General features: G+C 59.3%; 108 protein-coding genes, 4 tRNA genes and 1 riboswitch (1 of these 113 only partly in view). Of the genes, 36 read left to right on the top strand and 76 right to left on the bottom strand.

Going from position 1 to position 112,888, the window contains the following annotated elements:
* The 6 genes from IB250_RS23755 to IB250_RS23730 form a co-directional block, all read right to left on the bottom strand.
* The coding region (locus tag IB250_RS23755) for a DUF6531 domain-containing protein (protein WP_192345788.1) at positions 1-2,973 on the bottom strand (2,973 nt) is incomplete at its 3' end.
* A 237-nt stretch (positions 2,974-3,210) separates the two neighbouring features.
* Positions 3,211-3,618, bottom strand: coding sequence for an SEL1-like repeat protein (locus tag IB250_RS23750; protein WP_192345787.1), 408 nt, complete (start codon positions 3,616-3,618; stop codon positions 3,211-3,213).
* Positions 3,619-3,990, bottom strand: a complete 372-nt coding sequence (locus IB250_RS23745; protein ID WP_007898892.1) for a hypothetical protein — start codon at positions 3,988-3,990, stop codon at positions 3,619-3,621.
* On the bottom strand, positions 3,987-4,328 hold the full coding sequence (locus tag IB250_RS23740; protein WP_123360119.1) for a helix-turn-helix domain-containing protein: 342 nt from the start codon (positions 4,326-4,328) through the stop codon (positions 3,987-3,989). The genes IB250_RS23745 and IB250_RS23740 overlap by 4 nt, the downstream gene beginning before the upstream one ends.
* 112 nt (positions 4,329-4,440) lie before the next feature.
* Entirely contained in the window at positions 4,441-4,896 is a 456-nt protein-coding gene (locus IB250_RS23735) for a YkvA family protein (protein ID WP_192345786.1), read from the bottom strand.
* A gap of 294 nt (positions 4,897-5,190) precedes the next feature.
* A complete protein-coding gene (locus IB250_RS23730; RefSeq protein ID WP_192345785.1) occupies positions 5,191-5,904 on the bottom strand; it encodes an FKBP-type peptidyl-prolyl cis-trans isomerase in 714 nt (237 codons plus the stop codon).
* A gap of 269 nt (positions 5,905-6,173) precedes the next feature.
* On the opposite strand from IB250_RS23730, the gene IB250_RS23725 reads away from it, so the two are divergent.
* Entirely contained in the window at positions 6,174-8,006 is a 1,833-nt protein-coding gene (locus IB250_RS23725; protein ID WP_192345784.1) for a di-heme-cytochrome C peroxidase, read from the top strand.
* Positions 8,007-8,009: 3 nt separating this feature from the next.
* Positions 8,010-9,146 (top strand): catalase family protein, encoded by a 1,137-nt coding sequence (locus IB250_RS23720; RefSeq protein WP_192345783.1) that lies wholly within the window; start codon positions 8,010-8,012, stop codon positions 9,144-9,146.
* Positions 9,147-9,439: 293 nt separating this feature from the next.
* Here the strand turns inward: IB250_RS23720 and IB250_RS23715 are convergent.
* From IB250_RS23715 to IB250_RS23700, 4 genes are all read right to left on the bottom strand, one after another.
* A tRNA-Asp gene (locus tag IB250_RS23715) sits at positions 9,440-9,516 on the bottom strand.
* A 19-nt stretch (positions 9,517-9,535) separates the two neighbouring features.
* Positions 9,536-9,611: transfer RNA gene (locus tag IB250_RS23710), tRNA-Val, on the bottom strand.
* A gap of 187 nt (positions 9,612-9,798) precedes the next feature.
* Positions 9,799-9,875 (bottom strand) — tRNA-Asp (locus IB250_RS23705).
* A gap of 18 nt (positions 9,876-9,893) precedes the next feature.
* Positions 9,894-9,969: transfer RNA gene (locus IB250_RS23700), tRNA-Val, on the bottom strand.
* 160 nt (positions 9,970-10,129) lie between these two features.
* Here IB250_RS23700 and rdgC point away from each other — a divergent pair.
* The 3 genes from rdgC to sugE all read left to right on the top strand — a co-directional run bounded on the left by rdgC (position 10,130) and on the right by sugE (position 12,594).
* The gene (gene rdgC / locus IB250_RS23695) at positions 10,130-11,050 is read left to right on the top strand and encodes a recombination-associated protein RdgC (RefSeq protein WP_192345782.1); all 921 of its coding nucleotides are present in this window, start codon (positions 10,130-10,132) and stop codon (positions 11,048-11,050) included.
* A 143-nt stretch (positions 11,051-11,193) separates the two neighbouring features.
* Complete coding sequence (locus tag IB250_RS23690; protein WP_007898902.1) at positions 11,194-12,159, top strand: bile acid:sodium symporter family protein; 966 nt, start codon at positions 11,194-11,196, stop codon at positions 12,157-12,159.
* Positions 12,160-12,279: 120 nt separating this feature from the next.
* Entirely contained in the window at positions 12,280-12,594 is a 315-nt protein-coding gene (gene sugE / locus IB250_RS23685; protein ID WP_008071553.1) for a quaternary ammonium compound efflux SMR transporter SugE, read from the top strand.
* A 94-nt stretch (positions 12,595-12,688) separates the two neighbouring features.
* Here sugE and IB250_RS23680 read toward each other — a convergent pair whose 3' ends face one another.
* The 4 genes from IB250_RS23680 to IB250_RS23665 form a co-directional block, all read right to left on the bottom strand.
* Positions 12,689-14,563, bottom strand: a complete 1,875-nt coding sequence (locus tag IB250_RS23680) for an MFS transporter (RefSeq protein WP_192345781.1) — start codon at positions 14,561-14,563, stop codon at positions 12,689-12,691.
* Between the two features lie 112 nt (positions 14,564-14,675).
* Positions 14,676-15,827 (bottom strand): TDT family transporter, encoded by a 1,152-nt coding sequence (locus tag IB250_RS23675; protein ID WP_192345780.1) that lies wholly within the window; start codon positions 15,825-15,827, stop codon positions 14,676-14,678.
* Positions 15,828-15,929: 102 nt separating this feature from the next.
* Positions 15,930-16,241: a cupin gene (locus IB250_RS23670; RefSeq protein WP_192345779.1), complete on the bottom strand. Its 312-nt coding sequence runs from the start codon at positions 16,239-16,241 to the stop codon at positions 15,930-15,932.
* A 42-nt stretch (positions 16,242-16,283) separates the two neighbouring features.
* On the bottom strand, positions 16,284-17,477 hold the full coding sequence (locus tag IB250_RS23665; RefSeq protein WP_192345778.1) for an MFS transporter: 1,194 nt from the start codon (positions 17,475-17,477) through the stop codon (positions 16,284-16,286).
* Positions 17,478-17,568: 91 nt separating this feature from the next.
* Here IB250_RS23665 and IB250_RS23660 point away from each other — a divergent pair, with 91 nt between their 5' ends.
* Complete coding sequence (locus IB250_RS23660; protein WP_192345777.1) at positions 17,569-18,108, top strand: TetR/AcrR family transcriptional regulator; 540 nt, start codon at positions 17,569-17,571, stop codon at positions 18,106-18,108.
* A 250-nt stretch (positions 18,109-18,358) separates the two neighbouring features.
* Positions 18,359-21,829, top strand: a complete 3,471-nt coding sequence (locus tag IB250_RS23655) for a PAS domain-containing hybrid sensor histidine kinase/response regulator (RefSeq protein ID WP_192345776.1) — start codon at positions 18,359-18,361, stop codon at positions 21,827-21,829.
* Positions 21,830-21,971: 142 nt separating this feature from the next.
* On the opposite strand, the gene rmuC is transcribed toward IB250_RS23655, so the two are convergent.
* Complete coding sequence (gene rmuC, locus IB250_RS23650) at positions 21,972-23,336, bottom strand: DNA recombination protein RmuC (RefSeq protein WP_162830921.1); 1,365 nt, start codon at positions 23,334-23,336, stop codon at positions 21,972-21,974.
* Positions 23,337-23,511: 175 nt separating this feature from the next.
* Entirely contained in the window at positions 23,512-23,835 is a 324-nt protein-coding gene (locus tag IB250_RS23645; RefSeq protein WP_192345775.1) for a sel1 repeat family protein, read from the bottom strand.
* Positions 23,836-24,816: 981 nt separating this feature from the next.
* On the opposite strand from IB250_RS23645, the gene IB250_RS23640 reads away from it, so the two are divergent.
* The 3 genes from IB250_RS23640 (at position 24,817) to IB250_RS23630 (ending at position 27,212) form a co-directional block, all read left to right on the top strand.
* The gene (locus tag IB250_RS23640) at positions 24,817-25,041 is read left to right on the top strand and encodes a hypothetical protein (protein WP_007898912.1); all 225 of its coding nucleotides are present in this window, start codon (positions 24,817-24,819) and stop codon (positions 25,039-25,041) included.
* A 273-nt stretch (positions 25,042-25,314) separates the two neighbouring features.
* Positions 25,315-25,797 (top strand): hypothetical protein, encoded by a 483-nt coding sequence (locus IB250_RS23635; RefSeq protein ID WP_007898914.1) that lies wholly within the window; start codon positions 25,315-25,317, stop codon positions 25,795-25,797.
* Between the two features lie 146 nt (positions 25,798-25,943).
* Positions 25,944-27,212 carry an OmpP1/FadL family transporter gene (locus IB250_RS23630; RefSeq protein ID WP_192345774.1) on the top strand — a complete coding sequence of 423 codons (1,269 nt, stop codon included), beginning with the start codon at positions 25,944-25,946 and terminating at the stop codon, positions 27,210-27,212.
* 83 nt (positions 27,213-27,295) lie between these two features.
* On the opposite strand, the gene IB250_RS23625 is transcribed toward IB250_RS23630, so the two are convergent.
* The 14 genes from IB250_RS23625 to cobO form a co-directional block, all read right to left on the bottom strand.
* Positions 27,296-27,847 (bottom strand): glutathione peroxidase, encoded by a 552-nt coding sequence (locus IB250_RS23625; RefSeq protein WP_192345773.1) that lies wholly within the window; start codon positions 27,845-27,847, stop codon positions 27,296-27,298.
* A gap of 56 nt (positions 27,848-27,903) precedes the next feature.
* The gene (locus IB250_RS28840) at positions 27,904-28,026 is read right to left on the bottom strand and encodes a hypothetical protein (protein WP_008071541.1); all 123 of its coding nucleotides are present in this window, start codon (positions 28,024-28,026) and stop codon (positions 27,904-27,906) included.
* On the bottom strand, positions 28,023-29,231 hold the full coding sequence (locus tag IB250_RS23620) for an MFS transporter (protein ID WP_008013905.1): 1,209 nt from the start codon (positions 29,229-29,231) through the stop codon (positions 28,023-28,025). The genes IB250_RS28840 and IB250_RS23620 overlap by 4 nt, the downstream gene beginning before the upstream one ends.
* Positions 29,232-29,283: 52 nt before the next feature.
* Positions 29,284-29,688 carry a MarR family winged helix-turn-helix transcriptional regulator gene (locus tag IB250_RS23615; protein WP_095051845.1) on the bottom strand — a complete coding sequence of 135 codons (405 nt, stop codon included), beginning with the start codon at positions 29,686-29,688 and terminating at the stop codon, positions 29,284-29,286.
* An 88-nt stretch (positions 29,689-29,776) separates the two neighbouring features.
* Positions 29,777-30,511 carry an adenosylcobinamide-GDP ribazoletransferase gene (locus IB250_RS23610; RefSeq protein ID WP_192345772.1) on the bottom strand — a complete coding sequence of 245 codons (735 nt, stop codon included), beginning with the start codon at positions 30,509-30,511 and terminating at the stop codon, positions 29,777-29,779.
* Between the two features lie 2 nt (positions 30,512-30,513).
* Positions 30,514-31,089, bottom strand: coding sequence for an alpha-ribazole phosphatase family protein (cobC, locus tag IB250_RS23605; RefSeq protein ID WP_192345771.1), 576 nt, complete (start codon positions 31,087-31,089; stop codon positions 30,514-30,516).
* Complete coding sequence (gene cobT, locus IB250_RS23600) at positions 31,086-32,141, bottom strand: nicotinate-nucleotide--dimethylbenzimidazole phosphoribosyltransferase (RefSeq protein WP_192345770.1); 1,056 nt, start codon at positions 32,139-32,141, stop codon at positions 31,086-31,088. Before cobT ends, cobC begins: the two co-directional genes overlap by 4 nt.
* Positions 32,138-32,671: a bifunctional adenosylcobinamide kinase/adenosylcobinamide-phosphate guanylyltransferase gene (cobU, locus tag IB250_RS23595; protein ID WP_192345769.1), complete on the bottom strand. Its 534-nt coding sequence runs from the start codon at positions 32,669-32,671 to the stop codon at positions 32,138-32,140. The genes cobT and cobU overlap by 4 nt, the downstream gene beginning before the upstream one ends.
* 122 nt (positions 32,672-32,793) lie before the next feature.
* Positions 32,794-34,254, bottom strand: coding sequence for a cobyric acid synthase (locus IB250_RS23590; protein ID WP_412548351.1), 1,461 nt, complete (start codon positions 34,252-34,254; stop codon positions 32,794-32,796).
* Positions 34,255-34,262: 8 nt separating this feature from the next.
* Positions 34,263-35,255 carry a threonine-phosphate decarboxylase CobD gene (gene cobD, locus IB250_RS23585; RefSeq protein WP_192345768.1) on the bottom strand — a complete coding sequence of 331 codons (993 nt, stop codon included), beginning with the start codon at positions 35,253-35,255 and terminating at the stop codon, positions 34,263-34,265.
* Positions 35,248-36,156, bottom strand: coding sequence for an adenosylcobinamide-phosphate synthase CbiB (gene cbiB / locus IB250_RS23580; protein ID WP_192345767.1), 909 nt, complete (start codon positions 36,154-36,156; stop codon positions 35,248-35,250). Before cbiB ends, cobD begins: the two co-directional genes overlap by 8 nt.
* Positions 36,153-36,803 carry a 5,6-dimethylbenzimidazole synthase gene (gene bluB / locus IB250_RS23575; RefSeq protein WP_192345766.1) on the bottom strand — a complete coding sequence of 217 codons (651 nt, stop codon included), beginning with the start codon at positions 36,801-36,803 and terminating at the stop codon, positions 36,153-36,155. Before bluB ends, cbiB begins: the two co-directional genes overlap by 4 nt.
* The gene (locus tag IB250_RS23570; protein WP_192345765.1) at positions 36,800-38,182 is read right to left on the bottom strand and encodes a cobyrinate a,c-diamide synthase; all 1,383 of its coding nucleotides are present in this window, start codon (positions 38,180-38,182) and stop codon (positions 36,800-36,802) included. The genes bluB and IB250_RS23570 overlap by 4 nt, the downstream gene beginning before the upstream one ends.
* A 10-nt stretch (positions 38,183-38,192) precedes the next feature.
* Positions 38,193-38,804, bottom strand: a complete 612-nt coding sequence (cobO, locus tag IB250_RS23565) for a cob(I)yrinic acid a,c-diamide adenosyltransferase (RefSeq protein WP_008071512.1) — start codon at positions 38,802-38,804, stop codon at positions 38,193-38,195.
* Positions 38,805-38,884: 80 nt separating this feature from the next.
* Positions 38,885-39,136: riboswitch (cobalamin riboswitch) on the bottom strand.
* Between the two features lie 154 nt (positions 39,137-39,290).
* Here cobO and IB250_RS23560 point away from each other — a divergent pair.
* Complete coding sequence (locus tag IB250_RS23560; RefSeq protein ID WP_192345764.1) at positions 39,291-39,875, top strand: hypothetical protein; 585 nt, start codon at positions 39,291-39,293, stop codon at positions 39,873-39,875.
* A gap of 68 nt (positions 39,876-39,943) precedes the next feature.
* Positions 39,944-41,257 carry a PQQ-dependent sugar dehydrogenase gene (locus IB250_RS23555; RefSeq protein WP_192345763.1) on the top strand — a complete coding sequence of 438 codons (1,314 nt, stop codon included), beginning with the start codon at positions 39,944-39,946 and terminating at the stop codon, positions 41,255-41,257.
* Between the two features lie 209 nt (positions 41,258-41,466).
* On the opposite strand, the gene IB250_RS23550 is transcribed toward IB250_RS23555, so the two are convergent.
* The 5 genes from IB250_RS23550 to IB250_RS23530 form a co-directional block, all read right to left on the bottom strand.
* Entirely contained in the window at positions 41,467-42,003 is a 537-nt protein-coding gene (locus tag IB250_RS23550; protein WP_063342954.1) for a C40 family peptidase, read from the bottom strand.
* 165 nt (positions 42,004-42,168) lie between these two features.
* Complete coding sequence (locus tag IB250_RS23545; RefSeq protein WP_123496155.1) at positions 42,169-42,807, bottom strand: C40 family peptidase; 639 nt, start codon at positions 42,805-42,807, stop codon at positions 42,169-42,171.
* A gap of 226 nt (positions 42,808-43,033) precedes the next feature.
* The gene (hda, locus tag IB250_RS23540; protein WP_007898944.1) at positions 43,034-43,738 is read right to left on the bottom strand and encodes a DnaA regulatory inactivator Hda; all 705 of its coding nucleotides are present in this window, start codon (positions 43,736-43,738) and stop codon (positions 43,034-43,036) included.
* 498 nt (positions 43,739-44,236) lie between these two features.
* A complete protein-coding gene (locus IB250_RS23535) occupies positions 44,237-45,310 on the bottom strand; it encodes an AI-2E family transporter (RefSeq protein ID WP_192345762.1) in 1,074 nt (357 codons plus the stop codon).
* A gap of 30 nt (positions 45,311-45,340) precedes the next feature.
* A complete protein-coding gene (locus tag IB250_RS23530; RefSeq protein ID WP_192345761.1) occupies positions 45,341-46,399 on the bottom strand; it encodes a DUF2066 domain-containing protein in 1,059 nt (352 codons plus the stop codon).
* Positions 46,400-46,787: 388 nt separating this feature from the next.
* On the opposite strand from IB250_RS23530, the gene purM reads away from it, so the two are divergent.
* From purM to IB250_RS23515, 3 genes are read left to right on the top strand one after another with little or no spacing between them, the layout of a single operon-like run.
* The gene (gene purM, locus IB250_RS23525) at positions 46,788-47,846 is read left to right on the top strand and encodes a phosphoribosylformylglycinamidine cyclo-ligase (protein ID WP_192345760.1); all 1,059 of its coding nucleotides are present in this window, start codon (positions 46,788-46,790) and stop codon (positions 47,844-47,846) included.
* Positions 47,846-48,496 (top strand): phosphoribosylglycinamide formyltransferase, encoded by a 651-nt coding sequence (purN, locus tag IB250_RS23520; RefSeq protein WP_018925121.1) that lies wholly within the window; start codon positions 47,846-47,848, stop codon positions 48,494-48,496. Before purM ends, purN begins: the two co-directional genes overlap by 1 nt.
* Before the next feature lie 8 nt (positions 48,497-48,504).
* Positions 48,505-49,218, top strand: a complete 714-nt coding sequence (locus IB250_RS23515) for a DUF3108 domain-containing protein (RefSeq protein WP_123496149.1) — start codon at positions 48,505-48,507, stop codon at positions 49,216-49,218.
* Between the two features lie 72 nt (positions 49,219-49,290).
* On the opposite strand, the gene IB250_RS23510 is transcribed toward IB250_RS23515, so the two are convergent.
* Positions 49,291-49,755 carry a DUF3859 domain-containing protein gene (locus IB250_RS23510; protein ID WP_192345759.1) on the bottom strand — a complete coding sequence of 155 codons (465 nt, stop codon included), beginning with the start codon at positions 49,753-49,755 and terminating at the stop codon, positions 49,291-49,293.
* Positions 49,756-50,004: 249 nt separating this feature from the next.
* On the opposite strand from IB250_RS23510, the gene IB250_RS23505 reads away from it, so the two are divergent.
* Positions 50,005-50,421: an OsmC family protein gene (locus IB250_RS23505; RefSeq protein ID WP_192345758.1), complete on the top strand. Its 417-nt coding sequence runs from the start codon at positions 50,005-50,007 to the stop codon at positions 50,419-50,421.
* A 61-nt stretch (positions 50,422-50,482) separates the two neighbouring features.
* Positions 50,483-51,370, top strand: a complete 888-nt coding sequence (locus IB250_RS23500; protein WP_192345757.1) for a pirin family protein — start codon at positions 50,483-50,485, stop codon at positions 51,368-51,370.
* Positions 51,371-51,499: 129 nt separating this feature from the next.
* On the opposite strand, the gene htpG is transcribed toward IB250_RS23500, so the two are convergent.
* The 3 genes from htpG to IB250_RS23485 all read right to left on the bottom strand — a co-directional run bounded on the left by htpG (position 51,500) and on the right by IB250_RS23485 (position 54,410).
* Positions 51,500-53,404, bottom strand: a complete 1,905-nt coding sequence (gene htpG, locus IB250_RS23495) for a molecular chaperone HtpG (protein WP_123496661.1) — start codon at positions 53,402-53,404, stop codon at positions 51,500-51,502.
* 80 nt (positions 53,405-53,484) lie between these two features.
* A complete protein-coding gene (locus IB250_RS23490; protein WP_008071489.1) occupies positions 53,485-53,937 on the bottom strand; it encodes a PaaI family thioesterase in 453 nt (150 codons plus the stop codon).
* Positions 53,934-54,410 carry a PaaI family thioesterase gene (locus IB250_RS23485; RefSeq protein ID WP_192345756.1) on the bottom strand — a complete coding sequence of 159 codons (477 nt, stop codon included), beginning with the start codon at positions 54,408-54,410 and terminating at the stop codon, positions 53,934-53,936. Before IB250_RS23485 ends, IB250_RS23490 begins: the two co-directional genes overlap by 4 nt.
* 157 nt (positions 54,411-54,567) lie before the next feature.
* On the opposite strand from IB250_RS23485, the gene IB250_RS23480 reads away from it, so the two are divergent.
* Positions 54,568-54,813 carry a hypothetical protein gene (locus tag IB250_RS23480; RefSeq protein ID WP_123496139.1) on the top strand — a complete coding sequence of 82 codons (246 nt, stop codon included), beginning with the start codon at positions 54,568-54,570 and terminating at the stop codon, positions 54,811-54,813.
* 77 nt (positions 54,814-54,890) lie between these two features.
* Here IB250_RS23480 and IB250_RS23475 read toward each other — a convergent pair whose 3' ends face one another.
* From IB250_RS23475 to sdhC, 12 genes are all read right to left on the bottom strand, one after another.
* Positions 54,891-55,292, bottom strand: a complete 402-nt coding sequence (locus IB250_RS23475; RefSeq protein ID WP_192345755.1) for an MAPEG family protein — start codon at positions 55,290-55,292, stop codon at positions 54,891-54,893.
* Complete coding sequence (locus IB250_RS23470; RefSeq protein WP_192345754.1) at positions 55,292-56,029, bottom strand: DUF599 domain-containing protein; 738 nt, start codon at positions 56,027-56,029, stop codon at positions 55,292-55,294. The genes IB250_RS23475 and IB250_RS23470 overlap by 1 nt, the downstream gene beginning before the upstream one ends.
* 274 nt (positions 56,030-56,303) lie before the next feature.
* Positions 56,304-57,617 (bottom strand): branched-chain amino acid transport system II carrier protein, encoded by a 1,314-nt coding sequence (gene brnQ / locus IB250_RS23465; RefSeq protein ID WP_192345753.1) that lies wholly within the window; start codon positions 57,615-57,617, stop codon positions 56,304-56,306.
* Between the two features lie 340 nt (positions 57,618-57,957).
* Positions 57,958-58,839: a succinate--CoA ligase subunit alpha gene (gene sucD, locus IB250_RS23460; RefSeq protein ID WP_007919877.1), complete on the bottom strand. Its 882-nt coding sequence runs from the start codon at positions 58,837-58,839 to the stop codon at positions 57,958-57,960.
* Positions 58,839-60,005: an ADP-forming succinate--CoA ligase subunit beta gene (sucC, locus tag IB250_RS23455; protein ID WP_007898980.1), complete on the bottom strand. Its 1,167-nt coding sequence runs from the start codon at positions 60,003-60,005 to the stop codon at positions 58,839-58,841. The genes sucD and sucC overlap by 1 nt, the downstream gene beginning before the upstream one ends.
* A gap of 194 nt (positions 60,006-60,199) precedes the next feature.
* On the bottom strand, positions 60,200-61,636 hold the full coding sequence (gene lpdA, locus IB250_RS23450) for a dihydrolipoyl dehydrogenase (RefSeq protein ID WP_007898983.1): 1,437 nt from the start codon (positions 61,634-61,636) through the stop codon (positions 60,200-60,202).
* Between the two features lie 110 nt (positions 61,637-61,746).
* Positions 61,747-62,964, bottom strand: coding sequence for a 2-oxoglutarate dehydrogenase complex dihydrolipoyllysine-residue succinyltransferase (odhB, locus tag IB250_RS23445; RefSeq protein ID WP_008071474.1), 1,218 nt, complete (start codon positions 62,962-62,964; stop codon positions 61,747-61,749).
* 42 nt (positions 62,965-63,006) lie between these two features.
* Positions 63,007-65,838: a 2-oxoglutarate dehydrogenase E1 component gene (locus IB250_RS23440; RefSeq protein WP_192345752.1), complete on the bottom strand. Its 2,832-nt coding sequence runs from the start codon at positions 65,836-65,838 to the stop codon at positions 63,007-63,009.
* Positions 65,839-66,100: 262 nt separating this feature from the next.
* Complete coding sequence (locus IB250_RS23435) at positions 66,101-66,805, bottom strand: succinate dehydrogenase iron-sulfur subunit (RefSeq protein ID WP_007898989.1); 705 nt, start codon at positions 66,803-66,805, stop codon at positions 66,101-66,103.
* 11 nt (positions 66,806-66,816) lie between these two features.
* Positions 66,817-68,589 carry a succinate dehydrogenase flavoprotein subunit gene (gene sdhA, locus IB250_RS23430; RefSeq protein ID WP_123496127.1) on the bottom strand — a complete coding sequence of 591 codons (1,773 nt, stop codon included), beginning with the start codon at positions 68,587-68,589 and terminating at the stop codon, positions 66,817-66,819.
* 3 nt (positions 68,590-68,592) lie between these two features.
* Positions 68,593-68,961 (bottom strand): succinate dehydrogenase, hydrophobic membrane anchor protein, encoded by a 369-nt coding sequence (gene sdhD / locus IB250_RS23425; protein WP_052967227.1) that lies wholly within the window; start codon positions 68,959-68,961, stop codon positions 68,593-68,595.
* Positions 68,955-69,329: a succinate dehydrogenase, cytochrome b556 subunit gene (gene sdhC, locus IB250_RS23420; protein ID WP_032830362.1), complete on the bottom strand. Its 375-nt coding sequence runs from the start codon at positions 69,327-69,329 to the stop codon at positions 68,955-68,957. Before sdhC ends, sdhD begins: the two co-directional genes overlap by 7 nt.
* A gap of 363 nt (positions 69,330-69,692) precedes the next feature.
* Between sdhC and gltA the strand changes: the two genes are divergently transcribed.
* On the top strand, positions 69,693-70,982 hold the full coding sequence (gene gltA / locus IB250_RS23415; RefSeq protein ID WP_007898998.1) for a citrate synthase: 1,290 nt from the start codon (positions 69,693-69,695) through the stop codon (positions 70,980-70,982).
* A 1,036-nt stretch (positions 70,983-72,018) separates the two neighbouring features.
* Here gltA and IB250_RS23410 read toward each other — a convergent pair.
* The 3 genes from IB250_RS23410 to IB250_RS23400 form a co-directional block, all read right to left on the bottom strand.
* Positions 72,019-73,677 carry a cation acetate symporter gene (locus IB250_RS23410; RefSeq protein WP_192345751.1) on the bottom strand — a complete coding sequence of 553 codons (1,659 nt, stop codon included), beginning with the start codon at positions 73,675-73,677 and terminating at the stop codon, positions 72,019-72,021.
* Positions 73,674-73,985 (bottom strand): DUF485 domain-containing protein, encoded by a 312-nt coding sequence (locus IB250_RS23405; protein WP_007939152.1) that lies wholly within the window; start codon positions 73,983-73,985, stop codon positions 73,674-73,676. Before IB250_RS23405 ends, IB250_RS23410 begins: the two co-directional genes overlap by 4 nt.
* A gap of 206 nt (positions 73,986-74,191) precedes the next feature.
* Positions 74,192-75,043: a glycine betaine ABC transporter substrate-binding protein gene (locus IB250_RS23400; protein WP_123496121.1), complete on the bottom strand. Its 852-nt coding sequence runs from the start codon at positions 75,041-75,043 to the stop codon at positions 74,192-74,194.
* 286 nt (positions 75,044-75,329) lie between these two features.
* Between IB250_RS23400 and IB250_RS23395 the strand changes: the two genes are divergently transcribed.
* Positions 75,330-76,925: a beta (1-6) glucans synthase gene (locus IB250_RS23395; RefSeq protein WP_192345750.1), complete on the top strand. Its 1,596-nt coding sequence runs from the start codon at positions 75,330-75,332 to the stop codon at positions 76,923-76,925.
* A 113-nt stretch (positions 76,926-77,038) separates the two neighbouring features.
* Here the strand turns inward: IB250_RS23395 and IB250_RS23390 are convergent, their stop codons facing one another.
* Positions 77,039-77,407, bottom strand: a complete 369-nt coding sequence (locus IB250_RS23390; RefSeq protein ID WP_192345749.1) for a hypothetical protein — start codon at positions 77,405-77,407, stop codon at positions 77,039-77,041.
* Between the two features lie 223 nt (positions 77,408-77,630).
* Here IB250_RS23390 and IB250_RS23385 point away from each other — a divergent pair, with 223 nt between their 5' ends.
* Positions 77,631-78,929 carry a serine/threonine protein kinase gene (locus IB250_RS23385; RefSeq protein ID WP_192345748.1) on the top strand — a complete coding sequence of 433 codons (1,299 nt, stop codon included), beginning with the start codon at positions 77,631-77,633 and terminating at the stop codon, positions 78,927-78,929.
* Positions 78,922-79,710 (top strand): VacJ family lipoprotein, encoded by a 789-nt coding sequence (locus IB250_RS23380; protein ID WP_192345747.1) that lies wholly within the window; start codon positions 78,922-78,924, stop codon positions 79,708-79,710. Before IB250_RS23385 ends, IB250_RS23380 begins: the two co-directional genes overlap by 8 nt.
* 136 nt (positions 79,711-79,846) lie before the next feature.
* Here the strand turns inward: IB250_RS23380 and IB250_RS23375 are convergent, their stop codons facing one another.
* A complete protein-coding gene (locus IB250_RS23375) occupies positions 79,847-80,761 on the bottom strand; it encodes a DUF808 domain-containing protein (RefSeq protein ID WP_192345746.1) in 915 nt (304 codons plus the stop codon).
* Between the two features lie 134 nt (positions 80,762-80,895).
* On the opposite strand from IB250_RS23375, the gene IB250_RS23370 reads away from it, so the two are divergent.
* Entirely contained in the window at positions 80,896-81,504 is a 609-nt protein-coding gene (locus IB250_RS23370; protein WP_008073046.1) for a TetR/AcrR family transcriptional regulator, read from the top strand.
* A gap of 127 nt (positions 81,505-81,631) precedes the next feature.
* On the opposite strand, the gene IB250_RS23365 is transcribed toward IB250_RS23370, so the two are convergent.
* On the bottom strand, positions 81,632-82,090 hold the full coding sequence (locus IB250_RS23365) for an REP-associated tyrosine transposase (protein WP_192345745.1): 459 nt from the start codon (positions 82,088-82,090) through the stop codon (positions 81,632-81,634).
* A gap of 214 nt (positions 82,091-82,304) precedes the next feature.
* The gene (locus IB250_RS23360) at positions 82,305-82,745 is read right to left on the bottom strand and encodes a GlcG/HbpS family heme-binding protein (protein ID WP_192345744.1); all 441 of its coding nucleotides are present in this window, start codon (positions 82,743-82,745) and stop codon (positions 82,305-82,307) included.
* A gap of 266 nt (positions 82,746-83,011) precedes the next feature.
* Between IB250_RS23360 and gcl the strand changes: the two genes are divergently transcribed.
* The 11 genes from gcl to IB250_RS23305 all read left to right on the top strand — a co-directional run bounded on the left by gcl (position 83,012) and on the right by IB250_RS23305 (position 95,330).
* Complete coding sequence (gene gcl, locus IB250_RS23355; protein ID WP_123496105.1) at positions 83,012-84,787, top strand: glyoxylate carboligase; 1,776 nt, start codon at positions 83,012-83,014, stop codon at positions 84,785-84,787.
* A 148-nt stretch (positions 84,788-84,935) separates the two neighbouring features.
* Complete coding sequence (gene hyi / locus IB250_RS23350) at positions 84,936-85,718, top strand: hydroxypyruvate isomerase (RefSeq protein WP_192345743.1); 783 nt, start codon at positions 84,936-84,938, stop codon at positions 85,716-85,718.
* A 211-nt stretch (positions 85,719-85,929) separates the two neighbouring features.
* The gene (locus IB250_RS23345) at positions 85,930-86,820 is read left to right on the top strand and encodes a 2-hydroxy-3-oxopropionate reductase (RefSeq protein ID WP_008073038.1); all 891 of its coding nucleotides are present in this window, start codon (positions 85,930-85,932) and stop codon (positions 86,818-86,820) included.
* A gap of 150 nt (positions 86,821-86,970) precedes the next feature.
* A complete protein-coding gene (locus IB250_RS23340) occupies positions 86,971-88,251 on the top strand; it encodes a glycerate kinase (protein ID WP_192345742.1) in 1,281 nt (426 codons plus the stop codon).
* Entirely contained in the window at positions 88,241-89,656 is a 1,416-nt protein-coding gene (pyk, locus tag IB250_RS23335) for a pyruvate kinase (RefSeq protein ID WP_192345741.1), read from the top strand. The genes IB250_RS23340 and pyk overlap by 11 nt, the downstream gene beginning before the upstream one ends.
* Before the next feature lie 139 nt (positions 89,657-89,795).
* A complete protein-coding gene (locus IB250_RS23330) occupies positions 89,796-90,710 on the top strand; it encodes an urea transporter (RefSeq protein WP_192345740.1) in 915 nt (304 codons plus the stop codon).
* Positions 90,711-90,731: 21 nt separating this feature from the next.
* Positions 90,732-91,556: an ion transporter gene (locus IB250_RS23325; RefSeq protein ID WP_123496095.1), complete on the top strand. Its 825-nt coding sequence runs from the start codon at positions 90,732-90,734 to the stop codon at positions 91,554-91,556.
* A 106-nt stretch (positions 91,557-91,662) separates the two neighbouring features.
* On the top strand, positions 91,663-92,661 hold the full coding sequence (locus IB250_RS23320) for a sulfate ABC transporter substrate-binding protein (RefSeq protein ID WP_192345739.1): 999 nt from the start codon (positions 91,663-91,665) through the stop codon (positions 92,659-92,661).
* A 184-nt stretch (positions 92,662-92,845) separates the two neighbouring features.
* Positions 92,846-94,051 carry an MFS transporter gene (locus tag IB250_RS23315; RefSeq protein WP_192345738.1) on the top strand — a complete coding sequence of 402 codons (1,206 nt, stop codon included), beginning with the start codon at positions 92,846-92,848 and terminating at the stop codon, positions 94,049-94,051.
* Positions 94,052-94,290: 239 nt separating this feature from the next.
* Positions 94,291-94,758 (top strand): helix-turn-helix domain-containing protein, encoded by a 468-nt coding sequence (locus IB250_RS23310; RefSeq protein WP_192345737.1) that lies wholly within the window; start codon positions 94,291-94,293, stop codon positions 94,756-94,758.
* Positions 94,755-95,330: a PIN domain-containing protein gene (locus IB250_RS23305; protein ID WP_192345736.1), complete on the top strand. Its 576-nt coding sequence runs from the start codon at positions 94,755-94,757 to the stop codon at positions 95,328-95,330. Before IB250_RS23310 ends, IB250_RS23305 begins: the two co-directional genes overlap by 4 nt.
* A gap of 56 nt (positions 95,331-95,386) precedes the next feature.
* Here the strand turns inward: IB250_RS23305 and IB250_RS23300 are convergent, their stop codons facing one another.
* The 10 genes from IB250_RS23300 to ccmA form a co-directional block, all read right to left on the bottom strand.
* The gene (locus tag IB250_RS23300; RefSeq protein ID WP_123496081.1) at positions 95,387-95,791 is read right to left on the bottom strand and encodes a hypothetical protein; all 405 of its coding nucleotides are present in this window, start codon (positions 95,789-95,791) and stop codon (positions 95,387-95,389) included.
* Between the two features lie 14 nt (positions 95,792-95,805).
* Positions 95,806-97,008 (bottom strand): c-type cytochrome biogenesis protein CcmI, encoded by a 1,203-nt coding sequence (ccmI, locus tag IB250_RS23295; protein WP_192345735.1) that lies wholly within the window; start codon positions 97,006-97,008, stop codon positions 95,806-95,808.
* Entirely contained in the window at positions 97,001-97,474 is a 474-nt protein-coding gene (locus IB250_RS23290; RefSeq protein WP_192345734.1) for a cytochrome c-type biogenesis protein, read from the bottom strand. Before IB250_RS23290 ends, ccmI begins: the two co-directional genes overlap by 8 nt.
* Positions 97,471-98,007 carry a DsbE family thiol:disulfide interchange protein gene (locus tag IB250_RS23285; RefSeq protein WP_192345733.1) on the bottom strand — a complete coding sequence of 179 codons (537 nt, stop codon included), beginning with the start codon at positions 98,005-98,007 and terminating at the stop codon, positions 97,471-97,473. Before IB250_RS23285 ends, IB250_RS23290 begins: the two co-directional genes overlap by 4 nt.
* Positions 98,004-99,992, bottom strand: coding sequence for a heme lyase CcmF/NrfE family subunit (locus IB250_RS23280; protein ID WP_192345732.1), 1,989 nt, complete (start codon positions 99,990-99,992; stop codon positions 98,004-98,006). The genes IB250_RS23285 and IB250_RS23280 overlap by 4 nt, the downstream gene beginning before the upstream one ends.
* A 3-nt stretch (positions 99,993-99,995) precedes the next feature.
* Positions 99,996-100,451, bottom strand: a complete 456-nt coding sequence (gene ccmE / locus IB250_RS23275) for a cytochrome c maturation protein CcmE (protein WP_192345731.1) — start codon at positions 100,449-100,451, stop codon at positions 99,996-99,998.
* On the bottom strand, positions 100,448-100,624 hold the full coding sequence (ccmD, locus tag IB250_RS23270; RefSeq protein WP_007894243.1) for a heme exporter protein CcmD: 177 nt from the start codon (positions 100,622-100,624) through the stop codon (positions 100,448-100,450). Before ccmD ends, ccmE begins: the two co-directional genes overlap by 4 nt.
* Complete coding sequence (locus IB250_RS23265; protein ID WP_192345730.1) at positions 100,621-101,376, bottom strand: heme ABC transporter permease; 756 nt, start codon at positions 101,374-101,376, stop codon at positions 100,621-100,623. Before IB250_RS23265 ends, ccmD begins: the two co-directional genes overlap by 4 nt.
* Before the next feature lie 94 nt (positions 101,377-101,470).
* The gene (gene ccmB, locus IB250_RS23260) at positions 101,471-102,139 is read right to left on the bottom strand and encodes a heme exporter protein CcmB (protein WP_008072659.1); all 669 of its coding nucleotides are present in this window, start codon (positions 102,137-102,139) and stop codon (positions 101,471-101,473) included.
* Positions 102,136-102,771, bottom strand: a complete 636-nt coding sequence (gene ccmA, locus IB250_RS23255) for a cytochrome c biogenesis heme-transporting ATPase CcmA (protein WP_192345729.1) — start codon at positions 102,769-102,771, stop codon at positions 102,136-102,138. The genes ccmB and ccmA overlap by 4 nt, the downstream gene beginning before the upstream one ends.
* Before the next feature lie 196 nt (positions 102,772-102,967).
* On the opposite strand from ccmA, the gene IB250_RS23250 reads away from it, so the two are divergent.
* Together IB250_RS23250 and IB250_RS23245 are read left to right on the top strand one after the other, a co-directional pair.
* Positions 102,968-104,542 (top strand): flagellar hook-length control protein FliK, encoded by a 1,575-nt coding sequence (locus tag IB250_RS23250; protein ID WP_192345728.1) that lies wholly within the window; start codon positions 102,968-102,970, stop codon positions 104,540-104,542.
* Positions 104,539-104,868 carry an EscU/YscU/HrcU family type III secretion system export apparatus switch protein gene (locus IB250_RS23245; RefSeq protein ID WP_192345727.1) on the top strand — a complete coding sequence of 110 codons (330 nt, stop codon included), beginning with the start codon at positions 104,539-104,541 and terminating at the stop codon, positions 104,866-104,868. Before IB250_RS23250 ends, IB250_RS23245 begins: the two co-directional genes overlap by 4 nt.
* Before the next feature lie 169 nt (positions 104,869-105,037).
* Here IB250_RS23245 and IB250_RS23240 read toward each other — a convergent pair whose 3' ends face one another.
* The 8 genes from IB250_RS23240 to IB250_RS23205 all read right to left on the bottom strand — a co-directional run.
* Positions 105,038-105,430, bottom strand: coding sequence for a DUF2802 domain-containing protein (locus tag IB250_RS23240; protein ID WP_192345726.1), 393 nt, complete (start codon positions 105,428-105,430; stop codon positions 105,038-105,040).
* Positions 105,431-105,916, bottom strand: coding sequence for a chemotaxis protein CheW (locus tag IB250_RS23235; RefSeq protein ID WP_007894224.1), 486 nt, complete (start codon positions 105,914-105,916; stop codon positions 105,431-105,433). It abuts the gene before it with no gap.
* A gap of 88 nt (positions 105,917-106,004) precedes the next feature.
* Positions 106,005-106,880 (bottom strand): CheW domain-containing protein, encoded by an 876-nt coding sequence (locus IB250_RS23230; protein WP_192345725.1) that lies wholly within the window; start codon positions 106,878-106,880, stop codon positions 106,005-106,007.
* 115 nt (positions 106,881-106,995) lie between these two features.
* Positions 106,996-107,784: a ParA family protein gene (locus IB250_RS23225; protein WP_192345724.1), complete on the bottom strand. Its 789-nt coding sequence runs from the start codon at positions 107,782-107,784 to the stop codon at positions 106,996-106,998.
* A 43-nt stretch (positions 107,785-107,827) separates the two neighbouring features.
* Complete coding sequence (gene motD, locus IB250_RS23220) at positions 107,828-108,721, bottom strand: flagellar motor protein MotD (protein WP_008072648.1); 894 nt, start codon at positions 108,719-108,721, stop codon at positions 107,828-107,830.
* Positions 108,722-108,733: 12 nt separating this feature from the next.
* Positions 108,734-109,474, bottom strand: a complete 741-nt coding sequence (locus IB250_RS23215) for a flagellar motor protein (protein WP_008072647.1) — start codon at positions 109,472-109,474, stop codon at positions 108,734-108,736.
* Complete coding sequence (locus IB250_RS23210; RefSeq protein WP_192345723.1) at positions 109,474-110,607, bottom strand: protein-glutamate methylesterase/protein-glutamine glutaminase; 1,134 nt, start codon at positions 110,605-110,607, stop codon at positions 109,474-109,476. Before IB250_RS23210 ends, IB250_RS23215 begins: the two co-directional genes overlap by 1 nt.
* Before the next feature lie 49 nt (positions 110,608-110,656).
* Positions 110,657-112,888: the 3' portion of a chemotaxis protein CheA gene (locus tag IB250_RS23205; protein ID WP_192345722.1), read on the bottom strand. 9 nt of this gene lie beyond the right edge of the window; the window shows 2,232 of its 2,241 coding nt (coding positions 10-2,241); the start codon falls outside the window, past its right edge — the gene reads right to left on this strand; its stop codon occupies positions 110,657-110,659.

The following is a 112,888-nucleotide window of genomic DNA, read 5'->3' as shown; positions in this document are numbered from 1 at the left end:
CTGGATGCCGTCGGGCAGGGTTTTGACCAATAGGCGTCCGGCCGCGTCCCGCTCATAAGCCGTGACCAGTTGCGAGCCGTCATCGCCAAACTCGATTTTCTCCAGCAGCTGGCCGTTGAGGTCGTAGGCATACGCTGTGCGCTGGCCGTCGAAGCCGGTTTCCTGTCGGATCAATCCGCCGGGGGTGTAGTCCAGCCGATAGTGTTCGCCGGCTTCGTTTTCGATGTCCGTGAGCAGCAGCTGGGCGTTGTCGTAGCGGTACTGGAGCTGGGTGCCGTCGGGGTTGATCCGGCGGCTGACCAGGTGCAGGTCGTCGGCGTATTCGTAGCGGGTGACGCGGCCCAGTTCGTCGCGTTCGGCGGTGATCTGGCCGTAGGCGTTGTAGCTGAAGCCGCGCGTGGCGCCGGTCGGCAGGGCTGTCTGAATCAGTCGGCCGACGGCGTCCCATTGGTAACGAGTAACGGCACCATGTTCGTCCTGACGGGTAATCCTTCGGCCCAGTACGTCGTAGGAAAAGCGCCGCGGACCACCGTCCGGCAAGGTTTCTTCGAGCAACTGGCCCAAGGCATTCCAGACGAACACATGCCGACTGGTGTCCGGGTAGCGGATCGACAGCAAACGCCCCTGAGCGTCGTAGTGATAATGGGTGACCTGGCCGTCGGGATCGGTCGCTTCGGTGACATCCCCCTGGGCATTGCGCTGATATTTCCACACCGCTTTGCCGCGATAGCGCGCATGCAGGAAACCGTTGCGGTACTCGTAGGCCGTTGGCTCGTCTTCCGGCGGAATCAGCGCCACCAGGCGTCCGACTTCGTCATAGCGATATTCGGTAACAGCGCCTAGCGGGTCCTGCTCGGCAATCAGCCGGCCGTTGTCGTCGTAGGCCTTGAGGTGTTCGCCACCGTCCAACTCAACCTTGCGCACCAGCCGCGCCCGATCGTCGTGGACGTAAACCTCTTCGCTGCCATCGATGTTCTGGACGGTGACACTGCCCTCGTCATCCCAGACATAACGCGTGTCCATCTGCGAAAACGACGCCCAGTGGCGAACACATCTGGCCGCCTTGCCGGCCCGCTCCCACTCCCAGAAGAAACTCGCGCCACCGGCCAGTTGCCGCTGCAGGATCACGTGTTGATCGTCGTAGTCGTAACGCTCGCTCTCGCCGGCGGCGTTGCTCGCCTCGATCAGTTGAGCGCATTCGTCGTAGCGGTAACTGACCAGCGTCTGCTCGGTGTGCCAGGCCTCATCGAGGGGCTGCGCCGGGACAAACACCTGATAGTCGACGGCGATCAGATGAGCGCGGTCGTAGCGCAACAGCAAGGCACGACCGGCGCCGTTGTCGAGGCGCTGGATGCGCTGCTGGCGGTCGCGGGTGATGCGCAAGCGGTTGTCGTACGCGTCGCTGATCGTGGTCAGAAAACCGTTACGGAAGTGGTAGAAACGCGGTTCTTCGCCGGCCTGGGCGAGGATCAGTTCCTCGGGTTCATCGCCGAGAAAAATCGCCGCGCGCGAGAGGCTGTTGTGGATCGCCGGGCGCTCAATGGATGGCAGCGGGAAGGTGGTGCGACGGTTTTCGTGGTCGATCCAGATGACCGTGTCGCCGTCGATTTCCAGGCGATGGGATAACGAATGGCTCCAGCCGAAACCCAGGCCACCATCGATCTCGGCGGCGCTGGTGCGGTAAAGGCGGGTGAAGTCGAACGGCAGGATGCCGTCCAGCGAACCATCGGTGAGGGTCAGCAGTTCTTCGCCGGTGACCATCGACACCGGGCAACCATTTTTGCAGGTGGACGGCGCGCACGTGGCGCTGTCGCCGTTGGGGTTTTTTGCTTGGACGGGGGAGTCGTCATGGTGTTCGTCTTTCTTCAGCGCAGCGTTGCGACGTGCGCTCCAGCTCAATTGCATCCGGCCTTTTTTCAAGCCCGCCGCGATGCCACGCGCAGCGACTTTTTTGTAGCGGTCGACGTAGCTGATGAAGTTATTGATGATCGTGAAAATCGCCTTCACGAGACGCAGAACGGCACTGAGTAACTGCGCGGCTCGATCAGCCAAACGCATCGTCAAATAGGCGATGCCAGCGCCCGCCCCGGCGAACGTCAGGACGATGCCAATCAGGATGTCGATCAACAGCTGCACCACCACCATCGACACCGCCTCGGCGGTTTTTCCAGCGATTTCGCTCGGTGGCAGCATGTCCAACCAAAAGCTGGCGCTGCGCACCAGCAAACACAGCGCCGCTTCGTCACTGGCTAGCAGCTGGGCTTTTTCCATGACATCCGGTGCGGTTGTTGCGAGCTTCTCCAGTGCTGCGGCGCTTTCACCCAACCGCTCTGCGAACTTCGCCGGATCCTTGAGAATGTCCGAAAGCAGGCTGATGCCGTCCCACACACCTTCAATTGCCGCCCAACTTCCCGCGAGCAATCCATTGCCTACAGCAACCGAAGACGATTGCGACCACTTCGGCTTGAATGTCTCCCATTCATCACGCAGCCATTTCTCAAGTTCCTTCGTCAGGCCGTTGTAGGAAGAGAAAAGATCTTCAACGTGCTGCGGTGTGACTTCGTGGTGGACGTGAATGCGGTAGAACTTGCCCTCCTCCCCTCGGAACGTTCCCTTTCCGTTTTTATCGAGCGTGACCGGCGTCGACATCCCGCTCTCTTGCGCAACCACATCGACCTGAATGTTGCCGACTGGAATGTCATAAACCGATTCAAACTTGCTCTCGATCTCGAGCTCTCCACCTTTCGGGCACTGGGCGACGGTGGAGAAAAATTCATCATCGTTGCTGCCGACAACTGTGCGGGAGCTGCCGAACCAGATGATCCGTTCCATGCCCATCAGCGACGGCAGATCCGCCACGTGGCTGACGTTGTCGGCGGCCCGGTTGAACCAGTGTTTGAGCTGTTCACGGTAGAGGGACAGGGTGCCCGGGAAACTGTCGAGTCCCTGCTCGATGCGGGCGACGTGCTCCATCAACGCACCGAACGATAGGAGGCGGGGTTAAAAATCGGTTCGAACATGAGCAATCCCTGGCGCAGAAAATTAGGCGCGAGACTTTGCGGGGGACCGATCAGGAAAGAAGACGGGAAAGGATGATGTTGCTGTAGGGCGATTCGCTAAAAGCGATCAACTCATTACTAAAGCAACCAGAAACAAAACGTGGCGGTAGGTTTCCCTCACGCCACGTTAATTTGTCAGACACTCAATTATTTAATCCGCAGAACCACGAGACGCCAATTCTTTCAATTTGAGTTCAGCCAGCGGATGCCCGGCCTTCGCCGCCATTTCCCACCAGCGAGCCGCTTCAGCCGGATCCGGCGCCTTGCTCGGCGTACCGGCCAGGCTGATCACGCCAACCTGATAGGCCGCCTTGCCATCCCCCGCCAACGCGGCCAGGCGCAGTAATCGCACACCCTCCTCGCGTGCCCCAAGACCGACGCCGCGAAAGGCCAGAATGTGGCCGTAGAAGCTCTGGGCGCCGACATCACCCAGGTTCGCCATACGGGCGAACTGGCCCTCGAGCCAATTCCAGCCTCGCGGCTGACGCACAAACCACGACCAATGGAACAACCGGCGGGCCAGCCAGTAACTGGCCCGCGCCTTGAGTCGTAAAAACACTCAGGCTTCCGCCGATTCGGGGTACTCGTATTCGAACACCCGCACCACTTCCGAGGCGTGCCAGGACGCGGCAGCCACGCCATCGGACGGGCCGGAAAAGCGCCCGAGTCGCTCGACACATTCAAAGAAGCCAGTGCGCGGCAAGCGGCTGGCCCCCTGGCTGATCACCAACGAGCTGCGCAACGGCTGCTCGGCTCTGGCATCCAGTGCGGCCAAGTGCTCAAGGGCTGCGGTCAAGGTTTGCATGGCCGGCGTGGGTAGCTGCAAACGCTCCAGTAACGCCCGATAAGTCAAAAGATGGCGCTGACGACGCGCCTGATCCAGCTCCCCCAACAATCCGTCCCAATGTTGACGACTGATGCGTACGCTCACGATTCATCCCTCCATCCTGGCACCGTCAATTCCCAGGCGAGGCTGCGGCGAATAGCAGCGTCGGGTTGACGCTCACCGCTTTCGATCAAGGCGAGATATGACGGGCTGATGCCTACCGTGCGGGCTAGCGCCTCAATGGCGATGCCCTTCCCTTCGCGCAAATTGCGTAGTTGATCCAGACCCGGAAGAATCTGGTCTGATGCTGCCGCGGGAGGCACTGTGGCGTCGCGCGGTGGTTGTTGCTTGATGCCTGCTGCTTTCAGTAGAGCCTGATACTGAGCCCATGGCAGAACCGCATATTCGGGCTCGCCTTCGCGTGTAATTATCTGAATATCCATGACTACCCCGTAGGACAACGACACTTAGCGAGTCGGCGCTTTTCCCTAGAAGTGTAATCCTAACAGCGGCCAAGGTCGCGGGGGGTATGAATATGGATGATCCTGAATCGGTTCAGGTTTTTTTCGGGCCCTGAAGTTGCAGTTGTTCCGGGGTATCGGGCAGGCGTTCGACCACTGCGAGCTTTTCCGGCAGCTGACGCTTGCGCCAGGCACGGAAGGCGTTGAGTTCGTCATCGAGGACTTTCATCAACCAGGCCAGTACGGCAATGTCGTCGAGCATGCCGAATACCGGGATGAAATCCGGGATGGCATCCACCGGACTCAGGAAATACATCAAGCCGGCCACCACTGAGACCAATGCTTTGGAGCTGATGGCCCGGTACTCACCACGCCAGTAGGCCAGGCAGAGTGCCTGCAACAAACGCAGATCATCTTTGAGTTTGCCCAGACGATTACCTTGGCTGGCACCTTTGCTGGCAACCGCGAACAGCAGGGTCGGCAAACGACCACGGGCGAGCAGGCGTCCAGCCAGAGGCAGGAAACGAGCAAAATTCCAGGGCGTTTTCATTTATTACTCCCACTGAAATGTTATCCACACAAATTGTGGATAACCTTGTGAACAGAGCTGCATTTCACCGCTGAAAGCCCCGTTTCATAAGGGCCTGACTCAGATCGGGCGTTTTTTACTCACATAAAAAAACCCAAGATTTCATTGACTTGGCGTTCTGGCCCGTCTAGCTCGAGCGCCCTCACTGGCTATGACTTCAGCGTACCGCATCCGTTCGCTTTGTTTACCTCCACTGAACGCCAGATGCAACAACGCCCCGCATAAGCGAGGCGTTGTTTTTAAAGCAGACGCGAATTACTTGGGGGCGTCTTGTTTTGCTGGATCCTTGATGGCCAGCAGCTCCAGGTCGAATACCAGTACCGAGTTGGCTGGAATCGCCGGGCTTGGGCTTTGGGCGCCGTAAGCCAGCTCGCTAGGGATGTACAGTTTGTACTTCTCGCCAACGTGCATCAGTTGCAGGCCTTCGACCCAACCCGGAATCACACCGCTGACCGGCAGATCGATCGGGCTGCCGCGCTCGACGGAACTGTCGAAAACGGTGCCATTGGTCAGTTTACCGGTGTAGTGAACAGTCACTACGTCGGTCGGCTTAGGCTGAGCGCCATCGGCTTTCTTGACCACTTCGTATTGCAGGCCGGAAGCCGTGGTCGTGACACCCGCTTTCTTGCCGTTCTCTTCGAGGAATTTCTTGCCGGCGGCTGCCGACTCTTCGCTCATCTTGGTCAAACGCTCTTCAGCACGCTTTTGCAGTGCAGCGAAGGCTTCAACCAGCTCTTCATCTTTCAGCTTCTGTTCTTTCTTGCCGACGGCATCTTCGATGCCCTGGGCTACCGCTTTGGAATCCAGATCATCCATGCCTTCCTGAGCCAGGCTTTTGCCCATGTTCAGGCCGATACCGTAGGAAGCTTTTTGCGCCGGGGTTTTCAGCTCTACGCTGGTTTGCGAATCACAACCCGCAAGTACCAGGCCAACCAGGGCCACCGCCGCCGCCAACCGATGCTGTTTCATGCTATTTCCTTGTTCATGCGCCTAAAGGGCAATCGAGTAAAGCCGCGAGCTTATCAGGCCGCCACGACCAATGGCTACCGGCATGAGAGCAGGAAACGTCTGATAAGTTCAGGTGTTTAAACGCATTTCGGCAATAGTTGGATGAAGCTTCTGTCATCTGCCTCCCACAGACTCAGTTGCCGGTTCCCACAGCCTCTGGCGTAATGGCCTCTTGCCGCACTTCGTGAGCTGAGGCATAAGAGAGTTACAAACTGACAAGGACGTTTATCGTGCGCCTCATATTCCGCTTGCTGATCCTGGTCGCAGTATTGCTGGGGCTGGGCCTCGCCGTAGTGCTGTATTACGTCGCCAACCCGAAATTGCCGGCCTGGTCACCGGCGCAACAGGTAAATTACCTGGAGCAATGGAGCGCCGCCGACCGACAGGCTTACTACTTCACACCTCAAGGTACCCAGGTCAAAGGCTTGCGCTATGACTGGTTCAATGCCCTGGAATTGCCCTTCTCACAAAAACGATTCGCCGCTCCTGAATACCTTGCACGCTTTGGTTTTCTGATCGACCCGAGCCAGAAAGCCACGCCGAACAACCCTGGTAACCTGCCCGTCGGTTTTGCCCGTCATCAAAACCCCGGCAGCCAGGACGAGTTTCTGGACATCACGTGCGCCGCCTGCCACACCGGCGAATTACGCTTCAATGGCCAGGCAGTGCGCATCGACGGCGGCTCGGCCCAGCATGTGTTGCCCTCCAGCGTCCCGACCCTGCGTGGCGGCAGCTTCGGCCAGGCACTGGTGGCCAGCCTCGCCTCGACTTACTACAATCCCTGGAAATTCGAACGTTTCGCCCGTAACGTTCTGGGTCAGGACTACGACGTACGGCATCAACAACTACGCCAGGATTTTAAAGTCTCACTCGATACCTTCTTGAAAGTGGCTTGGAACGACACCCATCGCGGCCTTTACCCCACCGAAGAAGGTCCCGGCCGCACCGATGCTTTCGGGCGCATTGCCAACGCCAGCTTCGGCGACGCGATTTCACCCGCCAACTATCGGGTGGCCAACGCTCCGGTGGACTACCCGCAACTGTGGGACATGTGGACCTTCGACTGGGTGCAGTGGAACGGTTCGGCGCAGCAACCCATGGCCCGTAATATCGGTGAGGCCTTGGGTGTGGGCGCCACGCTGAATTTCTTCGACAGCAGCGGGCAGCCGCTCAAGGGCGACGACCGCTACCCCTCCAGCGTCCGGGTGCGCGATCTGCATCGGATCGAGGAAACCCTGCAGCGACTCAAACCGCCCGCCTGGCCGGAAGCCCTGTTGGGCAATATCGACAAGCCCCTGGCCGCAAAAGGCCGCGATCTGTTCGCTGAAAACTGCGCCGGGTGTCATGTCCCCCGCGTCACCCAAAGCGACGGCAGACCAGTGCAACATCTGAAATTGCTGCCTGTGGAGGTGATTGGCACAGACCCCGGCGCCGCCAATAACATTGCCGATCATCGCTTCGATCTGACGGCTTTACAGTGGGATCCGGCAGAGCTTGCGCAACTGGACGTAAAACTGCATCCCAAACCCACAGAACCCTTGGATATGAGCCAGTTGTCCGTGGCCAAGGGACTGGCTTACGTTACTGCTTTCGTGGGCAACCAGGCCTACCGCGAAGCCAATGTGACACCCGCAGAGCGCCCGAACCTGGACGGATTCGGCCTGCCGATCGGCGTGCAGGAGTTGCGTAGCTACAAGGCCCGACCTTTGGCGGGCGTCTGGGCCACGCCGCCGTTTCTGCACAACGGTTCGGTACCGAGCCTTTATCAATTGCTCTCGCCACAAAGTGAACGCGCGACCACGTTCTACAAGGGCACCTTTGAATATGACCCTAAACACTTGGGCTATCGCACCGAAGCCTTCACCAACGGTTTTGTGTTCGACACGCGCATTACCGGTAATCACAACAGCGGTCACGAGTTCCGCGCAGGTGAACGCGGTAACGGCGTCATTGGTCGTCTGCTGCAACCGGAGGAACGCTGGGCGCTGCTGGAATACCTGAAAGTGTTGGGCGGCCCGATGGAGTCGCAGTTGCCAGACCGCCGTCTCAGTCAAAAGGATTGACCCATGCTGATCACTCTCTGGTTGCGCCTGGGCGCCTTCCTCGGCAAAACCCTGCTGGTGTTGTTGGGTCTGGGCCTGCTCGGCTGGGCGCTGATCATGGCCTGGTCTGCCTGGCAGCATCGCGGCCCGGTATCGGCTGAAGAACTGATTCCGGACGGCGAAGGGGCAATGACCCAGGACATCATCCAGACGGCCGTGCGTATCGTCGATCAACACCGGGAAAGCACCCGCTACCTGCGCGATGCCCATGCCAAGGCCCATGGCTGCGTGAAGGCCGAGGTTCAGGTGCTGCCGGGTCTGACGGCGGAGTTACGTCAGGGCGTGTTCAGCGAACCGGGCAAAACCTGGCAAGCGACGATACGGCTGTCCAACGGCAATGCGTATCCGCAGTTCGATAGCATCCGCGATGCCCGGGGCATGGCCATCAAACTATTCGATGTGCCTGGTAAACAGTTGCTGAGTGACCGACAAGGGCACAGCGAACAGGACTTCGTGATGTTCAACCATCCGAACTTCTTTGTCAGCGATGTCGCTGAATATCGTCAGAATGTGGCTGCTCAGGCTGATGGCAAAAAGGCGATGGCGTTCTTCCCGGGCTGGGACCCGCGCACGTGGCAAGTTCGCCATCTGTTTATTGCACTGGCGACGCTCTCCCCTGCCCCGGCAAGCCCGACGCAGACCACTTACTTTTCGGTTTCGCCGTACAAGTTCGGTAAAGCTAACGCAAAATTCCGCGTGATGCCGGACCCTGATAGCTGCCCGGTCTACACGCTGCCCACGCAAAATCAAAACCTGCCGAATTTCCTGCGCAGCGCGCTGAACCAGCAGCTGTCGACCGATCGGGTGCCGGCCTGTTTCGTTTTACAGATCCAGCGTCAGGATGCGGGCAAGTACATGCCGATCGAAGACACCAGTATCGAGTGGAACGAAAGCGACGCGCCCTTCGAAACTGTGGCCAGGATCAAGCTGCCTGCCCAGGATTTCGACACCCCGGCGCTGAACCTGCAATGCGACAACCTGTCGTTCAACCCATGGTTCGGGCTTGAAGCCCATCGGCCGATTGGCGGGATCAACCGGTTGCGCAAAGCGGTGTACGAGGCCGTCAGCGACTACCGGCACAGCCGTAACGCCGAACAATAGGCAGACAGAAACGAAAAAAGCGACCCGAGCAGGTCAATGCCTGTCAGTTCAGGTGCACAACTTGTGGGAGCGAGCCTGCTCGCGATGACGGCGGTACATTCAGCATCAATGTTGGCTGACCCGCCGCTATCGCGAGCAGGCTCGCTCCCACATGGATTGCGCTTAACTGGCATCGGCCGAACAGGTCGCTTTTTCAGTGGATCCGCTACAAAGCCAAATCCCAGACAGCAAAAAGCCCGCATTAAGCGGGCTTTCTGTGGTGATCTGGCGTTCAGCGTTCCAGATACCGAATATGGCGCAGCGGACGGGACTCGAACCCGCGACCCCCGGCGTGACAGGCCGGTATTCTAACCGACTGAACTACCGCTGCGCGTAGCGTTGAAAGTAAGTGGTGGGTGATGACGGGATCGAACCGCCGACATTCTGCTTGTAAGGCAGACGCTCTCCCAGCTGAGCTAATCACCCTTTACCTTCGTTGCGGGGCGCATTGTGCCACAGATTTTCATAAAGTGTTGATTTAATTGATAAAAAATCAAAAAAATCTGAAAACCGGTAAAACGACACACCCTGCAGGAACTTCAGACAGAAAAAAACCCGCGTTAGCGGGCTTTTCCGTGGTGACCTGGCGTTCAGCGTTCCAGGTTACCGAATATGGCGCAGCGGACGGGACTCGAACCCGCGACCCCCGGCGTGACAGGCCGGTATTCTAACCGACTGAACTACCGCTGCGCGTAACACTAAAGCGAATGGTGGGTGATGACGGGATCGAACCGCCGACATTCTGCTTGTAAGGCAGACGCTCTCCCAGCTGAGCTAATCACCCTTCACTTTCGGTGTGGCGCGCATTCTACGGAGCGACCCAACCTCTGGCAAGCACTTTTTTAATTAATTTTCTCAGGCCTTCCAAAGGCTTAGAGAAGGGTTGGCCTATGGCACACGGAGGACAATAATGCCCCCCTTTGTATAAAGGAGAGACTCACCCCATGTGGTTCAAAAACCTGCTTATCTATCGCCTGACCCAAGATCTGCCTTTTGATGCCGAGGCGTTGGAAACTGCACTGGCCACCAAACTGGCGCGTCCATGTGCAAGCCAGGAGTTGACCACCTACGGTTTCGTCGCGCCATTCGGCAAGGGCGAAGACGCGCCGCTGGTGCACATCAGCGGCGACTTCCTGCTGATCGCCGCCCGTAAGGAAGAACGCATTCTGCCGGGCAGCGTCGTACGCGACGCGGTGAAGGAAAAGGTCGAAGAGATCGAAGCCGAACAAATGCGCAAGGTCTACAAAAAGGAACGCGATCAGATCAAGGATGAAATCATCCAGGCCTTTCTGCCCCGCGCCTTTATCCGCCGCTCGTCGACCTTCGCCGCCATCGCGCCGAAACAGGGCCTGATCCTGGTTAACTCGGCCAGCCCGAAACGCGCCGAAGACCTGCTCTCCACCCTGCGCGAAGTGATCGGCTCGCTGCCGGTGCGTCCGTTGACGGTGAAGATGTCGCCGACCGCCACCATGACCGAGTGGGTCACCACCCAGAAAGCCGCGAATGATTTCTTCGTGCTGGACGAGTGCGAACTGCGCGACACACACGAAGACGGCGGCATCGTGCGCTGCAAGCGTCAGGACCTGACCAGCGAAGAAATCCAGCTGCACCTGAGCACCGGCAAAGTGGTTACTCAACTGTCGCTGGCCTGGCAGGACAAACTGTCGTTCGTGCTTGACGACAAAATGGTGGTCAAGCGCCTGAAGTTCGAAGACCTGCTGCAAGATCAGGCAGAACAGGACGGTGGCGACGAAGCCTTGGGGCAACTGGACGCCAGCTTTACCCTGATGATGCTGACCTTCGGCGACTTCCTGCCGGCGATGGTTGAAGCGTTGGGTGGTGAAGAGACCCCGCAAGGTATTTAAAGGCTTGTGATCTCTACTGTGGGAGCGGGCTTGCTCGCGAAAGCGGACTGACAGTCGACATTGATGTTGAATGTTATGACGCCTTCGCGAGCAAGCCCGCTCCCACATTGGTTTTGTGATGCTACTTAAACAAGGATCAGGCCATGCGCGCACTGGCTGCATTGAGTCGTTTTGTCGGCAACACCTTCGCTTACTGGGTACTGATTTTCGCCGTCGTGGCGTTTGTGCAACCGACCTGGTTCATCGGTTTGAAAGGCGCCATCGTACCGCTGCTGGGTCTGGTGATGTTCGGCATGGGCCTGACCCTCAAGCTCGAAGACTTCGCCGAAGTCGCTCGCCATCCGTGGCGCGTGGCGCTGGGCGTGGTCGCTCATTTCGTGATCATGCCCGGTGTGGCGTGGTTACTCTGCCAGGTTTTCCACCTGCCGCCAGAAATCGCCGTCGGTGTGATTCTGGTCGGCTGCTGCCCAAGCGGCACCTCCTCGAACGTGATGACCTGGCTGGCGCGTGGCGATCTGGCGTTGTCGGTGGCCATTGCCGCCGTCACCACCCTCCTCGCTCCGCTGCTGACGCCAGCGCTGATCTGGTTGCTGGCCTCGGCCTGGTTGCCGGTGTCGTTCATGGAGCTGTTCTGGTCGATCCTGCAAGTCGTGCTGCTGCCGATCGTGCTCGGCGTGGTTGCCCAGCGCGTACTCGGTGATCGGGTTCGTCACGCCGTAGACGTGTTGCCACTGGTGTCGGTGGTGAGCATCGTGATCATCGTCACTGCCGTGGTGGCTGCCAGCCAGGCGAAGATTGCCGAATCCGGCCTGCTGATCATGGCCGTGGTGATGTTGCACAACAGCTTCGGCTACTTGTTGGGTTACTTCACCGGGCGCCTGTTCAACCTGCCACTGGCCCAGCGCAAATCCCTGGCACTGGAAGTCGGCATGCAGAACTCCGGCTTGGGCGCGGCCCTGGCCAGTGCGCACTTCTCGCCGTTGGCAGCGGTGCCAAGCGCGTTGTTCAGCGTCTGGCACAACATTTCCGGAGCACTGCTCTCGACGTATTTCCGTCGTATGAGCGAGAAGGAAGACCGGCAAATCGCTGCTCAGCAGGCGGCGGATTAAGCCGCAAACTTGATCCTCGGATTAATGATGGGCACTCTATTGCGCAACGCGGGGACGACCTCGCGGCTCGATCGAATCATTAATCCGGGGACGACCCCATCCAATCGATGGAGGTCTCTGATGTCCTGGATCATTCTGTTTCTCGCCGGCCTGTTCGAAGTCGGCTGGGCCGTCGGCCTGAAATACACCGACGGTTTCAGCCGCCCTCTTCCTACCGCACTGACCATCGCGGCCATGGCGATCAGCCTTGGCCTGCTGGGCCTTGCCATGAAGGAATTGCCGCTGGGCACGGCCTATGCGATCTGGACTGGCGTGGGTGCGGTGGGCACGGTAATCGCCGGGATCATTTTGTTTGGTGAGTCCATGGCGTTGTTTCGGCTGGCGAGTGTGGCGTTGATTATTGCCGGGTTGGTTGGGCTCAAGGTTAGCGCTTAGGCTACCGCTTTCGCGAGCAAGCCCGCTCCCACATTTGACCGCATTCCCAATGTGGGAGCGGGCTTGCTCGCGAAGAGGCCCGCAAAGTCACCGACTACCTTACCGCCCCACGCAATTCCCCCACCAACCCTTGCAATGTCGCCGGCTCAGCCGCTTCAACGGCCACCGCCGGCCCCGCCACCAGGGTCACCCGCGACCACAATCGATGAAACACGCCCTTGTCCGGATCACGGCTGAAGAAACTCCCCCACAACCCCTGCAATGCCAGCGGAATCACCGGCACCGGCGTTTCTTCGAGAATCCGCGTCAGCCCGCCCTTGAACTCGTTGATCTCGCCATCGGCGGTCAACTTGCCTTCAGGGAAAATGCACACCAGCTCACCGTCCTTCAGATACCGGGCGATGCGGGTGAAGGCTTTTTCGTAGATCTGAATGTCTTCCTGGCGCCCGGCAATCGGAATCGTCCCCGCCGTGCGGAAGATGAAGTTCAGCACCGGCAGGTTGTAGATTTTGTAATACATCACAAAGCGAATCGGCCGACGCACTGCGCCGCCAATCAGCAACGCGTCGACGAACGAAACATGGTTGCAAACCAGCAATGCCGCTCCTTCATCGGGAATCAGCTCCAGGTTGCGATGCTCGACGCGGTACATGGAATGGCCGAGCAGCCAGATCATGAAGCGCATGCTGAACTCGGGGACGATTTTGAAGATGTAAGCATTGACGCCAATGTTCAGCAGCGACACCACCAGGAATAGCTGCGGAATCGACAGCTTGGCGATGCTCAGCAAGACGATCGACACAATCGCCGACACCACCATGAACAGGGCGTTAAGAATGTTGTTGGCGGCGATCACTCGCGCCCGTTCGTTCTCGACAGTACGCGACTGGATCAGCGCATACAGTGGCACGATGTAGAAACCGCCAAAGATCCCAAGCCCAAGAATGTCGATCAACACCAGCCAGGCGTGGCCAAACCCCAGGACTTCGATCCAGCCATGACCGGCAACGCTGTCTGGAATCGCGCCGGAATGCCACCACAGCAACAGGCCAAACACCGTCAGACCGAATGAGCCAAACGGCACCAGACCGATCTCGACTTTGCGTCCGGAGAGTTTCTCGCAGAGCATCGAACCCAGTGCGATACCGACCGAGAACACGGTAAGAATCAGCGTTACCACAGTCTCGTCGCCGTGCATCCATTCCTTGGCATACGCCGGGATCTGCGTCAGATAAATCGCCCCGACAAACCAGAACCATGAGTTGCCGACGATCGAACGCGATACTGCCGGGGTTTGCCCCAGGCCCAACTTCAAGGTAGCCCAGGACTGGCTGAAAATGTTCCAGTTCAAACGCATTTCCGGCGATGCCGCGGCAGCCCGGGGAATGCTGCGGCTGGCCAGGTAACCGAGCACGGCGATGCCGATGATTGCCGTGGACACGACCGGCGCATAGTTGCTGGCCGACATCATGATCCCGGCGCCAATGGTTCCGGCGAGAATGGCCAGGAAGGTGCCCATTTCCACCAGACCGTTGCCGCCCACCAACTCCTCTTCGCGCAACGCCTGCGGCAGGATCGAGTACTTCACCGGCCCGAACAGCGCCGAGTGGGTGCCCATGGCAAACAACGCGACCAGCATCAGCGACAGGTGATCGAACATGAAACCGATCGCACCCACCGCCATGATGACAATTTCCCCGAGCTTGATCAGACGGATCAGCGCGTCCTTGGCAAACTTTTCCCCGAACTGCCCCGCCAGAGCCGAGAACAGGAAAAACGGCAAGATAAACAGCAATGCACACAGGTTGACCCAGATCGATCGGTCACCCTCGATGGTCAGCCGGTACAAAATGGCGAGGATCAACGACTGCTTGAAAATGTTGTCGTTGAAGGCACCCAGGGACTGCGTGACAAAAAACGGCAGGAAGCGCCGGGTGCGAAGCAAGGTGAACTGCGAGGGGTGACTCATCTTCCATGTGTCCCTGATGTTGGGTAGCTGATGTTGGATAAAAAGTGGCGTGGCAATTGTTATTGGAATGTCGAGCGTCGATCCAGGCCACAGATTACCCAATCTTTGCCGGTTATTTGTTTAATCCTGCAATGCACGGCGAAACAAACAACTCACCTCGCCATGCGCCCTGCACCGTGCGTTTGGCAACAATCAGCCACATCACCGTCAGCAATGCCACCAGTACACAGCCAAAGACACTGAAAAACGTCAGGTGCAACGTGCTCGCCAGGTTCAACGTCGCCAAAGAATAGACGCCCAACGGGAAAGTGAAGCCCCACCAGCCGAGGTTGAACGGGATACCGGCGCGCAAGTAACGCACAGTGATCAACAGCGCAATCAGCATCCACCAGAGCCCGAAGCCCCACAGCGTGATGCCAGCCACCAAGCCAAGCCCAGCGGCGATCTCGCCGATACCCGGCAAACCGTTGGCGGCAAAGATCGCTGGCGCGTCGGCACCCAACAGCAACATGCCCAGCGCACCGGTGCCAATCGGCCCCAGAGCCAGCCAGCTTGAGGCGGCCATATTTTCGTGGGGCAATTTATGCAACGCCATGCGCAGCAACAGGATGGTCAGAATGCTGAACGCCACCGGCAGGGAAAAGGCCCACAGCACGTAGCTGGTCACCAGCACCACCAGTTGTGAATGAGCATCGACCAGATGCGGCGCCAGCAAGCCGCCGCTGGCCGCCGCCACTTCCGCCGCCACCACCGGCAACAGCCAGACCGCGGTCATCTGGTCGATGCTGTGCTCCTGACGGGTGAACATCATGTAGGGAATCAATACGCCGCAGGCCAGCGACATGGCCACGTCCAGCCACCAGAGCACTTCGGCGAGATGAATCACACCGTCACCCCAGCGCGGCAAACCGAACAGCAGGAAGCCGTTGATGATGGTCGCCAGGCCCATGGGAATGGTGCCGAAAAACATCGAAACCGTGGAGTGCCCGAAAATCCGCCGCGCCTCGTCGAAGAACATGACCCAACGCGCGGCATACATGGCCGTGAACATGACAAACAGGACAATGTTGAACAGCCACAGGCCTTCGGCAAACGCATGCAAACCGGGATTCGCCACCGGCCATTGCGCAAGCGCGAGCGCCAATACACCCGTGCCCATGGTCGCTGCGAACCAGTTGGGGGTGAATTGGCGGATGGCTTCTCGTGGGTGCTGCAAATGACTGAGCGGTTTGATACCGGGTTTAACGCTATGGGTGCAGGTCATGGTGAACTCCTGTCCTCTCGTGAGGTGGGAGCTCATGGTAGATCCGAATAGAATATCGATATAACGGGTAATATCTCTAACTGTTATCTGTTTTGCAGATAATCAGACGCTGCCTTCAGTCTCGATCACCAATACCCTCGCCACACCCAGCGGATAAGCCACATGCTCGGTGCCCACCGAGGCATAAAAGATATCGCCGACTTCGAGTAGCGTTTCCTTCTCCTGACCTTCTTCGCGATAACGCATCTGCACCTGCCCATCGAGCACCACGAACACTTCCTGACCGTCGTTGATATGCCACTTATAGGGCTGATCGGTCCAGTGCAAACGAGTGGTGATGCCATTCATGTTGGCAATGTCCAGCGCCGCCCAGGCGCGGTCACCAGTGAAGGATTTGCTGCGGATGATCTTCATGGGTCGGTCCGTCGAAATGAATGGCGGTGCCAAGGCTAACGGTCATCGAACATCGACGCCACAGACTTTGACGGACTGCTCACGCATCAACCCGACCAGCGCACCGAGCGACAGTATGATCAGCACCGCACCATAACCATCGGTGGTTGCCACCAGGCCAAAGGCCCGCGTCAGACCGCCAGCCAGCAACGACGGCAAGCAGAACGCCAGGTAACTGAGTGCGTAAAATGCCGACATCAAACCCGCCCGCTCATGAGGCAAGGCCAGCGGCACGATGCTTCGCAGGGCACCCAGGAAACCCGCGCCAAAACCGCCACCCGCCACCAGAGTGCCGAAGAAAAACAACGGCAGGCTGGCGCTGTTTACCGCTAGCAGAATCAGCGCAACGCCCGCAGGCAGTAGGCTCGCGCCCAACAGTAAGACTTTGTCGGCCGGCCGATTGCGCAAGGTGTAGATCATCAATGCGCCGGTCACTGTCAACACGGCCACCGTCGCCCCACCAATCAGATTCGAGGTGGACCCGGTGGCAGTCCGCACCAGGGACGGCGCCAAAGAAGCGAAAAAACCACCGAGCGCCCACACCGCTAGATCTATCGGCAGCACCCGCCACAGCATCCGCCGCGCCTGAATCGGCACATGCAGGCTCGGGCGTAGCGAGGCCCAGGCACCCGGTTGTCGAGTGACGCTTTCCGGCAGACGCCAGACATACAACGCTTGCATCACAAACAGCGCGAACAGCACCCAATAGGTCAATTGCAGCGGCAGCGGCGCAAACTCGGCCAACACGCCGCAACCCATGGCACCCAGCGCCATGCCCAGCAACGGCGCGACGCTATTGACCATCGGCCCTTGCTGACGGTCAGTGTCCAGCAGCGCCGCACTTAAAACGGCGGTGGCCATGCCCGTGGCAAAACCCTGCAGGACCCGCGCACTGATCAGCCAGGCAACGCTGTCGGCGTTGATAAACAGCAACATCGCCAGCATGTTCAGCAATACGGCGGTAAAAATCACCGGTTTGCGCCCCAGATAATCCGAGAGCGAACCGACCGTGAGCAGCGCCGCCAGCAAGCTGAGGGCGTAGACGCCGAAAATCAGGGTCAGGGTCGCTGCCGAGAACCGCAGGTGTTCTTGATACAAGTGATACAACGGCGTTGGCGCGGTGGAAGCGGCGAGAAAACTGAGTAAGGTGATCGCCAGAAACCACAGGCTGGAACGGTTTGACGTGAGACGGGACATAGGCACACTCCGCAAAAGCTAACTTTTTGCTTTTGCGGAGTGTGCTACCGACTAACGCTTAAAGCAAATTCTTTGTGTTAAGGTCCGCCGTATGGCTATTAAAGAAGGTTTACGCCCAGGTGGTCGTAGCGCCAGGGTCCAAGAGTCGATTCATTCGGCAGTCCGCGCACTCCTCGAAGAACAGGATCGCGCCAGCGTGACGGTGCCGCAAATCGCTGCCCGGGCCGGGGTGACGCCGTCGACTATTTACCGGCGCTGGGGTGATCTGTCGGCGCTATTGGCCGACGTCGCCCTCGCCCGCATGCGCCCCGACAGCGAACCGGCCAACACCGGCAGCCTGCGCGGTGACGTGCTGGCCTGGGCGGAGCAGTATCTGGACGAGATGAGTTCCGAACCCGGGCGCAACATGATGCGCGACGTACAATCCAGCGCCACACCGGGCTATTGCGTGACGATCATTGGTGCGCAGTTGCAGACGATTCTGGATCGCTATCTCGATCAGCCGAAGCCGGGTGTCGATCGGCTGATCAATATGGTGGTGGCGCCGACGGTGTTTCGCATCTTGTTTTCAGCGCAGGCGCTGGAGGTTGAAGAGTTGCATCGGTTAATCGATATTGCGTTGAGTCAGTGAGGCCGCCTTCGCGAGCAAGCCCGCTCCCACACTGGATTGAGGGTGCCCACATATTTTGTGTTCACTGACGATCGAGTGTGGGAGCGGGCTTGCTCGCGAAGAGGCCCCCAAACACACCAAAAATCGAACTGACTCCCAACCTGCGACACCCCGCCACGTCACGACCTTGGTCGACACTGACTAACTCAAGCGGTCATGCGAGACTGTCCTGACCGGGCGGAGCCCCGGAGGTCTTTTGTCTGGAGTTCCCATGTCGCTGTCCATCGGACTGATCGCCACCGTCGCCCTGGCCTATATGGCCATCCTGTTCGCTATCGCCTTTTACGGTGATCGGCGCAGCACGCCGTTGCCGCCACGGATGCGTGCCTGGGTGTACAGCCTGTCGCTGGCCGTTTATTGCACCAGTTGGACATTCTTTGGCGCCGTGGGCCAGGCGGCCGAACAACTCTGGTCATTCCTGCCGATCTACCTCGGGCCGATCCTGCTGCTGGTGTGCGCGCCGTGGGTCCTGCAAAAAATGGTGATGATCAGCAAGCAGGAGAACATCACCTCCATCGCCGACTTCATTGCCGCCCGCTACGGCAAATCCCAGTCGCTGGCGGTAGTGGTGGCGCTGATCTGTCTGGTCGGCGTGCTGCCGTACATCGCCTTGCAGCTCAAGGGCATCGTGCTGGGCGTGAACCTGCTGATCGGCGCCGGTGCCGACGCCATGGGCACACGCGCGCAAGACACGGCGCTGATCGTCTCCTTGGTACTGGCGCTGTTCACCATCGTTTTCGGTACCCGCAACCTCGACGCCACGGAACACCACCGCGGCATGGTGCTGGCGATTGCTTTTGAGTCGCTGGTCAAGCTGTTCGCTTTTCTCGCGGTCGGCGCGTTCGTGACCTACGGCCTGTACGACGGTTTCGACGACCTGTTCGACCAGGCCATGCTCGCCCCGCGCCTCGAAGCGTACTGGAAAGAAACCATCAACTGGCCGTCCATGGTGGTGCAAACCGGCGTGGCGATGATGGCGATCATCTGCCTGCCCCGGCAGTTCCATGTAACCGTGGTGGAAAACATCGACCCCCAGGACCTGCGCCTGGCCAAGTGGGTGTTCCCGGCCTATCTGGCGCTGGCGGCGCTGTTTGTCGTGCCGATCGCACTGGCCGGTCAGATGATGCTGCCCAGTTCGGTGCTGCCGGACTCATTCGTCATCAGCCTGCCTCTGGCCCAATCTCACCCTGCCCTGGCGATGCTGGCGTTTATCGGCGGCGCTTCGGCGGCGACCGGTATGGTGATCGTGGCCAGCGTGGCGCTGTCGACCATGCTTTCCAACGACCTGTTGCTGCCGTGGTTGCTGCGACGTAACAACGCCGAGCGCCCATTCGAAGTGTTCCGCCAGTGGATGCTTTCGGTGCGCCGGGTGAGCATCGTGGTCATTCTGCTGCTGGCCTACGTCAGTTATCGACTGTTGGGCTCCACCGCGAGCCTGGCAACCATCGGCCAGATCGCCTTTGCCGCCGTGACCCAACTGGCCCCGGCCATGCTTGGCGCGCTGTACTGGAAACAGGCTAACCGTCGTGGGGTATTTGCCGGGCTGGCCGCCGGCACGTTCCTCTGGTTCTACACGTTGGTGTTGCCGATCGCCGCCAACAGTATTGGCTTGCCCCTGAGCAGTTTTCCCGGCCTGGCCTGGCTGCAAGGTAACCCGTTGAACTTGCCGATCACGCCGCTGACCCAAGGCGTGGTGCTGTCCCTGGCGGGCAACTTCACCTTGTTCACCTGGGTCTCGCTACTGTCACGCACGCGGGTTTCGGAGCACTGGCAAGCCGGCCGCTTCATCGGCCAGGAAATCAGCGCGCGACCCAACGCCCGCTCAATGCTGGCAGTACAGATCAACGACTTGCTGCAACTGGCTGCCCGTTTTGTCGGCGAAGAACGCGCTCGTCAGAGTTTCATCCGTTTCGCCTACCGTCAGGGCAAAGGCTTCAACCCGAACCAGAATGCTGACGGTGAATGGATCGCCCATACCGAACGCTTGCTGGCCGGCGTACTCGGCGCATCTTCGACCCGGGCGGTGGTAAAAGCCGCCATCGAAGGCCGGGAAATGCAGCTCGAGGATGTCGTGCGGATCGCCGACGAAACCTCGGAAGTGCTGCAGTTCAACCGCGCCCTGCTGCAAGGCGCCATCGAGAACATCACCCAGGGCATCAGCGTGGTCGACCAGTCGTTGAAACTGGTGGCCTGGAACCGGCGCTACCTTGAACTGTTCAATTACCCCGACGGTTTGATCAGCGTTGGCCGGCCGATTGCCGACATCATTCGCTACAACGCCGAGCGCGGTCTGTGCGGCCCCGGCGAAGCGCAAGTGCACGTCGCCCGTCGCTTGCACTGGATGCGTCAGGGTCGGGCCCATACCTCCGAACGGTTGTTCCCCAATGGTCGAGTGATCGAGCTGATCGGTAACCCGATGCCCGGCGGCGGTTTCGTCATGAGCTTCACCGACATCACCGCATTCCGCGAGGCCGAACAGGCACTGACCGAAGCGAACGAAGGCCTCGAGCAACGGGTCATCGAACGGACCCACGAATTGTCGCAACTCAACGTTGCCCTGACCGAAGCCAAGGGCACCGCCGAATCGGCGAACCAGTCGAAAACCCGTTTCCTGGCCGCCGTCAGCCATGACTTGATGCAACCGCTGAACGCTGCGCGGCTGTTCTCTGCCGCCCTCTCCCACCAGGAAGAAAATTTATCCAGTGAAGCCCGCAAGCTGGTTCATCATCTGGACAGTTCGCTACGCTCGGCCGAGGACCTGATCAGTGACCTGCTGGACATTTCCCGCCTGGAAAACGGCAAAATCAACCCTGATCGCAAGCCCTTCGAGCTCAATGAGCTGTTCCATACGCTGGGCGCCGAGTTCAAGGCTCTGGCGCAGGAACAGGGGCTGAAATTTCGCGTCAGGGGCAGCGCGCTGCGGGTCGATAGCGACATCAAACTGCTGCGACGGATTTTGCAGAACTTCCTGACCAATGCCTTCCGCTACGCCAAAGGGCCGGTGCTGCTCGGCGTTCGGCGGCGCAACGGCGAGCTATGCCTTGAGGTCTGGGACCGTGGACCGGGTATTCCAGAAGACAAACTGCAGGTGATTTTCGAAGAATTCAAACGCCTCGACAGCCACCAGACCCGGGCCGAGAAAGGTCTGGGCCTGGGCCTGGCGATTGCCGATGGGCTGTGTCGCGTGCTGGGTCACACCTTGCGCGTGCGTTCCTGGCCGGGTCGCGGCAGTGTGTTCAGTGTCAGCGTACCGCTGGCTCGGGTACAAGCCGCGACGCCGGCCAAAGTGAACGAACTCAATGGCCATTTGCTCAGCGGCGCGCAGGTGCTGTGTATCGATAACGAAGACAGCATCCTCATCGGCATGAACAGTTTGCTGACGCGCTGGGGTTGCCAGGTCTGGACCGCGCGCAACCGTGAGGAATGCGCGACGCTGCTCGGCGATGGGATGCGCCCGCAACTGGCGCTGGTGGATTACCACCTGGACGATGGCGAAACCGGGACCGAGTTGATGGCCTGGTTACGCACGCAACTGGGCGAGCCGGTGCCTGGGGTGGTGATCAGTGCCGATGGACGGCCGGAGACGGTGGCCCAGGTGCATGCAGCGGGCCTGGATTACCTGGCCAAACCGGTGAAACCGGCGGCGTTGCGGGCGTTGTTGAGTCGGCATTTGCCGTTGTAGTGCGGCAGGTTTGAACTCTGCAGTGGGGCGATTGACGCCTTCGCGAGCAAGCCCGCTCCCACAGTGGATTGGCGTTGTGGCACAAATAGAGTGAACAACCACAACCCCCTGTGGGAGCGGGCTTGCTCGCGAAGCTTTTCGGCTACTCCGGCAGTTCGGCCAAGCCATCGACATCGGTCATCGCCCGCTCCAGCAGGTCCGCCGGCAAGCTCTTGCTGGCTCGCGCTCCAAGCAACTTGAGCTGTTCGCTGCGACTGACCAGGTTGCCACGGCCTTCAGTCAGCTTATTGCGTGCAGAGCTGTAGGCTTTGTCCAGTTGCTGCAGGCGATTGCCGACTTCATCCAGATCCTGAATGAACAACACGAACTTGTCGTACAGCCAACCGGCGCGCTCGGCGATTTCCCGAGCGTTCTGGCTCTGGCGCTCCTGCTTCCACAAGCTATCGATGACCCGCAAAGTGGCCAGCAACGTGGTCGGGCTGACGATCACGATATTGCGGTCGAATGCCTCCTGAAACAGCGTCGGCTCAGCCTGCAACGCCGCAGAAAACGCCGCTTCGATCGGGACGAAAAGCAGAACGAAATCCAGACTGTGCAAGCCGTCGAGCCGCTTGTAGTCCTTGCCGGCCAAGCCTTTGACGTGAGTGCGCAGGGACAGCACATGCTGCTTGATGGCGATCTGGCCGATGGCATCATCCTCGGCCGCCACGTATTGCTGATAGGCCGTGAGGCTGACTTTGGAGTCGACCACGACCTGCTTGTCGCCGGGCAGGTAAATAATCACATCCGGCTGGAAACGCTCACCGTCCGGCCCCTTGAGATTGACCTGGGTCTGATACTCACGCCCCTTCTCCAGACCCGCGTGCTCAAGCACCCGCTCGAGAATCAGTTCGCCCCAGTTGCCTTGGGTTTTCTGCCCTTTCAAGGCCCGCGTCAGGTTAGTGGCTTCGTCGCTCAGGCGCAGGTTCAGTTGTTGCAGCCGTTCCAGTTCCTTGGCCAGGGAAAAGCGCTCGCGGGCTTCAGCCTGATAGCTTTCCTCGACGCGCTTTTCGAACGACTGAATGCGCTCCTTCAACGGATCGAGCAACTGCCCCAAACGCTGCTGACTGGTTTCGGCAAAACGCTGCTCACGTTCGTCGAAGATCTTGCCCGCCAGCTCGGCGAATTGCGCGCGCAGTTCGTCCCGCGAGCCTTGAAGGTCGTTGAGGCGCTGCTGATGGCTTTCCTGCTGCTCACGCAGCTCGGCGTTAAGGGAGGCGGCCTGAGCGTCGAGGCGACGCAACTCAGCCTCTTTGCCGGCGCGTTCGATGTTCCAGGCGTGAGATGCGTCGCGGGCGTCGTCGCGTTCGATCTGCAGCAGTTCTACTTCACGGCGCACGGCGGCCAGATCGGCCTGTTTGGCGGCGTTGGCCTGGCTCAGGTCTGCGATTTCATCACGGCAAGTGTCAAGCTGAGCATTCAAGCCGTCCTGCGTCAGTTGGGCGATGGCAAGGCGCTCTTCCAGCAGCGCCAGCTCGGCCTGCCCCGCACTCGCCCGACGCTGAAGTTGCCAGGCCAGTACCAGTAACGGCAACCCGGCGCCCGCCAGCCCCAGCAATGCGCTGGTCAAGTCCATCGCCATAACCACTCCTGCCGATTCGATAAAGCGTGAAGGTTAACCAAGGCGTCAGGTCTTGGACAGCTCAGTCTTCGCTCAGGCCCAGTTCCTGTTGCGCACGTCGGTCGCCCGCACGCGCGGCCTGACGCAGGAGCTCCTGGCCAATGCGCCGATCCCGGGCGTTACCGCATTCGCGGCACATTAGCTGGCCGAGACGGCTTTGCGCGGCCACGACGCCTTCACGGGCAGGCTGCTTGAGCAAGCGTCCGGCGAAGTGTTTGATGTTGGAGTTTTCGCCCAGGCGCGGGCTGTCGAGTAGCCACTCGGCCACGCGCATCGAAAAGCGCTTGGGTGGGGTAACACTGCGGGGGGTGGAAGCAGCAGAGATTGATACTGAGCGAAACTTCATAAAGCACTGTAGGGCAGATCGGAAGGCGCGCCACTCTACTCTTTTTTTCGTACAGGTAAAGTCGAAAAAAGCCTGCACGCCCGTCCTAGAGCAAGCGCTTGGGACAATCCACAGAAGCTGTGGATAACTCAGTGGACAACCGTCTTTGAACTCGCGCAAAGCCGTGTGGCGTGGGGCTCGCAGTCAAACTGACGATTTTTTCACCAGTAAAAAAAAGCGATGTTTTTCATTGACTTAAATTTTCATTACAGGCACCCACTCCTGTTGAGGCGAGGATGACAGTGGGATGACAGTTCGCGCAATTTATGTGCACAACTACCTGTTAGGCGGTTATATCGATGCGCTTTTTCGGCGCGTTTTTCGGTAGCGTGTGGGGATAAACCCGAGCAACCCGTGCCGCCGGTCGATCCTGACTCGCTCGTTCGCTCGGATCAACGGTCGGGTTCTGGGCTATTGCGGGGCACTGGCCTGCTCTTTGACCGCTCAATCGAGACTTGCCGACAGGCACTTCAGCGCTTTTTTACAAACGGACTTCCCTTCTGCAGTTCAATCCGTTAGTATCCGCGGCGTTAGTACCAAGCTGAAAGTCAATTCTGGTCGAACAAATCCCCCGGTCAGCCTTCCCTAAGAGAAGCCTCCACCGACAAAACGGGATCGACCACCTCGATGGTTTCCAGGTAAATCTTGCGCCAACACAGCCTTTGAATCGAAAGCAAAGGGTGTTGCCAGGCTCACTTACTCTGACCGAACCAGCCTGCAAATTGATCAGGATCTTCACCCCGGGCCCAGAACCTTTGCCCTTGATGTGTTGCCTGCCCTCCTAAGTACCTACCTGCCAGCCCAAGCGCGCCAATTTATCAGCGCTTCAAACTGGCTGCTTTGTTCCAGTCGGGTTCTTCGTTCGACCAATGGTGGTCGTCGTCACTGGAACGTTTTAACTTTGCACGGTTCTTATCCGTGTCGCTTGTAGGAACACCAATTATGTCCACTCAAATCCACACTCAGGATGCCATTCGCACCCTAACCAACGCTTTTGCTCCAATGAACTGCCTGATTATGGCCGCTCGCAAAGGCTGCTTCAGCTTCACTCTGGTCAACGAACACGGCATCGCTCGTCACAGCGAACGCCTGTACCCTGATCAATACTCCAGCGCAGAACCGCTGCAGGCTGTGATCGAGCGTACTCGCCAGGCACTGGTTGCCTGAGACGCCAGAAAAGCTGAAAACCTAAAAAGCCCTGCTCAAAAGCGGGGCTTTTTATTGCCCGATATTTCTCATTTCGCGACCTGCGGCTAAGCACCAACCGATATAACGGTTATAACTCGAAGCCGGAAATATTTTAAAAACAGTCCTTTACAGCGAAATAATGACACTACACTTCAACTCAAGCGGCTTGATCCGCTTGCGGCGAGCCTGAATCGATCCATTGCTGCCAAGGCCCTTCAGGTATCGCCGACCACTTCCTGTTTCGAGGGCTTTATGGGAATCGCTGCCAGCGAACTGTGTCGTTATGTGATCCGTCCGACGTTGATCTACCTCGGACGCCATAGCGCAACTGCCGAATCCCTGCTACTGGGCATCGCCGCCAGTCAGTCAGCCCTTGGTTCAGCCCTGCATGACCGCCGTGGACACGGCCTGTACCGAATCACCGAACCCCGCCACCAGGCCCTTTGGGATCACTATCTGGCCCTGGACCCGGATCGGGCAAGCCTGGTCCGCGGCCTTGCCAGCCAGCATGCTTTTCTCAGCGGGCCGCATCTGGAATTGACCGTCAACCTGCGTTACGCCACCGCCATTGCCTGGCTGCTGGTAGAAGAACAGAACACTCCCCTCCCCGCCTCCGATGACTTGTTGGGAATGGCCCGAATCTGGCGCCAGACTTTCCAGCCCCAAGGTCGCCTGCGAGATTTCACCTACGCGTGGCAGACCTGTGTTTCATCGTTGAATCAGGTCGCCTGCTGATCCACCCATTTCCGAAAATCGCACAACAGGTAGCGATTTTGGTCGGATTGTCCTACAAAACCGCTCTAACTCAAGCGTTACAGGCTATAGCGCCCAGACGAAAATCTTGGTAATTTCCGCCCCGGTGATCACCAGGAATTCTAATAATGAAAAAAGTAATGCTCAAAACCACCATTAGCCTCGCCGTTGCCATGGCATCCACCCAACTCTTCGCAAGTGGCTTCGCACTCAACGAACAAAGCATCAGCGGGATGGGGACAGGTTTTGCCGGGCGATCTTCATCTGCCGACGACGCATCTACGGTTTTTGGTAACCCTGCCGGCATGTCTCGCCTCAAGCGCGAACAAGTAACCGGTGGTGTTGCATTTATCGACGCGCACGCTGATATCAGTGATGCGAGTTCCAGTCCGAATAGGGGCACCAACAAAGGTGACATGGTCCCTTTCATGGGCGTGCCCATGGGCTACTACGTAAAGCCAATCGATGACCAGTGGGCATTCGGTTTCGGCGTCTACGCTCCATTCGGCCTGGTGACCGACTACGAGAACGGCTTCGCCGGCAAATACTTCGGCAGCAAGAGCGAAGTCAAAATCGTGACTCTTCAGCCAACCGTCAGCTACGCCTTCAACGACAAGGTGTCGATCGGTTTTGGTCCGACCATCAACCACATCGACGGCACCCTGGAATCGAACTTGTCGATCACTCAGGCCGCGCCGGACGGCAAGGTCAAGATCGAGGGTGACGACATCGCGCTGGGCTACAACATCGGCGTGCTGGTTCAAGCCACCGATAGCACGCGCGTCGGCCTGACCTACCACTCGAAAGTGAAGTACAAGCTCGAAGGCGACACCAAGGTCAATTACAACCTCCTCGGTGCCGTTGGTCAGAACCCGAACCAGAAGTACGATGCGTCTCTGGATATCACCACGCCTGAGTCGGTCGACTTCTCGGTCACTCATCAACTGGATGACCAGTGGACACTCTACGCAGGTAGCACCTGGACTCGCTGGAGCCGCCTGAAAGAAATCACCGTCGAAAACAAAGGCGTTCCGGCCCTCCTCAATGGCCAGTTCGGTACCATCACCGAAGAACAGAACTGGCATGACACCTGGGCGCACGCCATCGGCGCTTCGTACCAGTTGAACAAACAATGGGTCCTGCGTACCGGCCTGTCCGTTGACCAGGCACCGACCAATAACGAAAACCGATCCCCGCGCATTCCGACTGGCGATCGCAAGATTTTCAGCCTGGGCGCCGGCTGGAGCCCGACCGACGACCTGACCATCGACGTAGCGTACTCGTACCTGCGCGAAGAGTCGGTCAAGGTCAACAACAGCAACGGCCGTCAGAACTACAGCGCAGAGTATGAAAACTATGCGAATGGTTTCGGTGTTGGCGCAACATACCGTTTCTGATGATTCACGGCGACTCCCTCGCCGCCTGAATTGAAAAAGCCCCGCGCTCTTGTACAGAGGCGGGGCTTTTTAGTGCGCGTCGATCAGGGTTTCGATGCGAGGGCTTTCTCCACCGCCTCGATGAACTCGGGATTATCCGGCTTGGTCAGGCTGGAGAAATTGGCGATTACCCTGCCTTGGCGATCGACCACGTACTTGTAGAAATTCCACTTCGGCGAACTGCTTTGTTCAGCGAGAACCTTGAACAAATGCGTTGCGTCATCGCCGCGGACTTTCTGCGGCTCGGTCATGGTGAAAGTCACGCCGTAGTTCACGTAACAAACCTTGGCAGTCTCTGCGCCATCCTTGGACTCCTGCTTGAAGTCATTGGACGGCACACCAACCACTTCAAGCCCTTGATCCTTGTAACGCTGATACAGCGCCTCAAGGCCTTTGAATTGCGGAGCGAAGCCACAGAAGCTCGCGGTATTGACCACCACCAGCGGCTTGCCGGCGAAGCGCTGGCACAGATCGATGGATTCCTTGGCGCGCAGCTTGGGCAAAGAGCCTTGTAACAACTCCGGGCATTCTGCCGCCTGGGCCAAACCGGTGAAAGCCATCAACAATGCGGGAACTGCAAGCCAGCGCATCAGCATGTCGGTGCATCCTTGAACAATCGTCAGAAAACGAAATTACTCGCCTTCGCCGCTCGCTAGCAAGCACCCATGCCCAGCTGCATCAATGCCAGGCCACCCTGATGCCAGCCCCACCACGCCAGGGCCAGTAACAATATGCCGACGCCGATAGCAGCCATCTGCGGCCAGAGACTGTTCATGCAGCACTCATCCGGGTTTGCAGACGCGCCACCGGCTGCTCGCGCACCGGCCAGTTCAGAGCTGCGGCCACCAGACTCAAGAGAATCGCCACCTGCCAGATCAAGTCATAACTCCCGGTTCGGTCATACACCACCCCACCCAACCAGCCGCCGAGGAACGAGCCGAGCTGATGGAAGAGGAAAACGATCCCACCGAGCATGGACAAATTTCGTACACCGAACAAGGTCGCCACCGTGCCATTGGTCAAGGGCACCGTAGACAACCAGAGAAACCCCATGGCCATGCCGAACAGATAAGCCGTGACCTGAGTGACCGGCGCCCAGAGGAACAGCACAATCACCACCGCCCGCAACAGATACAGACCGGTGAGCAAGCGCGGCTTGGACATCCGCCCGCCAAGCCAGCCCGCGGTATAGGTACCGAAGATATTGAACAGCCCGATCAGCGCCAGCACCGTGGTGCCGACGGAGGCCGGCAAGTGCTGGTCCACCAGATAAGCCGGCAAGTGCACACCGATGAACACCACCTGAAAACCGCAGACAAAAAAACCGAACGCCAACAGCCAGAATCCTGAATGGGAGCAGGCTTCGCGCAGCGCTTCAGAGAGGGTTTGCTCGTGTCCGAGAACCGGCAGCGGCTTGTCCTTGAGCATGCTCACCAGCGGCACGATCAGCGCCACCACCAGGCCCAACACCAGCAATGCCGCAGACCAGCCAAGCCAGCCGATCAACCCCAGCGTGCCGGGCAACATGGCGAATTGACCGAAAGAACCGGCGGCGCTGGCGATCCCCATGCCCATGCTGCGTTTTTCCGGTGGCACGGCACGACCGACCACGCCGAGGATCACCGAAAACGAGGTGCCTGACAGGCCGATACCGATCAACAGCCCCGCGCTCAAGGACAAGGTCACCGCCGAATCGGACAGCCCCATGAACACCAGACCCAGGGCGTACAGAACACCACCGATCAACACCACCTTCGCAGCGCCAAAGCGGTCGGCCAGCGCGCCGGTGAATGGCTGGGCCAGGCCCCAGATCAGGTTCTGCAAAGCAATGGCGAAGGCAAACACTTCGCGACCCCAGCCGAACTCGGCACTCATGGGCGCCAAAAACAGCCCGAAGCCGTGTCGCACACCCAATGACAACGCCAGAATCAGCGCACTCCCCAACAGCACCCAACCGCATGTACGCCACATTGATGTCATTCTTGTTCTCCGGTAGCGGGTATATACCCGCTTAAGATCGAACAAACTGGCCTCAAGCCAGTTCATCCAGCAATTTCAGCAAAATTTCACGCTTCTCGGCACCCAGGCGATCGATCAACCGCTGCTGCGCCGCTTCCCAGGCTGGCAACGCCGCCGCCAGGCGTTCGCGCCCTGTCTCGGTGAGCAGGACGATGCGATTGCGCATGTCCTCGCCTTCGACCAGCGTCACCAGACCTTCGCCCTCCAGCACCCGCAGATTACGCCCGAGAGTGCTGCGATCCAGACCCATGGCTTCGGCCAGGGACGAGATGCTTGGCTGATCCAGACGCTGCAGATTGCACAGCAGAGAATACTGGGCAACGTTGATCCCGAAGCCGTCGAGGGCGCCGTCGTAATGCCTGCTGACGCCACGAGCGGCGCGACGCAGGTTAGTGCACAAACATTGAGAAGGAAGCATAGTGCGTGTATATACCCGCGGTTAAATGAAAGCAAATTTTTTGATACATATTACTCGTAGGGGCGAGCGGTGCGTGCAAGCCTCGGTCCTACAACAGCAATGCAAGCCCCACCAGTACCGCCACCTCCAGCAATTCCAGCAACGCCCCCGCCGTATCGCCCGTCGTCCCGCCCAATCGTCGCACCATCACTTGCCGTAACCAGACAAACACCGCGGACGCCAGTGCAAGCGCCCATACGGCGCTGAGGCCAGCCATCAGCACACAGGCCACCGCACTGATCACCAACACCTGTTTGCCGGCCAAACGCGGCAGATGATCGGCCAGCGCCTGCCCCAGCCCACCGGGACGCACGTAAGGTGTGGAGAGGAATAACCCCAGTAACGCGCTGCGGCTAATCAATGGAACGATGATCATGACCACGCTGTGCTGTTGCTCGATCAACGCCAGCAACGCGGCAAACTTGAGCAGCAATACCAAGACCAGCGTCACCACGGCGATCGGCCCGCTGCGCGGGTCTTTCATGATGGTCAAGGTGCGTTCACGGTCGCCGTACCCCCCGAGCCACGCATCGGCGCTATCGGCCAGGCCATCCAGGTGCAACGCGCCGCTGAGCACGACCCAAACACTGAGCAGCAGTGCGGCGTGAAGCAATAATGGCGCGCCCAGCAATAGCCAGTTCAGCCCCCACAGAATCACGCCGAACAGCAAACCGACCAGCGGATAAAACAGCAGCGACCGGCCCAGTTCCTCAGGCGTCGGCATACCCGGCAAACGAATTGGCAGGCTGCTCAAAAATTGCAGGGCGATCCAGAACGGCAGCATGGTCAGATCGCTTCCCTTAACAAGACGCCGGGTTCGACCGACAACGAGAACAACGCGCCGTGGCCGACTTCAACGTTGAGCAACTGCTCACGCGGCAATCCGCGCGCTTGAGCCAGCAACAAACGCATGACGCCGCCATGGCTGATCAGCAAGATTCGCTGACCCGCATAGGCCGTGTGCAGTCGTTCGATGGCCGCCAACACTCGCGCAGAAAAGTCCGCCACCGGTTCACCGTCTGGCGGCGTGAACGAATAAGGATCCGCCCAGAACAAGCCCAACGCCTCGGCGCTGGTTTCCATCAACGCCGCGGCGCTCTGCCCTTCCCAGGCGCCGAAGTGTAGTTCTTGCAGATCCTTATCCAGCTGCACTGGCAACCCCAGTTGCGCCCCAAGCTCTTCAGCAAAAAGCGCACAACGCTGCAACGGCGAACTGACCAGTCGATCCCAGGGCCCCTGCTCGATCACCGCGGCGCGCATTTGCTCCCAGCCCTTGCCGGTCAGCGCATCGTCGAGGCTGCCGCGTAAACCGCCGCCGAGTTCGGTTTCGCCATGGCGCAACAGGTCCAGGCGCAAGGTCATGCCGGGCGATCCGCCACTGCGGCTTCGGCGAACGTCGCCATCTGCCCGTGCAGGTCACACGCCAGACGCAACAATGGCACGGCCAATGCCGCACCACTGCCCTCGCCCAGTCGCAGGCCGAGGTCCAGCAACGGTTCGGCGTTCAGGGTTTCGAGCACATGGCGATGGCCTGGCTCGGCGCCGCGATGACCGAACAGCAGCCACTCACGGCAGGCCGGATTCAAACGCACCGCCACCAGCGCGGCGACGCTGCAAATAAACCCGTCGACCAACACCGCGACGCCTTCCTGAGCACAGGCCAGGTACGCGCCGACCAGCGCAGCGATTTCGAAACCGCCGAGGTTGAACAAAGTTTGCAGCGCATCGCTACGCTGAGCGCCATGCAACACCAAGGCGCGCTCGATGACCTGGGCTTTATGGCTGACACCCGCTGCGTTCAATCCGGTACCCGGCCCGGCCAGATGCACCACCGGGCAATCGAGCAACGCACAGGCCAACGCGCTGGCCGCAGTGGTGTTGCCGATGCCCATTTCGCCACCGATGAACAACTGCACGCCGGCTGCGATGGCGCGCTGCACACTGTCGCGGCCGGCCTGCAAGGCAAGTTCCCCCTGGGCCTGAGTCATCGCCGGCCCCTGAACGAAATTCGCCGTGCCCGGGCCGATGTTCAGGTGACGCACACCCGATAGATTCAACGACGGTGTGACAGTGCCGAGGTCGACCACTTCCAGGGAAGCCCCCAACTGCCGCGCCAACACGCTGATCGCCGCGCCGCCGCTGACAAAGTTGTGCAGCATCTGCCCGGTGACTTCCTGCGGAAACGCCGACACGCCTTCAGCAACCACACCATGGTCACCGGCAAAAATCGCAATCCACAGCTGATCGAGTGTCGGCTTGACCTGCCCCTGCAACCCGGCCAGTTGCACCGCCACCGATTCGAGCCGGCCGAGTGAGCCGGCAGGTTTGGTCAGTTGCTGTTGACGCACCAGCGCCTGTTCGACCGCTTGCGCGTCGATTGGCTTACACGGGTTCAGCCACCAGGCGTGAGTCATAACGCAGTTCCTTTCAAAGTCAGGGGCAGGCCGGCAACGGTCAGGACGACTCGCTGACAGCGCTCGGCCAAGGCTTGATGCAGCCAACCGGCTTCATCGACATAGCGGCGAGTCAATTCGCCCAACGGCACGACACCCATCCCGGTCTCGTTGCTGACAAAAATGATTTCACCCGGCAATGATGCCAGGCAGTCCAGCAGGGCTTCGCGTTCGGCCGACAAGCGCTCGGCATCGTCGAGCATCAGCAGATTGGTCAGCCACAGCGTCAGGCAATCCACCAGCAAGCAACGATCGGCACTGGCGTTTTCGCGCAGCTCACGGGCGAGCTCCAGCGGTTCTTCGATCAATGCCCATTCGGCCGGACGACGGGCGCGGTGATGGGCCACCCGTTCGTTCATTTCACCGTCTTGAGATTGGCTGGTGGCGATGTAGGTGGCTATATAAGTGACTTGGAGCTGACTGTCTGTCGCCAGTTTTTCAGCCAGGCGGCTTTTGCCGGATCGAGCGCCGCCGAGGATCAGTTGCAGCATGTTCATCTACCTATTAATTGGCGGCGTGGCGACTTAAGTCATCGCGAGCAGGCTCGCTCCCACAGTTGACCGCATTCCAATGTGGGAGCGAGCCTGCTCGCGATGGCGGTCTCGAATTCACCTTAAATCCCACAGAGCTCACACAACAGCGAGGTATCCAAATGCTTCTCCACCAAATCCGCCAACCGTTCGATATCGCGCTCACGCAAGGCGTAGTAATCGACTTCCTGCACATCCTGCAACCCGGCCCAGCGCAACAGCGCACTGCACGCCGCCGGTGACTCGAACAGGCCATGCAGATACGTGCCGAAAATCTGCCCATCGGTACTTTGTGCGCCATCGCAGCGACCATCGTCGAGCTGTACGGCGGCATTTTCCAAGGCCGGCCCGGTGGTCACGCCGGCATGAATTTCATAGCCACTGACCTGCGCATCTTCTAGCGCCAGGCGCCCACGCACATTGCGCAATTGCTTCTCTTCTTCAAGCTGAGTTTCGAACGCCAGCAGGCCCAAGCCAGCACTGGAACCCGGCGCGCCTTCAAGGCCCAGCGGGTCGTGCACGTGCTCGCCGAGCATTTGCAGACCACCGCAGATCCCCAGCACTTTTCCGCCATAGCGCAAGTGCCGCGAGATCGCCGTGTCCCAACCGTTGGCCCGCAGGTACGCGAGGTCGCTGCGCACGCTTTTCGAGCCAGGAAGAATGATCAGGTCGGCCGGCGGAATCGCCTGACCGGGGCCGATGAATTGCAGGTCCACTTGCGGATGCAGGCGCAGCGGATCGAAATCGGTGTGGTTGCTGATGCGCGGCAGTACCGGCACCACCACGTTGAGTACCTGGTCGGCCTTATCGGTCTGCCGCTGATCGAGACCATCCTCGGCCTCAAGATGCAGGTCCATCACATAAGGCAAAACGCCGATCACCGGTTTGCCGGTGCGCGCCTCCAGCCAATCGAGACCTGGTTGCAGCAAGGCAATGTCGCCGCGAAACCGGTTGATGATGAAGCCTTTGACCCTTGCCTGCTCGCTGGGGGACAGCAGCTCCAGCGTACCGACCAAATGCGCGAAAACTCCACCGCGATTGATGTCGGCAATCAGTACGACCGGGCAGTCCACCGCCTCGGCAAACCCCATGTTGGCGATGTCGCCGGCCCGCAGGTTGATCTCTGCCGGCGACCCCGCCCCTTCGACCATCACCACCGGATACGCCGCACTCAACCGCTCATGGGAGGCCAGTACCGCTTGCATGGCGATGGCTTTGTAGTCGTGATAGGCGACAGCATTCATGGTGGTGACCGCGCGACCATGAATGATCACTTGGGCGCCGGTATCGCTATTGGGCTTGAGCAGCACCGGGTTCATGTCGGTGTGCGGTTCGAGGTTGGCGGCCTGGGCCTGCACCGCTTGAGCGCGACCGATCTCGCCACCGTCAGCAGTCACCGCGCTGTTGAGGGCCATGTTCTGCGGTTTGAACGGCACGACGCTGACACCCTGGCGCGTAACCCAGCGGCATAGCGCCGTCACCAGTGTGCTTTTACCGGCGTCCGATGTAGTGCCCTGCACCATCAAAGTCGCGCCCTGCACCATCAACGTAGTCATTGCGCTTCCTTAACGTAAGCTTCAAGCGCTTGCTCAAGACGCAGCCAATCCGCCTCATCGGCGGGCAAGCCAAACCGCACGCTGCTGTTGTGGGTGAACAACCGCAGCAGAATGCCGCGCCGGGCCATGAATTCGTGAAGCGCTTCGGCGCACTCGGCGATCAGCCATTGGAACAATGCGCAGCCGCCCTGAGGTTTGAAACCGTACTGTTCAAGCAGCAACGCCAGACGCTCGCCGGCCTCGTCAGTACGAATGCGCTGTCGAGTGTGCCCGTCCGTATCCGTCAGGCACGCCTGGCCCAACACTCGGGTCGGACCGCTGACCGCCCAAGGCCCGACCTGTTCGGCCAGCAGCTTGAGCAACTTGCGCTCGGCCAGCACAAACCCCAGTCGCACACCGGCCAGGCCGAAAAATTTGCCGAAGGAGCGCAGCACGATCAAACCGATCTGATTGGTAAACGGCGCCAGGCTCAAATGCGGGGTGTTGTCCATGAACGCCTCGTCCACCACCAGCCAGCCTCCGCGCTGGGCCAGCCGCGCATGCCAATCCAGCAGGCGAGCCGGCGTCAGGCTCAACCCCGTGGGATTGTTTGGGTTGACCACCACCAGCACGTCGAGGCTGTCGAGAAAGAAATCGACTTCCGACTCCAGCACTTCACGCACGATGTACCCGTCGCGACGCCAGGCTTGGGCGTGTTCGGCGTAACACGGCGACAGCACGCCGACCTTGCCGGCCCGGCGCAACCGCGGCAGCAACTGGATCGCCATTTGCGAGCCGGCCACCGGCAACACCTGAGCCGCACCGTAATAGTCGCAGGCAGCCTGCTCCAGACCGTCATCGGTTTCCGGCAACCGCGCCCAGGCCCGCAGCGGGATGTCCGGAACCGGGAATGGCCAAGGCGCCAGGCCACTGGACAGGTCGAGCCAATCGGCTTCGGCAATGCCGTATTCAAGCGCCGCCTTGCGCAAGCGGCCACCGTGTTCAAGCATAGAATTCAGCCCCCACGCAGAGAATCAGCAGCCATAACCATACCCCGCGCTGGACCAATTGCCAGCCACGGTCGATGGAATCGGCATCCGCCGGCACGCCTTCGCCCAACTGCGGACGCTGATGCAGTTCACCGTGATAAATCGCCACCCCGCCCAACTCGACACCCAGCGCGCCAGCACCGGCCGCCATCACCGGCCCGGCATTCGGGCTGTCCCAGGTCGGGCCCTGGGTACGCCAGCACTTCAATGCCAATCGGGTTTTGCCCAGCAGCGCGTAGGTCAACGCCACCAGACGTGCGGGAATGTAGTTCAGAACATCATCGATTTTCGCCGCAGCCCAACCGAAACGTTCGAAGCGATCGTTGCGATAACCCCACATCGCATCGAGGGTGTTGCTCAGGCGATAGAGCACCACGCCGGGCGCACCCGCCACGGCAAACCAGAACAGCGCGGCGAACACCGCATCGCTGCCGTTCTCCAGCACCGACTCGGTGGCGGCGCGGGCGACTTCGGTTTCATCCAGTTCGCTGGTCTGACGGCTGACCAGATAACCAACACGTTTGCGCGCCTCGATCAGATCATCGCTGCGCAGGGCCTTGGCCACCGGCTCAACGTGCTCGCCGAGACTGCGCATGCCGAGGGCACAATAGAGCAAGAGAATCTCGACAATCCAACCAACGTAAGGCGCCCAGGAAAGTGCGGTGGCCAGCAAGGTCAGCGGCACGACCGCCATCACCCAGGCCGTAACGCCGTGACTGCGCCAGCCGCGGCCACCGGAGTTGAAACGTTGCTCGATGCGATCGGCAAAACGACCGAACGCCACCAGCGGATGCCAGCGTTTGGGCTCACCCAGCAGCGCATCCAGCGCGACCGCGGCGACACTCAACAACGCCACACTCATTGACTCACTCCCCAATAATTTTCATACAGCAATTCGCTGAGTGGACGCGCCTGCGCCCAGCCTTCGAGTACCAGCATCGGCGCCGGATAGAATTCCTTGACCGGCCCCAGGCAAAGAACGGCCAACGGCTTGGCCCCGGCCGGTAAACCCAGCAAGTCCGCCAGCGCTTGTGGCTCGAACAATGACACCCAGCCCATGCCCAGGCCTTCGGCGCGGGACGCGAGCCAAAGGTTCTGGATGGCGCAGGACAGCGAGGCCATGTCCATTTCCGGCAGCGTACGACGGCCGAAAATGTGCCGCTCACGATCGTCCATCAGCGCGGCGACCAGCACCTCGGCGCAGTCGTTGATGCCTTCGACCTTGAGCTTCATGAATTCGTCGGAGCGCTCGCCGAGGGCTTCGGCGGTGCGGATGCGTTCTTCTTCCACCAACTGCTGAATCTTGCCGCGCAGTACCCGGTCGCTGATGCGGATGAAACGCCAGGGCTGCATCAGGCCGACACTCGGCGCTTGGTGCGCGGCTTCGAGCAGACGTCTCAGTAACTCGGGTTCGACCGTACCGCCGCTGAAGTGCCGCATGTCGCGGCGTTCGGCGATGGCTCGGTAAACGGCTGCGCGTTCGGCTTCGGAAAATGCGTTGTCCGTCATGGCCTCTTCGCGAGCAAGCCCGCTCCCACATTTGAAATGCGTTCCCCTGTGGGAGCGGGCTTGCTCGCGAAGGCGTCCTCAAGGTCAGGCACAAACAGCGCTGCAATCGCCGATGGATTGGACGGAAAATAAAAATGTACATAAGAGGCCGTCATCCGCCCCTCACGATAAACCGCCTCCGCCCCTCGCCCGCCATTCGGGCTCAGCCCACGAGCAATCGGCTCAAGTTCAGTGCTGGTCAGCGAGTGGTGATAGGTGTGCCCACGCAGCAAACCTTCCGGCAATTCGACCGCCTGCAAGGCCAACGCGGCAAGACGCTTCTGCATCACTGCATCACCGGCCAGCAAGCCAACCAGTTCAGCGCGAGTGCCCTCGACATCGGTCAAGGAATCCAGCAGATACAGCATGCCGCCACACTCGGCCAGCAACGGTTTGCCCGCCGCGTGGTGAGCGCGGATCGCAGTCAGCATCGGCGTGTTTTGCGACAACGCTACATGGTGCAATTCAGGGTAACCGCCCGGCAGATAGAGGCTGTCTGCCTCAGGTAATTCGCTGTCGCGGATCGGCGAAAAGAAAGACAACTCGGCGCCCATGGCCCGCAGCAGATCCAGGCTCGCGCCGTAGGTAAACGCGAAAGCTTCGTCCCGGGCCACGGCAATCCGCACACCGGCCAGCAACGGTTCGGCTGCGATCATTTCAGGCGCGGCGAATTCCACGGCTGGCGGCAGCGCCACATCGCAACTGCTGGCCAGTGACTCGGCCGCCGCATCGAGACGCAGGTCGAGATCATTCAATTCACTGGCCTGAACCAGGCCGAGATGCCGACTTGGCAATTCAATGCCGGTCTCCCGGGACAGCGCGCCATACCAGCGCAAGCCTTCAGTCAGGCTGCCTTCGAGCAACTGCGCATGGCGCACGGTGCCGACCCGATTGGCCAGCACACCGGCAAACGGCAAATCCGGCTGATAACGCGCAAGGCCCAGGGCCAGCGCGCCAAAGGTCTGTGCCATGGCGGTGCCATCGATCACGCCGAGCACCGGCACACCGAAGTGCCGCGCCAGGTCGGCGCTGGACGGCGTACCGTCGAACAGCCCCATGACGCCTTCGATGAGGATCAGGTCGGCTTCGCCAGCGGCTTCCCACAATAGCCGTCGACTTTCTTGCTCGCCGACCATCCACATGTCGAGTTGATAGACCGGCGCACCGCTGGCGCGCTCGAGAATCATCGGGTCGAGAAAGTCCGGGCCGCATTTGAACACACGAACCTTGCGCCCCTGATTGCGATGCAAACGGGCGAGCGCGGCGGTGACGGTGGTCTTGCCCTGACCGGAGGCCGGTGCGGCGATCAGTACCGCCGGGCATTGACGATGGCTATTCATAAAGTGCAGTTCACAACTCGACGCCTTTTTGCGCTTTGATTCCGGCCTGGAAGGCGTGCTTGATCATGCCCATTTCAGTGACGGTGTCGGCCAGTTCGATCATCTCCGGTTTGGCGCCACGACCGGTGACCACCACGTGCTGCATCGGCGGACGCGCCTGCAAGTCGCTGAGCACCTGATCGAGATCGAGGTAGCCGTGCTTGAGGGCGATGTTCAACTCATCGAGCACCACCAGACCGATGGCCGGATCACGCAGCAATTCGCGGGACACTGCCCAGGCGGCTTCGGCGGCGGCGATGTCGCGCTGGCGATCCTGGGTTTCCCAGGTAAAGCCCTCGCCCATCACATGAAAACGCACTTGCTCCGGGAAGCGTCGGAAGAACAGCTCCTCGCCGGTGCTGGTACGCCCCTTGATGAACTGCACCACGCCGCACTGCATGCCGTGGCCCATGGACCGCGCAAGCATGCCGAACGCCGAACTGCTCTTGCCTTTGCCGTTACCGGAAAGCACCAGCAGCAAACCGCATTCATTCGGCGAGTTGGCGATGCGTTCGTCGATCACCGCTTTTTTGCGCAGCATGCGCGCCAGATGGCGTTCGTCACGATCGGGAGTATCAGTCATGGGGGAGCTCTCCGTTGGGGCTGGATAACGGCGGGCAGGCACAAGAATAGACGGCAAGAAGCCTGGCATCGCCCACCGTGATGCCGTTGGATGAATCAGGCCGGTCTCCGGGCTCATGAGCAGCTTGCGCCTGACTGCGCGCCTTCCCATGTCGACAGTCGACACAGTGGCTAGGGCCTGATGACAGGCCCTCGCGCAGCTTTTACTCATTTACCGTTGCGGGGGCAGCGCCGGGATCGTGATCATTCTTCACTGGAAGAAATTCACTCACCGGCTTCCCTGTTTCACTCTGTCGACCAAGGTCACAGAGCACCTGAAACAAGCCGCGAAGGTTAGAGGGTTGGGGGTGGAGCGTCAATTAAAGCCGGGGCGCCGCTGAGCGAATAACTGCCGTCGATCAATTTACTGACGCCAATCTTGTGCCACACTGTCAGCAGTGATATCAAAGAGCCACAACCTGACAACACAATAACAAGGGTGAGCCACATGCAAGGCATGATCATCAGCAATCCGAAGCTGGAATTCCTGCGGCCGGTGCTGGAACGCTGGTTTGACTGTATCGACCGCTACAACGCCGTGCGCGGCGATAACGATACACCTTACTGGTACGACGAAAACGCCAACCTCGGCCTGCTCTGCGCCGCGGCCTGGATGGCAGAAATGGTCACGCTGGCACAGACGTCGACCCGCAAACAGATCGAAGAAGGCGAACGCAACGCCCGCGCCGATCTGTTTATCGCCAGCAGCGAAGAGCGCGCGTATCTCCAGGCCACCCAGCGCTGGCCACGGGTCAATAGCCTGAACCTGACGCAGGCACTGGCGGACATCACCAGTGACGCGAAGCGAATCAGCTACGCCAGTGATCTGAAACTCGGCTGTCTGTTTGTCGCGCCACAAAAAGCCCAACACAGCGCCACCCCGGAAGAACTCCAGGACATGGTCGACGACCTGCAAAAGGAACATACCTGCGCCGTGGCCTGGTATTTCCCTTACGCCTACCGCAAGTTGCGCAATGAAGCCGGCAACTACCATCCAGGCATCGCTGTTCTGCTCAAGGAAGCCCGCGGCTGACCGGTTGAACCATCGAACGTCTACGCTTCTCTATGATTACGTCAATGCATTCATAGGGAAGATCAGTAATGCGCAAACCCCAACTCGTTTTCATCATCGCGCTCGCCGGAGGGCTCGCCGCCTGTGGTGAAACCTCCAGTCTGCAAGTCTCGGATGGCACAGGCCCCTCGCCCAAGCTGCCAGAACCGAATAAAACCCTGATCCCGACGGTGAACATCGCCCCGGCGATCGGCTGGCCTGAAGGCAAGAAACCCGTCGCCGCGACCGGGACTCAAGTGGCGGCGTTTGCCGAAGGCCTCGATCATCCGCGCTGGCTCTACGTATTACCAAACGGCGATGTGCTGGTGGCCGAAACCAACGCACCGCCCAAACCCGAAGATGGCCAAGGCATTCGCGGCTGGGTCATGGGCAAAGTCATGGGCCGTGCCGGTGCTGGCGTCCCCAGCCCGAACCGCATCACCCTGCTGCGGGACAAGGACCACGATGGCGTTGCCGAAACCCGCACGGTATTCCTGGAAAACCTCAATTCGCCCTTCGGCATGACCCTGGTCGGCAATGACCTGTACGTCGCCGACACTGATCGCCTGCTGCGTTTCCACTATGAAAACGGTGAGACGGCGATCAAGTCGCAGCCCATCAAGGTGGTCGACCTGCCGGGCGGCACGCTGAATCATCACTGGACCAAAAACGTCATCGCCAGCAAGGATGGCAGCAAGCTGTACGTCACCGTGGGCTCGAATAGCAACGTCGGTGAAAACGGCATGGATCAGGAGGAAGGTCGCGCGGCGATCTGGGAAGTGGATCGCGCCACCAGCAATCATCGAATCTTCGCCTCGGGGATTCGCAATCCAAACGGTCTGGCCTGGGAACCGCAGAGCGGCGCACTGTGGACAGCCGTCAACGAGCGTGACGAAATCGGCAGCGACCTGGTGCCGGACTACATCACATCCGTGAAGGATGGCGGGTTCTACGGCTGGCCCTACAGCTATTACGGCCAGCACGTCGACATTCGCGTCGAGCCGCAAAACCCCGATCTGGTGGCCAAGGCGATTGCACCGGACTACGCGGTGGGGCCGCATACCGCGTCACTGGGCCTGACGTTCGCCGAAGGCAGCAAGTTGCCCGCGCCGTTCACCCAAGGCGCCTTCATCGGCCAACACGGCTCGTGGAACCGCAAGCCGCACAGCGGCTATAAAGTGATTTTCGTGCCGTTCACCGCCGGCAAACCGACCGGGCAGCCGGTGGATGTGCTCACCGGCTTCCTCACTGACGACGAAAAAGCCATGGGCCGGCCGGTGGGTGTTGTGATCGATCAGCAAGGCGGCTTGCTGGTGGCGGATGATGTGGGAAACAAGGTGTGGCGCGTTTCCGCAGCTAAATAACTGCAACCCATATCACCTGTGGGAGCGAGCCTGCTCGCGATGGGGTCAGCACATTCAACAACGATGTTGTCTGACGCACCGCTATCGCGAGCAGGCTCGCTCCCACAGGGATCAGCGTTTACGACAGAACGTCAACCTATCGCCCGACGGTAACAGCCACAGATCCACACGCGAGTCATCCCTCAAGCGAGCGGTCCTGACAACTTCCACTACGGATTATGTGCCAAATGCTCAGGTTGCAAGACGCGCTTGGCACTCAGGTAGGCTTTCTGCCAGTAAGCCTTGGACAAGCTGTCCAGCTTGACCGTGCCGCCCGTGGCCGGCGCGTGGACGAAGCGGCCTTCGCCAACGTAGATACCGGCGTGGCTGACCTGGGAGCCGCCATTGGTGGCGAAGAAAATCAGGTCGCCGGTTTGCAGGCCTTCCTTGCCGACACTGGGGGCTTGCATGCCGATCATCTCGCGGGTGGAGCGCGGCAAGGAAATGCCGGCGACATCGCGATACACATAACCGATCAGACCGCTGCAATCGAATCCGGAATCCGGCGTGTTGCCACCCCAGCGATAAGGTGTTCCCACCAGGCCCAGCGCGCGAAACAGCACGTCTTCTGCCGCAGGGGAAAAGGCTTGGGAAGGACCGAAAACAATGGGAGCGCGAACCACCGGCGCAGGTGGCGGTGTGCGGCTGGCGCAGGCGCTGAGCAACGCTGCGAAGAATATGAGTGTGAGGCGGGCCGACATCGTCATAAACAGAACATCCTGATCTGGCTGCGGCTTTTTCCACCAAAAAGGCAGAAAAGAAAACCGCCTGCGCAGAACGCAGGCGGTTTGCCATCAATAATAGATCAGGATTCTAGCGGCTACGTGGCAAACTTCAAGTAAGACTTTAAGTTCGCCTTATAAACTGTCCGCTTACTTGCGAGCCGTGACGATAGCCGGGGCCGCAGTCGGCGCCATCGCGAGTGCGCGCTTGGCTTCGATGAAGGTTTTGCTCCAGTAGCTGTCGCCCAGACTATCAATCCGGACACCACCGCTTTTGCGGCTGCTGGAGTGGATGAACTGGTTGTCACCCAGGTAGATCCCGGCGTGACTGACACGACCGCGACGACCATTGGTGGCGAAGAACAGCAGGTCACCCGGTTTGAGGGCGCTGCGAGCAACCAGAGGAGCGTCAACATTGATCATTTCGCGGGTGGAGCGCGGCAGGTTCATGCCGGCCTCTTCACGAAACAGATAACCAATGAAGCCGCTGCAGTCGAAGCCGGCCTCAGAGGTGCCGCCGAAACGGTAACGGGTACCGATCAGAGACATGCCACGTTCGAGGATGCTGTCGGCGAGAACCGGAAGCTGGTACGACTTGCCGCCGGCGAAGTCTGCCAGTTCTTTATCGGTGACTAGCTCTTCCTGGAAAAGAACGGAAGAAGACTGCGCGGTAACTGAATTTGAAACCTGCTGTTTTGGCTCTTGCTGGGACACTGGAGAGTGGGCAGCGCAACCGAACAACAGGGTGACGAGTGCGAGAGGCACGAGGGGTGCGAAGCGATTTAGCATGGGCACGACCGTGGCTGATAGTTTCTAAAGAAGCCGCGACTATGCCCGCTATCGACCTCATTTGCAAATTCAATCGATCTGTATGTGACTTTTCGGTTTCTCGTTTACATCTAAGCGCTTAAGCCCATTTTGAACCTTTGCGCAGCCTGCCCTCTTGCAGGAAAGCGGGTTTGTTGACGCCTGGAATATGCCGAAACCTGCGTAAAACCTGCGCTTGATCAGGTTTTTACCAACCCAGCGTTTCTTTCAGGAACGGGATTGTCAGCTTTCGCTGAGCTTGAAGGGAGGCCTGATCGAGGCGTTCAAGCAGCTCGAAAAGCGCACTCATGCTGCGGGTACCGCGGGTCAAGATAAAATGCCCGACTTCATCGGTCAGGTGCAGGCCGCGACGGGATGCGCGCAACTGCAAGGCACGCAATTTGTCTTCGTCAGAGAGTGGGCGCATCTGGAAGATGAGTGCCAGTGTCAGCCGCGACTTGAGGTCTGCCAGCTTCACCGGTAGTTCACGCGGGGATGTCGAGGCGGCAATCAGCAGACGCCGGCCGCTGTCACGCAGGCGATTGAACAGATGGAACAGCGCCTCTTCCCAATCCGCCTTGCCGGCGACCGCCTGCAGATCGTCCAGGCAGACCAGTTCGTATTGTTCGAGGTTATCGAGGATTTCAATGCCGCGGTCCAGCAACTCGGCCAACGGCAGGTACACCGCCGGTTCCCCCAGTTGTTCGAAGCGCAGACACGCCGCCTGCAACAAATGCGTGCGCCCTACCCCGTCTTTGCCCCAGAGGTAAATCAGGCTTTCCGTCCAGCCGGCGTCGGCTTCGCAGAGCCGCTCGACATAGCCGAGTGCAGCGGCATTGGCGCCTGGGTAGTAATTGATAAAGGTAGCGTCATCACGCAGACGCACACCTAGGGGCAGCTGAATCGGTTTCATGCTGACTGAACAGTTCCAAAGGAACCGTTAGTGGCCTCTGTGTAAAGTTTGCGAAGTTTATACCCGTGAGGCTGACCGCACAATGCGACAGACCACAAGCAAAATCAAAGGTTTGCGTTAGGGGGCGCTCTCAATTAGTTTTCCCGCCGCGCCGGGTCTGCTGTTGTGCAGGGCAAGGCGCGAGAAGCGTGGTTTGGTCATTCCAAATAAGCTTCGAGCAACGCAGCCCTGCACAACAGCAGGCCCGGCCCTTCGGGTTGTGCCTTAAAGCGGGCCAGGCTGCGTTGCAGGCCTTGGAAAGGGAACAACCATTCCCAGCGGCCTGCGCCTTGCCTGGCCCGCTTTAAGGCGACAACGCGGCGGGAAAACTAATTGAGAGCGCCCCCTGATGCACTGGTTTTATGACAGTTTCTTTGGCGGCGCATGTGACAGCCGCACGAGGGATACGGGCAAACCTGGCACGAAACCAGGCTGCCTGCCATGAGCGATCAAAAACCCTTACAGCGCGGATTCGTCGACACCACCATAGATATCCGAATCCTTATACAAATCATGTACGTGACGCACCAGGACCATGATCACCGCCGCCACCGGCAACGCCAGCAACACACCGGTAAAACCAAACAGCTCGCCGCCGGCCAGGATGGCGAAGATCACTGCCACCGGATGCAGGCCGATCCGGTCTCCCACCAGCAACGGCGTCAGGACCATGCCTTCCAGCGCCTGGCCGACCATGAACACCGCGACAATACCGATCATGGGATACAAATCGCCACCGAACTGGAACAGACCGGCAATCAATGCCGCACCAATCCCGATGACGAACCCCATGTACGGCACGATCGCCGCCAACCCGGCAATCAGACCGATCAACAGCCCCAGCTCCAGCCCGACGATCATCAAGCCTGCGGCATAGATCACGCCCAGCGCCAGCATCACCAGCAACTGCCCGCGCACGAAGGCCCCGAGCACTTCATGGCATTCTCCCGCCAAGGTCATGACGCGCTCTTCACGATCACGGGGCAGCAGGCTGCGGATCTTGGCCATCATCAGATCCCAGTCGCGCAACAGATAAAAGCTCACCACCGGAATCAGCACCAGATTGGCCAGCAAGCCAATCAGTGCAAGACCTGAGGCCGTCGCTTGACTCAGCACCACGCCGACCACATCGGTGGTCTGGCCCATGTGCTCGCTGAACGCCGCCTTGAGCTTGTCGAATTTCCAGAAGCCGTCCGACAACCCCATCTTCGATTGCGCCCACGGCACGGCGGTGTGCTGCAACCAGTCGAGCATTTGCGGCGCCAGTTCATACAAGCGAAACAGTTGCTTGGCGAGCATCGGCACCAACACCAACAGCAACGCGGTGACGAGCAATGTGAACAAGGCAAACACCGCCACCACACCCCAGGTCCGTGAAAGGCCGTACTTTTCCAGACGATCCACCAGCGGGTCGAACAGATAAGCCAGCAACAGCGCCACCAAAAAAGGCGTCAGGATCGGGTGCAACAGGTAAACAAACGCGCAAAGCAGGACCACCCCACCGAGCCAGAACCAACGCCGTGTATCGGCCATGTACCACTCCTGCTTCTATATAAAGAAAAACTACCAGCGAAAACGTAACAGTGGTGTCGGTGCCGGGGCTGGCGCTACGGCCGGTGTCGAGCCAGCAACCACGGGCTGAACAGGCACCGTTGGAGCCGGCGCCTCACCGGCCGGAATTTCCTGCAACCTGCCCAAAGACAACTGCGCCCGCAGCTGATCGGGGCTGCCGTTGACCCGATAAAGCACGCGGTCGCCGTCGACACTTTGCAGGCGTGCGCCAAAAGGCTCCAGCAAACGCCCGAGCGTTGCATAACGCTCCAGGCTCATCCCTTGCACTTCCAGCAATTGCTCGCTCGAAGCGCCCGGTTTGGCGGCAAAACGCGGCGCCAGGCGTTGACTGACCGCCAGCATCACCGCATCGGCCAGCGCGGCGGTATCGGCGCCCTGCACGCTACCGGCTTCTTTCTGATCGCCCAACCATAAACGCCACTTGGCTTGCCATTGGCCACCCTCTTCACGGGCATGCACCGCCAGCAAGGCATCGGCATTGTAACGGTCGGATGCTCCTTGCAGCGGCGCAGGGTCTGCACTTTCCAGATTCGGCGCAGTGGCGACAATCTGCTCGTTCAGGTCCGCCAGCGGCAAACGCAGCGGCAGACCACGATGTTGCGCCGCTCGAAGCAGTGGTGTGGCGCTGGCCTGGCCATCGCCGACCAGGCTCGAACCTTCAGTGGAATCGTTCAACCACCAGCCGAGGATCGACGGCCGATTGGCACCCCACACAGCCAACCCGGCACGCCGCAAGGCCTGTTCGGTGGTGGCCGGGTCGAAATCGACTTTCAGCACTTGCGGTGGCCCGGCGTCATATCCGAACTGACTGATGATCTGCTGAGGGTCTTTGCGCACGGTCGCCAGACCCGGGCTCTGCGCCGCCTTTGGGTCGCCAGTCAGGCGCAACACCAACGTATCCAGCGCCCGCTGAGTCGCCTGATCGCGCTCCTCCGGTGTCTGGCTGCTGACGGGCTCGCGCACTTGATAGAGGCCTTTGACGGTTTCGGCATAACCGGTCAGGCTGGCCATGGTTAAACAGCCGACGAACAAGAATTTAAGAAAACGCATAAAAAGATTCCTGACGACAAGAGCGGCTGGAACAGACCGCGTGAAGATGATTGAACCAAGGGTCTGTTGACCACACATTCAAGCAAAACATTCACCCGATTCCGGTAAGTTTTCGCACTGTCATAACGATAGACGGTTAATGTCGATACCTTATACAGCCATCCGGGATGCCACCAACACGGGCAATATCGGTTTTTTTAACGCGATATGCCCCTGCCCGTCGGTACGAGGATGGCCGCTGCCCCTCAAGCCTGATAAAATCGCGCGCCTTCGCAGACCGGCAACAGCCGGGCACCCTGAAATTCGCGGATGGCACTCGCCTTCGTCTGTTTCGGCGGTCCCACTGGACTCGGTCGTTACCCCTGAATCCCCCCTAAAGGCCTGGATCATGAGCAAGCAACCCTCCCTGAGCTACAAGGACGCCGGTGTAGACATCGACGCCGGTGAAGCATTGGTCGAACGCATCAAGAGCGTCGCCAAGCGCACTGCGCGCCCGGAAGTCATGGGCGGCCTGGGCGGTTTCGGCGCCCTCTGCGAAATCCCGGCCGGTTACAAACAACCGGTACTGGTCTCGGGCACTGACGGCGTCGGCACCAAGCTGCGCCTGGCGCTGAACCTGAACAAGCACGACAGCATCGGCATCGACCTGGTTGCCATGTGCGTGAACGACCTGGTGGTCTGCGGTGCCGAGCCGCTGTTCTTCCTCGACTACTACGCCACCGGCAAACTGAACGTCGAAACCGCGACCCAGGTCGTGACCGGCATCGGCGCTGGCTGTGAACTGTCCGGCTGCTCCCTGGTCGGCGGCGAAACCGCTGAAATGCCGGGCATGTACGAAGGCGAAGACTATGACCTGGCCGGCTTCTGCGTCGGCGTCGTGGAAAAGTCTGAAATCATCGACGGTTCCAAAGTCGCTGCAGGCGATGCCCTGCTCGCCCTGCCGTCTTCCGGCCCGCACTCCAACGGCTACTCGCTGATCCGCAAGATCATCGAAGTGTCCGGTGCAGACATCGAAAATATCCAGCTCGACGGCAAACCGCTGACCGACCTGCTGATGGCCCCGACCCGCATCTACGTGAAGCCGCTGCTCAAGCTGATCAAGGAAACCGGCGCCGTCAAAGCCATGGCCCACATCACCGGTGGTGGCCTGCTGGACAACATCCCGCGCGTTCTGCCAAAAGGCGCACAAGCGGTGGTTGACGTTGCAAGCTGGACTCGCCCTGCCGTGTTCGACTGGCTGCAAGAGAAAGGCAATGTCGACGAAAACGAAATGCATCGCGTGTTGAACTGCGGCGTCGGCATGGTTATCTGCATTGCTCAAGAGCACGTTGAAACTGCGCTGAACGTATTGCGTGAAGCCGGCGAGCAACCTTGGGTCATCGGTCAGATCGCCACCGCAGCCGAAGGCGCGGCCCAGGTTGAACTGAAGAACCTCAAGGCTCATTGATGTCCCAGACCTGTGATGTGGTGGTGCTGTTGTCCGGCACTGGCAGTAACTTGCAGGCCTTGATCGACAGCACGCGGACCGGCGACAGCCCGGCCCGCATCGCTGCGGTGATCTCCAACCGCGCCGACGCCTACGGCCTGCAACGCGCCAGGGACGCGGGTATCGACACCCGCACCCTGGATCACAAGGCTTTCGAAGGTCGCGAGGCCTTCGATGCCGCGCTGATCGAACTGATCGACGCCTTCAACCCCAAACTCGTGGTACTGGCCGGCTTCATGCGCATTCTCAGCGCTGACTTCGTGCGCCACTATCAGGGTCGCCTGCTCAATATCCATCCCTCGCTGCTGCCCAAATACAAAGGGTTACACACCCATCAGCGCGCGCTGGAGGCCGGCGACACTGAACACGGCTGTTCCGTGCACTTCGTCACCGAGGAACTCGATGGCGGACCACTGGTCGTACAGGCAGTAATACCGGTAGAGTTGCACGATTCGCCGCAGAGTCTGGCGCAGCGAGTCCATACCCAGGAACACCTGATCTACCCGATGGCCGTACGCTGGTTTGCCGAAGGTCGTTTATCACTCGGTGAACAAGGTGCTTTACTGGACGGACAGTTACTCGCGGCCAGCGGCCACTTGATTCGAACCTAGGAGATTTTATGCGTCGCGCCCTGCTCTTCGCTTGCGCTCTGCTCGCCCTGCCGTTTGCGCAGGCCGCAGACCTTCAACCTTTCTCCGCCAGCTACACCGCCGACTGGAAGCAGTTGCCCATGAGCGGCACCGCCGAACGCAGCCTGACCAAGGGAGCCAACGGCGTCTGGAAACTCAGCTTCAAGGCATCGATGATGATCGCCAGCCTGACCGAAGAAAGCACCCTGACCCTGGACAAGGACACGCTGCTGCCGCAGTCCTACCATTTCGAACGTGGTGGCCTGGGCAAAGCCAAGAAGGCTGATCTGGACTTCGACTGGACCAACAAAATGGTCACCGGCACCGATCGTGGTGACGCCGTCAAGCTTCCACTCAACCGCGGCATGGTCGACAAGTCCACCTATCAACTGGCGCTGCAGCATGACGTGGCCGCCGGCAAGAAAAGCATGAGCTATCAGGTCGTCGATGACGGCGAAGTCGATACCTATGACTTCCGCGTGCTGGGTTCGGAAAAAGTCGACACCAAGGCTGGCCAGATCGATGCGATCAAGGTCGAGCGCGTGCGCGACCCGACTCAAAGCAAGCGCATCACCGTCCTGTGGTTCGCCAAGGACTGGGATTACCTGCTGGTCCGTCTGCAACAGGTCGAAACCGACGGCAAGGAGTACAACATCATGCTCCTCGACGGTACGGTCAACGGCAAGACGGTCAAAGGCAGCTGATCCGCACCAACATGAAAGCCCCGCAAACGCGGGGCTTTTTTTCGCCTGGCATTTGGTTGGGCGAGAGAGCGATCAGCGCACGGTAAAGCGTTGCTGGGCCAGCAGACGGTCGCCCTGGAACACCATGAAACGCCATTCACCGGGAACGACTTCATGGCTTTCGGTGAACTCATACGCCATCACATCCTGCGGAGCACCGGGTACCAGTTTTTGAGTCACTTCCAGTTTGTCGTGACGCACGCCATCCGGAGTACGAATGCCCGGCGTGAAATAGAGCAACGTCAGCGGCTGGTCTTCGGCGACCTTGCCAGCCAACTGGTAACGCATACCGAATTTGGTGCCGAGTTTGGCGGGGACGATTTCGGTTTGCTGGATCTGTTCATTGCTGCGGCGCAAAACTCGCTCGCCCGATTGCAGTTCGGCTTTGGGGCCAGCGAACACGCCGTATTCCACTGGGCCTTCGACGCGGACTTCGGCACTGGCCAGACTACTGACAAACATCATTGCGGCCAAGGCGGCTAAACGGGTGAGGTGCATGGTGCGCTCCTTGATTGAGATGAGCGCGAGGGTATGACGCCGGGGTGACAGGACGATGACAACCTTGGGTCCAAACACAATCCTGTGGCGAGGGGGCTTGCCCCCTCGCCACAGATGTTGTGGTCACTTCGCGACAGCATTAGGCAAGATCCCCCAACAAGAAAGTGGAACGCGAATTTGAAGGGATGCTCTATAACTTCAGGGTCTTTTTTGATCGAATGACTTTTCCCACTGTCTGCGAGGTTTCTTATGACTGTTACCGTCAATACCGTCTCCGCCGAAGGTTTTCGTCACAGCGTCCAGATCGATGACCACGAACTCTTTGCCGATGTGCCGAAAACCTCTGGCGGCGAAGGCACCGCACCTGAACCCCACGACTACTTCGATGCAGCCCTCGGTGCCTGTAAGGCCCTGACGCTGAAAATGTACGCCAGGAAAAAGAACATCCCGCTGACGGGCGTCGAGGTTGAGGTCACGCGCGACAACAGTGAAGAGCAGAAAGGCAAATACGCCCTGAACGTCGAACTCACGCTCAAGGGTGTGCTCACCGACGCCCAGCGTGACGAACTGCACCGCGTGGCCGACCGCTGCCCGGTACACAAGCTGATGACCACCTCCGAAGTCAGCATCGAAACCTATCTGTCCGAAGGTGCGTTCAGCCAATAGCGGCAAGGGCTGCGCAAGCGGGTTATGCTCCGTGCGTCACCCGCTCAGCCTGGAATGCACCATGCACACGCCACTCGTGATTCGCCCTCGCGCCGAAGATGTCGAAGGCCAGCCAATTCTTCGCCCGTTGCCCTCAGCCAAATGCCGCAACGTCGGACCTTTCGTGTTTTTCGACCACATGCTCGAAACCCGTTATCCGGCGGGCAAAGGCATGAACATCCGTCAGCATCCACACATCGGCCTATCCACCCTCACCTACCTGTTCGAAGGGCAAATCCAGCACAAGGACAGCCTCGGCTCCGATCAGGTGGTAAATGCCGGTGATGTCAGCTGGATGACGGCGGGCAGCGCCATTGCCCACGTCGAACGCACACCCGAACCATTGAAAGACAGCGGTTTTACGATGCACGGCTTACAGATCTGGCTGGCTTCGCCCAAGGATCGTGAACACGGTCCGGGACATTACAGTCACCACCCGGCTGCCACGCTGCCCGTCAGCGATAACCTTGGCGTGAAGATACGGATGATCGCGGGGTCAGGCTTTTGCCTCGAATCGCCGGTCCCGGTGCTTTCTCCTACGCTGTATGCCGAATTGAACCTGCAAACGGCGACCACATTGCTGATTCCCACCGAGCATGAAGAACGAGCACTGTATGTGCTGAGCGGTGAAGCGCAACTGGATGGCGAGCTGCTGGAACCGCACTCGCTGGTGGTGTTGCCGGCCGGAGAAGAGATGACACTGTTCGCCGAGAGCGACTGTCATGCCGTGCTGTTTGGCGGCGCGCCGCTGGATGGGCCACGACGGATCAACTGGAATTTCGTGGCCAGTGATCCGGCATTGATCGATGAAGCGCGTCGGCGCTGGGCGGCCGGGGATTGGCCGACAGTGCCAGGGGAAAGTGAGCGGATCGAACTGCCGAAACACCGAAGCCCGCCAACGCCCCTGTAATTGATCGGCTGATCGTTCCCACGCTCTGCGTGGTTGCAGCCCGTGACGCTCCGCGTCCCTAGAGGCATTCCCACGCAGAACGTGGGAACGATCAAAAAACCCGCCGAAGCGGGTTTTTTTACAACGCGGTTAAACCGACAGTTCAACCAGCAGCTTGTTCAGACGGCGCACATAAGCGGCCGGGTCTTTCAAGCTGTCGCCGGCCGCCAGGGCCGCCTGATCGAACAGAATGTGCGACAGGTCGCCGAAGCGCTCGTCGCTCTGCTCGTTGTCGAGTTTCTCGATCAGCGGGTGAGCCGGGTTGAATTCGAAGATCGGCTTCGAATCCGGAACCTTCTGACCGCTGGCTTCCAGGATCTGACGCATTTGCAGGCCCAGGTCCTGCTCGCCGATGGCCAGAATCGCCGGGGAATCGGTCAGACGATGGGACACCCGCACTTCAGCAACAGAGTCGCCCAATGCCGTCTTCAGACGCTCAACCAGGCCTTCTTTGGACTTGGCGACTTCTTCTGCGGCTTTCTTGTCTTCTTCCGAATCCAGATTACCGAGGTCCAGGTCACCGCGTGCCACGTCGACAAAGCTCTTGCCGTCGAAGTCGTTGAGGTAGCTCATCAGCCACTCGTCGATGCGGTCGGTCAGCAGCAGCACTTCGATGCCTTTCTTGCGGAAGACTTCCAGGTGCGGGCTGTTTTTGACTTGTGCGTAGGTTTCGCCAGTCAGGTAGTAGATCTTGTCCTGACCTTCCTTGGCGCGGGCCAGGTAGTCGGCCAGACCTACAACTTGCTCGCCGTCGTCGCCCTGAGTGGACGCGAAACGCAGCAGGCCAGCAATTTTCTCTTTGTTGGCGAAGTCTTCTGCCGGGCCTTCTTTCATGACCTGACCGAAGTTCTTCCAGAAGCCTTTGTATTGCTCAGGCTCGTTCTTCGCCAGTTTTTCCAGCATGTCCAGAACGCGCTTGGTCAGCGCCGACTTCATGGAATCGATGATCGGGTCTTTCTGCAGGATTTCCCGCGACACGTTCAACGACAGGTCGTTGGAGTCGACCACGCCTTTGATGAAGCGCAGGTACAGCGGCAGGAACGACTCGGCCTGATCCATGACGAACACACGCTGCACGTACAGCTTCAGGCCTTTCGGCGCTTCACGCTGGTACAGATCGAACGGAGCACGGGTCGGCACATAAAGCAGCGAGGTGTACTCGAGCTTGCCTTCGACCTTGTTGTGGCTCCAGCTCAGCGGGTTTTCAAAATCGTGAGCAACGTGCTTGTAGAACTCCTGGTATTCCTCGTCCTTTACTTCAGTGCGAGGGCGAGTCCACAGGGCGCTGGCGCGGTTGACGGTTTCCCATTCAACGGCAGGCTTGTCTTCACCTTCAACGGCTGCCACTTCTTTGGGCAACTCGATCGGCAAGGCGATGTGGTCGGAATACTTCTTGATGATGTTGCGCAGACGCCAGCCATCGGCGAATTCGTCTTCACCGGATTTCAGGTGCAGGACAATGCGCGTACCACGGTCAGCCTTCTCGACGGTGGCGATTTCGAATTCGCCTTCGCCTTTGGACGACCAGTGCACGCCTTCGCTGGCAGCGAGGCCGGCACGGCGACTGAATACGTCAACTTTATCGGCAACGATGAAGGCCGAGTAAAAACCGACACCGAATTGACCGATCAGGTGCGAGTCTTTTTTCTGATCGCCAGACAGGTGTTTCATGAAATCGGCAGTGCCGGACTTGGCGATGGTGCCCAGATGGGTCACCGCGTCTTCACGGCTCATGCCGATGCCGTTGTCTTCAAGGGTGACGGTTTTAGCGTCTTTGTCGAAGCTCACACGGATCTTCAGTTCCGCGCCACCTTCCAGCAAGTCAGGCTTGGCGAGGGCTTCAAAGCGTAATTTATCGACAGCGTCAGAGGCGTTCGAGATCAATTCGCGAAGGAAAATTTCCTTGTTGGAATACAGCGAATGGATCATGAGGTGCAGCAGTTGCTTCACCTCGGTCTGGAAGCCCAGGGTTTCCTTTTGAGTTTCCACACTCATGGTCATCAAACTCCAATCAGATGGCATAAGCCGCGACCTTGAGGTCGACGGCGGGTTGTCCTCAGAGTTGGGGGCTGAGATCAGGATTTCAAGGGCTCTTCGATTTTGAAGTGAGCGCGGGCCGTGGCAATGGGCTCGGCCTCAGTGCTTTGCCAAGCGGTAATCGCCACGTTTGCCACCCGCCGCCCCTGTCGGCACACCTGGCATCTGGCCCAGGTATCGCGAAACTGCCCCGCGCGCAGGTAGTCGAGGGAAAAGTCGATAATCTTCGGCACGCCGGGTGAGCCGGTGAAGATCAGCAGGTGCAGTGCCGCCGAGAGTTCCATGAACCCGGCAATCACCCCGCCATGAATCGCCGGCAATAAAGGATTACCAATGTTGTCCTTGTTGGCCGGCAGGCGAAACAGCAGCTCATCCCCGACACGCGAACATTCGACGCCGATCAGTCTGGCGTAAGGAATCAGGTGCAGCAGCGAGGCGTAGTCCCCTTGGGCATGGGCCTGTTGAAGCTGTTCCTTGAACGTGTCGGTCATTTCGCCCCTCCAGCAATGACGCCGCCAAAACCTTTAGTGCCTTTAATGCCCTTGCCCATGCGCATGAAGGTACCCACCGCATGGGCGATGGGCTGCTCGGGGTCGTCCTGATAGGCAAAACCGCGCGCGAAGATGACGTCGGTGGTCACTCGGTAGCATTGGGCGAAGCCGTACACGTCCTTGTGCGGCTCGGCGGCATGCATGTAGTCGATGCGCAAGTCGAGCGTCGGACAGACTTCGAATTCGGGCAGCACGCAAAGGGTAGCCATGCCACAGGCGGTGTCCATCAGCGAGGTCAAGGCTCCGCCATGAATCACCTCGGTTTGCGGGTTACCGACGATCTGCGGGCTGTACGGCAGAATCACCGTCAATCCTTCGCTGCTGGCGCTGTGAACGCGCATGCCGAGTACCTGACAATGCCGCAACGCCGACAGGAATCGCGTCGCACGCTCAAAAACGGGGTTTTCGGCCATTGGATTAAACTCTTCTTAGTGTCTGGGCAAAGTAGCAGGCAAGAAGGAAAAAGTTCCGCTGCAAAACAAACTTATATATCTGTGCGAATTGAGGAACTTAACCCTATTCGCCGTGCTCGAAAGGCCAGTAGATATTTTCCATCAGGAGAAACACCCCATGCGTAAGACTTTAGCTATTGCCTTGATGTTGACCGCTTCCCTCGGTCTCGCTGCCTGCGATAAAAAATCCGAGGACAAAGCTCAAGATGCTAACCAACATGCCGAGCAAGCTCAGGAAAAAATGAGCGAAGCTCAGGATAAAGTGAACGAGGCAGCAAAAGAAAACGCTGAAGCTGCCAAAGCTCAGGCCGAATCGAACGCAGCAGCGACAAAAGAAGCCGCGCCAGAAGCACCTAAAAACTAAAAGCGTTTTTAGTGATAAAAGAAAACCCGCCAAGTGCGGGTTTTCTTTTATCTGCGGCTTTTGTTTGCAATGCAGTATTAGATCAAAATCGTCCTAAAAGTCGGACTAATCATCAGCAACAACGAACACACTAAGCCGACGAACCACACCAGGCTGCGCTGCCAGGCCAAGTCCGCCCAATAGCACAACAGATATATGATGCGCGCGATCACAAAGACGATCGCCAGCGTATCGATCAGCCATCCCGCCGTCTGCGTGGTATGCGCCATCAACACCCCCACCGCAAAGATCATGAACGCCTCGAAACTGTTCTGATGGGCCGCCAATGCACGGGCACCGAAGCCTGTAAGTTGCGCCTGCTGTTGGCGCGGCAGGTGATTGTTGTAACCACCCTGCTCGTTCATGGCTTTGGCCACCGGGATCTTTGCCAGGAAAATCAACAATGCACTGATAAACACACACCAGAACGGAATACTCATCAAGCAACCTCCTTGTTAACTTCAGGCAATGGCGCCTCTGTGGGGGTATAGACCATCACATCGAGAACGTCGGAGTGAAACTCGCGGCGATACAGCACCAGCACGACGCCGGCACTCATCAACATGAACAACCAGGGACTGACGAACCACGCCAGCATGGTCATGCCGAAGTAATAGGAACGCAGACCGAAGTTGAACTGGTTGGCCGCCATGGAAATGACACGTGCCGCTCGGGAAGCAAAGGCTTTACGCTCTTGCTCGGACACATGGCGCTCTCCGATCATCGGTGCCGAGCCCACGAGAATGGCCGCAAAGTTGTACTGACGCATGCACCAGCTGAACGTAAAGAACGCATAGACAAACACCAGCGCCAGGCACAACAACTTGATCTCCGACATGCCCTGGGAAGCCTGTTGCACCATCGGGATATCCGCCAGTAACGACACGGCTCTGTCGGACGCACCCAATACCGTGAGAATACCGGCCAGGATAATCAGCGTGCTGGAAGCGAAGAACGAGGCATTGCGCTCCAGGTTACCGATCACACTGGCATCGGCAATGCGGTTGTCGCGCAACAGCATGCGGCGCATCCAGTCTTCGCGATACAGGTGCAACACGCTGGCCAGGCACGCGGTGTCGCGGCCTTTCCATGTCGCGTAACGGGTGTAGCCACCCCAGCAGATGACAAACCAGAGCGCGGCGAGGATGTGGATCAGATTGGCGTGGATGAACGACATGCAGGTCCTTGTGGTGCGTTTTCGGAGAACTGAAACCTGTGGGAGCGAGCCTGCTCGCGATGGCGGTAGATCAGCCAACATATCACTTGAATGTAAAGCCGCCATCGCAAGTGGGCTCGATCCCACATTAGATTTGGCAATGCTTCGACGTTAGCGCAAGGAAAAAGACACTGCATCACACGCATAAAAAATGCCCCGTATCGATTGATACGGGGCATTTCCATTTTTGCCAGGACTCAGCGCAAGGCCCGCTTATGGCAGGCCATGAAGCCGCTTAAGCCAGCGCTTCTTCGCGCTTGCCCAACAGACGATCGCAGACCACCGCGACCACCAGGGTCATGACCGCCGGCACCAGCCACGCCAGACCCTGCTCGCTCAGTGGCAGGTGAGTCAGCTGGGTCGGCATCCAATCGGCCAGACCGGCGCCCTTGAGGGCATCGATCAGACCGAAGATGAACGACACCAGCATCACCGGACCGACGATGCGGCCCTGCTCATGCCAGAAGTCCTTGCAGAAGCTCAGCGCTATCAGGGCGATGCACGGCGGGTAGATGGCGGTCAGCACCGGGATCGAGAACGCGATCAGCTTGGTGAGGCCCAGATTGGACACCAACAGGGAGAACGCAGCCAGGATGATCACCAGCGTCTTGTAGGACAGTGGCAGTACACGGCTGAAGTATTCGGCACAAGCGCACGTCAGACCGACCGCTGTCACCAGGCAGGCCAGGGAGATCAGCACCGCAAGGAAACCGCTGCCCAACGAACCAAACGTGTGTTGAACATACGCGTGCAATACCGCCGCGCCATTGGCAGCACCAGCCGCCACTTCATGGCTGCCCGAACCGAGACGGAACAGACTGACGTAAACCAGCGCCAGGCCCACGCCGGCAATCAGACCGGCGATGATCGCGTAACGGGTGATCAGCGCTGGTGATTCCACGCCACGGGAGCGGATCGCATTGACAATGACAATGCCGAATACCAGCGCACCCAGGGTATCCATGGTCAGGTAACCATTGATAAAGCCCTGGGAGAACGGTGCAGCGACATATTCAGGCGTGGCCACGCCGATATCACCGGCCGGCAACGCAAACGCGGCGATGCCAAGAACGGCCAGGGCGATGATCTTCAGCGGTGCAAGGAAACGTCCTACGGTGTCGAGCAGGCGGCCCGGGTAGAGCGAGATGAAGAACACCACCAGGAAGTACACCGAGCTATAGAGAAACAACGCCAGCGGGCTCTCGCCAGTCAGCGGCGCCAGGCCCACTTCGAACGACACGGTCGCGGTACGTGGCGTTGCGAACAACGGGCCTACAGCGAGGTAGCACGCAGCTGCCAGCAGGCCACCGGCGACTTTACCGATCGGGCTGCTCAAGGCATCCATTGCACCACCGACCTTGGCCAGGGCGACAACGGTGATCACCGGCAAACCAACCGCGGTGATCAGAAAACCCAGCGCCGCCATCCAGACATTAGGCCCGGACTGCAAACCGACGATAGGCGGGAAGATGATGTTGCCAGCCCCGACGAACAGAGCAAATGTCATAAAACCCAGTGCCAGGATGTCCTGGCCTTTCAACACTTTCATTAAGGAAATACCACACTACTGAATCGGAATTTAGAGAGGGATTTCCCTTATGGGTGAGGGAAATGCTGTCGGCCCGTATAGGACTAACCCGTTTAGCGCGTCGCTGCCTTGTGGGCCGCGGACGCAAAAATGGCTGCTAGCCTAACGAATTTACACGACAAACGCACTGTTACAGGGCGAACTATCCGATACGCGACATTTCAATGTCGCGTTTACATACCTAATTTTCCTACCTTGGCACAGATCGTTCCCACGCAGAGCGTGGGAACGATCACCCGGAAACGACAAAGGCCACCCGAAGGTGGCCTTTGTCTGGCGAAGCGTCAGTTAAGCGCGAGGCTTACTTGACAGCCCAACCGGTCAGCTCGGCCAGGGCCTTGCCGATGTCTGCCAGCGAACGCACGGTTTTAACGCCTGCGTCTTGCAGAGCAGCGAATTTCTCGTCTGCAGTGCCTTTGCCGCCAGAGATGATTGCGCCAGCATGGCCCATGCGCTTGCCCGGAGGAGCAGTCACACCAGCGATGTAGGAAACAACCGGTTTGGTCACGTGTGCCTTGATGTAGGCAGCCGCTTCTTCTTCAGCCGAACCGCCGATCTCGCCGATCATCACGATCGCTTCGGTCTTCGGGTCTTCCTGGAACAGCTTCAGGATATCGATGAAGTTCGAACCCGGGATCGGGTCACCACCGATGCCGACGCAAGTCGACTGACCGAAACCGGCATCAGTAGTCTGCTTCACAGCTTCGTAGGTCAGGGTGCCGGAACGGGAAACGATACCGACCTTGCCTGGCAAGTGAATGTGACCTGGCATGATGCCGATCTTGCATTCGCCTGGAGTGATCACGCCTGGGCAGTTAGGACCGATCAGGACTACGCCCAGCTCGTCGCACTTGACCTTGGCATCCAGCATGTCCAGGGTAGGAATGCCTTCAGTGATGCAAACGATCAGCTTGATGCCGCCGAAGGCTGCTTCCAGGATGGAGTCCTTGCAGAAAGGAGCTGGAACGTAGATCACGCTGGCGGTGGCGCCAGTGGCAGCTACAGCGTCTTTCACGGTGTTGAACACTGGCAGACCCAGGTGCTCGGTGCCGCCTTTGCCAGGAGTTACGCCACCAACCATCTTGGTGCCGTATTCGATGGCTTGCTGGGTGTGGAAACTACCTTGCGAACCGGTAATACCCTGGCAGATAACTTTGGTGTCTTTATTGATCAGGACGCTCATTATTTGCCCTCCGCAGCTTTGACAACTTGTTGAGCAGCGTCGGTCAGGCTGGTAGCAGCGATGATGTTCAAACCGCTTTCTGCCAGTACTTTAGCGCCCAGCTCAGCGTTGTTGCCTTCAAGGCGAACAACAACCGGGATTTTCACGCCGACTTCTTTCACTGCGCCGATGATGCCTTCGGCAATCATGTCGCAACGAACGATGCCGCCGAAGATGTTGACCAATACTGCAGCGACGTTAGTGTCGGACAGGATGATCTTGAACGCTTCGGTTACGCGTTCTTTGGTAGCACCGCCGCCCACGTCGAGGAAGTTGGCTGGTTTGCCGCCATGCAGGTTGACGATGTCCATGGTACCCATGGCCAGGCCAGCACCGTTGACCATGCAACCGATGTTGCCTTCCAGTGCTACGTAGTTCAGTTCGAACTTGGCAGCGTGCGCTTCGCGCGGATCGTCTTGCGACGGATCGTGGAAAGTCTTCAGCTTAGGCTGACGGTACATGGCGTTGGCGTCGATGTTGATCTTGGCGTCGAGGCAATGCAGATCGCCGTCAGCCTTGATCACCAGCGGGTTCACTTCCAGCAGAGCCAGGTCGTGATCCTTGAACAGCTTGGCCAGACCTACGAAGATCTTGGCGAACTGAGCAACTTGCTTGCCTTCCAGACCCAGCTGGAATGCCAGCTCGCGACCCTGGAATGGCTGAGCGCCAACCAGTGGATCGATAGTGGCTTTCAGAATTTTTTCTGGAGTGTCGTGAGCGATTTTCTCGATGTCCACGCCACCTTCGGTGGAAGCCATGAACACGATGCGACGGCTCGAACGGTCAACGACAGCGCCCAGGTACAGCTCTTTAGCGATATCAGTGCACGATTCAACCAGGATCTTGGTGACTGGCTGGCCATTGGCATCAGTCTGGTAAGTCACCAGACGCTTGCCCAACCACTGTTGAGCGAATGCTTTGGCGTCTTCTTTGCTGCGAACCAGCTTTACGCCGCCCGCTTTACCGCGACCACCAGCGTGGACCTGGGCTTTGACAACCCACTCGGTGCCGCCGATTTTGTCGCAAGCTTCTGCTGCTGCTTCCGGGGTGTCTACTGCGTAGCCGGTGGAAACTGGCAGGCCGTATTCAGCGAACAGCTGCTTACCCTGATACTCGTGAAGATTCATGCTTATTACCGTCTTCGTTAGGTACTGCGCATTCGGTGCTGCACCGTTCTGGTGCCGCACCACCTGTGACTGCTGCTTGCGTAGCTTTCCAGTTACCCGGTGCAGCTACGCAAGACTGCGTCCAGCGGACATTCCGCGGTGAGTCTTGCACGCAAGGCTCACGACGGGCCGTACCGCCGTGGTTTCTTATTGTCTTAACGCTTCTTGCGGTTGGCGATGTGGATGGCGCCGCCATTCACAGCCAAAGCTGCTTCGTGCAAGGCTTCAGACAGGGTCGGATGGGAGAAAACCATCATGCCCAGGTCTTCAGCGCTGGTGCCGAATTCCATACCGATCGCGCCCTGCTGAACCAGTTCTGCAGCGCTCGGGCCAATCACGTGGACGCCCAATACGCGGTCAGTCTTGGCATCGGCAATGACTTTCACGAAACCGCCGGTGTCGTTGGCTGCCATGGCACGGCCACTGGCTGCGAACGGGAAGGTGCCAACGTTAACTTCAACGCCTTCAGCCTTCAAGGTCTGCTCGGTTTTGCCGACCCACGCGATTTCCGGGTGAGTATAAATAACTGACGGGATCAAGTCATAGTTCATCTGGGCTTTGTGGCCCTTGATGCGCTCGACAACCATGATGCCCTCTTCCGAGGCCTTGTGTGCCAGCATCATGCCGCGAACCACGTCACCGATGGCGTAAACGCCCGGTACAGTGGTGGCGCAGTGATCGTCAACGTGCACGAAACCGCGCTCGTCCAGGGTGACACCGCAATCGGCAGCCAGCAGATCAGTGGTCACCGGACGGCGACCAACGGCTACGATCAGCTTGTCGAAAGTGATGTTCTGTTCGCCGTTGGCATCGGTGTAGTTCACAACGACTTCGTCGCCGTTCACTTTGGAACCGGTAACGCGAGCGCCCAGCTTGATGTCCAGACCTTGTTTGGTCAGGGTTTTCAGCGCTTCCTTGGAAACGGCAGCGTCAGCGGCCATCAGGAAGGTGTCCAGCGCTTCAAGAACAGTCACTTCTGCGCCCAGACGGGACCAGACCGAACCCAGTTCCAGACCGATCACGCCAGCGCCAATCACGCCCAGACGTTTTGGAACCGATTGGAATTCCAGCGCGCCAGTCGAATCAACAATCACATTCTGGTCGACAGGAGCCGGTGGAATGTCGATCGGACGCGAACCTGGAGCCAGAATCACGTTCTCGGCTTCAATGATTTCTACCGAACCGTCAGGCTTGGTGACTTCGACTTTCTTGCCGGCCAGCAGTTTGCCGTGGCCCTGGATCGAGGTCACACCGTTTGCCTTGAACAGGGTGGCAACACCCGAGGTCAGGCCTTTGACGATGTTGGCTTTACGGCCGACCATTGCTGGCACGTCCATGGTCACGCCAGCGTGGTTGATACCGTGGATCGCGAAGCCGTCTTGAGCTTCGTGGAACTTCCAGGAGCTGTCCAGCAGCGCCTTGGATGGAATGCAACCGACGTTCAGGCAAGTACCGCCGAGGGCCAGTTTGCCTTCCTTGTCGGTGTATTTCTCGATGCAGGCAGTGGAGAGGCCCAATTGCGCTGCTTTAATGGCAGCCACGTAGCCGCCAGGGCCCGCGCCAATCACTACCACGTCGAATTTCTGAGTCATGTGTCATTCCTTCTCGAATCAAACCGGACGGCCCCTTTTGGGGACCGTCGTGGGACGAAGCTGGTCATTACAGAAGGGCCGTCCATCGCTGAGCGGCCCGTGCAACGAAATCAGATATCCAGCAGCAAACGAGCCGGGTCTTCCAGCAGGTTCTTGATGGTAACCAGGAAGGTCACAGCTTCTTTGCCGTCGATCAAACGGTGATCGTAGGACAGAGCCAGGTACATCATCGGACGGATAACGACCTGGCCGTTGATCGCCATAGGACGCTGCAGAATGTTGTGCATGCCCAGGATGGCCGCTTGTGGCGGGTTGACGATCGGAGTCGACATCATCGAACCGAAGGTACCACCGTTGGTGATGGTGAACGTACCACCGGTCATTTCGTCCATCGACAGCTTGCCGTCACGAGCCTTCTTGCCGAAGGTGGCGATGCCGCCTTCGATTTCAGCCAGGCTCATCAGTTCGGCGTTACGCAGAACCGGTACAACCAGGCCGCGGTCGCTGGAAACAGCAACACCGACGTCGGCGTAGCCGTGGTAAACGATGTCAGCACCGTCGATCGACGCGTTGACAGCCGGGAAGCGTTTCAGCGCTTCGGTGGCAGCCTTGACGAAGAACGACATGAAGCCCAGGCGCACGCCGTTGTGGGACTTCTCGAACAGATCCTTGTACTTCGAACGCAGGGCCATGACTTCGGTCATGTCGACTTCGTTGAAAGTGGTCAGCATTGCCATGTTCGATTGAGCTTCAACCAGACGCTTGGCAACGGTGGCCCGCACGCGGGTCATCGGTACGCGCTTCTCGATGCGATCGCCGGCAGCGAACACTGGAGCAGCAGCGGCAGGCGCAGCAGCCTTGGCAGGCGCGGCAGCCGGAGCGGCTTTCTTGGCAGCTACAGCGGCAACAACGTCTTCCTTGGTCACACGACCGCCTTTGCCAGTACCGGCAACGGAAGCGATGTTGATGCCGTTTTCTTCAGCCAGCTTGCGAGCAGCCGGTGCAGCAACAGGATCGTCTTCGCCCGCTTCGGCAGGAGCAGCGGCAGCGGCAGGTGCAGCAGCGGCGGCAGGAGCAGCGGCGGCAGCACTGCCCTCACCGATGGAGCCCAGAACTTCGTCGGACAGAACGGTGTCGCCTTCGTTCTTGACGATAGCGCCCAGCACGCCATCAGCGGTGGCCAACACTTCCAGTACGACTTTGTCAGTTTCGATGTCGACGATCAGTTCGTCACGCTTGACGGCGTCGCCCGGTTTTTTGTGCCAGGTGGCAACGGTGCCATCGGCAACCGATTCCGGGAAAGTGGGGGCTTTGATTTCGATAGCCATTATCTGTGGGTCCTTAAATTCGGTTTCAGGTGCGCGAAGGCGTTAAACAGTAAAGGCGTCTTGCAGCAGTTGTTCCTGCTGCTCAGCGTGCATCGATGCATAACCACAAGCAGGTGCAGCAGAAGCCTCACGGCCCGCGTACTCGAGTACGAGAGACTTGTTGAGCGTACTGATGCTACGACGCAAGTGGTGTTGGCTGCAGTACCAGGCACCCTGGTTCATCGGCTCTTCCTGACACCAAACGGCATGCTTGGCGTTGGTGTAAGGAGCCAGGACTTCTTTCAGGTCGTCCTCAGGGAATGGGTACAGCTGCTCGATACGCACGATGGCGATGTCATCACGACCTTCGGCACGGCGTTTTTCCAGCAGGTCGTAGTAGACCTTGCCGCTACACAGAACAACGCGCTCGACCTTTTTCGGGTCCAGGGCATCGATTTCCGGGATAACGGTCTGGAACGAACCTTCGGCCAGATCTTCCAGGGTCGAGATGGCCAGTTTGTGACGCAGCAGCGACTTCGGAGTCAGGACGATCAACGGCTTGCGCAGCGGGCGAATCACCTGACGACGCAGCAAGTGGTAGATCTGAGCCGGGGTGGTCGGGACGGCAACCTGAACGTTGTGCTCGGCGCACAGTTGCAGGTAACGCTCCAGGCGGGCCGAAGAGTGCTCCGGACCCTGACCTTCATAACCGTGCGGCAGCAGCATGGTCAGACCGCAGAGACGACCCCACTTGTGCTCGCCACTGGTGATGAACTGGTCGATAACCACTTGGGCACCGTTGGCGAAGTCGCCGAACTGGGCTTCCCAGATCACCAGCGCCTCAGGCGTGGTGGTCGAGTAACCGTATTCGAACGCCAGCACGGCTTCTTCGGACAGGAACGAATCGTACAGGTCGAAACGTGGCTGGCCCTTGTACAGGTTTTGCAGCGGGACGTAGGTACCCGCGTCTTTCTGGTTGTGCAAGACAGCATGACGGTGCGAGAACGTACCGCGACCGATGTCCTGGCCCGTCATGCGAATCGGGTGACCTTCGAACGCCAGGGTCGCGTACGCCATGGTTTCGGCGTAACCCCAGTTGATCGGCAGGCCGCCGGCTTGCATTTTCTGACGGTCTTCGTAGATTTTCGAAACCTGGCGCTGAACCACGAAGCCTTCCGGAATTTCCAGCAGCTTGGCGGACAGTTCCTGCAAGGTTTTCAGATCGAAACGAGTGTCGTGACGCGCGGTCCAGGCATGTCCCAGATACGGACGCCAGTCCACGAACAACTCTTTGTTCGGCTCTTTGACCAGGCTTTTTACAACATGCAGACCGTTGTCCAGCGCATTGCGGTATTCGTCGACTTTCGCCTGAACACGCTCTGCGTCCAGCACACCGCTCTGGGTCAGACGATCGGCATACAGCTCACGGGTGGTGCGCTGTTTGGTGATCTGCTGGTACATGATTGGCTGGGTGCCGCTAGGCTCGTCGGCCTCGTTGTGGCCGCGACGACGGTAGCAGACCATATCGATTACCACGTCACGCTTGAACTGCATGCGGTAGTCGATGGCCAGTTGGGTCACGAACAACACGGCTTCCGGATCATCACCATTCACATGGAGGATCGGCGCCTGGATCATCTTCGCAACGTCGGTCGCGTACTCGGTGGAGCGCGAGTCCAGCGGGTTGCTGATGGTGAAACCGACCTGGTTGTTGATCACGATGTGCACGGTGCCGCCGGTCTTGAAACCGCGGGTCTGCGACATCTGGAAGGTTTCCATGACCACACCTTGACCGGCGAACGCCGCGTCACCGTGGATGGAGATCGGCAGAACCTTCTCGCCGGTAGGGTCGTTACGACGATCCTGACGGGCGCGAACCGAACCCTCGACCACCGGGGAAACGATTTCCAGGTGGGAAGGGTTGAAGGCCATGGCCAGGTGAACTTCACCACCGGTGGTCATCACGTTGGACGAGAAGCCCTGGTGATACTTAACGTCACCGGAACCCAGCTCGACCTTCTTCTTGCCTTCGAACTCGTCGAACAGCTCGCGCGGGTTCTTGCCGAAGGTATTGACCAGCACGTTGAGACGGCCACGGTGGGCCATGCCAATCACGATTTCCTTGGTGCCATAAGAACCGGAACGCTGGATCAGCTCGTCGAGCATCGGAATCAGGCTCTCGCCGCCTTCCAGACCGAAACGCTTGGTACCCGGGTATTTGGTCCCGAGGTATTTTTCCAGGCCTTCGCCAGCGGTGACGCGCTCAAGCAGGTGGCTCTTGATGTCGACGGAGTACGTCGGACGGCCGCGCACGCTTTCCAGACGCTGCTGGAACCACTGACGCTGCTCGGAATCGGTGATATGCGTAAATTCAGCGCCGATGGTGCGGCAATATGTCTGCTGCAACGCTTCGTGAATTTCGCGTAGGCTCGCCTCCTCTTTGCCGATGAACAGGTCGCCGGCACGGAAGGTCGTATCAAGATCGGCATTGGTCAAGCCGTAATGATTGATTGACAGGTCTGCAGGTGCAGGACGCTGCCACAGCCCCAGCGGGTCAAGCTGGGCTGCCTGGTGGCCACGCATACGGTAGGCCTGGATCAATCGCAGCACTTCAACTTGCTTCTTCTCGTGCTCACTGCTCACGCTACCGGCGGAAACCGGTTGGGCGCGGCGCTGGTTCTTTGCCAGCAAGACGAAATGATCGCGAATTGTGGAGTGCGAAACATCGGTGACAGGGTTGCCATCAGCAGGCAACTTCTGGAAGTAGGTGCGCCACTCTTCTGGCACAGCGTTAGGGTCGTGCAGGTAGAGCTCGTAGAGCTCTTCCACATAGGCAGCGTTACTACCGGATAGGTAGGCGCTGTTCCACATGCGCTGCATCACGCTTTCTTGCATGCTTGGTCACCCTCGGTTAGGGGAACACCACCGGCGTCGACACCGAGCAAACTTGCAGAAGTCCGAATGCAGCGACTAAAACAAGCCACTTAGGATCACGCTGATAGTCCGGGTACCAGCCCGGATGCCCCTGCTTGTCTCATTTCTTCAAAATAAGAGCGGCAGCCTTTTAAGCTGCTGCTCAGGTTAAAACTACGGCGCCGGTTGAAGCCTGCGCCGTAGCATCTACGGGTACTGCGGTCCTACGGGTACAGCAGCTGAATCACACGCCGCTTTGCAGCAGCATGTTACGAATGTGACCGATGGCCTTAGTCGGGTTCAGGCCTTTCGGACAAACGTTGACGCAGTTCATGATGCCCCGGCAGCGGAATACGCTGAACGGGTCATCCAGCGAAGCCAGACGCTCGGATGTCTTGTTGTCGCGGCTGTCTGCCAGGAAGCGATAGGCTTGCAGCAGAGCAGCCGGACCCAGGAACTTGTCCGGGTTCCACCAGAAGGACGGGCACGAAGTCGAGCAGCAAGCGCACAGGATGCACTCGTACAGACCGTCGAGCTTTTCACGCTCTTCAGGGGACTGCAGACGCTCGATGGCCGGAGCCGGCGTGTCGTTCTGCAGGTATGGCTTAACCTTTTCATATTGCTTGTAGAAGATGCTCATATCGACGACCAGGTCACGGATAACCGGCAAACCTGGCAGCGGACGAACGATCAGCTTATTACGTTTAACGACGGCAGACAGCGGCGTGATGCATGCCAGACCGTTTTTGCCGTTGATGTTCATGCCGTCGGAACCGCAAACACCTTCACGGCAAGAGCGACGATAGGAGAAACCTTCGTCCTGCTCTTTGATCAGGGCCAGCACGTCCAGCACCATCAGGTCTTTACCACCGGTATCAACCTGGAATTCCTGCATGAACGGCGCAGCGTCCTGATCAGGGTTGTAACGATAAACACTGACTTGCAACATGGCGGCCACCCTTAATAAGTCCGAATCTTAGGTTCAAAAGTCGGAACAGTCTTCGGCGAGAAGTTCACAGCACGCTTGGTAACGCGCTTGTCACCCGGGAAGTACAGGGTGTGGCACAGCCAGTTTTCATCGTCACGGTCTTCGAAGTCTTCACGGGCGTGAGCACCGCGGGACTCTTTGCGCACTTCTGCAGCGATAGCAGTGGCTTCGGCCACTTCCAGCAGGTTCTGCAGTTCCAGCGCTTCGATACGCGCCGTGTTGAACGCCTGGCTCTTGTCGTTGATCTTGACGTTGGCGATACGCACGCGCAGATCAGCCAGCTGAGCAATACCCTTCTGCATGTATTCGCCGGTACGGAACACACCGAAGTAGTTCTGCATGCAGCTTTGCAGTTCGCGACGCAGGGTTGCCACGTCTTCACCTTCGGTACGCTCGTTCAGAGCGGACAGACGGGCCAGGGCCGCGTTGATGTCGGCGTCGGTGGCGTCATCGTATTCGATACCGTCGCTCAGCGCTTTTTCCAGGTGCAGGCCGGCAGCGCGGCCGAATACAACCAGGTCAAGCAGCGAGTTGCCGCCCAGACGGTTGGCGCCGTGAACCGATACGCACGCCACTTCACCCACTGCGAACAGGCCAGGGATGATTTCGTCGACGCCTTCGTCGTTCTGGGTGATTGCCTGACCGTGAATGTTGGTCGGAACGCCGCCCATCATATAGTGGCAGGTCGGAACGACCGGAACCGGAGCAACAACAGGGTCAACGTGTGCGAAAGTCTTGGACAGTTCGCAGATGCCTGGCAGACGGCTGTGCAGCACTTCCTCGCCCAAGTGGTCGAGTTTGAGCATTACGTGGTCGCCATTCGGACCGCAACCGTTGCCGGCGATGATCTCTTTAACCATCGAACGGGCAACGACGTCACGACCGGCAAGGTCTTTGGCGTTCGGAGCATAACGCTCCATGAAACGCTCGCCGTGCTTGTTGATCAGGTAACCACCTTCACCACGGCAACCTTCGGTAACCAGTACACCGGCGCCGGCGATGCCGGTCGGGTGGAACTGCCACATTTCGATGTCTTGTACCGGTACGCCGGCACGCAGCGCCATACCAACGCCATCACCGGTATTGATCAGGGCGTTGGTGGTCGAAGCGTAGATACGACCTGCACCGCCGGTGGCCAGTACGGTGGCCTTGGCGCGGATGTAGGTGGTTTCGCCGGTTTCGATGCAGATGGCAATCACGCCGACGAATGCGCCGTCCTGGTTCTTCACCAGATCAACAGCGTAGTACTCGTTCAGGAACGTGGTGCCGGCTTTCAGGTTGCCCTGATAAAGGGTGTGCAGCAGCGCGTGACCAGTACGGTCGGAAGCGGCGCAGGTACGGGCAGCCTGCCCGCCTTTACCGTAATCCTTCGACTGACCGCCGAATGGACGCTGGTAGATGCGGCCCTGTTCGGTACGGGAGAACGGCAGACCCATGTGGTCCAGTTCGAAAACTGCAGCCGGGCCTTCCTGACACATGTATTCGATAGCGTCCTGGTCACCGATGTAGTCGGAACCCTTGACGGTATCGTACATGTGCCAGCGCCAATCATCGTTCGGGTCAGCGGACGCGATGGCGCAGGTGATGCCACCCTGGGCCGATACGGTGTGCGAACGGGTCGGGAAAACCTTGGTGATCACGGCAGTCTTGTGACCGCCTTGTGCCAGTTGCAGCGCTGCGCGCATGCCGGCACCGCCGCCACCAATAATGATGGCGTCGAAAGAAATCGTTGGAATGTTAGCCATGGATCAGATACCCCAGAGAATCTGCACACCCCAGACGAAGTAAGCGAACATCGCAACGCCGCATACTGCCTGGAAAAGGAAACGTACTGCAGTCGCGGACTTGCCCAGCGCCATCGGCGTCAGGTAGTCAGTCGCGATGGTCCACATGCCGACCCAGGCGTGAGCACCCAGGGCTACAAGGGCCAGCAGACTGAAGATACGCATCCAGTTGCTTGCGAACAGTTCGTGCCATTGGGTGTAGCCAATGCCAGGATTCGCAACGAGGTATCCGATCAGGAAGATGAAATAAGCCGCGAGAACGACCGCAGACACACGCTGTGCCATCCAGTCATAGAGGCCCGAACGCGACAGGTTCGTAACGCTGGTTACCATATCCAAACTCCCGCCAGAACGATCAACACCGCAGATACGGCGATAATGATTTGCGAGCCCAGCTTGCCGCCTTCCAGCGTCTCACCGATGCCCATATCCATAATCAAATGGCGCACACCGGCTACCAGGTGATACAGAAGAGCGGACAGGAGGCCCCATGCTACGAACTTGGCCAGCGGGCTGGTCAAGCATGCCTTCACCTCGGCAAAACCTTCCTCGGAACCCAGAGACTTGCCCAATGCATAAAGCATGAAGCCAAGGCCCAGGAAGAGGATGATGCCGGAAACACGGTGAAGAAACGACGTAACGCCGGTGATGGGGAGTTTGATGGTCCTTAGGTCTAGGTTTACAGGTCGTTGGCTTTTCACGGCTTTTTTTTCACACTGAAGAGCCCCTAACAATCAGGGCAAAGTTGTTGGGGAGTGCACTGGTCAGGTAATCACCACCCAGGGATGCGACCCCCAATAAAGCAGGCCCAAAAGCCCCTGGCGGTCGGTGGCCGAGTATAGACAGTTAGGCTACTAATGACAACGCGTTCACCTTCCCCTAATAGCTGATTGCACAAGTGACATAAAAGGCGTAAATGGCAGTCAATTTCGAGGAAAAAGTCCGGTTAAAGCCTTCTGGAGCAAGACTTTAGGCAAATTGACATTCGAATTTATCTCACTATAGTGGTGCGGGCCCTGCGTGGGGGGTCTGTCTGATGATTTCAAGCATAAATAGGAGGCCACATGGCTGACAAAAAAGCGCAGTTGATCATCGAGGGCGCAGCCCCCGTCGAGCTGCCCATTTTAACCGGCACCGTTGGTCCCGATGTTATCGACGTTCGGGGCCTGACGGCCACGGGCCGTTTCACCTTTGACCCTGGTTTCATGTCGACTGCCTCCTGCGAGTCGAAGATCACCTATATCGACGGCGACAACGGCATTTTGCTGCACCGCGGCTACCCGATCGAACAGCTGGCTGAAAAGTCGGACTACCTGGAAACCTGCTATCTGCTGCTCAATGGCGAATTGCCGACCGCAGAACAAAAGGCCCAGTTCGTCGGCACCGTGAAGAACCACACCATGGTTCACGAGCAATTGAAGACCTTCTTCAACGGCTTCCGTCGCGACGCCCACCCGATGGCCGTCATGTGCGGCGTAGTGGGCGCCCTCTCGGCCTTCTACCACGACTCCCTCGACATCAATAACCCGCAGCATCGCGAAATCTCCGCGATCCGCCTGGTTGCCAAGATGCCGACCCTGGCCGCAATGGTTTACAAGTACTCCATGGGCCAACCCATGATGTACCCGCGCAACGACCTATCGTACGCGGAAAACTTCCTGCACATGATGTTCAACACCCCGTGCGAGATCAAACCGATCAGCCCGGTACTCGCCAAGGCCATGGACCGGATCTTCATCCTCCATGCCGACCACGAGCAGAACGCATCGACTTCTACCGTACGTCTGGCCGGCTCGTCGGGTGCCAACCCGTTCGCCTGTATCGCCGCCGGTATCGCTGCACTGTGGGGCCCTGCCCACGGCGGTGCGAACGAAGCCGTTCTGACCATGCTTGACGAGATTGGCGATGTTTCGAACATCGACAAGTACATCGCCAAGGCCAAGGACAAGAACGATCCGTTCAAACTGATGGGCTTCGGTCACCGGGTTTACAAAAACCGCGACCCTCGTGCCACCGTCATGAAGCAGACCTGCGACGAAGTACTGAAAGAACTGGGCATCACCAACGATCCGCAACTCGAACTGGCTATGCGCCTGGAAGAGATCGCCCTGACCGATCCGTACTTCATCGAACGCTCGCTGTACCCGAACGTCGACTTCTACTCGGGGATCATCCTCAAGGCGATCGGCATTCCAACCAGCATGTTCACCGTGATCTTCGCTCTGGCGCGGACTGTCGGCTGGATTTCCCACTGGAAAGAAATGCTCTCCAGCCCGTACAAGATCGGCCGTCCGCGTCAGCTGTACACTGGCTACGAGTCGCGCGACATCACCAAGCTGGAAGACCGCGAATAAGACTTGTCTTGCGATAATGTCTTGAGCTGTACCGGGAACGGCCTCTATTTAGATAGGGGCCGTTTTTGTTTGTGCCTGACGTTATATTCGCAGCGGCCTGAGGGCCGACTGGCTCTTTGGTCGGGTACATATCCTTTTCTGCGGTAACGGCTGCTGACGGTTCCGCTCTTACAGCGGGTCACTTTCGAAAAGCGCGAAAGTAACCAAAGCGCTCTTGCCCCTTTCGTTCGGTGCCTCGCCTAGGCTCGGCATGCCCTCGCTCCGATTCTGCTCCGTGGGCCCGCCGCGATCGGCCATCCATGGCCGTACGCGGCTAACCCGGCATCCATGCCGGGTTGCCCACTGCGCAGAACCTCCACTCGGCCTCTCGAGGGGGCGGTGCATCAAGATCAAAAGCTGCAGGCGAGCTAACGCTCGGCCTGTTTAGTGGTGAAAAGCAGAGCGGCTGTGCTCTGATTTTTTGTGGGAGCTGGCTTGTCGGGTCGCTGCATCGCTGCGATGGCGGCCTGTCAGCCGACCAATCTTCCCCCGGATGCACCCAGCCCAACTGTGGGAGCGAGCCTGCTCGCGAAGCTTTTGATCTTGCCGTTGCCGTTGCCGTTGCTTCGGCTTTGGCTTTGGCTTTTGATCTTGATCTGCCGCCCCTTTCCCAGAGGCCGAACGCAGGCGTTGCGTAGGGGGCACCGCGGCAAGGATGCCGCGGTAGCCGCCCCCGGCCATGGATGGCCGATGGCGGCGGGCCCCCGGAGCAATGCCGGAGTGAGGGCATGCCGAGCCTAGGCGAGGCACCGAATGGAGGGGTAAGAGCCCTTTGGTTACTTTGGGGCTTTTCCAAAATGACTCGCTGTAAAAGCGAAACCAATAGAAGCCGTAACCGCAGAAACGGATATGTACACGATCAAAGAGCCCAGTCGACTATCAGGCCACCTTCGCGAGCAAGTCAAACAAGGGCCGATAACCGCCCAATAAAAAAATGCCCCAATCTCTCGACCAGGGCATTTTGTGTAGCTCAGCTTATATATAGAAACTCAAAGCCTTAGTGCGAAACCGCCCCACTCGCCCCCAACCCGGTCTGCGAACGAACAAACTGCGGGAAGAACAGCGCCCGCTCGTTCACACCTTCGGCGGACTTGTCAGTGACCGAGAAGAACCAGATCCCGACAAACGCAATGGCCATGGAGAACAGCGCCGGGTATTCATACGGGAAGATCGCCTTCTCGTGACCCAGGATCTGCACCCAGATGGTTGGCCCCAACACCATCAAGCCAACTGCACTGACCAGACCCAGCCAGCCGCCGATCATCGCACCACGAGTCGTCAGCTTCTTCCAGTACATGGAAAGCAGCAGTACCGGGAAGTTGCAGCTTGCCGCGATGGAGAACGCCAGGCCCACCATGAACGCGATGTTCTGCTTCTCGAACAGAATACCCAAGCCGATCGCCAGCACCGCCAGAGCGATGGTGGTGATTTTCGAGACACGGATCTCGTCCTTCTCGTTGGCCTTGCCCTTCTTGATCACACTGGCGTACAGATCATGGGACACCGCCGAAGCACCGGCCAGGGTCAGACCAGCCACCACCGCCAGGATGGTTGCGAACGCCACCGCCGAGATGAAGCCCAGGAAGATACTGCCACCCACCGCGTTGGCCAAATGCACCGCCGCCATGTTGTTGCCGCCCATCAGCGCGCCAGCCGCATCTTTGAAGGCCGGATTGGTGCTGACCAGCAGAATCGCGCCGAAGCCGATGATGAAGGTCAGGATGTAGAAGTAGCCAATGAAGCCGGTTGCATACAGCACGCTTTTACGCGCTTCTTTAGCGTCGCTCACGGTGAAGAAGCGCATCAGGATGTGCGGCAGGCCAGCGGTACCGAACATCAGCGCCAGACCGAGGGAGAACGCCGAGACCGGATCCTTCACCAGGCCGCCCGGGCTCATGATCGCTTCACCTTTAGGGTGAACCTTGATCGCCTCGGAGAACAGCGCGTTGAAGTCGAAGTTGACGTGCTTCATCACCATCAGTGCCATGAACGAGGCACCGGACAGCAAGAGCACCGCCTTGATGATCTGCACCCAAGTGGTCGCCAGCATGCCGCCGAACAGCACGTACAGGCACATCAGGATACCGACCAGGATCACCGCAACGTGATAGTCGAGACCGAACAACAGCTGAATCAGCTTGCCAGCACCCACCATTTGCGCGATCAGGTAGAACGCCACCACCACCAGCGAACCGCATGCCGACAGCGAGCGGATCTGGGTTTGCCCGAGGCGGTAGGACGCCACGTCGGCAAAGGTGTATTTGCCCAGGTTGCGCAGGCGCTCGGCGATCAGGAACAGAATGATCGGCCAGCCCACCAGGAAGCCGATCGAGTAGATCAGGCCATCGTAGCCAGAGGTAAACACCAGGGCGGAAATACCCAGGAAGGATGCCGCGGACATGTAGTCACCGGCAATCGCCAAGCCGTTCTGGAAACCGGTGATCTTGCCGCCCGCCGCATAGTAGTCGGCGGCCGAGTTGTTTTTCTTGGAAGCCCAGTAAGTGATGCACAGGGTTGCACCCACGAATGCCACGAACATCAGGATCGCGGAAATGTTGAGTGGTTGTTTCTGTACCGCACCCGTCAGGGCTTCAGCCGCCCAGGCGCCAGGTGCGAAGGCTGCGATGCTCAATAGAGCCATTAGACGCCGGATCATTGCTGAGCCTCCTTGAGAATCGCATTGTTCAAGTCGTCGAATTCGCCGTTGGCGCGTCGCACGTAGATACCCGTGAGGACAAAGGCCGAAACGATCAGCCCGACACCGATCGGAATGCCCCAGGTAATTGAGGACTCGGGGCTGATTTTTGCGCCCAGGATATGCGGTCCGTAAGCAATCAAAAGAATGAATCCGGAGTACAGCCCAAGCATGATCGCTGAAAGAATCCAGGCGAATCGTTCTCTCTTGCTGACCAGCTCCTTGAAGCGCGGGCTGTTTTGAATCGAGAGGTAAATGCTGTCGTTCATTGTTTTTATCCTCGCAGCACAGATTTAGTTGGAACGGTATCCACTCTATGCGGCTGCCGGACAGGTTCCAGACGACCTTAGTATTAGAACGACATGACAGAGTCGCCATTTCTCATGCATGCGTTAAACACATAAAAAAGCAAAAGGCCCCTTGGCATAAATGCCAAGGGGCCTCGAGAGGTACTGACTAGACGCTTCTAATCAAATCATTTGACCCAGTCGGCAACGCGATCCGGGTGTTTGGCCACCCAATCCTTCGCTGCGGCTTCAGGCTTGGCACCCTCCTGAATCGCCAACATGACTTCGCCGATTTCGTCTTTCGACGCCCATTGGAAGTTCTTCAGGAACTTCGCGACTTCAGGTGCTTTGGCATCCAGGCCCTTGCTACCGATGCTATTTACGGTTTCAGCCGCACCGTAAACGCCTTTCGGATCTTCCAGGAAACGCAGTTTCCACTTGGCGAACATCCAGTGCGGCACCCAACCGGTGACGGCAATGGATTCGTTTTTCTTCTCGGCACGGGTCAGCTCGGCAATCATGCCGGCGCCGGAACTGGCCTTGAGGGTATAGCCGTCCAGGCCATAGTCCTTGATCGCCTGCTCGGACTTGAGCATCACGCCTGAACCGGCATCGATACCGACGATACGATTTTTGAAGCTGTCGTCGGTTTTCAGATCGGCAATGGACTTGGCCTTGACGTACTCCGGCACGATCAGGCCGATTTTTGCATCCTTGAAGTTCGGGCCGTAATCGACGACCTGATCCTTGTTCTTGGTCCAGTATTCACCGTGAGTCACGGGCAGCCACGCCGACAGCATGGCGTCGAGCTTGCCAGTGGCCACACCCTGCCACATGATCCCGGTGGCAACCGCTTGCAGCTTCACGTCATAACCGAGTTTCTGTCTGATCACTTCCGCGGCCACGTTGGTCGTGGCGACGCTGTCCGACCAGCCGTCTACATAACCGATCGTCACTGCCTTGCCTTCAGCACTGGCCATCGTAGAACTGATCGCCAGCACCAAAGCGGCACCTGCGCCCAAGAGTCGTCGCATCTTCATCGTTACTTCCCCGAAAGTGCTGCGCTCGACGGATGCCGAGCCGCTCAACGTATTGTTATGGTGCACAGCGCCCCCATCACGCCTCACCGCAAACTCGTTCAAACATCAGCGGAGTACTGACGATTGGATGATCAACCTGACGCCCACTGCGACCTGCTCTGCCAGCGACCTCAAGGCATCGAGAAACGACATCAGAAGGCCATTAATTGCAACCGTCGCAAATCCATCCGCCACCCCGCCTGAACTTTGCATGTCAAAATTATGCGGGCCACCAAGCGCGGGACAAATGCAGGTAACATGCGCGGCTTTGTTCCCAGACGGCCTGACCATGCCCGCGACATCCCGCTTTCCTCTTCTTGCTTATTTATTTGCCTGCCTGCTGGGGCTTTTTGCCCTCGGTGGCTTCTGGTATGGACTCGGCAAACCGGTGATCCTGCCGGACGTGGCCAGCGCAACACACAAGCTGCAATGCGCCTCCTACACCCCGTTCGACAAAGACCAGTCGCCGTTCGATGTGCCGTTCAAACTGCGCCCCGAGCGCATGGACGCCGACCTCGCACTGCTGGCAACCCGTTTCGAATGCATCCGCACTTATTCCATGACCGGCCTCGAGGCTCTGCCCGATCTGGCACGCAAGCACGGCTTGAAGCTGATGATCGGCGCCTGGGTCAACAGCAACCCGGTGGACACCGCCAAGGAGGTCGACCTGCTGATCGCCTCGGCCAATGCCAACGCCGATGTAGTGACCTCGGTGATCGTAGGTAATGAAACCCTGCTGCGCAAGGAAGTCACCGGCGCACAGTTGGCAACGCTGATTAACAAGGTCAAAAGTCAGGTCAAACAACCGGTGACCTACGCCGACGTCTGGGAATTCTGGCTCAAGCATCCCGAAATCGCTCCGGCGGTGGACTTCCTGACCATTCATTTGCTGCCGTACTGGGAAGACGATCCGTCGAACATCGACGCCGCGCTGCAGCATGTGGCCGAAGTGCGTCAGGTGTTCGGCAACAAATTTGCGCCCAAAGACGTGATGATTGGCGAAACCGGCTGGCCGAGCGAAGGCCGTCAGCGCGAAACCGCTTTGCCGAGCAGGGTCAACGAAGCCAGGTTCATTCGTAGCTTTGTGATCATGGCCGAACAGCAAGGCTGGCATTACAACCTGATCGAGGCATTTGACCAGCCCTGGAAACGCGCCAGCGAAGGTGCGGTCGGGGGTTACTGGGGATTGTTCGACGCCGATCGTCAGGATAAGGGCGTACTCGCCGGGCCAGTCTCGAACGTGCCGTACTGGTCGCAATGGCTGGCGCTGGGTGGGTTGATCTTCATCGGCACACTGATCCTCGGCGGTCGCGTTCGCAGCACCCGTGCGGCGCTGGTACTGCCGCTGCTCGGCGCGCTGGCCGCCTGCTCGATGGGTGCCTGGGGCGATCTGGCTCGGGTCACCACACGGTTTGCCAGTGAATGGCTGTGGGTCGCTTTGCTGACGGGGTTGAATCTGTTGGTGCTGGCCCATGCCGCGCTGGCCTTGAGCGCTCGTACCGGCTGGCGTGAACGCGCCTTCAATGCACTGGAACGTCGTGCCGGCTGGTGGCTGGCAGCGGCAGGTTTTGCCGCGGCGGTGATGATGCTGGAGCTGGTGTTCGATCCGCGTTATCGCAGCTTCCCGAGTATTGCGTTCATCCTGCCGGCGCTGGTGTATCTGTGCCGTCCGGTCAGTGTGCCGCGCCGGGAAATCGCCCTGCTGACCTTCATCATCGGCGCCGGCATTGCGCCGCAACTGTATCAAGAAGGTTTGCAGAACCAGCAGGCCTGGGGTTGGGCGCTGGTGAGTGTGTTGATGGTGGCGGCGTTGTGGCGCAGCTTGCGGGTTCGCAAAGGATAATCTTCAGCGCGTCTACCGACCTCTTCGCGAGCAAGCCCGCTCCCACATTCGACCGCATCTAGCATGAGAACGCGGTTAAATGTGAGAGCGGGCTTGCCCGCGAAGGCTGCCCATCAGGCGCTACGAGAAGCCCGAACCAGACGCAATGCAGCAATCACCACCGCAAACACCGCCAACGTGGTGTTGTACAACGCCAGCGCCGGAAACCCGAACACCAGCGCCAGCACCGCCAGCCACCACCCCGCTCGCCCTGGTAGAACAAAACCAATCACGGCGGCAGCCAATGCTACCCAGCCCAGAACCTTGAAATGAATCATCAAGCCGAGATTCGACCGAATCTGGCATTCCCAGCGACTGGCCTCATCTACGCAGATGCCGACCCACTGCGCATCCTCCATGAAGCCATAACGCGCGCCATAACTGGCGGCCAGCCATAACGGCAGAAGAACGAGCAACAGGATCACGGGCAGACGGCGGGACATGAAGCACTCCAATAAACGAAATCGGCGGCCAGCTTAATCCCCCGCCCGCGGTAAGCAAGTGACATCAACAGATAACTGTTCATCAAATAGCTGCAAAGTGTATCGTCCAGCTACCGTTGCTCCGAAATCAGGCCTGATTGGTGCCCGTCATGGCACTTTGGCGCAAATCCTGTGGTCATAGCCTGCGAACTTCATCCGGCACCTTCCTCTAAGGGATCTAGTCATGCTCCGTTCCTTGCGCTGCGCCGCCCTGTTTGGCGGCTTGATTTTAAGTGCGTCCGCACTGGCGGCCGACATTGATGCCGCCAGTTACGGCTACCCCCTGACCAACCCGTTCGAGGCGACTATCGCCACGACACCGCCGGAGTTACGCCCGGAGTTGCCGCTCGACGACGATATCAATCAGGAGGATCGCAGCGTCACATTGCGCCCGGAGCGTGAATTCAGCCTGCCGGACAATTTCTGGCCGGTGAAGAAACTCACCTACCGCATCGCCACGCAAGATCAAGCGGCACCGTTGATCTTCCTGATCTCCGGCACGGGTGCACGCTATGACAGCACCCTCAACGAGTACCTGAAAAAGCTCTACTACAAGGCTGGCTATCACGTGGTGCAGCTGTCGTCGCCGACCAGCTTCGACTTCATGACCGCCGCTTCGCGTTTCGCCACACCGGGCGTGACCAAGGAGGATGCCGAAGACATGTACCGGGTGATGCAGGCCGTGCGGGCGCAGAACCCGAAGCTGCCGGTCACCGATTATTTCCTGACCGGTTACAGCCTTGGCGCACTGGATGCGGCATTTGTCGCGCACCTGGATGAAACCCGTCGCAGCTTCAATTTCAAGAAAGTCTTGCTGCTCAACCCACCGGTCAACCTTTACACCTCGGTCACCAACCTGGACAAGCTGGTACAGACAGAGGTAAAGGGCATCAACAACAGCACCACCTTCTATGAACTGGTACTGGACAAACTGACCCGCTACTTCCAGCAGAAGGGCTACATCGACCTCAACGATGCCCTGCTCTACGACTTCCAGCAGTCCAAGCAGCACTTGAGCAACGAACAGATGGCCATGCTGATTGGCACTTCGTTCCGTTTCTCTGCAGCGGACATCGCCTTCACCTCGGACCTGATCAATCGTCGCGGCCTGATCACGCCACCGAAATACCCGATCACCGAAGGCACCACCCTCACGCCGTTTCTCAAACGCGCACTGCAATGCGACTTCGACTGCTACCTGACCGAACAGGTCATTCCGATGTGGCGCGCCCGCACCGACGGCGGCAGCCTGCTGCAACTGATTGATCAGGTCAGCCTGTATGCACTCAAGGATTACCTGCACGACAGCCCGAAAATCGCCGTCATGCACAACGCCGACGACGTGATCCTCGGCCCTGGCGACCTGGGGTTTCTGCGCCGGACCTTCGGCGACCGTTTGACTGTTTATCCATTGGGCGGCCATTGCGGCAACCTCAACTATCGCGTCAACAGCGACGCCATGCTGGAGTTTTTCCGTGGCTAAATACCCCCTGCTGATCGCAGCGTTACTCTGTGCAGGCGTCGCCAGCGCCGACAACAGCAAAGCCAATGCACCTGTGGTGGTCGATAGCGACGGCTTCAAGGAACCGCTGAGCAAACTCAAATTCAACCCGGGGCTGGATCAGCGCGAGTTCGAACGTTCGACGCTCAACGCGCTGAACGTCTACGACCCGCTGGAAGAATGGAACCGCCGCGTCTACCACTTCAACTACCGTTTCGACCAATGGGTGTTCCTGCCCGTGGTCAACGGCTATCGCTACATCACCCCAAGTTTCCTGCGCACCGGCGTCAGCAACTTCTTCAACAACGTCGGCGATGTGCCAAACCTGGTGAACAGTTTGCTGCAATTCAAAGGTCAGCGTTCGATGGAAACCACCGCGCGCCTGCTGCTCAACACCACCATCGGTGTCGCCGGCCTGTGGGACCCGGCCACCGCCATGGGGCTGCCGCGCCAGAGCGAAGACTTCGGTCAGACACTGGGCTTCTACGGCGTACCGGGCGGCGCCTACTTCGTGCTGCCGATCCTCGGTCCGTCGAATCTGCGTGACACGGCTGGCCTGGTGGTGGATTACACCGGTGAATCGGCGATCAACTTCTTGAACGTGGCCGAAGTCAGCTCCAACCATCCGGAAGTCTGGGCACTTCGCGTCATCGACAAGCGCTATCAGAACAGCTTCCGCTATGGTCAGCTGAATACGCCGTTCGAGTATGAAAAAGTGCGCTACGTGTACACCGAGTCGCGCAAGCTGCAGGTTGCCGAGTAATTGCATCGGCAACACCACAAAACAAATGTGGGAGCGGGCTTGCTCGCGAAGGCGGTATAACAGTCAACATTGATGCTGAATGTTATTACCTCTTCGCGAGCAAGCCCGCTCCCACACTTGATCGTATTGCCAGGCTTCAACCTTTGACTGCTTTCCAGGTCTTGCTCACCGCCATCACTCCCACCAACACCGCCGCACCCGCCACAATCCCGGCCACCGCATTCAGCAACGTCGGCACAATAAACCCGGTCCCACCAGCACCCGCGCTGACACTCTCGATCCAGTGATGAACCACCGGCACGCCGTGGGTCAGAATTCCGCCGCCGACCAAGAACATCGCCGCGGTGCCGATCACCGACAGGCTTTTCATCATGTACGGCGCTGCACGCAGAATCCCGCCGCCGATGCTTTTGGCTATTTGCCCGGGCTTCTGGGTCAGCCACAGACCGAGGTCATCGAGCTTGACGATGCCGGCCACCAAGCCGTAGACACCGATGGTCATGACGATGGCGATGCCCGATAGCACGATCACTTGCTGGGTCAGCGAAGCGCCAGCCACGGTGCCCAGGGTGATGGCGATGATTTCCGCCGAAAGGATGAAGTCGGTACGAATCGCCCCTTTGATCTTGTCCTTCTCGAACGCCACCAGATCGACCGCCGGGTTGGCCACGGCCTCGACCAGCTCTGCGTGTTCGGCCTGATCTTCGGCTTTGCTGTGGAGGAATTTGTGGGCGAGCTTCTCGAAACCTTCGAAGCACAGGTAAGCGCCACCGACCATCAACAACGGCGTGACCAGCCACGGAATGAACGCACTGATGGCCAAGGCCGAGGGCACCAGGATCAGCTTGTTGAGGAACGAGCCTTTGGCCACGGCCCACACCACCGGGATTTCCCGCTCGGCACGCACGCCGGAAACCTGCTGGGCATTGAGCGCCAGATCGTCGCCAAGCACGCCGGCGGTCTTCTTGGCGGCCATTTTGGTCATCAACGCCACATCGTCCAGTACGGTGGCGATGTCGTCGATCAGCACCAGCAAACTGCTTCCTGCCATGAATCAGGTTTCCTTCTTGAATGAATGGTGCGCAGCATAGCGCGACCCGAGGCCAGACGGGGCATTCTTGAGCGCCGCGCGAGGCCGGTGCTACCATGCGCAACCGCCAGAACAGGCAAGGAACTCCTTGGTTTATGAGCACCATCCGCGAGCGCAACAAAGAACTGATCCTGCGTGCCGCCAGTGAAGAATTTGCCGACAAGGGCTTCGCTGCGACCAAAACCAGTGACATCGCGGCCAAGGCCGGGCTGCCCAAGCCTAACGTCTACTACTACTTCAAATCCAAGGAAAATCTCTACCGCGAGGTCCTGGAAAGCATCATCGAGCCAATCCTGCAGGCCTCGACGCCGTTCAACGCCGACGGCGTGCCCAGCGAAGTGCTGAGCGGCTACATTCGCTCGAAAATCCGCATCTCCCGTGACCTGCCCTTCGCCTCCAAAGTGTTCGCCAGCGAAATCATGCACGGCGCCCCGCACCTGAGCCCCGACCTGGTCGAGCAGCTCAACGGCCAGGCGAGGCACAACATCGACTGCATCCAGACCTGGATCGACCGCGGCCAGATCGCCCCGATCGACCCCAACCACCTGATGTTCAGCATCTGGGCTGCGACCCAGACCTATGCCGACTTTGACTGGCAGATCTCTGCGGTTACCGGCAAGGCCAAATTGGATGAGGCCGACTATGAAGCCGCGGCGCAGACGATTATCCGGTTGGTGCTCAAGGGGTGTGAGCTGGATCGGTAAACCGTGGTGCGGCCTTCGCGAGCAAGCCCGCTCCCACATTGGATCTACTGCGTACACAAAATCTGTGAACAACCGAGATCAACTGTGGGAGCGGGCTTGCTCGCGAATGGGGCAACTCGGTCCCACATCAAACCCAGATAGCATCCCACAACGGATAGTCGCCAAGCTTTTCAATCAGCCCCGCCCGCAATGAGTTCGCGACAACATATCGAGCGAGCTTCACCAAATCCTCCTCTCGCCGCAATGCATGATCATGAAAACTCTGTTGCCAAAGGCTGCCTACCCTGCCAGCCGCCGCATTGATCGATCGAGTACTCAACGATTTGGTCTGACACATCAGTTGTCCCAGCGATCCTCTTTGTAGCTGGATTAACCAGTGAAAATGGTCAGGCATGACCACAAAGGCCAAGGAGTCGGCAAAACCCTGATCCTGTGCTTGCTTGAATTGATGTACGACCATCCTGCCCAAGGTGTAATCCTTGAAAACAGGCTCCCGCCCAAGGGTATTGGCCGTCAGTAGGTAGATGCGGTTTTGCTCTGCATAACGACCAATGCGCAGGCGATGTGATGCTGACAGTTCAGGCATTCCTTTGCCCCTTCATGGATGAAATCATGAAAAGGCTAGATCAGCGAATACCGGATAGTGGGGCATACTTTTAGCTGGATGTGTCTGGAACATCGCCTTCGCGAGCAAGCCCGCTCCCACCGTTGATCTGCGGTGTTCACACAATTTGTGTCCACCGACGATCCCGTGTGGGAGCGGGCTTGCTCGCGAAGGCGGTAGATCAGTCACCCAATAATCAAGCCGTCACCCCCGCATCCGCCCTCAACCCCTGCGTCTCGATCGCCCTGATCGCACATTGCTCGTCCACATCAGACAAATCACCGCTGATACCCACCGCCCCCAACACATTCCCATCCTGATCCCGAATCAACACGCCGCCCGGTACCGGGACGACGCTGCCCTGCCCCAGGCTATTCAGCGCGGCGAAGAAGGCCGGGCGTTGTTGGGCGTCCTGGGCCAGCAGGCGTGAGCCTTTGCCCAAGGCGATCGCGCCCCAGGCTTTGCCGATGGCGATCTGTGGGCGCAGCAAGCTGGCGCCGTCTTCGCGTTGCAGCGTTATCAAGTGGCCGCCGGCGTCCAGCACGGCAATGGTCAAGGGCGCGGCAGAGATTGCACGGCCTGCGGAGATGGCCTGGTTGGCCAGGTTGACTGCGACGTTCAAGGTTAAAGCGCTCATGGTGCCGTCCTCATTTTGTTATTGGGAAAGCCGTTGGATTGCTTTCTGTTGCGCAATCCGATGCAACAAATAGAACACAATGAATTATTTTTTTGTATACAATAATTCTCGAAAAGCTCCACATGCGACGAAAAGCCACAGTCCTTCGGGCTTCCGACGAATGAAACAGCTGCTTGAGAAAATGGATTGACCTGCGCCGTCCGCCATGAATACACTCTGCGCAAAGCCACTTGTATACAATTACAAAACGTAAGAGGCACAAAATCATGAGCAAAATGAGAGCAATCGAAGCCGCCGTTCTGGTGATGCGCCGTGAAGGGGTTGATACCGCTTTTGGCATCCCGGGCGCCGCGATCAACCCGCTGTACTCCGCCTTGCAGAAGGTCGGTGGCATCGATCACGTCCTCGCTCGCCACGTTGAAGGCGCCTCGCACATGGCCGAGGGCTACACCCGCACCAAGGCCGGCAACATCGGCGTGTGCATCGGCACCTCGGGACCTGCCGGTACCGACATGGTCACCGGGCTCTACAGCGCCTCGGCCGACTCGATCCCGATCCTGTGCATCACCGGCCAGGCACCGCGGGCCCGTATGCACAAGGAAGACTTCCAGGCTGTCGACATCACCAGCATAGTCAAGCCGGTCACCAAATGGTCGACCACCGTCATGGAGCCGGGCCAAGTGCCTTACGCGTTCCAGAAAGCCTTCTATGAAATGCGCTCCGGCCGCCCTGGCCCAGTGCTGATCGACCTGCCGTTCGACGTGCAGATGGCTGAAATCGAATTCGACATCGACGCCTATGAACCGCTGCCGCTGGCCAAGCCGACCGCTAATCGCGTACAGATCGAGAAGGCTCTGACCATGCTCGATCAGGCTGAACGTCCATTGCTGGTGGCCGGTGGTGGCATCATCAATGCCGACGCCAGCGAGTTGCTGGTGGAGTTCGCTGAGCTGACCGGCATTCCAGTGATCCCGACCCTGATGGGCTGGGGCACCATCCCGGACGATCACCCGCTGATGGTTGGCATGGTCGGTCTGCAAACCTCACACCGTTACGGCAACGCCACGATGCTGAAGTCCGACGTGGTGCTGGGCGTCGGTAACCGTTGGGCTAACCGTCACACCGGTTCGGTCGACGTTTACACCGAAGGCCGCAAGTTCATTCATGTCGACATCGAACCGACCCAGATCGGCCGGGTGTTCACCCCGGACCTGGGCATCGTGTCCGACGCTGCTGCCGCGTTGACCGTGTTCATCGAAGTCGCTCGCGAATGGCAAGCCGCCGGCAAGTTGAAAAACCGTAGTGCCTGGCTGCAAGACTGCCAGCAACGCAAAGCCAGCCTGCAGCGCAAGACTCACTTCGACAACGTACCGGTCAAGCCGCAACGCGTTTACGAAGAGATGAACCAGGTCTTCGGTAAGGACACCTGCTACGTCAGCACTATCGGTCTGTCGCAGATTGCCGGCGCGCAGTTCCTGCACGTCTACAAACCGCGTCACTGGATCAACTGCGGCCAGGCCGGCCCGTTGGGCTGGACCATTCCGGCCGCACTCGGCGTGGTCAAGGCTGATCCGACCCGTAAGGTTGTGGCACTGTCTGGGGATTATGACTTCCAGTTCATGATCGAAGAACTGGCAGTAGGCGCGCAGTTCAAGCTGCCGTACATCCATGTTGTCGTAAACAACTCGTACCTGGGTTTGATCCGTCAGGCTCAGCGCGGTTTCGACATGGACTACTGCGTGCAGTTGTCTTTCGACAACCTCAACGCTCCGGAACTCAACGGTTACGGTGTCGACCACGTCGCTGTCGCCGAAGGCCTGGGTTGCAAGGCGTTGCGGGTGTTCGAACCGGCTCAGATCCAGCCTGCCCTGCGCAAGGCTCAGGAACTGATCGAGGAGTTCAAGGTGCCGGTGATCGTCGAAATCATTCTGGAGCGCGTGACCAACATTTCCATGGGCACCGAGATCAACGCCGTCAACGAATTCGAAGACCTGGCGCTGGTCGGCAACGATGCGCCAACGGCGATTTCGCTGCTCGACTAACTGCTGATCGTTCCCACTGTGGGAGCGGGCTTGCTCGCGAAGGCGGCGGCACAGTCAACATTGATGTCGCCTGACACACCGCTTTCGCGAGCAAGCCCGCTCCCACAGGGATCTGGGAACGACGACCACACCTATACGGGAGACCACCATGCCGCGTTTCGCAGCCAACCTGTCCATGCTGTTCACCGAGCAGGATTTTCTTGCCCGTTTCGACGCTGCCGCCAAGGCCGGCTTCAGTGGTGTCGAATACCTGTTTCCCTACGATTTCAGCTCCGCCGAAATCAAGGCCAGGCTCGATGCCAATGGCTTGACCCAGGTGCTGTTCAACCTGCCGGCCGGTGACTGGGCCAAGGGCGAGCGCGGTATTGCGTGCCTGCCGGATCGGGTCGAAGAATTCCGCGCCGGTGTCGATCTGGCCATCGCTTACGCCAAAGTGCTGGGCAACACCCAGATCAACTGCCTGGCCGGTATTCGTCCGCAAGGTGTCGACGATGCCACCGTGGAAAAGACCTTCGTCGCCAACCTCAAGTACGCGGCCGACAAGCTGCAAGCGGCGGGCATCAAACTGGTGATGGAAGCGATCAACACCCGTGACATCCCGGGCTTCTACCTGAACAACACGGCGCAAGCCCTGTCGATTCGCGAGCAGGTCGGCAGCGCCAACCTGTTCCTGCAATACGATATCTATCACATGCAAATCATGGAGGGCGACCTGGCCCGCACCATGGCCGCGCACCTGGGCGAGATCAACCACATCCAGTTGGCCGACAACCCAGGGCGCAACGAACCGGGCACCGGTGAAATCAACTACCACTTCCTGTTCGAACACCTGGATCGCATCGGTTATCAGGGCTGGATCGGCTGCGAATACAAGCCGCTGACCACCACTGAAGCGGGCCTGGGCTGGTTGAAAACCCATAACGCGATTTGAAGTTGAAACAGAACCATTGTGGCGAGGGAGCTTGCTCCCGCTCGGCTGCGAAGCAGTCGTAAAACCTGCGAGCAAGTTTTACCTGACACATCGAGGCGGTTGGTTCGGGGTCGCTTCGCAACCCAGCGGGAGCAAGCTCCCTCGCCACAGGATGTGTCTACCTCAGCCACGCGCACATTATTTGGCGACACAAAAACAAGAGGATTTTCTCATGGCTAAAATCGGATTTATCGGCACCGGCATCATGGGCCACCCAATGGCGTTGAACCTGCAGAAAGCCGGTCACAGCCTGTTCCTGTCGGCGCACCACGACCCCGCGCCTGCCGACCTGGTGGCCGCTGGTGCCGTCGCCCTGGCGAACCCGAAAGAAGTGGCCCAGGAAGCTGAATTCATCATCGTCATGGTCCCGGATACCCCGCAGGTCGATGACGTGCTGTTCCGCGCCGATGGCGTTGCGGCTGGCGTGAGCAAGGGCAAAGTGGTGATCGACATGAGTTCGATCTCGCCGACTGCCACTAAAGCCTTCGCAGCCAAAATCAACGAGAAAGGCGCGCAGTACCTCGACGCCCCGGTTTCCGGCGGCGAAGTCGGCGCCAAGGCTGCGACCCTGAGCATCATGGTCGGCGGCGATGCCGATGCCTTCGAACGCGCTCTGCCGCTGTTCCAGGCCATGGGCAAGAACATCACCCTGGTTGGTGGCAACGGCGACGGTCAAACCGCGAAAGTGGCGAACCAAATCATCGTTGCGCTGAACATCCAGGCCGTGGCCGAAGCCCTGCTGTTCGCCTCGAAAAACGGTGCCGATCCGGCCAAGGTGCGTGAAGCGCTGATGGGCGGTTTCGCGTCGTCGAAGATCCTTGAAGTGCACGGCGAACGCATGATCAAAGGTACCTTCGACCCGGGCTTCCGCATCAGCCTGCACCAGAAGGACCTGAACCTGGCCCTGGCCGGTGCTCGCGAATTGGGCATCAACCTGCCGAACACCGCCAATACCCAGCAAGTGTTCAGCACCTGCGCGGCCATCGGTGGCAGCAACTGGGACCACTCTGCGCTGATCAAAGGCCTGGAACACATGGCGAATTTCTCGATTCGCGATAAATAACACCATCACCCGCCCCTGTAGGAGCGAGGCTTGCCCGCGAAGGGATCGCCTCGGTGCAGCAGAAACACCGAGGTGGCCGGTTCGCGGGCAAGCCTCGCTCCTACAGGGGCAAGCAGCTTTCTCCAATAACAAGAATTCCGGGAGCCCGCCATGTCGGTCGATCCGCAACAATTGCTGCGCGAACTGTTTGCCACAGCCATCGACGCGGCCCATCCGCAGCACGTCCTCGAAGCTCATTTGCCCCAAGATCGCAGCGGTCGGGTGATCGTCATCGGCGCCGGTAAAGCCGCAGCGGCCATGGCTCAGGTGGTCGAGCGCTGCTGGCAGGGTGAAGTGTCCGGCCTGGTGGTGACCCGTTACGGTCACGGCGCCCCGTGCGAAAAAATCGAAGTGGTCGAAGCCGCGCACCCGGTGCCGGATGCGGCTGGTTTGGCTGTCGCAAAGCGGGTGCTGGAACTGGTCAGCGACCTGAGCGAAGACGACCGCGTGATCTTCCTGCTGTCTGGAGGCGGCTCTGCCCTGCTCGCCTTGCCCGCTGCCGGCATCACCCTCGCCGACAAACAGTCGATCAACAAAGCCCTGCTCAAATCCGGCGCGACCATCGGCGAGATGAATTGCGTGCGCAAGCACCTCTCGGCGATCAAGGGCGGTCGTCTGGGCAAAGCCTGCTGGCCGGCCACGGTTTATACCTATGCGATTTCCGATGTACCGGGCGACCTCGCCACGGTCATCGCCTCCGGCCCCACCGTGGCCGACCCGAGCACCTCGGCCGAAGCGCTGGCGATCCTCAAGCGTTACGACATCGAAGTCCCGGCCTCGGTGCGCACCTGGCTGCAAAGCGCGGCATCGGAAACGGTAAAACCCGACGATCCGAGCCTGGCCCGCAGTCATTTCCAGTTGATCGCACGCCCACAGCAATCGCTCGAAGCGGCAGCGGTGAAAGCCCGTCAGGCCGGTTTCAGTCCATTGATTCTCGGCGACCTGGAAGGTGAATCCCGGGACGTGGCGAAAGTCCATGCCGGCATTGCGCGGCAGATCGTCCAGCACGGCCAGCCGCTGGCAGCGCCGTGCGTGATTCTGTCCGGCGGCGAAACCACCGTCACTGTGCGCGGCAATGGCCGTGGCGGGCGCAACGCCGAATTCCTGCTGAGCCTGACCGACAGCCTCAAAGGCCTGCCCGGCGTCTACGCGCTGGCCGGCGACACCGACGGTATCGACGGCTCCGAAGACAACGCCGGCGCCATCATGACCCCAGACAGTTACGCCCGCGCTGCCGCCCTCGGCCTCGCTGCCTGCGATGAACTGGACAACAACAATGGCTACGGCTATTTCGCCGCGCTGGATGCGCTGATCGTCACCGAGCCGACCCGCACCAACGTCAACGACTTCCGCGCCATTCTGATTCTCGAGAGCACTAAACATGACGCCTGATAAGAAGGTCAAAATTCTCGCCACCCTTGGCCCGGCTACCAACGGGATCGACGACATCCGTGAGCTGGTGCAGGCCGGGGTCAATATTTTTCGCCTGAACTTCAGCCACGGCGATCACGCCGACCACGCCCAGCGCTATCAGTGGATTCGTGAAGTCGAGCGCCAGCTGAATTACCCGCTGGGGATTCTGATGGACCTGCAAGGCCCGAAATTGCGGGTCGGCAAATTCGCCCAAGGCAAAGTGCAGCTGCATCGCGGTCAGGCCTTGCGTCTGGACCTGGACCCGACGCCGGGCGATGAGCGCCGGGTCAACTTGCCTCACCCGGAAATCATCGCTGCGCTTACGCCTGGCATGGACCTGCTGCTGGACGACGGCAAGCTACGCCTGCGGGTGGTGACCAAGTACGCCGATGCCATCGACACCACGGTGCTCAATGGCGGCGAGCTGTCGGATCGCAAAGGCGTCAACGTGCCGCAAGCGGTGCTGGACCTGAGCCCGTTGACCACCAAGGATCGTCGCGACTTGAGCTTTGGTCTGGAGCTGGGGGTGGATTGGGTCGCGCTGTCGTTCGTGCAACGCCCGGAAGACATCCGCGAAGCCCGCGCACTGATCGGCGACAAGGCGTTTTTGATGGCGAAAATCGAGAAGCCATCGGCCGTGACTCAATTGCGGCAAATCGCCGAATTGAGCGATGCGATCATGGTCGCTCGCGGTGATCTGGGCGTGGAAGTGCCGGCCGAAAGCGTGCCGCAAATCCAGAAAAACATCATCAGCACTTGCCGCCAACTCGGCAAACCGGTGGTGGTGGCGACGCAGATGCTGGAGTCGATGCGTTTCTCTCCCGCCCCGACCCGCGCCGAAGTCACTGACGTCGCCAATGCGGTGGCCGAAGGCGCGGACGCGGTGATGCTGTCGGCGGAAACCGCGTCCGGCGAGTATCCGCTGGAAGCTGTGCAGATGATGAGCAAGATCATCCGTCAGGTGGAAAACGGCCCGGACTATCAGGCCCAACTGGACGTGAGCCGACCGAAAGCCGAGGCCACGGTGTCGGATGCGATCAGCTGCGCGATCCGCCGCATCAGCAACGTGCTGCCGGTGGCGGTGTTGGTGAACTACAGCGAGTCCGGTACCTCGAGTCTGCGCGCGGCGCGGGAACGGCCGACGGTGCCGATCCTCAACCTGACGCCGAATTTGCAAACCGCGCGGCGTTTGACGGTGGCGTGGGGCGTGCACTCGGTGGTCAATGATCGGCTGCGCCAGGTGGATGAAGTGTGCTCGACAGCGTTGGAGATTGCCCAGGCACAGGGCATGGCTCAACGCGGCGATACGTTGCTGATTACGGCGGGAGTTCCGTTCGGGCAGCCGGGGTCGACCAATTCGTTGCGTATCGAAACCCTGATTTAACCCCTACACGATGATCGTTCCCACGCTCTGCGTGGGAATGCAGCCCGGGACGCTCTGCGTCCCAAGAGCAGACGCAGAGCGTCCATTGAGGCATTCCCATGCAGAGCGTGGGAACGATCTGTACTGAACGACCCTTATCATGCCTGCCAACCATTTCAACACCCAATGCCCCGACTGGGCCACTGCCCTGCTCAATGGCTTCAGCCAGATCTTTCTCCAGCGCCATCCGCTGTGCGGTCTGCTGTGTCTGTTGGCGATTCTGTTCAGCGCCCCGGCCCTGCTCGGCGGTGCGTTGCTGGGAGGGGTCGCCGGGTTGCTCACCGCGCAACGTCGCGGTTACACAAAGGCTGATCGTCAGGCCGGCCTGTTCAGTTACAACGGTATTCTGCTCGGTCTGCTGCTGAGCCTTTATTTCCCATGGTCGGTGCTGTTGCCACCGCTGATCATTGCCGCTGGGGGGCTGAGCGCGATGCTCACTCAGCAATGGCTCAAGCATTCGCGCGATCTTCATTGCCTGCCCGCCTACACCGCGCCCTTTGTCGGGATGAGCTGGTTGCTACTGTCGTTTGCCGCTCCCCAGCAACCCGCGCCGCTGATCGAAATGACCACACTCAATTTGCTCGCCGCGTCATTGAAAGGGCTCGGTCAGGTGCTGTTTCTCGGTCATCCGCTGGCCGGTGCTCTGATTGCCACAGGTTTGATGATCGCTGACCGTCGTGCCTTCCTGTGGGCGCTGCTCGGCTCCGCTGCTGGTCTCATCTTCGCCTTGCTGCACCACGACACTTCAAGCGCCTTACAGGGCTTGAGCGGCTACAACACCGTGCTCGCCGCCCTCGCCTTCAGCCAAAATCGTCGCCAGCCTTGGCTGCCATTGTTGGGAATCCTGCTGGCGGTGTTGCTCACACCGGGGTTCGCCGCACTCGGCCTGGCCACGTTGACGGCCCCCTTCATCCTCGCCTGCTGGATGATTCGCGCAGGTATGCGGGTGTTGCGTCAGGCCGCCATGGACAGCGCGCCTTGCGCTACCGGGGAGAATCGACCTAGGCTTCGCTGATTCTTGGTTCAGGCGTTCTCCATGGACAGCAATAAAAACTGGCGTGAAGACCTTTACGTCATCATTTTCCAATCCGATACCCCGGCCGGTCGCCGCTTCGACAGCATTCTGTTGTTGATCATCCTGGCGAGCCTGGTGATCGTGATTCTGGACAGTATCGACAGCGTTCATCAGAACTACGCCGACATACTGGCGTACATCGAATGGGGCTTCACCATCGTTTTCGCCATCGAATATGGTCTGCGCCTGTACTGCTCGCCCAAGCCGCTGCGCTACGCGTTCAGCTTCTATGGGCTGGTGGACTTGCTGGCGATCGTGCCCGGCATTCTTGCGCTGTATTACAGCGATGCACAGTACCTGCTGATTATCCGGATCATTCGGATGCTGCGGATTTTCCGCGTGCTCAAGCTCAGCCCGTATCTGAAGCAAGCCAACTATTTGATGACGGCGTTGCGCGGCAGCAAGCAGAAGATCGTGGTGTTTCTGCTCAGCGTCAGTACCCTGGTGACGGTGTTCGGCACGCTGATGTACGTGATCGAAGGCCCGGAACACGGCTTCACCAGCATCCCCAAAGGCATCTATTGGGCCATCGTCACGCTGACTACCGTGGGATTTGGCGATATCGTGCCCAGGACGCCATTGGGTCAGGTGGTTTCGTCGCTGGTGATGATCACCGGTTACTCGATCATCGCCGTGCCCACAGGGATCTTTACCGCGGAACTGGCCAACGCGATGCGCGGCGAACAATTGCAACACGATTGCCCGACCTGCGAGAAAAACAGTCACGAACACGGCGCAGCCTTTTGCTCCCGTTGCGGCAACGCGCTGTTCAAGAAACTGGAATAAGCAAAGTGCTTTTTAATCTTTAAAGGACTATGCGAGCCCGGCTATAGTTGCTGGCAAATTGCCAACACTTTCCATAGAACATGTTTGATAAAACAAGGAATGCGCAGTGAAAAAACTCTTTGGCGCCTCACTTCTGGCCGCTGGCCTGGTCTTGGGCAGCGTGGCTCAGGCTGCACCGACCCTGCTTAACGTTTCCTACGATGTGATGCGAGATTTCTACAAGGACTACAACGCTGCCTTCCAGAAACACTGGCAAGCCGAGCACAACGAAAACATCACACTGCAGATGTCCTTCGGCGGTTCCAGCAAACAGGCGCGTTCAGTGATCGATGGCCTGCCGGCGGACGTCATCACCATGAACATGGCCACCGACATCAACGCCCTGGCGGACAACGGCAAGCTGGTCCCGGACAACTGGGTTACGCGCCTGCCGAACAACAGCGCGCCCTTCACGTCAGCCACGGTGTTTATCGTGCGCAAAGGCAACCCGAAAGCCTTGAAAGACTGGCCTGACTTGCTCAAGGACGGCGTGCAAGTGATCGTCCCCAACCCGAAAACCTCGGGCAACGGCCGCTATACCTACCTCTCGGCGTGGGGTTATGTGCTGAAAAACGGCGGTGACGAGAACAAGGCCAAAGCCTTCGTCGGCAAACTGTTCAAGCAAGCGCCAGTGCTGGATACCGGTGGCCGTGCAGCGACTACAACGTTCATGACCAACCAGATCGGCGACGTGCTGGTGACCTTCGAAAACGAAGCGGAAATGATTGCGCGTGAATTTGGTCGTGATCAGTTTGAAGTGATTTACCCAAGTGTTTCCGCTGAAGCGGAACCTCCGGTGTCCGTGGTCGACAAAGTGGTCGAGAAAAAAGGCACTCGCGCTGCTGCCGAGGAATATTTGAAGTACCTGTGGTCGCCGGAAGGTCAGGAGATTGCGGCGGCCAACTACCTGCGTCCGCGTGATCCGGCGGTATTGGCCAAGTACACCGATCGCTTCCCGAAGGTTGATTTCCTTTCGGTGGAGAAGACCTTTGGTGACTGGCGCACTGTACAGAAGACCCACTTCAATGATGGTGGGGTTTTTGATCAGATTTACAGCGGTCAGTAATTCCTGAGGCCAATGAAAAGGCGACCTTCATAGGTCGCCTTTTTTGTGGGAGCCAGGAGACCCAATGAACGGCCTCTCTCAATCATTCTTCAGAGGCATGATTACTATCACCCTATTCCCCCTTCCGCCGCTCCAGCCAGCCGATTAGCCTCTGCGCATTCCTTCTTGTTCAACGAGCCACGTTATGAACCCAGCGACTCAGGCGCCCCACGGTGCCACCACAATGACCCGAGGCATGGTGCTGCTCTTCGCCTTCTGCTGCGGCGCTATTGTGGCCAACATCTACTACGCCCAGCCGATCATCGGCCTGATCGCGCCGGACATCGGCCTGACCGACACCATGGCCAGCCTGATCGTTTCGCTGACGCAGATTGGTTATGCGCTGGGTCTGTTCTTCCTGGTGCCGTTGGGTGATCTGCTGGAAAACCGCCGCTTGATGATCATCACCACCGTGGTGGCGATTGCCAGTTTGCTGGGCGCGGCGTTCACCGATCAGCCGAACGTGTTTCTGCTGATCTCGTTGCTGGTGGGGTTCAGCTCGGTGTCGGTACAGATCCTGATTCCACTGGCCGCCCATCTGGCGCCGGAAGAATCGCGCGGCCGCGTGGTCGGCGGCATCATGGGTGGTTTGCTGCTGGGGATTCTGCTGGCTCGACCAGTGTCCAGCGTAATAGCCGATCACTTCGGCTGGCGTGCGATGTTCGTCATCGCTGCGGTATTAATGGCGGCCATCAGCATTGTGCTGGGCCTGACCATCCCCAAGCGCCAGCCTGATCACAACGCTTCTTATGGCCAGTTGCTGGGTTCGCTCTGGACGCTCTTGCGTCAGCAGCCGGTGTTGCGTCAGCGCGCGTTTTATCAAGCCTGCATGTTCGCCACCTTCAGCCTGTTCTGGACTGCAGTGCCGCTGGAACTGTCGCGTAATCATGGGCTGTCGCAAACCCAGATCGCGATCTTCGCCCTGGTCGGCGCCATTGGCGCGATTGCCGCACCCATCGCCGGTCGACTGGCCGATGCCGGTCATACCCGCATCGCCTCGCTGCTGGCCCTGCTGTTCGCCAGCCTGAGCTTCCTGCCCGCCTTCATCCACCCGGTCTACAGCGTTATCGGCCTGGCGGTGACGGGGGTGGTGCTGGATTTCTGCGTGCAAATGAACATGGTCCTCGGCCAGCGAGCGGTCTATACCCTCGACGCTAAAAGCCGCGGCCGTCTGAATGCGCTGTACATGACCAGCATCTTCATCGGCGGCGCGTTTGGTTCTTCAGTGGCCAGCGCGGTGTACGAGCATGGCGGCTGGTTGTGGATCGTGATTGTGGGTAGTGCGTTTCCGCTGTTGGCGTTGTTGCGGTTTTTGAGTGTTTCAGAGAGGCGCTCGTTGGCAACGGCTTAGGACGCTAAAAGCTTCGCGGGCAAGCCTCGCCCCTACATTTAGGGGTAATGGTATGAGGCTTGCCCGCGAAGGCGATTCGGTTGATACCCCTCAATGCCGAACCAGCTCGGGCGTTTGTCGATTACGTCTAGACCTTGCTGGCAAAAGAGCCTTAAACAAGCTCTGGTTTCGTTTATTGCGATTTTCTTTTGATTCGAATAGCCTTCCAGCATCGCTACTCAGAATGTTGGAATTTCATCATGTCCTTAGTCCTCCACCCACCGATCAACTTGCCCATGGCGCGCGAAGTTCAGGCCGCTATCGAAGGCCAGCGCGCTCTCGCTGCCTATCTCGCGACTCAGTTCGAAACCCAACGCATTCAGATTTTCGACGAGCAAAATGAAGCTCACAGCGTCGAACTGCCCACTTCAGCCCTTCGATTGCTGGTCGACATCCTGGCTGCATTGGCCGAAGGCAATGCGGTAAAGGTCGTCCCGGTTCATGCGGAACTGACCACCCAGGAAGCGGCGGACTTACTCAATGTCTCACGCCCGCACCTGATCAAACTGCTGGAGTCCGGCGAGTTGTCCTACCACAAAACCGGCAAGCACCGACGTGTGCGCTTTGCCGATTTGATGGACTATAAAAACCGGCGCGACACCGCCAGTGAGCAAGCAATGACGCTTCTCGCCGAGCAAGCACAAGCGTTAAGGACAGGATACGAGTGAGGCACTCCCCTTTTACCGCTGTATATGACGCATGTGTTTTGTACCCAGCGCCCCTAAGAGACTTTCTGATGTGGCTCGCGCTCTCAGGACGTTTCAGGGCGCGATGGTCACTGGAGATACACAACGAATGGAAGCGCAATCTGTTGAAAAACCGTCCGGACCTGACAACAGAGCAATTGGATCGCACGTCCGACTTGATGGATCAGGCCATACCCGATGCTTGCGTATCCGGTTACGAAAAGCTAATCGAAGGGCTCACACTGCCCGACATCGATGACCGACATGTTCTGGCTGCCGCCATACGCTGCAACGCCAGTGTCATTGTGACTTTTAATCAGAAAGACTTTCCCAATGAAACACTCGGACCTTTTGGCATCGAGGCCCAGCATCCTGACGAGTTCGTCGATAACCTCTTTGACCTGGACCCGGCAGCGGTTGTCGCGGCAGCACAACGGCAACGCAAACAGCTAAAGATGCCGCCGATGGATGTCGGCACCTATCTCGATCTGCTGCTGCGCCAAGGCCTCATTCGGTCGAGCAAGGCGTTGACCCACTATCGAGCGATTCTTTAATCGCCTTCCACAAACCCCAAAAAGCAAAACGGCGATCCTCAGATCGCCGTTTCCATTCACTGCCCGAATTTTCTGCCTAACCCACCCGGCACGCCATGGATGTCCGTCTCTTCCCATGGCCCGTTGGGGCTGATCGAGCGACTCCAGCCGTTGTTCCAGCGATAGTAGGTGCGCTGGCGGTAGAAGGTGTTGGTCTGATCATCGAGAACGTAAACGCCGAGTTTCGCATCCCAATGACTGTTGCCCCCCGGTGGCGGGGCGAAGCTGGCGGAAGTGCGTGGAATCGGCTTGGACGGTTTGACCGGGATGCTCGGTTTGCTCGGTGTCGTCGTTGGAGGCGGTTTGGTGCTTGGCCCCGAAGGCGGGATTGGCGGCAGCCGTGTGGGCTCGGGCTGCTGGACCGCACAGGCGCTTAACCCCAAAACCATACTGAGGAGAGTGATACGAGCGATGGCGGTCATGGTGGTGCTTCCTGTTATTTATCCGGGCTGTCGATGATCAGTTTTTGTTGCGCGGTGGTGCTGGTGGCCAAGGGTTGGCTGCGACCGATCCATTCGCCGGCAGTCGGTTGGCCAGCGCGGGAGATGCGCGCAACCAGTTGGACTTCAGGGAAGTTCGACAGTTTCAACTGCGGCATCATGGCGTCGGCATCACCCAGTTCGACGGTTGCCGGCAAGTCGGCGACGGTCAGACGCTTGGCGGCCAGCGGCGCGGGCGGGCCGGAGATGGCGCGGGCGAAGATGAACACGCTGTCACCCGGCAGGACCTTGGCTTTCAGCTCTGGCGAAAGATCGACTTGCACTTTGAGCAATGCTGCAGCTTTAGCTGCAGGCGCTTGGGCAACCTTGCCACCGCTGGCTTCCAGCTTCTCGGCGGCCCGAGTAATGCCGCCTTGCAGCGCGACGCGGGATTTATCATCCGGCGGCAGTTGCGCCAGCAGGCGGTTCCAGTAGTCGATGGCGTCCTGATAACGCTCGCCTTCAAAGGCCGCAATGCCCAGCAGACCGAGGCTGGTGACTTCTTTCGGATCAGCTTTCAGCGCTTCGTCGGTCAGGGCCTGGACCTTGTCCGACCACTTCTTGCCATCGGCGAAATATTGGGCCTGGGCCCACTGCCCGAGCAGTTCCGGCTGCCGCCCGGCCAGAGTCACTGTGCGCTCGAAGATCTTCGCCGCATCGCCCGGACGGTCCTGAGCCATGTAGGTGCGGCCAAGGAAGTACAGGCCCTCGGCCGAGTCCGGTTGGGCGGCGACCGCACGCTCCAGACGACGGGTCATTTCTTCCATCGACTGCGGCGCCTGGGCGAATTCGCGGGTCAGCTCGACTTTGTCGCTGGCGCCGAAATGCAGGTACAGCCCAAGGCCCAACACCGGCACCAGAATCGCCGCCAGCAATGGCAACGGCTTGCCCAGACGCGATACGCGCGGCGCCTCGACGCCTTCGGTGTCGGCGAGCAGTTCACGGGCAGCTTCGGCGCGGCCGGTGTCCATTTGTTCGGCGTTGAGCACGCCCTCTTCCTGCTGACTCTGCAACTCAGCCACGCGCTCCTGATAAAGCGCGACGTTCAGCGCCGTACGGTCCTCTTCCAGCTGAGCGCGGCGACCGCGCAGAACGGGGATCAACAGAAAACTCAGGGCAACCAGGAGCAGCAGGCCTGCAGCGAGCCAGAAATCAATCATTCTTGGTTTTATCCAACAGGTGGTCGAGGCGCTCGCGCTCCTCGGCGGAAAGCGTGTCCGGGCTGTCAGTGCGTTGTACGCGACGACGACGGACGATCACGGCGATGATCACAAAACCGCCCAGCAGCAGGCCGGCGGGGCCGAACCAGAGCAGTGCGGTTTTGGCGTTGAGGGCAGGTTTGTAGCGGACAAAATCACCGTAACGGTCGACCATGAAATCGATGATCTGCTGGTTGTCCTTGCCCTCGCCGAGCATGCGAAAAATCTCTTTGCGCAGGTCGGCAGCGATCGGGGCATTGGAATCGGCGATGTCCTGATTCTGGCACTTGGGGCAACGCAGCTCTTTGGTCAGCTCGCGAAAACGCTCACGATCGCCTTCTTTGGCGAACTCGTAGGTGTCGATGGCCGCGTGGGCCACACCGACCATGCTCAAGCCCAGAACAGCGGCGGCAATCCAGCGCTTCATGGCTTGGCCTCGTCGACCAGCGCCTGATACTTGGCGGCCAGTTTTTCGCGCCAGACTTGTTCGTCGATCACGCCGACGAATTTGTCGCGGATGATGCCCTTGGCGTCGATGAAGAAGGTTTCCGGAGCGCCGTATACGCCGAGGTTCAGGCCCAGGGTGCCGGCATCGTCCCGGATGTCCAATTGATACGGGTTGTGGAACTCGGCCAGCCACTTCAAGGCATCGGCGTTGACGTCCTTGTAGTTGACGCCGTAGATCACCACGCCTTGCTGAGCTAATTTGTTCAGCACCGGGTGCTCGACCCGGCAGGAAATGCACCAGGTGCCCCAGACGTTGACCAATGCCGGTTTACCCAGAAGATCCGCTTTAGTCAGGGTTTTGTCACCCAGCACCGATGGCAGCGAAAACTCAGGGAACGGTTTGTTGATCATCGCCGAAGGCAGCTCGGCCGGGTTCAGGTACAGCCCCCGATACAGAAAAACAGCAACCACCAGAAAAATCGCCAGTGGCAACAGCATCAACCAACGTCTCATGCAGTGGCTCCCGTCATGCCGAGCGCTTCACGCACGCGGCTTTTCACCTTGACCCGATAACGGCGATCCAGCGCCGCCAGCAAACCGCCGAAACCTGTAAGCAGACCGCCGAACCAGATCCAGCGCACGAACGGTTTGACATGCACACGAACCGCCCAGGCGCCCTCGCCCAACGGCTCGCCCAGCGCGACGTAAAGGTCACGGGTGAAACCGGCGTCGATCCCGGCTTCGGTCATCACCGAGTTCTGCACGGTGTAGAGGCGTTTTTCCGGGTGCAGCACGCTGATTTCCCGGCCATCGCGGATCACCCGCACGGTGCCCTTGTCGGAGGTGAAGTTCGGCCCTTCGAAGTGCTTGGCGCCGTCGAACACAAACTGATAACCGGCCAGGTTCATGGATTCACCCGGCGCCAGGCGCAGATCACGCTCGGCACTGTTCTGGCTCGACAACACAACACCCAGCGCGCAGACGGCAATGCCCAAATGCGCGATCTGCATGCCCCAATAGCTGCGGGTAAGGGTCGGCAGACCTTTGATCAAACCCTTGTGACGCGTTTTGTCGAAGATATCCCGCACACCGGCCAGCAACACCCAGGCAGCCAGCATGAACGTCGCCAGCACCGCCCAGTTGAAATCGCCGTAAGCGACGCCCGCCACGACGGCCAGTGCAGCGCTGCCGAGCAACACCGGGGTCAACATGCTCATCAGCCATTTGACCGGGGTGTCTTTCCAGCGCACCAGCATGCCGACCGCCATCACTACCATCAGCAACGCCATCAATGGAATGAACAGCGCGTTGAAGTACGGCGGGCCGACCGACAGTTTGGCGCCGGTCATCGCGTCGAGAATCAGCGGATACAAGGTGCCGAGCAGGATCATCGACGCGGCCACCACCAGCACCAGGTTATTGCCCAGCAGCAGGGTTTCCCGGGACCAGAGGTTGAAGCCGACATGGCTCTTGACCACCGGCGCGCGCAGGGCGAACAGCGTCAGCGAACCGCCGACCACAAACAGCAGGAAGATCAGGATGAACACACCGCGTTCAGGGTCGGACGCAAAGGCGTGAACCGAGGTCAGCACGCCGGAGCGCACGAGGAAGGTGCCGAGCAAACTCAATGAGAACGCGGCGATGGCCAGCAACACCGTCCAGCTCTTGAACACGCCACGTTTTTCCGTGACCGCCAATGAGTGAATCAGCGCCGTGCCCACCAGCCAAGGCATGAAGGATGCGTTTTCCACCGGGTCCCAGAACCACCAGCCACCCCAGCCGAGTTCGTAGTAGGCCCACCAGGAGCCCAACGTAATACCGATACCGAGGAAGGCCCAGGCGACGATCGTCCACGGACGGGACCAGCGCGCCCATGCCGCATCGAGACGACCGCCCAGCAGCGCGGCGATGGCGAAGGCGAAGGCCACGGAGAAACCGACGTATCCCATGTACAACATTGGTGGGTGAACGATCAGGCCAATGTCTTGCAGCAAGGGATTGAGGTCGCGCCCATCCGTCGGCATCTGCGGCAGGATGCGTTTGAACGGGTTGGAGGTCATGATCAGAAACAGCAGAAAACCGGTGCTGATCATGCCCATCACGGCCAATACGCGAGCCAGCATCACTTGTGGCAATTGCCGGGAGAACACCGACACAGCGAAGGTCCAGCCGCCGAGGATCAGTGCCCATAGCAGCAATGAACCTTCGTGAGCGCCCCAGACGGCGCTGAATTTGTAGTACCACGGCAAAGCGCTGTTGGAGTTGCTGGCCACATAAGCGACGGAGAAGTCGTCCGCCATGAAGGCATACGTCAGGCACCCGAAAGCGAACAGCAAAAACGCGAACTGCCCCCATGCTGCGGGCTGAGCCAGGCTCATCCACAGACGGTCGCCACGCCAGGCACCAAGCAACGGCACCACGGCTTGAACCAGCGCGAAACACAGCGCCAGGATCATGGCCAGGTGGCCGAGTTCGGGGATAAAGATGCCGGAAGTCATGGATCAACCCTCCTTCGCGGGTGTTGGAGCGGATTGACCACTGTCTTTCAGCGCCTTGGTCACTTCCGGCGGCATGTACTTCTCGTCGTGCTTGGCCAGCACTTCATCAGCCACCACCACGCCGTCAGCGTTGAGCTTGCCGAGGGCGACGATGCCCTGCCCTTCGCGGAACAGGTCCGGCAGGATGCCGCGGTAGCTGATGGTCACGGATTTGTTGAAGTCGGTAACGATGAATTTCACGTCCAGGGAATCCCCGGAACGTTGCAGCGAACCTTTCTCGACCATGCCGCCCGCGCGGATGCGTGTGTCTTGCGGCGCTTCGCCGTTGGCGATCTGGGTCGGGGTGTAAAACAGATTGATGTTCTGCTGAAGGGCGCTCAGGGCCAGGCCAACGGCAGCGCCGACACCGACCAGGATCGCGAGAATGATCATAAGACGCTTTTTACGCAGCGGATTCACTTGCCGTTCTCCCGGCGCAGACGACGCGCCTCTTGTTGCAGATACCGCTTGCGGGCCAGGATCGGCGCCGCCACGTTGAGGGCCAGCACCGCCAGGCTTATGCCATAGGCTGACCAGACATACAGGCCGTGATGGCCCATGGCGAGAAAGTCGCCGAATGAAGCGAAACTCATCGAGCGGCCTCCAGGCTGTTCTGCACTTCGGTTTTCACCCAGCTCGCCCGGGCTTCGCGCTTGAGCACTTCAAGGCGCATGCGCAGCAACAGCACCGCGCCGAAGAAACAGTAGAAACCCAGCGCCGACAGCAGCAGCGGCAGCCACATCTCGGCGGGCATCGCCGGTTTTTCGGTGAGGGTGAAGGTCGCGCCCTGGTGCAGGGTGTTCCACCACTCCACCGAGTATTTAATGATCGGGATGTTGATCACGCCGACGATTGCCAGCACCGCGCAAGCCTTGGCCGCACTGTCACGATTGCTGATGGCGTTGCCCAGCGCAATAAGACCGAAGTACAGAAACAGCAGAATAAGCATGGACGTAAGTCGCGCATCCCAGACCCACCACGAACCCCAGGTCGGTTTGCCCCAGATCGCGCCGGTGACCAGCGCCACGGCAGTCATCCACGCACCAATCGGCGCGGCGCATTGCAGGGCAACGTCGGCCAGCTTCATCTTCCAGACCAGCCCGACGATGCCGCACACGGCCAGCATCACGTAGATGGACTGCGCCAGCATGGCGGCGGGAACGTGGATGTAAATGATGCGAAAGCTGTTGCCTTGCTGATAGTCCGGCGGCGCAAAGGCCAGCCCCCAAACCACGCCGATGCTGATCAGCAGCAACGCCGCGACGCTCAGCCATGGCAGCAGTTTGCCACTGATGCCGTAAAACCATTTGGGTGAGCCGAGCTTATGAAACCAGGTCCAGTTCATTGCTGTTTCCATCACGGGTGCTCTTCGCTTTGAAGAGCCAAGGGTCCTGCCTTTCATCAAAAGAAGTGATCAACTTTTGACCAGGGCCTCATTATTATTCGCCGACGCTGATCTTCAGGCCAGCAGCTATTGCAAAAGGTGTCAGGGTTATCGCCAGGGCGGTCAGGCTACCAAGCCACAAGAGATAACCGGTCGCCGGCATGCCCTGCAATGCCGCCTGCAAGGCGCCACTGCCGAGAATCAACACCGGGATGTACAGCGGCAGAATCAGCAGCGCCAATAACAGGCCACCGCGCTTCAATCCTACCGTCAACGCCGCGCCCACCGCACCGAGCAGGCTCAGCACCGGTGTACCGAGCAATAAAGAAAGCAGCAACACCGGCAGACAGGCGGCAGGCAAACCAAGCATCAGTGCCAGCAAGGGTGCGAGCAAAACCAGCGCCAGGCCGGAAAACGCCCAGTGTGCCAGCACCTTGGCCAAAACCAGAATAGGCAGGGGGTGCGGCGAAAGGACCCACTGCTCAAGCGATCCGTCTTCGAAATCACTGCGAAAGAGCCCGTCCAGCGAGAGCAAGACCGATAAAAGCGCTGCCACCCAGACCAGCCCCGGGGACAAGGTTTGCAACAATTGAGGCCCGGCGCCGACCGCCAACGGGAACAAAGAGACGACGATGGCGAAGAACACCAGCGGATTCGCCAATTCGGCAGGACGGCGGAACAGCAAACGTGCCTCGCGGGCGACCAACAGGCCGAAAACACTCATACGGCCCAGTTCCCCAAGTCAATGTCACGATAGCCGGCAGGCACCCGGGTGAGCGTGTGGTGAGTGGTGAGGACCACCATGCCCCCCCGCTCGCAGTGCGCCGCCAGGTGTTCTTCGAGTTGCGCCACGCCTTGTTTGTCGAGCGCGGTAAACGGCTCATCGAGGATCCAAAGCGGCGGGCTGTCCAGATACAACCGTGCCAACGCGACGCGGCGTTGCTGGCCGGCAGACAGGGTATGGCAGGGAATATCCTCGAAGCCGCGCAGCCCCACCGCCGTCAGCGCCTGCCAGATCGCCTCATGGGAGGCCGGTTGATGCAAGGCGCAGAGCCAACTGAGGTTTTCCTCAGGGGTCAGCAGGTCCTTGATGCCGGCGGCATGGCCGATCCACAACAGGTTGCGCGCCAGTTCGCTGCGCTGTTCGTTCAGTGGCAAGCCGTTGAGCAGCACCTGCCCGGCAGTCGGATGCATCAAGCCGCAAAGCAGACGTAAAAGGCTGGTCTTGCCACTGCCGTTGGGGCCGCTGATCTGTACCATTTCGCCACTGGCCAGTCTCAATTCGAGATTTTCGAAGAGCAGCCGAAGGTCTCGCTCACAGGCAAGGGCAACGGTTTGCAGGACAGGACTGGTCAAGAGATCACGGGCCTTTTGCGGTTCAAGTCGGCGGCAGGGCGGCCGCTAAAGAGATGCAGCATAGATGCATTGGCGGCTTGTTCTAGAGAGCCAGGTCAAACAAATGCAATGTTTTCGCCACTCCCCGAAGACGGGCGGCATTATACATGCCATGCCCTACTCTAAAGAGTGCATTTTCCTCAGGTTGTGACCGCGTATGACAGGCGAAATGAACATCCTCCCGCTGCCGCCGACCACGCCCGCGACTTCGCGGCCGCTGGTGGTGAGTGGTGATCTACTCAAGCTGCTGACGCCGATGGAGGGCCTGATCTCCGTTGGGCAAACCGCCAAGGCTGAAGTGCTGTCGCTCAAGCAGACGGATCAGACCTTTCAACTGTTGCTCAAGGTCACCCTCGACAGCGGCCGCCAGACCACGGTCCAGGCCACCAGCACTCAGCCGTTGCCCCAAGGCACCAGCCTGGCGATTACCCAGCCATCGGCGGGCAACCTGGCGGTCACGGTGCAACAGGCCATCGCCTCCAGCGTTGCGACGCTCACCCGCATCGACACGACGCAACTGCCGGTCGGCACCTTGCTGCAAGGCAAAGTATTGACCTCTCAGGTCATGCCGCAGGTGCCGGGTCAGCCGACGGTGTTTCACTCGATGGTGAGCCTGCTCAATACCGCGCTGAGTGGCAGCACGCTGAGCATCGACAGCCCGTCGCCACTGCGCATCGGTACCTTGCTGAGCGCCTTGGTGCAGGACACCCAGACCCTGAAGTTCGTCCCGTTGAGCAGCCGTCAGGAACAGTTGGCGGTGACGCAGCAATTGGTCAGCCAGCAAAGTCGCCAGGGCTCTCTGGATGGCTTGCTCAAATTCCTGCAAAACCTGCCTCCATCGGATCAGACCTCCAGCGACCTGCGCGCCGCCGTAGACAAATTGCTCGCCGGCCTGCCGGACGTTCAGCAATTGAGTACACCAAAAGGCCTGGCCCAGGCGTTGGCCAACAGCGGTCTGTTCCTTGAAGCGAAACTGCTGACCGGGCAAAACCCGACGCTGACGCCAGACATGAAGGGCGACCTGCTCAAGCTGATCGCGCAACTGACGCCAGGCCTGCCGGCCAATACCAATCTCAACGCGATCATCGCCGCCAATACACTGGCGCAAGCGCTGCCCAGCTTCGTGCGCAGCGCCTTGGGAATGCTTGGACAAGTCAGCGCCAAACCGTTGCCGACCAGTTTCCCGCTCCCCGAGCGCCTGCTGCAAAGTCAGGACGGTGAAGGCGATCTGGAACATTTGCTGCGCCTGGCAGCAGCGGCTGTCTCGCGCCTGCAAAGCCATCAACTGTCGAGCCTGGAACAGACCGGCCTCACCGACGACGGTCGCCTGCTCAGCACCTGGCAACTGGAAATCCCCATGCGCAACCTGCAGGACATCGTGCCATTGCAGGTCAAATTCCAGCGCGAAGAAGCACCTGAGAAAGAACAACTGCACGAACGCCGCGACGAACACGAACCCAAGCAACAATTGTGGCGAGTCGATCTGGCGTTCGACATGGAACCGCTGGGGCCATTGCAGATTCAGGCGCAGCTGATCAAAGGCAGCCTCTCCAGCCAGCTTTGGGCCGAGCGCCCGTACACCGCAAGCCTGATCGAAAGCAATCTGGCCGGGCTGCGCGAACGCCTGCTGGCATCAGGCCTGAACGTCGGCGATCTGGATTGCCACCTCGGCACACCGCCTCAAGGCCCTCAAACCCGCCTCGAACAACGCTGGGTCGACGAAACCGCATGAACGAATCCACCACACCGCGCCAGGCCATCGCCCTCAAATACGACGGCACCCACGCCCCCACCCTCACGGCCAAAGGTGACGAGGAACTGGCGGAAGAAATTCTGCGGATCGCCCGGGATTACGAAGTGCCGATCTACGAAAACGCCGAGCTGGTGAAACTGTTGGCGCGGATGGAATTGGGGGACAGTATTCCGCAAGAGTTGTATCGCACGATTGCGGAGATCATTGCGTTTGCGTGGAATTTGAAGGGCAAGTTTCCCGAGGGGCATGATCCGCATGCGCCGATGGTCGAGAAGGATGTCACCGATCGAGGGGATGATTACTGATCGTTCCCATGCTCTGCGTGGGAATGCAGCCCGTGACGCTCTGCGTCACACAACAGCGGAACGCAGAGCGTCCCAAGAGGCATTCCCACGCAGAGCGTGGGAACGATTTCCATTGCGCACGCCCTGTAGGAGCTGTCGAGTGCAACGAGGCTGCGATCTTTTGATCTTCTCAGTTCCTGTGCAACTTACTCATCAACTCCGCCTCAGCCTGGGTCAACCCGCAGGACTGCGTCAGCTCACTGACGCTCGCGCCCATCCCCACCAGGCGTGCCGCCTGGGCGAATGAAAGGCTCGACGGATCACGCTGCTCCAGCTGCGCCAGTTTGTCCGGCAACGGCCCGACGACGGCGCGCAGTTCGTGCAGGTCTTCACCCATGCGCACGTTGCCGTTCTGGTAGTCGTCGACGCGTTTGGCCAGGTCCTTGATGCGCTGATCGCGCAGCGCATCGCCCTCGGCCTGTTGCGCGGCGATCTGCCGCTGAGCGCGGATGTACGCCAGGAACATCGCCAGCGTGCCTGCCCATAAAAGGAACAGGACAATGACAGCCACCTCAAGAATCAATCAGATACTCTCCAGTTCCGACCATTCTTCTTCGCTCATCATCTTGTCCAGCTCGACCAGGATCAGCAGTTCGTTGTTCTTGTTGCACACGCCTTGAATGAACTTGGCGGACTCTTCGTTACCGACATTCGGCGCGGTCTCGATTTCCGACTGACGCAGGTAAACCACTTCAGCCACGCTGTCGACCATGATCCCGACCACTTGCTTGTCGGCTTCGATGATGACGATACGGGTGTTGTCGCTGATCTCGGCATTCATCAGGCCGAAGCGCTGACGGGTGTCGATCACGGTGACCACGTTACCGCGCAGGTTGATGATGCCCAGTACGTAGCTCGGAGCACCCGGGACCGGGGCGATTTCGGTGTAACGCAGGACTTCCTGAACGCGCATCACGTTGATGCCGTAGGTTTCGTTGTCCAGTTTGAAGGTTACCCATTGCAGGATCGGATCTTCAGAACCTTTTGCATTCGTCGCTTGATTACTCATACCCTGACCCCTCGAAAAACCGCCTCTGGCGGTGTGTGTTCTGTAGGCAGCATTCAACAATGCCGTCGCATACTTGTTATGTCGGCAGCTATGTCGGTTTGTGAAGTGGCTTGCTGCCGCTCATGTGCTTTGCCCCGCCGCTGGCGATCAACTCGGCCAGGGCAGAAACGTCCAGCAGCGCACACATGTGCTCAATCACCGTGCCGGCGAGCCATGGCCGCTGACCTCGATGACTTCTCCATTTGATTTCGTTCGGGTCCAGGCGCAATGAGCGGCTGACCTGATGCACCGCCAGCCCCCACTCGTAGCCCTGAACCGAAATGACGTATTGCAGGCCCTGGCGGAAATCATCGCGATAACGATCCGGCATGACCCAGCGCGCGGTATCCAGCACTTTCAGGTTGCCGGCCTGGCTCGGCAGGATCCCGAGGAACCATTCCGGCTGGCCGAACAACGGCGTCAGCTCGTGACCGGCCAGGGAATAAATCGAGCCCAGGCACACCAGCGGCACCGCCAGGGTCAACCCGGCGACGTCGAACAACAGGCACTCGAACGGCTCGGCAGCCCATGTCGGACGACCGTCGGTTTCCACCGGTGGCGGCGTGTTGCTGGGCGGCAGATGAACTTCAACCAACGGCGGCACCAATGCTTGCAGCAGGGGTGCAATCGTCGACACGGGCGCCAGAATCGGTGCCGGCGCGTCGATCACGGCCAGCGGTGCTTTCACCACTGGCGCAACGATGGGTGCAGCGGCCACGGCCGGTTTCTGCGCATCACGGGCCTGCTCTTCAAGCACGGCAGCCTGAAACTCATCCAGCGCGGCCTCAACCTCGACAACCTCGACAACCTCGGGCAGCGCCTCGACTTCTGGCAACAACTCTTCGGTCGCGTCCTGCAGCAATGCGTCCAGATAGGACTGGAGGGCCAGTTGCGGACGCGAGGTGATCTTCACCGGACGAGTCATGCGCACACCATCGTAGGAGCTGCCGAAGGCTGCGATCTTTTGGCGGATTCGAAGGTGTCACAAAGCAAGATCAAAAGATCGCAGCCTGCGGCAGCTCCTACAGGAGTTGGGTTCATCAGGCCACCGCCGGGACAAGTTGTGCGGCCAACAGGTGCTTGAGCAGTGCGCGGTAAGCGAGAACGCCACGGCTCTTGCCGTCGAATTGTGAGGGCGTCAGCCCTGCCCTGCTCGCGTCACGCAAGCGGGTGTCGATCGGGATGTAGCCTTGCCAGATTTCTTCCGGGTATTTGTCGCGCAGCACGCGAAGGGTGCCGAGGGACGCCTGGGTGCGACGGTCGAAAAGGGTCGGCACGATGCTGAACGGCAGCGCCTGTTTGCGCGAACGGTTGATCATCGCCAAGGTGTTGACCATGCGTTCCAGGCCTTTGACCGCCAAGTGTTCGGTTTGCACCGGAATCACCAACTGCTGGCTGGCCGCCAAGGCATTGACCATCAGCACACCGAGCAACGGCGGACTGTCGATCACCGCGTAATCGAAGTCCTGCCACAACTGCGCCAGGCTCTTGGCGATCACCAGGCCCAAACCACTCTGGCCCGGCGACTGGCGCTCAAGGGTTGCCAGCGCGGTGCTCGATGGCAACAGGGAAATGCGTTCGTCACTGGTGGGCATCAGCAACTGACCGGGCAAGCCTTGCGGCACACTGCCCTTATGCAGAAACAAGTCGTAACTGCTGTGTTCCAGGCTGTCGGGGTCGTAACCGAAGTAGCTGGTCATGGAGCCGTGGGGGTCGAGATCGACCACAACCACGCGCTTGCCCGCCTCAGCCAGCAAACCGGCTAAAGCGATGGAGGAAGTGGTTTTACCGACACCACCCTTTTGATTGGCGACTGCCCAGACTCTCATTCGGATTGTTCCTCCCGGTCGAAAAGATTGACCGAGAAATAGCTCAACGTATTAATGCGGGTGACGGAGAATTGACGGCGCTCTCTCGTCCCGGCGACTTGACCGGAGCCGGTGCAGTTTGTGTGCCAGCCCGCTTCAACGCGGCATCCGGTTGTGCATGAGCCGTTCCGGTACCCGTGAGGCTGCGGCGTACATCGAGATTTCGTGAAACCACCAACACCACCCGACGGTTGCGCGCCCGACCTTCGGCGGTGGCGTTATTGGCCACCGGCTGGAACTCGCCATAACCCACCGACGCCAGACGACCGGGGTTCACACCCTGCATCGCCAGCATGCGCACGATGCTTGCCGAACGGGCCGAGGACAGCTCCCAGTTGGTCGGGTATTGCGCGGTGCGAATCGGCTGATCGTCGGTAAAGCCTTCGACGTGGATCGGGTTATCGAACGGCCTCAGGATCGCGGCGACCTTATCGATAATGTTGAAGGCGATGTCGCTGGGCATCGCATCGCCACTGCCGAACAACAGGCTGGAATTGAGCTCGATCTCGACCCACAACTCATTGCCGCGCACGGTCATCTGGTTGGAACTGATCAAGTCGCCAAACGCCGCGCTGATGTCATCAGCAATGCTTTTGAGCGGATCGTTGGCAGCCTGGGCGATGCCGGCGTCAATCTGTTCGCTGTCCTTGACCAGCGGCTTGGCCGGGGTCACGGTCTTCGGTCGCTCGTCACCGATCGGGATCGGCTTGAGGGCGCGATCGGAATCGGTAAACACCCCGATCAGCGCCTCGGAAATGACCTTGTACTTGCCTTCGTTGATCGAAGAAATCGAGTACATCACCACGAAGAAAGCGAACAGCAACGTAATGAAGTCGGCGTATGAAACGAGCCAGCGTTCATGGTTTACGTGTTCTTCAGGTTGCCGACGACGAGCCATGAGGTTATTCCCTTAATCCATGAAGCCCTGAAGCTTCAACTCAATAGAGCGAGGGTTTTCACCTTCGGCGATCGACAGAATCCCTTCCAGCAACATCTCGCGATAACGCGACTGCCGCAACGCGATGGACTTGAGCTTGGCGGCAACCGGCAGCAATATCAGGTTGGCACTGGCCACGCCATAGATGGTGGCGACAAAGGCAACGGCAATGCCGCTGCCCAGCTGCGATGGATCGGCCAGGTTGCCCATGACGTGGATCAGGCCCATCACCGCACCGATGATGCCGATGGTCGGCGCGTAGCCGCCCATGCTTTCAAAAACTTTGGCGGCTTCGATGTCACGGCTTTCCTGGGTGTAGAAATCCACTTCCAGAATGCTGCGAATCGCTTCCGGCTCGGCGCCGTCCACCAGCAGTTGCAGGCCTTTGCGTGAGTAGCTGTCGGGTTCGGCGTCGGCCACCCCTTCCAGACCGAGCAAACCTTCCTTGCGGGCAGTCAGGCTCCAGTTCACGACGCGATCGATGCCGCCAGCCAGGTCCACGCGCGGTGGAAACAGAATCCAGGCGAGAATCTGCATGGCGCGCTTGAAGGCGCTCATCGGCGATTGCAGCAGCGCTGCGCCAACGGTCCCACCGAGTACGATCAACGCTGCCGGGCCGTTGGCCAACGCGCCGAGGTGACCGCCTTCAAGGTAGTTGCCGCCAATGATGGCGACAAACGCCATGATGATCCCGATAAGGCTGAGTACATCCATCAGAGACACGCCTCGACCAGATGACGGCCGATATCGTCCAGGCTGTACACCGCGTCCGCGAGCTCGGCTTTGACGATCGCCATGGGCATGCCGTAGATCACGCAGCTGGCTTCATCCTGAGCCCAGATCGCACTGCCGCCCTGCTTGAGCAGACGCGCGCCTTCGCGACCGTCGGCGCCCATGCCGGTGAGTACCACCGCCAGAACTTTGTCGCCGTAGGATTTGGCCGCGGAACCGAAGGTGATGTCCACGCACGGCTTGTAGTTCAGACGTTCATCGCCCGGCAGGATTTTCACCGCGCCGCGGCCGTCGATCATCATCTGCTTGCCACCCGGCGCCAGCAGCGCCAGGCCCGGACGCAGGATGTCGCCATCCTCGGCTTCCTTGACGCTGATGCGGCACAGCTTGTCCAGACGCTCGGCGAAGGCCTTGGTGAAGGCTGCCGGCATGTGCTGGATCAACACGATCGGTGCCGGGAAGTTGGCCGGCAACTGCGTCAGTACCCGTTGCAGGGCAACCGGGCCACCGGTGGAGGTGCCGATGGCGACCAGTTTGTAGGCTTTGCGTTTCGGCGCTGGCGACGCCGGCGTCGCTGCATGGCTGCGAGCCGGAATCGGTGCCGGGGCCGGACGCGCAGGCGCACTGCTGCTGCCGTAGCTGCTGACGCTCGAAGGCGCAGGTGTCGGGGCGGGTGCGGCCACTGGAGCCGGGGCACTGTAGGCGCTGACACGACGGTTACTGCGCGAGATGCTGAGAATTTTCTCGCACAGCAGTTGCTTGACCTTCTCCGGGTTACGCGAGATGTCTTCGAAATTCTTCGGCAGGAAATCCACCGCGCCAGCGTCCAGCGCATCGAGGGTGACCCGCGCGCCTTCGTGAGTCAGCGAGGAGAACATCAACACCGGGGTCGGGCAGCGCTGCATGATGTGCCGCACTGCCGTGATGCCATCCATCATCGGCATCTCGTAGTCCATGGTGATCACGTCTGGCTTGAGCGCCAGCGCCTGATCGATCGCCTCTTTGCCGTTGGTCGCCGTACCGACGACCTGGATATTGGAATCCGCTGAAAGAATTTCCGAGACGCGGCGGCGGAAAAACCCCGAATCGTCCACCACCAGGACTTTGACTGCCATAAACACTCCGTTAGACGGGGCGAGGCTCAGTCGCCCCGCTCCCGCAGAATCAAATACGCCGTGCGGCGTAACGCTTGAGCATGCTCGGAACATCGAGAATCAGCGCAATGCGGCCGTCACCGGTAATGGTGGCGCCGGACATGCCCGGGGTTCCCTGGAGCATTTTGCCCAATGGCTTGATGACCACTTCTTCCTGGCCCACCAGTTGATCGACGACGAAGCCGATCCGCTGAGTGCCCACCGAAAGGATCACCACATGGCCTTCGCGCTGCTCTTCGTGAGCGGCGGAGCTGACCAGCCAGCGCTTGAGGTAGAACAGCGGCAACGCCTTGTCCCGCACGATCACCACTTCCTGGCCATCCACCACGTTGGTGCGCGACAGGTCGAGGTGGAAGATCTCGTTGACGTTCACCAGCGGGAACGCGAACGCCTGGTTGCCGAGCATGACCATCAGCGTCGGCATGATCGCCAGGGTCAACGGGACCTTGATGACGATCTTCGAGCCCTTGCCCTTGGTCGAGTAGATATTGATGGTGCCGTTGAGCTGGGCAATCTTGGTTTTCACCACGTCCATGCCCACGCCGCGCCCGGAGACATCGGAAATCTCGGTCTTGGTCGAGAACCCCGGAGCGAAGATCAGGTTGAAGCAATCGGTCTCGCTGAGACGGTCCGCCGCATCCTTGTCCATCAGGCCTTTCTTCACGGCGATACCGCGCAGAACATCGGCGTCCATGCCTTTGCCATCATCGGAGATGGACAGCAGGATATGGTCGCCTTCCTGTTCCGCGGACAGAATCACCTTGCCGCTGCGAGGCTTGCCCATCGCTTCGCGCTCAGCCGGCTCTTCAATACCGTGGTCGACCGAGTTGCGCACCAAGTGGACCAGCGGGTCGGCCAGGGCCTCGACGAGGTTCTTGTCGAGGTCGGTTTCTTCACCGACCAGCTCCAGGTTGATCTCTTTCTTGAGCTGGCGAGCCAGGTCGCGAACCAGACGCGGGAAGCGCCCGAAGACTTTCTTGATCGGCTGCATCCGGGTCTTCATGACCGCGGTTTGCAGGTCGGCCGTGACCACGTCGAGGTTCGACACGGCCTTGGACATGGCTTCGTCGCCGCTGTTGAGGCCCAGGCGGACCAGGCGGTTACGCACCAGTACCAGCTCGCCGACCATGTTCATGATCTCGTCGAGACGCGCGGTATCGACCCGCACGGTGGTCTCGGCTTCGCTGGCCGGTTTTTCCGGTGGCGGTGCGGTCGGGGCACGAGCAGGTGCCGGTGCAGCAGCGGCGGCCGGTTTCGGCGCTTCGGCTTTTGGCTCGGGCGCTTTGGCCACAGGTTTCGCAACCGGTGCTGGCGCCTTGGCGACAGGAGCAGAAACCACTGCGCCAGTGCCAACCTCGGTGAACTTGCCTTTGCCATGCAATTCGTCGAGCAGTGATTCGAACTCGTGATCGGAGATCAGATCGTCGCCGGCCGCTTTAGCGGTTGGCGCAGCCGGGGCCGGAGCCGAAGCAATCGCCGACTCCAATGCATCGACCGCAAAGTTGCCTTTGCCGTGCAACTGGTCGAGCAGTGCTTCGAACTCGTCGTCGGTGATGTCGGAGCTGTCGCCTGCCGCTTTCGGGGCCGCCGGTGCGGCGGGCGCCGCGACCACTGCATCGGGGGCGAACTGGCCTTTGCCGTGCAATTGATCGAGCAACGACTCGAACTCGGCATCGGTGATTTCGTCGCTGGCAGAGGCGTCGCTGGTCGGCACTGGCGCAGCCGCTGGAGCCTCGGCTTGAGCCTTGACGGCATTCAGCGAGTCCAGCAATTGTTCGAATTCGTTATCCGTAATGTCGCCCGATTCTTCAGCGGCAGGTTCTTCCACCACCTCGGCGACCGGTGCCGACTCATCGGCGGTTTGCGGCTCGGCCAGACGGGCCAACGCTGCAAGCAACTCAGGCGTGGCAGCCGTGATCGGGCTGCGTTCGCGGACTTCGCTGAACATGCCGTTCACCGCGTCCAGTGCCTCGAGAACCACGTCCATCAGTTCCGAGTCGACGCGTCGTTCACCCTTGCGCAGGATGTCGAACACGTTCTCGGCGATGTGACAGCACTCCACCAACTCGTTGAGCTGGAGGAAGCCGGCGCCCCCTTTTACAGTGTGAAAACCGCGAAAAATTGCATTGAGCAAATCCGCATCATCCGGTCGGCTTTCAAGCTCGACCAGTTGTTCGGACAGTTGCTCTAGAATCTCGCCGGCCTCAACCAGGAAATCCTGAAGGATCTCTTCATCGGCGCC

Origin of the sequence: Pseudomonas sp. PDM09 (genome assembly GCF_014852305.1) — a bacterium.
GTDB lineage: Bacteria > Pseudomonadota > Gammaproteobacteria > Pseudomonadales > Pseudomonadaceae > Aquipseudomonas.
Note: the sequence above shows the minus strand (reverse complement) of the source record. Positions and strands in the feature narration are given on the sequence as shown.

Excerpts from the sequence above, each read along its gene's own strand:
- IB250_RS23740 (WP_123360119.1), bottom strand. The coding sequence starts at position 4,328 with ATGGATATTCAGATAATTACACGCGAAGGCGAGCCCGAATATGCGGTT.
- IB250_RS23735 (WP_192345786.1), bottom strand. The coding sequence starts at position 4,896 with ATGAAAACGCCCTGGAATTTTGCTCGTTTCCTGCCTCTGGCTGGACGC.
- IB250_RS23730 (WP_192345785.1), bottom strand. The coding sequence starts at position 5,904 with ATGAAACAGCATCGGTTGGCGGCGGCGGTGGCCCTGGTTGGCCTGGTA.
- IB250_RS23720 (WP_192345783.1), top strand. The coding sequence starts at position 8,010 with ATGCTGATCACTCTCTGGTTGCGCCTGGGCGCCTTCCTCGGCAAAACC.
- rdgC (WP_192345782.1), top strand. The coding sequence starts at position 10,130 with ATGTGGTTCAAAAACCTGCTTATCTATCGCCTGACCCAAGATCTGCCT.
- IB250_RS23690 (WP_007898902.1), top strand. The coding sequence starts at position 11,194 with ATGCGCGCACTGGCTGCATTGAGTCGTTTTGTCGGCAACACCTTCGCT.
- sugE (WP_008071553.1), top strand. The coding sequence starts at position 12,280 with ATGTCCTGGATCATTCTGTTTCTCGCCGGCCTGTTCGAAGTCGGCTGG.
- IB250_RS23680 (WP_192345781.1), bottom strand. The coding sequence starts at position 14,563 with ATGAGTCACCCCTCGCAGTTCACCTTGCTTCGCACCCGGCGCTTCCTG.
- IB250_RS23675 (WP_192345780.1), bottom strand. The coding sequence starts at position 15,827 with ATGACCTGCACCCATAGCGTTAAACCCGGTATCAAACCGCTCAGTCAT.
- IB250_RS23670 (WP_192345779.1), bottom strand. The coding sequence starts at position 16,241 with ATGAAGATCATCCGCAGCAAATCCTTCACTGGTGACCGCGCCTGGGCG.
- IB250_RS23665 (WP_192345778.1), bottom strand. The coding sequence starts at position 17,477 with ATGTCCCGTCTCACGTCAAACCGTTCCAGCCTGTGGTTTCTGGCGATC.
- IB250_RS23660 (WP_192345777.1), top strand. The coding sequence starts at position 17,569 with ATGGCTATTAAAGAAGGTTTACGCCCAGGTGGTCGTAGCGCCAGGGTC.
- IB250_RS23655 (WP_192345776.1), top strand. The coding sequence starts at position 18,359 with ATGTCGCTGTCCATCGGACTGATCGCCACCGTCGCCCTGGCCTATATG.
- IB250_RS23645 (WP_192345775.1), bottom strand. The coding sequence starts at position 23,835 with ATGAAGTTTCGCTCAGTATCAATCTCTGCTGCTTCCACCCCCCGCAGT.
- IB250_RS23640 (WP_007898912.1), top strand. The coding sequence starts at position 24,817 with ATGTCCACTCAAATCCACACTCAGGATGCCATTCGCACCCTAACCAAC.
- IB250_RS23635 (WP_007898914.1), top strand. The coding sequence starts at position 25,315 with ATGGGAATCGCTGCCAGCGAACTGTGTCGTTATGTGATCCGTCCGACG.
- IB250_RS23630 (WP_192345774.1), top strand. The coding sequence starts at position 25,944 with ATGAAAAAAGTAATGCTCAAAACCACCATTAGCCTCGCCGTTGCCATG.
- IB250_RS23625 (WP_192345773.1), bottom strand. The coding sequence starts at position 27,847 with ATGCTGATGCGCTGGCTTGCAGTTCCCGCATTGTTGATGGCTTTCACC.
- IB250_RS28840 (WP_008071541.1), bottom strand. The coding sequence starts at position 28,026 with ATGAACAGTCTCTGGCCGCAGATGGCTGCTATCGGCGTCGGCATATTG.
- IB250_RS23620 (WP_008013905.1), bottom strand. The coding sequence starts at position 29,231 with ATGACATCAATGTGGCGTACATGCGGTTGGGTGCTGTTGGGGAGTGCG.
- IB250_RS23615 (WP_095051845.1), bottom strand. The coding sequence starts at position 29,688 with ATGCTTCCTTCTCAATGTTTGTGCACTAACCTGCGTCGCGCCGCTCGT.
- IB250_RS23610 (WP_192345772.1), bottom strand. The coding sequence starts at position 30,511 with ATGCTGCCGTTCTGGATCGCCCTGCAATTTTTGAGCAGCCTGCCAATT.
- cobC (WP_192345771.1), bottom strand. The coding sequence starts at position 31,089 with ATGACCTTGCGCCTGGACCTGTTGCGCCATGGCGAAACCGAACTCGGC.
- cobT (WP_192345770.1), bottom strand. The coding sequence starts at position 32,141 with ATGACTCACGCCTGGTGGCTGAACCCGTGTAAGCCAATCGACGCGCAA.
- cobU (WP_192345769.1), bottom strand. The coding sequence starts at position 32,671 with ATGCTGCAACTGATCCTCGGCGGCGCTCGATCCGGCAAAAGCCGCCTG.
- IB250_RS23590 (WP_412548351.1), bottom strand. The coding sequence starts at position 34,254 with ATGGTGCAGGGCGCGACTTTGATGGTGCAGGGCACTACATCGGACGCC.
- cobD (WP_192345768.1), bottom strand. The coding sequence starts at position 35,255 with ATGCTTGAACACGGTGGCCGCTTGCGCAAGGCGGCGCTTGAATACGGC.
- cbiB (WP_192345767.1), bottom strand. The coding sequence starts at position 36,156 with ATGAGTGTGGCGTTGTTGAGTGTCGCCGCGGTCGCGCTGGATGCGCTG.
- bluB (WP_192345766.1), bottom strand. The coding sequence starts at position 36,803 with ATGACGGACAACGCATTTTCCGAAGCCGAACGCGCAGCCGTTTACCGA.
- IB250_RS23570 (WP_192345765.1), bottom strand. The coding sequence starts at position 38,182 with ATGAATAGCCATCGTCAATGCCCGGCGGTACTGATCGCCGCACCGGCC.
- cobO (WP_008071512.1), bottom strand. The coding sequence starts at position 38,804 with ATGACTGATACTCCCGATCGTGACGAACGCCATCTGGCGCGCATGCTG.
- IB250_RS23560 (WP_192345764.1), top strand. The coding sequence starts at position 39,291 with ATGCAAGGCATGATCATCAGCAATCCGAAGCTGGAATTCCTGCGGCCG.
- IB250_RS23555 (WP_192345763.1), top strand. The coding sequence starts at position 39,944 with ATGCGCAAACCCCAACTCGTTTTCATCATCGCGCTCGCCGGAGGGCTC.
- IB250_RS23550 (WP_063342954.1), bottom strand. The coding sequence starts at position 42,003 with ATGACGATGTCGGCCCGCCTCACACTCATATTCTTCGCAGCGTTGCTC.
- IB250_RS23545 (WP_123496155.1), bottom strand. The coding sequence starts at position 42,807 with ATGCTAAATCGCTTCGCACCCCTCGTGCCTCTCGCACTCGTCACCCTG.
- hda (WP_007898944.1), bottom strand. The coding sequence starts at position 43,738 with ATGAAACCGATTCAGCTGCCCCTAGGTGTGCGTCTGCGTGATGACGCT.
- IB250_RS23535 (WP_192345762.1), bottom strand. The coding sequence starts at position 45,310 with ATGGCCGATACACGGCGTTGGTTCTGGCTCGGTGGGGTGGTCCTGCTT.
- IB250_RS23530 (WP_192345761.1), bottom strand. The coding sequence starts at position 46,399 with ATGCGTTTTCTTAAATTCTTGTTCGTCGGCTGTTTAACCATGGCCAGC.
- purM (WP_192345760.1), top strand. The coding sequence starts at position 46,788 with ATGAGCAAGCAACCCTCCCTGAGCTACAAGGACGCCGGTGTAGACATC.
- purN (WP_018925121.1), top strand. The coding sequence starts at position 47,846 with ATGTCCCAGACCTGTGATGTGGTGGTGCTGTTGTCCGGCACTGGCAGT.
- IB250_RS23515 (WP_123496149.1), top strand. The coding sequence starts at position 48,505 with ATGCGTCGCGCCCTGCTCTTCGCTTGCGCTCTGCTCGCCCTGCCGTTT.
- IB250_RS23510 (WP_192345759.1), bottom strand. The coding sequence starts at position 49,755 with ATGCACCTCACCCGTTTAGCCGCCTTGGCCGCAATGATGTTTGTCAGT.
- IB250_RS23505 (WP_192345758.1), top strand. The coding sequence starts at position 50,005 with ATGACTGTTACCGTCAATACCGTCTCCGCCGAAGGTTTTCGTCACAGC.
- IB250_RS23500 (WP_192345757.1), top strand. The coding sequence starts at position 50,483 with ATGCACACGCCACTCGTGATTCGCCCTCGCGCCGAAGATGTCGAAGGC.
- htpG (WP_123496661.1), bottom strand. The coding sequence starts at position 53,404 with ATGAGTGTGGAAACTCAAAAGGAAACCCTGGGCTTCCAGACCGAGGTG.
- IB250_RS23490 (WP_008071489.1), bottom strand. The coding sequence starts at position 53,937 with ATGACCGACACGTTCAAGGAACAGCTTCAACAGGCCCATGCCCAAGGG.
- IB250_RS23485 (WP_192345756.1), bottom strand. The coding sequence starts at position 54,410 with ATGGCCGAAAACCCCGTTTTTGAGCGTGCGACGCGATTCCTGTCGGCG.
- IB250_RS23480 (WP_123496139.1), top strand. The coding sequence starts at position 54,568 with ATGCGTAAGACTTTAGCTATTGCCTTGATGTTGACCGCTTCCCTCGGT.
- IB250_RS23475 (WP_192345755.1), bottom strand. The coding sequence starts at position 55,292 with ATGAGTATTCCGTTCTGGTGTGTGTTTATCAGTGCATTGTTGATTTTC.
- IB250_RS23470 (WP_192345754.1), bottom strand. The coding sequence starts at position 56,029 with ATGTCGTTCATCCACGCCAATCTGATCCACATCCTCGCCGCGCTCTGG.
- brnQ (WP_192345753.1), bottom strand. The coding sequence starts at position 57,617 with ATGAAAGTGTTGAAAGGCCAGGACATCCTGGCACTGGGTTTTATGACA.
- sucD (WP_007919877.1), bottom strand. The coding sequence starts at position 58,839 with ATGAGCGTCCTGATCAATAAAGACACCAAAGTTATCTGCCAGGGTATT.
- sucC (WP_007898980.1), bottom strand. The coding sequence starts at position 60,005 with ATGAATCTTCACGAGTATCAGGGTAAGCAGCTGTTCGCTGAATACGGC.
- lpdA (WP_007898983.1), bottom strand. The coding sequence starts at position 61,636 with ATGACTCAGAAATTCGACGTGGTAGTGATTGGCGCGGGCCCTGGCGGC.
- odhB (WP_008071474.1), bottom strand. The coding sequence starts at position 62,964 with ATGGCTATCGAAATCAAAGCCCCCACTTTCCCGGAATCGGTTGCCGAT.
- IB250_RS23440 (WP_192345752.1), bottom strand. The coding sequence starts at position 65,838 with ATGCAAGAAAGCGTGATGCAGCGCATGTGGAACAGCGCCTACCTATCC.
- IB250_RS23435 (WP_007898989.1), bottom strand. The coding sequence starts at position 66,805 with ATGTTGCAAGTCAGTGTTTATCGTTACAACCCTGATCAGGACGCTGCG.
- sdhA (WP_123496127.1), bottom strand. The coding sequence starts at position 68,589 with ATGGCTAACATTCCAACGATTTCTTTCGACGCCATCATTATTGGTGGC.
- sdhD (WP_052967227.1), bottom strand. The coding sequence starts at position 68,961 with ATGGTAACCAGCGTTACGAACCTGTCGCGTTCGGGCCTCTATGACTGG.
- gltA (WP_007898998.1), top strand. The coding sequence starts at position 69,693 with ATGGCTGACAAAAAAGCGCAGTTGATCATCGAGGGCGCAGCCCCCGTC.
- IB250_RS23410 (WP_192345751.1), bottom strand. The coding sequence starts at position 73,677 with ATGATCCGGCGTCTAATGGCTCTATTGAGCATCGCAGCCTTCGCACCT.
- IB250_RS23405 (WP_007939152.1), bottom strand. The coding sequence starts at position 73,985 with ATGAACGACAGCATTTACCTCTCGATTCAAAACAGCCCGCGCTTCAAG.
- IB250_RS23400 (WP_123496121.1), bottom strand. The coding sequence starts at position 75,043 with ATGAAGATGCGACGACTCTTGGGCGCAGGTGCCGCTTTGGTGCTGGCG.
- IB250_RS23395 (WP_192345750.1), top strand. The coding sequence starts at position 75,330 with ATGCAGGTAACATGCGCGGCTTTGTTCCCAGACGGCCTGACCATGCCC.
- IB250_RS23390 (WP_192345749.1), bottom strand. The coding sequence starts at position 77,407 with ATGTCCCGCCGTCTGCCCGTGATCCTGTTGCTCGTTCTTCTGCCGTTA.
- IB250_RS23385 (WP_192345748.1), top strand. The coding sequence starts at position 77,631 with ATGCTCCGTTCCTTGCGCTGCGCCGCCCTGTTTGGCGGCTTGATTTTA.
- IB250_RS23375 (WP_192345746.1), bottom strand. The coding sequence starts at position 80,761 with ATGGCAGGAAGCAGTTTGCTGGTGCTGATCGACGACATCGCCACCGTA.
- IB250_RS23370 (WP_008073046.1), top strand. The coding sequence starts at position 80,896 with ATGAGCACCATCCGCGAGCGCAACAAAGAACTGATCCTGCGTGCCGCC.
- IB250_RS23365 (WP_192345745.1), bottom strand. The coding sequence starts at position 82,090 with ATGCCTGAACTGTCAGCATCACATCGCCTGCGCATTGGTCGTTATGCA.
- IB250_RS23360 (WP_192345744.1), bottom strand. The coding sequence starts at position 82,745 with ATGAGCGCTTTAACCTTGAACGTCGCAGTCAACCTGGCCAACCAGGCC.
- gcl (WP_123496105.1), top strand. The coding sequence starts at position 83,012 with ATGAGCAAAATGAGAGCAATCGAAGCCGCCGTTCTGGTGATGCGCCGT.
- hyi (WP_192345743.1), top strand. The coding sequence starts at position 84,936 with ATGCCGCGTTTCGCAGCCAACCTGTCCATGCTGTTCACCGAGCAGGAT.
- IB250_RS23345 (WP_008073038.1), top strand. The coding sequence starts at position 85,930 with ATGGCTAAAATCGGATTTATCGGCACCGGCATCATGGGCCACCCAATG.
- IB250_RS23340 (WP_192345742.1), top strand. The coding sequence starts at position 86,971 with ATGTCGGTCGATCCGCAACAATTGCTGCGCGAACTGTTTGCCACAGCC.
- pyk (WP_192345741.1), top strand. The coding sequence starts at position 88,241 with ATGACGCCTGATAAGAAGGTCAAAATTCTCGCCACCCTTGGCCCGGCT.
- IB250_RS23330 (WP_192345740.1), top strand. The coding sequence starts at position 89,796 with ATGCCTGCCAACCATTTCAACACCCAATGCCCCGACTGGGCCACTGCC.
- IB250_RS23325 (WP_123496095.1), top strand. The coding sequence starts at position 90,732 with ATGGACAGCAATAAAAACTGGCGTGAAGACCTTTACGTCATCATTTTC.
- IB250_RS23315 (WP_192345738.1), top strand. The coding sequence starts at position 92,846 with ATGAACCCAGCGACTCAGGCGCCCCACGGTGCCACCACAATGACCCGA.
- IB250_RS23310 (WP_192345737.1), top strand. The coding sequence starts at position 94,291 with ATGTCCTTAGTCCTCCACCCACCGATCAACTTGCCCATGGCGCGCGAA.
- IB250_RS23300 (WP_123496081.1), bottom strand. The coding sequence starts at position 95,791 with ATGACCGCCATCGCTCGTATCACTCTCCTCAGTATGGTTTTGGGGTTA.
- ccmI (WP_192345735.1), bottom strand. The coding sequence starts at position 97,008 with ATGATTGATTTCTGGCTCGCTGCAGGCCTGCTGCTCCTGGTTGCCCTG.
- IB250_RS23290 (WP_192345734.1), bottom strand. The coding sequence starts at position 97,474 with ATGAAGCGCTGGATTGCCGCCGCTGTTCTGGGCTTGAGCATGGTCGGT.
- IB250_RS23285 (WP_192345733.1), bottom strand. The coding sequence starts at position 98,007 with ATGAGACGTTGGTTGATGCTGTTGCCACTGGCGATTTTTCTGGTGGTT.
- IB250_RS23280 (WP_192345732.1), bottom strand. The coding sequence starts at position 99,992 with ATGACTTCCGGCATCTTTATCCCCGAACTCGGCCACCTGGCCATGATC.
- ccmD (WP_007894243.1), bottom strand. The coding sequence starts at position 100,624 with ATGAGTTTCGCTTCATTCGGCGACTTTCTCGCCATGGGCCATCACGGC.
- IB250_RS23265 (WP_192345730.1), bottom strand. The coding sequence starts at position 101,376 with ATGAACTGGACCTGGTTTCATAAGCTCGGCTCACCCAAATGGTTTTAC.
- ccmB (WP_008072659.1), bottom strand. The coding sequence starts at position 102,139 with ATGAGTGTTTTCGGCCTGTTGGTCGCCCGCGAGGCACGTTTGCTGTTC.
- IB250_RS23250 (WP_192345728.1), top strand. The coding sequence starts at position 102,968 with ATGACAGGCGAAATGAACATCCTCCCGCTGCCGCCGACCACGCCCGCG.
- IB250_RS23245 (WP_192345727.1), top strand. The coding sequence starts at position 104,539 with ATGAACGAATCCACCACACCGCGCCAGGCCATCGCCCTCAAATACGAC.
- IB250_RS23235 (WP_007894224.1), bottom strand. The coding sequence starts at position 105,916 with ATGAGTAATCAAGCGACGAATGCAAAAGGTTCTGAAGATCCGATCCTG.
- IB250_RS23230 (WP_192345725.1), bottom strand. The coding sequence starts at position 106,880 with ATGACTCGTCCGGTGAAGATCACCTCGCGTCCGCAACTGGCCCTCCAG.
- IB250_RS23225 (WP_192345724.1), bottom strand. The coding sequence starts at position 107,784 with ATGAGAGTCTGGGCAGTCGCCAATCAAAAGGGTGGTGTCGGTAAAACC.
- motD (WP_008072648.1), bottom strand. The coding sequence starts at position 108,721 with ATGGCTCGTCGTCGGCAACCTGAAGAACACGTAAACCATGAACGCTGG.
- IB250_RS23215 (WP_008072647.1), bottom strand. The coding sequence starts at position 109,474 with ATGGATGTACTCAGCCTTATCGGGATCATCATGGCGTTTGTCGCCATC.
- IB250_RS23210 (WP_192345723.1), bottom strand. The coding sequence starts at position 110,607 with ATGGCAGTCAAAGTCCTGGTGGTGGACGATTCGGGGTTTTTCCGCCGC.